Origin of the sequence: Flavobacterium hibisci (genome assembly GCF_020026925.1) — a bacterium.
GTDB classification, from domain to species: Bacteria; Bacteroidota; Bacteroidia; order Flavobacteriales; family Flavobacteriaceae; genus Flavobacterium; species Flavobacterium hibisci.
In genome coordinates, this window is the sequence record NZ_JAIQDW010000004.1 from 115,344 (window position 1) to 230,686 (window position 115,343).

Consider the following 115,343-nt stretch of genomic DNA (forward strand, 5'->3'; position numbering starts at 1 on the left):
TTTTTTGGCTAAAGGTTCTGATTATGTTTTAAATACCACTGTTGACATGGAAGCGTGTCCTATCAATCTGGCTCCTACAAACAGTACAACAGCACAGCTTGTAATGGGCGATGCCCTTGCTGTCTGCCTGATGGAAATGCGTGACTTTAAACCAGAAGATTTTGCTGTTTATCATCCAGGCGGGGCTTTAGGTAAAAAATTATTACTTCGTGTAAAAGACATGATCGAACATTCATTAAAACCTACAGTTTCCCCTGAAACATCCGTTAAAAAAGTAATTTTTGAAATTTCTGAAAAAAGACTGGGTGTAACAGCAGTAGTTGAAAATGAAAAAATAGTTGGAATCATTACTGATGGGGATATTCGAAGGATGCTGAATGACCGCGACAGTATTGCCGATTTAACCGCAAAAGATATCATGAGCAAAAATCCAAAATTAGTTTCATCTGAAACCATGGCAGTCGATGCACTAAATATTTTAGAAGATTTCTCTATAACCCAGCTCATTGTTGCTGATAATGGAGAATACAAAGGAGTTTTACATTTACATGACATTTTAAAAGAAGGAATTATATAATGGCAAAGAAAAACCTTGGCGAAATGTCATTTTTAGACCATCTCGAAGAATTAAGATGGCTTTTAGTCCGAAGTACAATTGCTATTCTTGTAATGGCTTTTGTTACGTATTTTTTTAGTGATTATTTATTTGATGAAATAATCCTGGGACCAACAAGACCTACCTTTTTTACTTATGTATGGTTTTGCGATTTATCACACCAATTAGGGTTCGCAGACAGCATTTGTATTACTGAACTGAATTTTATTATTCAAAACACTGAAATGGAAGGACAGGTCAATATTTTTGTATGGATGTGTATTTTGGTAGGCTTCATTTTAGGTTTTCCTTACATTTTATGGGAGCTTTGGAAATTTATCAGTCCCGCTTTATATGAGAAAGAAAGAAAAAATGCTAAAGTATTTATTTTCACTTCTTCTCTCCTGTTTTTCTTAGGAGTAATTTTTGGATATTTTATTGTGATTCCGATGTCCGTGAATTTCGTTGCCACTTTCTCAGTGAGTGATGTAGTAAAAAATCAATTTACTCTTGATTCTTATATGGGAATGGTAAAAACAAGTGTCCTGGCGGGTGGTTTGTTTTTTGAGCTGCCTATTATCATTTATTTCTTAACAAAATTAGGCTTAGTAACTCCGGTTTTTTTAAGAAAATATTGGAAATACGCCGTAGTTCTAATCCTGGTTATAGCAGCAATTGTAACACCTCCAGATGTGGTAAGCCAGACAATTGTAGCAATACCAATGTTGATTATCTATGAAGTGAGCATCCTAATTTCAAAGATTGTTTATAAAAATAAAGAGAAAGAAAATGTCTGATATTATACAAGAGTTTAATGACTATCGTTCTAAAATGAACGAAAAGTTACTTGCTGACAATAACAAGATTGTAAAACGAATTTTTAACCTTGACACTAATGCTTATGCACCAGGCGCTCTGGATGTAAAAACAAAAGAACTTTTGGGCTTAGTAGCTTCAGCAGTTTTACGCTGTGATGATTGTGTAAAATATCATTTAGAAACCAGCCATAAAGAAGGTGTTACGAAAGAAGAAATGATGGAAGCAATGGGAATCGCGACTTTGGTTGGGGGAACAATTGTAATTCCGCATTTAAGAAGAGCTTACGAATTCTGGGAAGCACTTGAAGAAGCTGGAAAGTAATTAGAAAATGTGTCAATTCGTCAATTAGATAATTCTACATGTTGTGTTAATTGATTTAATTGATTAATTTATTTTACTTTATTTTGCCCAGTCGAGATACAATTATCTCATTATCTAATTGCCATATTATCTAATTGAAAAAAAAATGAAGCTTAGAGCCGATAATTTAATCAAAACTTATAAAGGTCGCAGTGTTGTAAAAGGAATTTCTGTTGAAGTAAACCAAGGAGAAATCGTTGGGCTTTTGGGACCAAATGGTGCCGGAAAAACAACTTCTTTTTACATGATTGTAGGATTGGTAAAACCAAATCAGGGAAATATTTACCTGGATGATTTGAATATTACTGACTATCCGATGTACAAACGTGCACAGCAAGGAATTGGCTATCTGGCGCAAGAAGCATCTGTTTTTAGAAAATTAAGTATTGAAGACAACATATTGAGTGTTTTACAATTAACAAAACTTTCAAAAGAAGCTCAGATTGCCAAGATGGAAAGTTTAATTGAAGAATTCAGTTTAGAACATATTCGCACTAACCGTGGCGATTTACTTTCCGGAGGAGAGCGTCGTCGTACCGAAATTGCACGTGCATTGGCTACAGATCCGAAATTTATTTTATTAGATGAACCTTTTGCGGGTGTTGACCCGGTTGCTGTAGAAGACATTCAGCGAATTGTAGCACAGTTAAAAAACAAAAATATCGGAATTCTGATTACAGATCATAACGTTCAGGAAACTTTGGCAATTACTGACAAAACGTACTTAATGTTTGAAGGAGGAATCCTGAAAGCCGGAATTCCCGAAGAATTAGTTGAAGACGAAATGGTACGCCGTGTTTATCTTGGACAGAATTTTGAATTACGGAAGAAGAAACTGGAGTTTTAAAAAAGTGAAAAGTAAAATGTTAGAAGTAAAACAAACAGACATTTCACTTCTCACAATTTATTTACATTTTACAAAAAGAAAAAACTAATCAACTGTAATAAACTGCAATTGCTGTAAATCTCCGTTATAAATATTTATATCTACAGTACGATCAATACCCGGTACGCTCGCTTTTTCTGTGAACTGCCAAAACAGCCAGTCGTCTTCAATTTTTTCTCTGTAAAAATTATAATTGGCAATCCAAAACAGATATTCGCCAAATTCATCTTTCAAAAAATCTGAATAGTATCGTTCTCCTGTATAAATTATGGGACGAACTTTATAATGATTTTCTACTTTTAAAAGCCAGCGCTTCAATCCTTTTTTCAAACTATCCAAAGATTGGCTCTTCGGTAGTTTTTCGATATCCAGAACCGGAGGCAAATCTCCTTTTTCCAGCTTTACTGTTTCAATAAAAAGATTGGCCTGTTCAATAGAATTTTCATTTGGCCTGTAATAATGATAAGCCCCTCTGATCATTTTATTCTTTTTGGCTCCAATCCAATTTCGTTTAAACTGAAAATCTTTTCTGTCTTTACCAACAGTTGCCCTTATAAAAACAAAATCAAGCGGATACTTTTGTTCTAAGGTATCAACATACGACCAGCTTATTTTGCCCTGATATTCCGATACATCCAAACCAATTGATTTACCTTCATGTTTTGCCAGAACCTGAAAATTGCGAATATCTGATAAACGCTTATCTTCAATCTCTTTTTCAGACATTTTATTGCTTTTAAAACCTAAATAATAGGCTAGTCCTCTTCGATAATGATAGATTACTGCAACAAAAAGTATTGCGAAAACCGAAAAAGAAATAAAACGTAATATCTTGCTAAAGAAGGATCTGCCGGTTTTTCTGGAAGCCGTTTTACGATAAGTGGTTTTTCTGGCCATTCGAATAAACTACTTTTTCAAAAATTTATTATTTATTACAGACAACAATACATAAAAAATAATAATCACAGGAATTGCAACGAATTGAAGCAACAGAAGCAAAAGGATAGAAATTGCTAAAAAAACAATCTGAAGCATATTATCTTTGAAAGTAAACTTTTTAATCTTTAAAGCAAATAGTGGGATTTCAGCATTCAAAATATAAGCACTATACAGCACAATAGTCCCCAAAACCCAATGATTCGTTAAGATTTCGAATAACATGAATGAATCTGAATATTCAATTACTAAAGGGAGACTCAAAATAAAAAGTGCATTTGCAGGTGTTGGCAAACCAATAAATGAATCCGTCTGACGCGTGTCTATATTAAAATTAGCCAGTCGGTAGCACGATCCCAAGGTTACAATAAATCCTAAAAAAGGAATAAAAACAGAAGCGATTACATCATTAGGATTAGCGCTTTTCACAAACAAACTGTACATAACATATCCCGGCACTACTCCGCTTGTTACCATATCTGCCAATGAGTCCAGCTGTAACCCAAGCGGACTTGAAACTTTAAACAACCTTGCAAAAAAACCATCAAAAAAATCAAAAAAGATCCCCAAACAAACCATATAAAAAGCCATTTCATAATTTTGTTTAGAAACAAAAACTATTGCAGTACAACCACAGAAAAGGTTAATGAGAGTAATTAAATTAGGAATATGCTTTTTAATATTCATCTTTTATATTTTTGAAGATTTAAAAAGCAAATTTAGCATAATAAGTCATTCTTATATGCGTTTTTAATACAGTTTTTTCTTCAGGCACCCGACTTTTATATTATTTATCGAAAGGAAGAAATAAGCTCAGCAAAAAATTATATTTTTGGTAAAAATTTAAACAAGCTCAGGTTTGAAAAAATAAATGCCTTGAAAAAAATCTTAGTATTTTTATTATTTTGGAATTGCACATCACATTATGCACAGACGGTTCGAAAATATTCGAATGAGTTTATGAATATTGGTGTTGATGCTGCTGCCCTGGCAATGTCAAGTGCTGTTGTTGCTTCGACTAATGATGTCAATTCTGTCTATTGGAATCCGGCGGGACTTACGCATCTTGAAGACCATCAGATTTCATTAATGCACGCCAGTTATTTTGCCAATATCGCACAATACGATTATATCGGATATGCAAACCCTATTGATGAGAGAAGCGCCTGGGGAATATCAATGATTCGCTTTGGAGTAGATGACATTATGGACACTACGCAATTAATCGACAATCAGGGAAATATTGATTACAACCGCATAAGTTTATTCTCTACCGCTGATTATGGCTTCACATTTTCATATGCCAGAAAATTACCCCTTGAAGGATTTCAATATGGTGTAAATGCTAAAATAATCAGACGTGTTATTGGAAAATTTGCTAATTCCTGGGGATTTGGATTTGATTTTGGTCTTCAGTTTGAAAGAAACGACTGGAAATTCGGATTGATGTTGCGGGATATAACGACCACTTATAATGTTTGGAATATTGACGAAGAAGAATACAACAAAATCTCAAATGCTATTCCGGGTGAAAATCAGGAACTGCCGGAAAGCACTGAAATTACATTACCGAAAGCACAATTGGGAGTTTCAAAAAAGTTTGAATTTCATAATGATACAAGTCTTTTGGTTGCCACAAATTTAAATATGCGTTTTGAACAAACCAACGATATTATTTCATCAAATATTGTAAGTATTGACCCCGCAGTTGGATTTGAATTTGGTTACACAGAACTTGTTTTTTTAAGAGCAGGGGCAGGAAATTTTCAAAATGTAATCCAATTAGATAATTCAGAGAAATTAAATTTTCAGCCTAATATTGGTCTTGGTTTTAAGTATAAAGGAATTCAGGTTGATTATGCACTGACCGATTTAGGAAATCAAAGTACTGCTTTATATTCTAATATTTTTTCACTTAAAGTAGATTTAGGGATCTTTAGATAAGATTTATTATTAAAAAAATCCAGCCATGAGAGGTTTTACGTTTCAAAAAATAATGTTGTTAATACTGATGTTCAATTTTAGTTTTGGACAAAGTTTACCCCTATCACAAAAAGCACATGTAAGTGTATTAACTTGTGGTCTTGGCAACGAATCGTATTCTTTTTTCGGGCATACTGCTATACGCGTTGCTGATCCTGCAAATAATATTGATGTTGTATATAATTATGGTGCTTTCGATTTCAGGACTCCTAATTTTGTTGCTAAATTTGCAAAAGGTGATTTACAATATTTTGTAATTGCACATTCTTTCGCCGATTTTATAAATGAATATAATTACGAAAAAAGAAGTATTTATGAACAAGAACTGCTTATTCCACAAGACGCAAAACAAAAACTTTTTGATAATTTAAACACTACCCTGCTTTCGGAAGATCGTTATTATACTTATAAATTTATTGATAAAAACTGCACCTCTATGGTAGTAGATATCATTAATAAAACATTAAATAAAGAGGTAATTACCAAAAAAGGAGATACTGAAAAAACGTATAGAAGCATATTGTTCCCTTACTTTGATGGTCATTTTTACGAGAAACTAGGAACGAGCATCATTTTTGGAACTAAAGTAGATCAGTTAGGCACTAAAATTTTCCTCCCTTTTGAATTAAAAAACAGTTTAGAAAAAACAACTTTTCAAAACCATGCTTTTGTGAGTAGAAGCAAAACACTCTTGAGTTTTAAAAAAGAAACACCAGTTTCATTGTGGAATAACATTTACAGTTATATTATGATTCTTGGTTTTATTATCCTAATAAATAAAAGATTTATTGACAAAATCTATTTGTTTATTCTATCACTAATGGGGATTTTTTTTGTTTCGATGGGGTTTTATTCTTTCCACCATGAATTGGCAATGAACTATAATGTCCTTTTATTTAGTCCGTTATTATTGCTGCTGATAGCTTTTTCAGCGATTAACAACAAAAGATGGACTTATAAATTTGCTGTATTTCAGTTGGTATTATTACTTATTTATGCACTTTTTATAATTAACAAAGCGCATTTTTTGATTGTTTTACCAATAATAATTACAACTGGAGTTGTTTTGGTAAGAGTAGCGATTAGAAATAAAAAAAGAATACCAATAATAATCTAAGTTTATTGTCCTCTGTAAAATAAAACTGTTGTTATTGTTTTAAAAGTAATACTCAAATCCAGAAAGACACTTCGATGTTTAATATAATATAAATCATATTGTAGTTTAATGAGGCTTTCTTCTATGGACTCCCCGTATGAGTAATTTACTTGTGCCCAGCCAGTAAGTCCGGGTTTAATTACGTGACGGGTTTCATAAAATGGCATTATTTCAGCAATTTCCTTAACAAAAAATGGCCTTTCAGGTCTTGGCCCAATAATAGCCATATCGCCTTTTAAAACATTTATAAATTGCGGAAATTCATCAATTCTTGTTTTACGCATAAATTTACCGAATGGCGTAATTCTTTTATCGTTTGATTTTGCAAAAACGGCTCCATCGCTTTCCGAATTTTCAACCATTGTCCTGAACTTATAAATTTTGAATACTCTTCCGTTTTTACCTACACGTTCTTGTGTATAAAACAAAGAGCCTTTATTCCAAAAGATATTTGCGATAAAAATCAATGGGATAAAAAAAGCGCAAAAGAATAAGCCCGTTAATGAAAAAACAAATTCAATAAAACTTACTAATAATAAGTAAAGCTTATTATTATTGCTACGGCTAAAGGGGAAAAAACGATAAAAATCCCTGGCAATATACTGAACCGGAATACGTTGTGTTTTGCTTTCATAAACCTGCGTGTATTCTCTAATAATATTTCCTGATTCCAATAACTGAAGCAAATATTGATACAGATCCGCTGTGATACCTTCCGTTTTTTGTGAAGCTATAATAATTTCTGAGATATTATTTTGATTAACAAAAGTCAATAAATCGTCCTTTTTAATTTCTTTTATATAGTTTAATGAGAAATCCTGATCAGCTAAAATATCTGAATTTACAAAACCAATAATTTTATAATGCGGATCTACGTTTTCTAATCCTAAAACGAGTTCATCAACCTGATGTTTATTACAAACTAAAATTACGTTTTGTGAAAAGCGGTGAGTCGCTAAAAAGAAAACATAAAAAAAGCGCCAAAGCAATAAAGCCACTAGGATCGTAAAATAAAAAATCAGAATTACCAAACGCTGTTTTGGAAGTTCAGGCGACAAAACAGGTGTAAACAAATATACTAAAGTAGCTGTTGTTACAGTTAAGATAACACCTCTGAGAATCTGAAACTGGTTACTGGCTATTTGAAGATTATAGATCTCAAAGATTGCTCCAAAAATACTCAGATAAAGAATAAATAATATTGGTCTTTGATAATTTGAATCATCCAAATTGAAATATGGATAATAAAAAAGCTTATCCATTAAATACATTGCAAGTAAAACAAAAGCAATATCAAAAACCCTAAGAAGTATCTTTCTTTCTGAGATTTCAAAATGCATTCTTTTGTTCTTTTGCATATTCATTTGATTTACAAGCTTCTTAATTTGAGGCAAATGTATAATAAAAAATAAAATTTAATCGCCTGAATTTTCTGCTTTTTCAGGAATTTTAACCTGAACTAAAAGAAGTGACAACGCATAAACAAATGCTGGGGCTGCAAGCCGCATAGCCGCATGATTAATCGTCAGAAGCCAGAATGCCAAAAAAGGCAACGCTAGTATATTTTGACGGTTATTTAAAAATAAAATCAAAGGAGTAAAAAATAAAATTAATAAACCAAGCAAACCAAGTGAACCATGTTCTGCCAGCATTCTCGTAATTTCATTATGTGATGCTGCAACAATTCCGGTTTCTTTTGCCCTAATTTCTTTGTTTCTTCCGACTCCTACTCCTAAAAAAGGATTTTCCAAAAACATTTTCAGTTCAGATTCCATAAGCGTTTCCCTCCCGCTTAATTGACTTTTTTTCTTTCTTCCCAAAGCATCCTCATTTGCGTATCGTTTATTAATCAAACCACTTGTTTGCAATGAACTATACCCCCAGACACCAATTCCGGCTAAAAATGAAAATATAATTATTATTCCTATTTTGGGTTTTATATTTGAATTAGCCTTAAAAAACAATACTATTACAAGCAAAAAAATCATTACAACTGCCGTTATTATTCCTCCTCTGGAGAAAGTAACAATTCCACGAAAAGCAAAAACTAAAACAAAGCTGGCATTTATTATTTGCAGTAATTTACTTTTGGAATTTAAGAGTAGTTGCACAAAAAAAACAAAAATACCAAAACCCAAAATCGTAGAAACCTGATTGGGTCCAAATCCCCCCGAAGTTTCAAAATTAGATTGCGTTCCTGTAACTACATCCTTAATACTTGGAGTATATAAAAATAAGTAAATTACTACAGATATGAGAGGCAGACAAAATGCTGTAATTACCCCCTTTAAGCGATCAAATGTTATTTCCCGCTTGTAACAATAGATTGCAGAAATCCCTAAGCAAACCGGACCTGATATGTTAAAAGCGATAGCTTTTCTGATATTAGTTTCAAAACTAAGCGAAATAAATGACAAAATAATGGACGGTATTAATAACATCAGAAAGAACCAATATAACAGGCTATTTTTTGAAAATCCGGAATAAATCATTCCTAAAAACATATAGATTATGATAGTATATTTACCAAATTCATTAAAAATCCCTCCCCCTGTCATTCTCAAAAGCACCTCTATACTTACCACATATGCCGACATGACCAGTGCTTCATTATTTCGGTTTTTATTTAGTGAAATATAATAAAATCCAAATACAAACAGTAATACAGTTAATGCTGTTGAAATGATAGGTAAAACGTATAATAATATGCCTATAAGGGCATGAATTAGCAATAAATAAACATAAGACAGATCTTCTTTTTTCATTTCAACTGGCCTTCAGCCATTTTAAATATTTTTTCAATATATTTTTTGCAGTATAATCAGCCTGAATGACATCATAAAGCCTATTTCCAAAATCAATTCTCAAAATCTCACTTAAAATCAATTCTTCTAAAGATTGATAAAATAAATCCGGTTTATTTGAATCAATTATAAATCCATTGTTTCCATGCTGAACAATCATTGGAACTTCTCCTACCCGAGTTACAACAACAGCTTTCTTATATAATCCATATTCTAGAAGCGCAACCGGAAGACCTTCAGATTTTGAAGTCAAAACAGCAATATCAGCTTGTGCTAAAATTGCCGGGACGTCTTGTCTGGAGCCATATATAAAAACAGTATTTCCCAGATTAAAATCAGAGATTTTTTTCTTTATTTCTTTCGAATATTCATCTTCAAAATCTTTACCTACTAAATGGAATGTCCAGTCCGGATAAAAGTCGCGGACTTTTTTTGCCACTTCTAATAATAAGAAATGATCCTTATCCTCTCTAAGGTTTGCCAGAGATACAATCCGTTTTCCCTGAATTCCTTTCAAAATAGTATTATCAGAAAAATGATTTGTAGTTAAAGGAAAATTCGGTAAATAAATAACATTCTTAGCACGTATTTTTTCTTCAGCCCAGCTTTTTAGTTTTTGATTTACCGTTATAATTCCATCAAAAAAAGGAATAATCAATCTTAGAACAAATAAAGGTCTTTTATATAAAAATTCACTGCTGCCATAATGATCATGCCAAATTATTTTGACGGATGGGTGAATTATTTTCAATAGAAAAGTTAAAAAAAAAGAGGTGCTGTGTCCTTGAATATGGGAAACTTTGTTTTTTAAAACAAATGATTTTAGACGGAAAATAGCTTTAAAATCAAGTTTCTTTTTTTTCTCCAAAAACAAATAAGACACATTTGGATTAATTTCCTCCTTTAGAAAACCCTCTTTGCGGGTCGAAACTAATCCTGAAAACTGAATTTCATCTGCTAAAACGTTTGCATAATTTACAGCCATACGCTCAGCCCCACCAGGTTCAAGCGAATCTATGATTTGAATGATTCTCATTTCACTATAAGTTTTTTAATCTCGTCTTCGAAAATCTCAAGGGTAAATTGCTGTGACCATTGGCTTGCCAGCTTACTTTTAATTATAAAATCGTATTCATTATTAATAATATTTTCAATTTTTGCTACATCTTTGTTAAGTTCCATTTCAAGCAAAAGTCCTCTATTTTCATTATCTAACATAAAAGGAACACAAGAAATTTTTGTAGAAATTGGAACACAACCCCAAAACATCCCTTCAGCGATAGCTTTTGGCCAACCTTCACTCTTTGAAGGCAAAATAACAAAATGACTGTTTTGATACCCCATCTTTACAGTCTCCTGATTTTTATTTCCATGCAATACAATAATTTTTTCTAATCCATTAGATGTAATATAATCTTCTACTATTTTTCGTTCTGTTCCCTCTCCATACAACTCCAAAATCACATTATGTCCGTTTCTAAATAATACCTCAACTAATTGTATTGCATACAAAGGATTTTTACCAGAAGACAATGTTCCCACAAAAACAAAATGTATTTTTTCTTTTAAATTCAATGCCTTAATTGGCAATTTTTCCTGCTCTGAATAGGTAGCCGTAAAAAATGGTTTTATATTCCTTGTGCTTCTGTTCCATTCGCCATAAACCAAAACCTGCATATTTCGAGTTAAAAATGTATTATTTAATATCCATTTTTGCAGGCGATAACTCCAGGGCTGTTTTGATTTTGGATCCCAATTACCTGCATATTTGGCAGTTTTTAGTTTAGTCGGAAATAAAATCTGAACAAAACAACCTAATAAACCAATATTACCCGGGCAGCGTAAATGTATATGATCACTTTCTTTCATTGCTTTGAAAATTTGCCAGCCTATTTTCGGTATTTTTAATATTGCATTGCAAATGGATTTAAAGCCCAGTAAATCAATATTTTCAATCTTCAAAAACTTAATGCTTTTATGATTGTAAGCACTATCAATTTCTGTATTACTCACCTGAATAAAAGGTGCGACAATAATTAATTCATCAATATACTTTGACCAGACATTCATCTCGCGGACATAGGGAGCATAACCAAAATATTGGCCCTCTTTTTCTGTATGATTGACATGGGTAATAATTGTAAATTTCATTAGTTTTTAACTAATTTTTTTTTTGAGGATCAAAAAAATTCCAATTGATATATCATTTTGACGCTAAACTATATTCTGAATTAATTTAATTCAATTTGGGTTTATTAAAAAGCAAACTCCACCATCCAGCCATTCTTCCCAATGCTTCTGTAAAAGCTGCTTTTCTATCACTGCCTTTAATGCTATTAGTAAATCTGATCAACATCAGCAAGATAATTATGGAGTGCCATTTATAACTATCCATAAATGTCGGATTTGGATTCTTTACCCGCCAAACATACCATCCATTCCTAACTACCATTTTCCCATACTTAAAATGATTAGGGCGTCCGGAAGGATTGTGAAAATGTCTTAACTGCACATTTGAATTGATCACATTTTTGCCGAATTGCAAGGCTCTAATACTAAAATCAGCATCCTCATACAAGCCATAACCTTCAAAATAAGATGAAAACTGAATTTGATCCACTACATTCTTTCTAAAAGCCATTGACATTCCAATTAACAAATCTACTTCATGGATTTTGTTATTTAAAGGAAAGCCGCAAGTACGTCCATGTGAATAATTTGGCATTTTACCTGGTCCCAAATTAGATTGCAGTCCTAAATAATTGCGCACCACATTCCGTTGTCCTTCTTTATAAACAAACCCATCAAAAAAATAATACTTTTTTGGATTATACTTTTTGCCTTGCTCTATTGGTTTCCAATTGTTTTCATTGATGGCCACTCCACCCACGCCGGATATATTTGAGTCCGATTTAAATGTTTTTATTAATTCTTCAAAATAACCTGGTTCCAAAACGGTATCATCATCTAAGAAACAAACTATTTCTATATTATCAGCCACCCTTTCAATGCCATAATTTCTTTGTTTGGTTAAGCCTCTGTGTTCCGGAGGAACAGCAAAATAGTGTAAGTTTCTAAACTGATTTTCTCTTAGCATTAATTCTGTTTTACTATCTGATGATCCATCAATAATTAAAACTTCATCCGGATATATGCTCTGTTTTTCAACCGACTTCAATAAAGAAAGTAATGGCTGCGAACGCATATAGGTACAAATGATTAAAGAAAATTTCATTCCTGATTTCTTAATTGATTCGCCCAAAATATACTTCTATCCCATTGCTGTTGTAATTTATAAAAATACCTAATTGGATTTTTTATTGACTGTCTTTTATAAAACTTTAAAAACAAAATAGTTTTATAACCAAAAATTTGCTTTTCATTTAAATGTAATATTTTATACAACATAACTGTTGGTGAAGGTTTAGGCTGAATTAAATCAGTTTGCCATGCCAAAATCAGTTTGGTTCTAAATCCTCCAACTGGCGCTTTTAAATGAATGATTTCCGGATCTGGCAAATATAAAATATCATTACCTAAATTCCTTAATTGCATTCCAAAATCAGAATCTTCTCCAAAGCCAAATTCAAATCTTTCATCATATTTTGTGCTTTTTAGAAGTTGTCTTTTCACAATACTGCATCCAGACCCAAATGCTCCCCATTGCATTTGCATTTGATGTTTTTTATCAAAATGATATTCTTCATCATAACAGGCCAAATTTATGGCATTGATTCCAAATTCTTTAATTTTCGAAAATACATTCTTCAAAAAATCTTTATCTATTCTTATGTCATCATCAGCCATAAAAACCCATTCACTTTTTACTTCAGCCAAAGCTAAGTTTCTTGCGTTGCATGCGCCGGCCTGATGTGTAAAAATATGCGTTATTTCAAAATTCCAGGTTTCATTTTTAATATAATCCAGTTCTGAAACACTATCCGGATTAGGATTTTGCTCAACAATGATTATATTCGGAGGTAGATGGGTTTGCATTGACAAATCTTTCAAAACATCATATAAATACTTCTTTCTTCCAATAGTAGGAATAATAACATCAATAGTTCCTAACTCCACTACTTTTTTTGTAGATTCAACTTTAATATCATTTAATAAGCCGGCTTGCAATTTTCTTCTGGAATAAAAGAGTGAAAAAACAAAAGGTAAAAAGAGAATTTTTCTTTCGTAAAGAAACAGATTAAATAATAATAAAAATGACCAACGCATTTTATAATGCTGTTTTACAAATCGAAATAGAATAAAATTACTATTTTTTTGAATTTTGATATCATTTGAAACTTCATCTAATAATTTTGGCTCTGAATAACACAAAAGACCTTTTGGCATTGCCAGTTTTGCCAAAGAGTGTAGAAAATAATCAAAATTATTAAAATTGCTGAAATTGATTTTTAAAGCTAATAAAGCGGATGCATGAATACCCCCGGCACAACTACTCATTTGCCATGTAGGATATGTAACATTTTTATTGATATTTATAAAAACAGATTCTTCTACATAACCAATTCTATCTGATAAAAATGAATTTTTAAATGGATTGTAAGAAGCCACTATCCTTTTATGATGAAAAATTTTCTCAAATTCAGAAATATTCAAATTATATTTAAAATCTATATGACACCATATCATCAATTCATCAGGATAAGATACCGCTATTTCAAAAAGTGATTTGGAAATATTTTTTTGAACAAAATAAATTTGAACACCATTTCGTTCAACACTTATTACTTCCGAATCATAGTGATAAATAATAATCATATTGATTTTTGATTTTGACTAATAATTTTCTGATAAAACTTAATATTGTCTTTCACTAATCGTTCAATGTTAAACTTATTTTCAGCACTTTTCCGGGCATTTTCGCCTATTTTAGCAGCAAGAACATCATCCTCAAGCAATTTAACTATATTTTTAGCATACAACAAATGATTTTCAGGATTCATTAAATAACCGTCTTGCCCATTAACAATAAGTTCCTGAGACCACCCAAAATCACTATTAACAACTGCTTTTTTCATTGCCATAGCTTCTATCGTAACCATTCCTAAAGTTTCAGCATAAGTTGGGAAAACACAAACATTTGCCCTCCTAATATATTTATCAACCTCTTCATATGGTATTTTACCTAAATATTCGACTTCTTTTAAATCATCTTCAATAAATTGATCCTGCATCAATTGCCATGTAGATTTAGACCCTGTTTTAATATCAAACGAATCGCTTCCAATTAAAACCAATTTGGCATTTGGAAAGTGTTTTCTAACATTATTAAAAATCTTTGGAAGTTCAAAAACACCTTTTTTTCTAATTAAAGTACCGATGTATAAAATCATTCCTTTTTCGAAAGTATTTGGAGAATGATTTATAAATTTTTTCAAATCTAATCCGTTATGAATAGTTATAATTTCTTTTCTTTTTATTTTAAAAAGTCTTTTAGAAATTTGTCCTGCAAAGGCAGTTGGCGCTATATATGCTTTTGCACTATTAACAGCTAATTTTTCAAATAAAAAGTTTTTACATTTTTGTTTCCTGTTTTCTAAATGACAAAAATAGCTATCACTCCCGTGAAACCGAATTACTAAAGGAATTTTGAAATTCATAAAAGCTGTAATTCCTGTCCAGTCCGGAGCTTCTAATATTGAAATATTTTCTTTTTTAATAACCGAATTACAATAATTTTGAATGTATTTTCGATGAAATAACCAACCAAAAAAGATATATTTTTGACTTTTTATTAAATGAATCTTAATTCCGTTTTCGACAATAATGTCCTGTGATTTTTGTCCATAAACAAATACTGAAACCTTTATACCTTCTTTAACTAAAGCCATTCCAAGATTCTTTATACTTGTACCAATCCCAGCAGCATTTATAACTTTAGAATTTGGAAACTCTGGGGTCAGAAAAGCCACATGCATCATTTTAAAAAAAATCTTTTAGAATTCTTGCGGTAAATAACCTAGCGCCAGCATCATTCATATGCCCGCAGGAAGAAAAATATTTATTCTCCACTACTACATTTTCATAGTTATGAATTTCTGGATAAGCTTTTTTTACTTTATCGAAGTAATTCATTCCTACAACATTTTCACACATTGGAGTCATAACTGCTATAAAATTTATATTGTTTGCTTTACAAATGCTTTTGATTTCTTCATAGTATTTATTTCGTTTCAAGGGGTTAAGTGCAACAATATTATTTTTCATATTGGCGTTTTTGTGCTTTTCTAACGGGTAATATCCTAAATTATCTAAAGCATTTGTTTTTTCAGCACTCACAATTTTATATGCCTCACGAAATCCTATTTTTGAATCAAATTTTATGTATCTGTAAAATGGAACATAATATAATTCATTAAAATTTTCCTGAGTTTGAAAATGTTCTTTTACAACTTCAGAATTATGAATGTAAGGCAAAAATTTAGCTGCGACCCCTTCTGACAAATGGTCGTTTGAAAGATTTAAATCAGCTTCCAGAATTACATTCTTAATTTTGTATTTTCTTTCAATCATTAGTTTTAGCAGTAATGACGCTTCAAACAAATGTCCTCCGCTCATTCCATAATTAAAGGTTTTCAATCCTTTATCTTCAAACATTTTTGAAACAAAATGATTATTAGCACGGGATGAACCTAAAATTATGACATCATATTCTTGAGGTTTTGAATTAAAAACGGTTTCAATTTTTCCTCTTTTTTTAGATTGCAAAAAAATGGAAGTATATAATCCGTCTAAAGCTGTAGCAATTAGTAAAACCAGAATAAGGATTTTGGCTATGTAAACTAGAAAATTCTTCATTAAAACTGAAAATATATAAACTCTTTATAATCTGAAAAAGTTCCGAAAGCTATTATCGCAAATATTGCTAAAGCAGCTTTTAGCAAACTTCTTTTTCCTGAAATCGGCTCTGTTTTATTACGATTATTCCATTCTACCAAAACAAATAATCCAATCATTAGAAGCAATTCATAATTATAACGCTCATTGTCTAAATACTGGAAACTGAAATCACCGTTTAAAAGTATGCGTTTCAAATACAAAACAGCATCTGTTATCGTCTTTGCCCTAAAGAACACCCAGGCGACACAAGTAATCAAAAAGGTAGAAAAAATACTTAATACTGTTTTTACAGAATCAAAATCCCACTTTAATTCTATTGGTCCCATATTGTCTCTGTTGCTGTTTGACAAAAGCAAAGGCAAAAAATAAACTGCATTTATAAAGCCCCACACGATGTATGTCCAATTGGCTCCATGCCAAAACCCACTTACAACAAAAATGATAAAAGTATTTCTGATTTTCATCCATAAGCCGCCTTTGCTTCCTCCCAGCGGGATATACAAATAATCACGAAACCAGGATGAAAGTGAAATGTGCCAGCGACGCCAAAATTCTGCTATATCTCTTGAAAAATAGGGATAATTGAAGTTTCGTAACAAATCTAAACCAAACAATTTTGAAGTTCCTAAAGCTATATCTGAATATCCTGAAAAATCGCCATAAATCTGAAATGCGAAATATAACGCCCCTAAAATAAGGGAGAAAGAATTCATTGAAGGATAATGATCAAAAATTGCATTGGCATAAGTAGCACAAGTATCAGCAATGACTACTTTTTTTACAAGTCCCCAAATGATTTGGCAAATTCCTTCTTTTGCTTTTTCAAAGTCAAACTCTCGTTTTATTTTCACCTGAGGCAGCAAATGCGTAGCCCTTTCGATTGGGCCGGCTACAAGAAGCGGAAAGTAGCTTACAAAGAGTGAATAGTCTACAAAATTATATTCGGCTTTAATTCGCTTATAATAGATATCAATTACATAAGACAGTCCATGAAAAGTGTAAAATGAAATACCGACAGGAAGAATCACATTTAGCAAAAATGGGCTTACTTTAAATCCAAAAGAAGTGAACATTTCCGCAAAAGAAGATGCGAAGAAATTATAGTATTTAAAAACTCCTAAAAAACCTAAGTTTACTGAAATACTAAGCCAAAACCAAAACTTCCTCCCTTTTTCGGAATTACTTTTTTCGATTTGAATTCCGGTAAAATAATCCAGAAATGTAGAGAAAACTAATAAAAACAAGAATCTCCAGTCCCAGCAGGAATAGAAATAGTAACTGGTAATAATTAATAAGGCATTTTGCGTATTTTTATTTTTATTAAAAACAAACCAATACAGGAAAAAAACGATTGGTAAAAAAATAGCGAATGCTATGGAATTAAAAAACATAAATTAATTTATATAAAATCCAAAAATATTAAAATCTTTGGTTTAAAATAGCTTCGATATTTTCCCAAATTCTAATAGAAGCATCTTCCGGCGGATCCTGATTAATTATTTTAAACCAGTTTTGGGCATTGTTAACAATCTCATTTTTTTGTTCTAAACTAAGTTTAATTTTATCTGCTATTTCACCTTTAGAATTTAGCCAAATCACAGCTTTTTTATCAGTCATAGAACGAAAATGAATATAATTATAAATTTTAGAAACCGACCATTTTTTGTCTATCTTATTTGGCACATCATAATTAATGAATGCACATGGCTTTTTGAAACATGCATAATCAAAAACCATTGATGAACCCAGATTAATAACCATTTCTGTATGACGTATTGTATTAACCTGAAGTAAATTATCTGCCCGTGTTGGCAAAATAGTATTCCATCCTTCACCTATCTTTTGCCATAAAGGGGCTATTGGAGTAATAATATCTTTATTTTTTTCCAAAATAAAATCATATCGGTCAGAGAAATCTACCGGACATCTTCTGAAAATAATTCCTAGTGAATTTCCCTGAGAATTTAATTCACGGACGGCTTTGGCAACATCACTCAAATACTGTGGGTCATCTGGACAGGTTGTAACATCATCACCTGAATAACAAATGTATCTTTTATCTAAATCAAGTTGATGCTCTTTAAAAAATTCTTCTTTGGAGATCAATTTGAGTTTATCAAAATGAAATTCAAATTGAGGTGTCCCAGTAATAAAAACCTGACTTTCTTTGATATAAGAATAATATTGGAGTAATTCTTTTTTCATATGCCCACTCCAGACAAAATAAAAATCCGTTTCGACTACCATTGTTGCTTTTGGTACGTTATCCCATGAAAAAATAAATGTTGCTGTAGGAATCCCTAACTTTTTTGCTGCCAATAAAGGAGCAATTGCCAAAACAGGACGTTGATTGGTACAGAAAACAAAATCTGGTTTTTCTTTTTGAAGTATTTCAATACAAGTATTGTAATATGGAGTACTGCTTTCTAAACTTTTAATTTTTTTTCGAATTTTTTTCAGACCTTTGGAAGAAGAATGAGTAGTAATTAAAAAATTAGTTACCAGGTTTTTAAGGGCTGGCTTTATTTTTTTATATGTAAAAGGAAATCTATATGTATCATAAACAGTATCTTTTTGAGCTTTAATACTCAAATTAAGTTCGATGTGTTTACGAGCGTTTTTGTAACTATCGGTTAATGGATTTGATTTCGCACCATGAATTTTAATTTCATCAAAATTTAATGAAGTTAAATCAAATGGGGTATTATTCCAATATCTAATGTCAAAATTATTCTCTAATCCAATTTTATAAAAATTTGAAAAAGCAAAATTTCGTAATCCTATTCCATCTGGCAATAAAATAAAAATCTTTTTGTTTGGCATTAATTGTCTCTAAATTGTTTTTGTTGATTGAGCTGCCAAATATCCGATTTTTGTAGAGATTTAAGAAATAATGCCGCACTATTTCCTTGTCCAAAATCATTATTGGAGTTTAGTATTTTATGCTGGTCTATTAAAGATAATGCTTCATTTATACTTTTCTCAGAGTAATCAACATTGATAATATCCGCATGAACAGATCTATTTTGCTGGCGAGTCCCGATATTAATAATGGGAATACCATAATAAGGGGCTTCACGAATGCCTGCGCTGCTGTTCCCTATAATAAACTGACTATTTTTTAATAATGTTAAAAAATATTCAAATCGAATTGATGGAAAAATTCTGAACCTCACATTATAGTTTAACTTTTCGTAGGCATCAAGAAGGAACTGACTTCCTAAATCATTGTTTGGAAAAACAACTACATAATTATGGTTATCATTCAATAAACAATCAACAAATGTTTTCGCATATTGCTGCATCGATAGGTATTCAGTAGTTACAGGATGAAACATTACAATCGCAAATTCCTTGAATGGAATTTCATAATATTCTTTTACGACATTCAATTCCGGTAATTGCTCGGAAAACATGATATCAATATCCGGAGATCCAATGGTAAATATAGATTCTTCTAATTCTCCCATTTGAATCAGCCTTTTTTCAGCTTCTTTATTTGATACAAAATGTATGTGGCTTAATTTACTTACACTATGTCGAATTAACTCATCAACTGTTCCTGAAATTTCGCCCCCCTCTATATGTGCTACCAAGATATTATTTAATGACCCAACAATTGCACCAGCAAGTGTTTCCACACGATCACCATGAACCACAATCATATCAGGATTTATATTTTTGCAATAACTTGATAAACCTTCAATAGTTTTAGCAAGTGTTAAATCCATCGTAGTTTCGTGCGTATGATTCTCGAATGTGAATACATTTTTAAAATTACAGCGTTCTATTTCTATAAGGGTATAGCCATAAATTTTCTGTAGATGCATACCTGTTACAAAAACAAAGACTTCAAATTCATTTTCTGCTTCCAGGATTTGAATCAATGATTTTATTTTTCCAAAATCTGCACGGGTTCCAGTTAGAAAAAGGATTTTTTTCATTCCTTTATAAGTTATATTTCCTTTTAAATTTTGCAATATTCTTTTCTATCATTACGCTAATCGGATAATTATCAAAATATTCATTCCCTCCTTTAAAGTGAACTATATCATTTTGTGCTGCTGAATTATCTTTTTTTTGTAATTCGAGTGCTTTTATTTTATCTGATAAAAATGGAAATAACTGATATTTATTTAGTATTAGCTCTCTTGCTTCTGTAATAGCATGCAAATTTTCTTCCCATTTATTGGACATTATTATCTCCTTTAAAAACAAATCTATATGTTTATCTGCTGGATCAATTTGAATAAAAGATTTTTTTGGAAAAAATTCTTCTACTTTATTACACCCAAAATACAAAGGCATTGTATAACTTAAAAAACAATCTGCAATTTTTTCTGTCCAATAATAATCATTTTGAAAATTTTCATAAGCAATTGCATATTTAACCTTGCTTAAAACCTCCCATTTATCATCTATTGGATTTATTCCTCTACCGTAAAGGTTCACAAATGGAAGATTTTTCATGTTTTCCAAAAAATCCATTCTTTTGTTATGTCCTTTTGAGGATCTTTGATTACTTGTAATCCAAACTATATTATCCTCTTTTATTAAATCTTCTGGCTTTAACTCTTTTAAAAAATCAAAACTTTTATTAACATGCCAGGGTAATGCCCCGTGCGATAAGATATTATTTTTTTTTATATCGAATTGATTAATTATCAGTTTTACATTTTTATTTGCATATTGTCTGTATTTAGAAACCTCATTAGGTGGTTCCAAACAGATATGTATAATATTATCCCTATTGACTTTAATAGAAAAATCTTTCCTTGGATAATCTAAAATAACCAGATAATCGCACTCATAAATAGCATCTTCTGTAAAAAGTAAACTGCCCCATTTCATAGAATTATCAGGTGTTTGTCTTTTTAAATCAGGATAATTGAAGTAACGTTCAATTTTTATTATCATTTACCGTCATTATTTAAATAACTTAATCAAAATCAGAAAAATCTAATTGTTCATCATTATCAATATCCCTAACAGCTTTTTTTCCAATCAAATCATTAAAATGTTCCGCCAGGATTTTACCTGTTCCCGGTCGTTTTACCCAAATATTTTCTTTTGATAATTTTTCGCCTTTTTTAATTGGTTTTATAGCACATACAGTTGCAAATGCAAAATCAATTGTAACTTGTTCTTCTAGCGCTGGTTTTTTAGTTCCGCCACGCATCAAAGCTATTTCTGAACTTGAAACAATTAATTCCTGACAGGCTTTTTCATCCATACTACATATAATGTCAGGACCTGTTCGCTGCATATGATCTGTAAAATGTCTTTCTAATATGCTTGCGCCTAGCGCTACCGCTCCCAAACAGGCATTATTATTTAAAGTGTGATCAGATAAGCCAAATACTTTATTTGGAAAAGCCTCATGCATCTCTATCATGGCACCAAAACGGACCAAATGAATAGGTGTTGGATATAAGTTTGTTGTATGCAATAAAGCAACAGGAATATTATGTTCATCAAAAATAGCAACTGCTTTCTGAATACTTTCAATTGTATTCATTCCTGTGCTCAGAATAACAGGCTTCCCAAAAGAAGCAATATGTTCTAACAATGGATAATTATTGCATTCCCCAGAGCCAATTTTATAAGCAGGTATATCAAAGTTTTTCAAACGGTCTGCAGCAGCACGCGAAAATGGCGTAGAAATAAAAATCATTCCTTTGCTTTCTACATAATTTTTTAGTTCTAATTCATCTGCTTCGTTTAGTGAACATCGTTCCATGATTTCATATATAGAAACATCAGCATTACCAGGAATCACTTTTTTTGCAGCTCCGCTCATTTCATCCTCGACAATATGAGTCTGATGTTTGACAACTTCAACTCCGGCTTTATGGGCTGCATCTACCATTTCTTTGGCTACTAGTAAAGAACCTTCATGATTAATTCCTATTTCGGCTATAACCAAAGGTGGATAATCCTGACCTATTTTTCTTCCTGCAATTTCTATATATGGATTCATAAAATATATGTTATGAGTTTTTTGATAAAAGATATTCAGCATACTCAAAATCTTCCTGGGTATCGATATCTACATTGGCAAAAATATGATTTACTTCGAATGGAAAGGCATTTTCTGAAATAATAATATTATCTAAAATCAGCTTTGCTTTTGTAATATAAAGTAATCCGTTTTCAAAAAACAGAGGTTCCAAGTCCTGGCTTCTCTGTCCAATTGTATAATTAAAAGGAACAAACTTATTACCTGATAATTTACCAAATTTCTGATGATTTCTTGAAATACTAAAAAGACTTTCATAATTCTCTTTTTCATAAATATCAAAAGCCTCTTTTAGTAAACTTTTTGGCCGTAACGGACTTGTAGGCTGTAAAAGAACAACATTTTCTATATTCGCATCAATCTGCTCCAATACATTTTTAAGAGCAGAAACTGTTGGCTCCAAATCTCCTGATAAAGATCGCGGCCTGTCAATTACTTTAGCTCCAAACTCTAGTGCAATTTGCTTTATTTCTAAATCATCTGTTGAGACGTAAATTTCATCAATAATATCAGTATTCTGCTGAGCAAATAAAATACTATGAGCAATTAATGGAATTCCGCCTAATAATTTTACATTTTTTTTGGGTAATCTTTTTGAACCACCCCGGGCTGGAATCATAGCAATAGTTTTCATCTAAAAATCGATTTTGCTTGTTTGCAATTCATCTTCAGGTTTCCAATATAATTTTGCGTCAGCCAATTCCTGATACAGTTTGTATTCTGCATTTGTTAATCGATTTGCATTTTTAGCAATTTTGGGAAAAGCCAATAATAAATCTTTCATAGCCAATAAAATGGATTGTAATGCAGCCCAATCTCCTTTGAAAACTTTTAATTTTAATTGTATCCAGACAGAGGATGCCATAGTTCTTGGAATAAGGTTAAGAGGCAAAAATAAAAAATACAAATACCATCCGGCTCGTAGAGAATTTCTTAATCTAAGACTATAGTCTGAAGCATTTCTCCTGTCTTTTAAGCTTACCCTGTGATGGACTAAAACATCTGGCAGATAATGTATTTCACATTTTTTTTTTAACAATTGATAGGACGCAAAATTCTCTTCACCATAAAAAACAAACCATTCTGGATAATTTGGTATTTCACGCCATACCGAGATTCTCCATACATGTCCACAACCAACAAAACTTTTCATCCTGCCACGCAAATCATTTGAAAATATATTTTCAGGAATTTCTTTTGACCAAAATACTCTAAATCCGAGTACTCCAGCCTTAGGGTTTTGAAGAAAGTAATCAGATATAAGTTCTAATGGTTCATCTGTAATAAAATGAGCATCATCATCTAATGATATTGCAAATTCAGCATTTGTTTCATTTAACATTTTGTTTCGGCAATACAAATATCCCTTTGAAACTTTGTTGGAATGCAAAATAATTTCAGGATAATTATGTGCTATATAATTTGTAGTCCCATCATTGGAACCGTCATCAAAAACTACACATTCAACATCATCCCTATGGATTAAATGATTGATTTTCTTAAGCGTAAATATCAAATCGTCTAAACGGTTTTTGGTCGATATTAAAATTGAAAATTTTTTAACCATATTTTCGATTATTAATATTTTGCAATCATGGTATCAGGTAATTTTTTCCATTTCAGAAAAAATTTTACAGTGAATTTTACTGAGATAAACTTAACAAAAAGCCGATTTTTTATAAAATAGGCAATACTGTTTATTTGTTTTCTTTTCGTAAAGTTATATGAAACAATACTATTTTCCTTTTTATGGTTTCTCTCATTATACATCCAGTCTTCCAATGTATTTCCCATGTGATAAGCGTAGTTATCATAAGTGTTTAATCTCCAGTAATCTTTTTGTAATGGCAGCCTATCCAGATATCCTACACTATCCCCCCCCATTTTATAGCCTATATAAGTAGTAATATTTTCAAAAACATCTTTTTTATAAGTCGCTACAAAATGTCCTGATCCTATTAAAACATTTAATTCTTCATTAATTTTCAACCCCAGATTATATTCCAGATAATCCTGATTGTAATTTCTATCCCATCCAATACTATCATAAAAACGAATCAAAGCTTCTTTGTTTTTAACTGGCAAGAATTGAAGTTTTGAGGTAAACAATGTATCAAACAACACGTTTCCGCAATTGCTCTCATAAGTTTTAAATTGGGGAACAATGCCAACTACACCGGCTTTAGGTACTTCTCTGAACACTTTTACAGTTTCTAATTGCCAATTAGGGAGAAAAAAAACATCTGAATCTGAAATAGTAACCAGTTGTATGTTATTGCCTGCTAAACCCTTAAGAATAGCATTTAATTTCCCAATATTTTCAGTATGAATGAGTTCTTGAATTTTATTTTCTTTAAAAAGTAAATCCAGATAATCTGAAACAACCTTATCACTTCCATTATTGACAATAGTAATAAAAGTTTTTTTGTGAACCGTGTTAAAAAGAGATTCTAAACATAATTTCAAAATAGCAAAACTATCCTTGAAATAACCGCTATGAGAAGGTATGTATACCGGTATAATAACCTGATGCAAAAAAACAGATTCATCCTGGATTTTGTTTTTATTGGGATTATAACCTATTCTCATTTTAAAATTCGTTTATAAATATTAATAACTTTTATTCTATTTTGGTTATAATCTAACCTATTTTTTGCTAAAATATTATTTTCCAATGCAGCACTCTATATCAAATAAGCATTTTGAAATTGTTTTCAAAATCAAATTTTGCATATTAGATATAGATTCTGGAGCTTATATCAAAAAACCATCTTTACCATCACAAATTATCTCTCCGATTACTCCTCTGGATTAAACTGTATAGGAAAAACACCCATCACAATGGCAACGATAAGTATTTTCATATAATTTTATTTCTAAAATTATATGAGTTGATTAAAGTTACTACCCATACTCATCGTATTTGAGATTTTATATCCTTTAATTAAGTTTAATAAATAATTTATCTTAAAAGAATTGAAAAAAATCTTGATCCCTTCAATGATTCCCAAGTACAATTGTTGTTTCACCACTGTTTTAGGGAAATGCTTTCTGTAAAAATAAAAATGTAATTTTTGTTTCTCTAAGGCTACATTCAATAACTCTGCCTTATCTCTTTGTCCCCCTGATGGAGCATTTAAATGCTCAACCAAAATTCGGGGTTCAAAATAAATATTAGCTCCAGCTTGTAATAAGCGCATTCCGTAATCCCAATCATCACCCCAAATAGTAAAATGTTCGTCAAAAAAAAATCCTGCTTCTTTAAATACTTTTCTTTTAACAACATTTAGACCAGAACACACTTGTAAACGAAACCTTCCTTTTGAAAAATTACGAGGTTTAGCTATAGTGTCAATCATAGAACCATATTTAAATTCTTTATCTTCCATACCTTCAAATCGAATCCCAGGAATCAACACATCAATAACATTTGGTTGCAAAACGGCTACAATTTGCTCAAATGCCTCACTTGGAATACGTAAATCATCATCCAAAAAAAATAGCCACTCTTCATCCTTATAAAAATTTAAAGCTTTATTTCTTGAATCATTTACAGATTTTTCTCTCTTATTTTTTACAAAATTGAAATTATAATTCAAGGGCAGTTTATTAAGATCTGGTTCTATATCAATAAGACTTTGATCAACAATTATAACCTGTGAAATGTATTTCTCAAAAGCATTTAAGTCTAATAACAAATCAGATAAATACCCTATTCTGTCTCTGGTCGGAATTACCAAAAAAAAGTTTTTCATTTAATTTTATTATTTATCTCTGACTCTTTATTGTAATGTACGTTTTAATTAAATTAAAATCAAAGCTCATTAAGATGGTTGTTAAAATATAAAGTAACAATCTCATTTTAACAGCAAAAGGGAATGTTTTATAAAAATCGACATTACGTCTGATAATTTTTTTTCTATAAATGTACCATTCGTTAGTAGTAAACATCAATTTCTTTTGTTTTAGATTAATTAGAGTAAGCCTTTCTGCAACTATTCTACTTTTATATTTATTAAAATCATGTTTATTTCTAATCCCTGAATTTAATGTTCTGAAAAAATAGAGAGGATCATTACAAACTGCAATTTTAGGACTCTCGATTAATAGTCTGTTAAAAAATTCCCATTCTTGTCTCACTGTAAGTTTTTCATTAAAAAGTGGTTTATTTTTCAATAAAAAATCTTTTTTAAACAAGGGACCATTAGTGACAAATGAAATTTTTCCTAATATATGATTGAGTAGTACGTTCCCTTCTAAATGTAGTGGCCACGGTATTGCTTCTATCATTGGCAAACTCTCAAATATAGCCCCTTTGCAAACTACAAAATCATATTCATTTTTTAATATCAAGTTCACTTTACGCTCAATTTTATCTGGAAACATTATATCATCACTATCAAACCAATTTATAAATTCTCCCCTGCTTAATTCAAATCCATAGTTTCGGGCTGCATTACCACCAGGAAGTTTGTCAATAGGTCTGTTATGAATTTGAAATCTGGAATCTTTTTTTATATAATTATTGACAATTTCAAAAGTATTATCTGTACTTCCGTCATCGACAATAATGCACTCCCAATTTTGATAGGTTTGCGCTACTATTGAATCAAGTGTTTCCTCAATTAAATTTGCACGATTGTAAATTGGGATTATAATAGATATTAATGGATTCATTTAATATTTAAAAAAGAGGGTTGCATTTTACAGGATTCTTCTCTATTTTTTATAATTTGTTTCTTATTTAAATGATTCAACATTTTAATTCTTTTAAAAAACTGTATAATTTCTTTTTTTTTAAATAAAACAAGTGACTTACATAAAGAAGCATAACATTTTTTATATTCTTTTCCAAAAAAAAATTGATTTATCGGATTAGACATATTCAAAATAACACTTCGGCTGTAAACTATTTTGTCATCTGTAAAATAGCGATTTTCAGAAGTTGTTTCTCTATCATGATAAATTATAGAATTAGGACAAACACCAATTTTAAAGCCATGGAATTTAATCCTTTGCACATAATTATCATCTTCTCCATAATGAAAAAAAGAAGGATTAAATCCTCCTACAATTTCTAGACATTCCCGCGAAATTAACCATGCTGCAGCATTAATAAAATTAACGGGATATATTTTTTTCTTAATTATATTTAAAAAAATATCTGAATATAAATTGTAGCACCTTTCCGGATTTATATATTTGGAAAATTTATAATCTAACGCATTACCATTCCCATTCAGATGCATTGGACTTACAATACCAAATTGGGGTTCCTTCTGATGTGCTATCATAAGATCTGTAATTGTATCAGGTTGTATCCAGGCATCCTGATTAAGCAAGAAAACATAATCTGCCCCATCAGAAAAAGCCTTTGCTATACCAATATTATTACCCCTACCAAATCCCAGATTTTCATTTGATTCTATAAGTGTTACTTCTGGAAACTTATTTTTAATTATTAGAGGTGAACCATCTGTTGACTTATTATCAATTATAATTGTCTCCAAAAAAATAGTACTTTGCATAATGCTATTCAAACATTTCTCCAACCACTTTTTGGGATTATAAGTAACAATGACAACTACGATTTTCATTTCTTTTTTAATTTTGAACCAAATAAAACCATCAATTTTCGAGTTATTTTTGAAATAAACGAGAATTTATATTTCAATCTTGACTGATGCTCATTGTTTAATAATTTAAAATATTCTTTATATAAAATTTTATCATAGATATTATAATCATCAATATTCTGTTTGCGATTCACATTTGTAGCCTGATTCTCATGAATTCTAAATTTCACCAATGGCAAATCAATTATGATAATTGTATTTTCTTTTAAAATTCTATACCAAAATTCGTAATCCAAAATTTGCTTCAAATCAGTCCTAAAGTACCCAATTTTATTTACAATATCTTTTTTAAACATTACCACACTAGGCTCCCCAATTTTATTTAGTGGAGATTTACTAAAATGATCACTCTTAAATAAAAGATTATCTAATACTAAAACATTATTATTTTTTTGACTTATTCCAACTTGTAGATTTTTATATTTTTTTATCCAATTACTAGTATACTCTCCTACAGCATTTTGTTCGATAATAAAAGATCTTTTACTTGCAAGCAAACCAATGTGAGGGTTTTCTTTATAAACAAAAATCATTTTTTCAATACAATCGGATTCCATAACATCATCCTGAAATAGAAATTTAATAAATTCCCCATTTGCTTTTTTTATACAATTATTCCAATTTGCTCCAATGCCCTTTGGCTTATGGTGATAGATATAAAAAGGAAAATTACTTAACACTTTAAATCTATTAACAATATCCAAAGTTTTATCAATTGATCCATCATCACTAATAATTATCTCTACATTTGTATACGTTTGGACTTGAATGCTCTCTAAAGTTTCTTTCAGATATTTTTCACCATTGTATGTCGGAACACATATAGAAACTAATGGTAGATTACTCATTTTTTTATAACTCTTTTAATTAAAAAAAAAGGATATATTAAAAAATTACCTATTCTATATGAAAAAGTTTTTTTGATATTCGTAATCATACTAGATTTTATATGGTCATTGATTTTTTTAGATATTTCAATTCCATCAAAAATAGAAGGTCCTACCTTTTCTATTTGAATGGAAGAAGCAATTAAAATATTATATACAGGCTCAATTGTTAACTTTTTTAAATCGAAATTATCTCCTCTATAAATCACTGTTTTCTCAAAATCATCAACGTGATTAATATATGAATTTAAATTATAAGCTACCTGATAATAAAAATCAGTATTTAAAAAAAATCGCTTAGATAGACTTTTAAACTCTTCAAAATATAATTCTCTTATGTGAAATGGGTTGACTTGACCTGTTAAATCAGAATAATATTTTTTATCCGGAGAAGACATAATTAAAACACCATCAGGCTTTAAAATCCTTTTGATTTCAGCAAACATTTCATCATGCTTATCATGATGCTCGATTGTTTCAAAACTAACTACAACATCAATACTTTTAGACTCGACCGGAATTTCATCGGCACTTCCTACAATATAATTAAGGTTATCTTTTACATACTTGCTTTGAGCATTTTTAATTGTATTTTGGTCAATGTCAACACCTGTAACAGATAGCGCACTCTTTGATAGCATATAAGAGCCATAACCTTCACCTGAAGCTATATCTAAAACTATTTTATCTTTAATAAAATCAACTGCTAGAGCATATCGATGAAGATGTTCCACAGTTACATTTGAAAAATTATAAAACTCTAATCTTTCGCCTGTTTTTTTTTCTATTTTACCCATTGTAAATTTGGTCTTATTAATCCTGGAAAATGACCAGAGTAATCTCCTCTGGCTGTTTTATCACCAACTTCATCTATAATATTAAACCCCAAAATATCATTTTCATGAAATTCTACGTGAAATGGTCCATAGCGCATAATAGCAAAACTACAACTGTACCCACCTTCCGCTAATAAATTTCTCGGAATTATTATTCTCTTTTTGTGGATGCCTAGTTTCGGTGCTTCTTTCAATGTAGATGAGAATTTATCATGAGAGCTTAAAATATGTATGTTGTGTGAATTAAATAAATTAAATCCGTGTGTAAATAATTCATTTTCTATTAAAATTTCATATGTGAATTCAATTTGTATTTCATCTGATATAGAATGATTATAAACAACTTCACCTTTTTCATTTAAAACTTTAGCCTCCAATAATTGTAAAAAATCTGTTTTAGGTGCTAAATTTTTATTCCATTTTTTTGAAGCATTTTTAACTGAGTCATTAAAATATACATCAATAGCCTCATCTATACTTCCCTGACAAACAATTCTCCCATTCTCCATCACAATTCCTCTTGTACATAAACTCTTCACAGCTGCCATATTATGACTCACAAACAAAACCGTTCTCCCTTCACCTTTCGAAATGTGCTGCATCTTACCAATGGCTTTCTTTTGAAACTCTGCATCTCCTACGGCCAAAACTTCATCAATAACCAAAATTTCAGGTTCCAAAAAAGCAGCTACGGCAAATGCCAATCGAACAGTCATTCCGCTACTGTATCTTTTTACCGGGGTATCAATATAACGTTCGCATCCTGAAAATTCTATAATTTCATCTAATTTTGAAGCAATTTCCTTTTTAGTCATTCCCAGAATTGCTCCATTTAAAAAAATATTTTCACGTCCGGTCATCTCTCCGTTGAATCCTGTACCGACTTCTAAAAGCGAAGCAATTCTGCCACGTGATTTAATGCTTCCGGTAGTCGGCGCGGTTACTTTCGATAGAATTTTTAAAAGTGTTGATTTGCCGGCTCCGTTCTTGCCAATAATTCCAAGTACTTCTCCACGTTGAACCTCAAAATTGATATCCTGCAATGCCCAAACATAATCTGATGTCCCTTTTGTAGATCGGTCATTGGTGTCACCTATCTTTAAATACGGATTTTCTTTGCCCCGTATCTGATGCCACCAACGATTCAGGTCATGGCTTAATGTTCCCGTGCCAACTTGTCCTAAACGATATTGCTTAGAAATATTTTCGGCTTTTAAAATTACATCTTTCAATTTTAGAATTGGATTTTAAGGTAATAGGTATTTAGAATATTTTGGAATTGATTTTTAATAATATTTTATACGGTATCTATAAAACTTTTTTCAGTTCTATTAAAAATCAAAAGGCCAATAAAAAATAATGCTGTCGTAACTAAAAAAGTATAGAATAATCCTAATATTGAAATTTGTCCCGTACTTAAAAGCATATAGCGTGAAGTTTCGATAATATATGCCAATGGATTATACTCTACTAGCCAGCCAAACTTAGGCAATTTGTCTTTTATCAATGCCATTGGATACACTACCGCCGACAAATACATCAATAATGATATTCCAAAAGTAATTAAATGACTAAAATCACGATATTTAGTAACCATAGATGAGATTAACATTCCTAATCCTAATCCTAAAATACCCATTACTGCAATTAGAATTGGAAAAAATAAAACAGAAGTATTCAGTTTTAAATTATATCCCTGAAAGTAATAAAAAATATAAAATAATATAAAAATTAAAAACTGAATTCCGAATTTAACTAAATTAGAAATTACAATTGAAAGAGGCGTAATGATTCTAGGAAAATAGACTTTCCCAAAAATGCTTGCATTGGTTTTAAATGTATCTGATGTACCTGTAAGACACGCAGTAAAATAATTCCAGACTGTAATTCCTGCCAAATTAAATAAAAATGGATGTATTGTACCTGTGTTAATTCCTGCTACATTATTAAAAATTATGGTAAATGTCACAGATGTAAATAATGGCTGTATCAAATACCAAAGTGGCCCTAACACAGTTTGTTTATAAACTGTAATAACATCTCGTTTTACAAACAAAAATAACAAATCGCGATATTGCCAAATTTCTTTAAAATTTAAAGAAAAAAAGTTGTTTTTTGGTGTTATTTCGAACAACCAGTCTTTATTATCTGTAGTATCCATTTTATAATTAACAGGATTTTTTACCTATTCAAAAAGATTTAAAAAAAGCAAAAGGTGCTTTTCTTAAACACCTTTCTATATTATGATTTAAAACATTTATTTACTTATCAAGAACTTCAAAAGTAGAATTCATGCTTTTAAATTCAGGAACAATTTTTTTCATTTTACTTACTATTTCTTCATTACTATAAAAATTTGCAATTGCAATGAGTTCTTCAATTTCACAATGCAAAGTTTCATATTCATCTTGTATTTCCTGGGCTATCATAATTTTATTGTGATAAGTAGGCAAAGTTTTAGAAGTATCATTTAACAATTCTTCATATAATTTTTCACCTGGTCTAAGACCAACAATTTTTATTTTTATCTCTTTGTCAGGAATAAAACCGGCTAACTTAATCATTTTTTTAGCTAAGTCAATAATCCTTACCGGTTTTCCCATATCAAATATATAAATTTCTCCACCATTTCCCATTGCTCCTGCCTCCAAAACTAGCTGACAAGCTTCAGGAATAGTCATAAAATAACGAATAATATCCTGATGAGTAATTGTTACCGGACCTCCTGCCGCAATTTGTTTAGTAAATAACGGAACTACTGAGCCATTAGAGCCTAAAACATTCCCAAAACGGGTAGTAATAAATTTAGTTTTACACTCTGGCTGTTCTTTTTGATTTTTTAAAAATAACGACTGAACATATTTTTCTGCAATGCGTTTACTGGCTCCCATTACATTGCTAGGATTTACAGCTTTATCTGTAGAAACCATTACAAATTTCTTTACATTGTACTTACAAGATAAATCTGCTAAGTTTTTAGTTCCTTTGACATTTGTAAGTATTGCTTGTGAAGGGTTTTCTTCCATTAAAGGAACATGCTTATAAGCAGCGGCATGAAAAACAACCTGTGGCCTAAAATCAGTAAAGACTTTTTCTAAAGCCTTTTTACTTTTAACATCTGCAATAACAGCTCTTATTTTAGTTTGAGAGTCTAACGCAAGGGTTTCTAAACATAAATTATGCAAAGGAGTCTCTGCGTGGTCTAAAATCACTATCGTTTTAGGGTTAAAACCTAAAACCTGTCTTACAATTTCACTGCCAATAGAACCTGCTGCACCTGTAATGAGTATGACTTTATCTTTTAATTGTTTAGATATTGATTTACTGTCTAATACAATTGGTTTCCTTTCTAATAGATCTTCAATCTGAATATTCTTAACTTTTTGAGAAATTTCTTTTTGATTTTCCCAATCAGAAATTAATGGCACTGTGTATACTCTGTAGTTGAATTCTAAACATTGGTCAACAATAATCAACTGTTCATCTTTAGACAAACTTTTGTCTGCAATAATAACAGCTTCAGCAGCTACGGAACGCATCAAAGCAGGTAATTTTTTCTTTTGAATTAATATAGGTAAATCTAACATTCTTTTAGATGCATTCTGGCTGTTTTTATCTACAAAACCAACTATCTTAAATCTTGAAGGAGTTTCAAATTTTAATGCATTTGCTACAGAAATTGCGTTAGCATCTGTTCCATAAATAACTGTCCTAATTAATTTTGAATCAGTTTTTTCAGAAAAATAAATTTCAAAAGTTTGTTTTACAACTACTCTGTATAAAAATAACCCACAAAAGGACAGTACTAAGTTTATAAAAAGTGCTGTATTTAAAAATGCCTTGTGTCCAGAATATAATTCAAAAACTAAATTAAAAATCAAAAAGAAAATCAAAACTGACATTTGAGAAAACAACAGCTTTATTGCATCTATATATGAAGAGTGCCTAATAATTCCGGAATATGTTCTAAATAGCCAGAAAAAAAATATATTAACAATAATAAGACTTGATACGAAATAAAAACCATATGAAGTTACTATATAACCTATCGCTGTGCCTTCAAACAGCATATAAGTAAATGTAAATGAAAACAAAAGAACCATTATATCAATGGCAACAATAATCCATCTTGGCAAATAACTAAGATTATTAATGTTTGCTTTAATATTTCTTGGAGAAAATTTATTGTACAAAAAAGCTGCTATTTTAGTTAATGGGTTTGTATCCAAGCTAGTTATCTTTAGTATTGAAAAATTACACTTACAAAAATACTAATTAATGGTTTTAAAAAAATCTTCTTTTAAAATTAAAATGGGTTTCCTTTTTTTTTCTGTCTTAAAAATTCCATTAGATAAGAACCATATCCTGATTTAATCAATGGTAAAGCAAGTTTTTCTAGTTCCCTATCTGAGATAAACCCTTGTCGCCACGCAATTTCTTCAATGCAGCCTACTTTTAATCCTTGTCTTTCCTCTAAAACCTGAACAAATTGTCCAGCCTGCATTAAACTATTAAACGTCCCTGTATCAAGCCAGGCTGTCCCTCTGCTTAAAATACCAACCTTTAGCAATCCTCTTTCTAAATATGCTTTGTTTACATCGGTAATTTCATATTCACCTCTGGCACTTGGCTGAATGCTTTTCGCAATTTCTACAACTGAATTATCATAAAAATACAATCCCGGAACTGCGTAACTTGATTTTGGGTTTTCCGGCTTTTCTTCAATGGAAATAGCTTGCAGGTTTTCATCAAATTCTACTACTCCATACCTTTCGGGATCAGAAACATGATATGCAAAAACAACACCTCCGTTCGGCTTTGTATTTGATTTCAAAAGTTCCTGCATATTAGACCCAAAAAAAATGTTATCGCCCAATATTAAAGCTACATCATCAGTACCTATAAATTCTTCACCGATTACAAAAGCTTGGGCCAAACCATTTGGAACAGCCTGTTCTTCATAACTGAATTTACATCCCAAGTTAGAACCGTCTCCTAACAGTTTTTTAAAATTAGGTAAATCGTGAGGTGTAGAAATAATCAATATTTCATTTATCCCGGACATCATTAGTGTTGATAATGGATAATAAATCATTGGTTTATCATACACTGGCATCATTTGCTTGCTCATAGCTAGTGTTAATGGATGTAAACGGGTGCCGGAACCTCCGGCTAATATAATTCCTTTCATAATATTTTATATTTTGAATGCAAATACTATTTACATTTATTCACTTATCTTTTTTTAGAGTTACGAAGTAATTGCATACATTTTCTTAAGCTCTCTTTATACTCTGGTACTACTACTTCAAAAGTAGTTTTTATTTTAGATTTATCTAGCAAAGAAAACATAGGTCGCTTGGCTGGAGTTGGATAGTTAGAAGAGGCTATTCCGATAATTTCACATTCAAAACCCCCAATTTCTTGTATAGCTAAAGCAAATTCATACCAACTTATTTCTCCCTCATTGGAAAAATTATAAATACCAGCTACCCAATTGGGGTAACTAATAATCGTCATAATAGCTTGAGCTAAATCAGCGGCATAGGTGGGACTACCTATTTGATCGTTTACGATATTGAGACTCTTTTTTTCTTGCATTAATCGAGACATTGTTTTCACAAAATTATTTCCAAAACTGGAATAGACCCAAGAAGTTCGAATAATAATTGCGGCTGGATTTTGTTCCAAACATGCTTTTTCACCTGCCAATTTTGTAACGCCATAAATATTTATAGGATTTGTTGCAGCGGTTTCTGTTAAAGCAATTGACGAATTTCCATCAAAAACGTAATCTGTTGAAATGTGAATAAGTTTACAGTTATTTTGAGAACTCCATTTTGCCATAATGGCAACCGACTGATGATTTAGTACATCCGACAATTCAGTCTCAGATTCTGCTTTATCAACTGCCGTATGTGCCGCACAATTGATAATAATTTGCGGATTGATCATAGCAATGTTAGATTCTAAATTTTCCAAATCACACAAATCGAGCTCTTGCCAATCGGTAAAAACCCATTCAAATTGAGAATAGACAGAAGACAACAAATTCAATTCTGAGCCTAATTGACCTTTGGCTCCTGTTATCAATATTTTTTTCATAAGTTGATTTATATTATTTTTTATAGAATATGGAATAGCAGATTCCCATTGTTCTTTACTCCCAAATCCTAATTATGCCCATTTCTAATATTAAAATTCCCAGTCTATATCTTTGAAATGTGGTAAAATCAAATCTTTTTCGGATATAATAATTTCATTGGCTTCGAGCTGCCAATCAATATTTAAAGTAGGATCGTCAAAATGAATACCTCTTTCGCTATTTTTATCATACAGTTGATCTACTTTATACATTACAGAAGCTGTTTCACTTAACACCGAAAAACCATGCGCAAATCCGTGAGGTATCATCAATTGTTTTTTATTTTCTGCACTCAACAATACACTTACATGTTGGCCATACGTAGGAGATTTTTTGCGCAAATCTACTGCGACATCCAAAATCTCACCTTCTAAAACCCGTACTAATTTAGCTTGAGCAAAAGGATTAATCTGTAAATGCAACCCACGAATTACCCCTCTTTTAGAAAAAGATTGATTATCTTGTATAAATTGATACTTTATCTCTTCTTTATTGAATTTTGCTTGATTATATGCCTCAAAAAAATAACCGCGTTCATCTTCAAAAATCGTAGGATGAATAATTAGTAAATCTTTTATTTTTGTGGTTTCTGTTTTCATAAAATTATTTAAAAACGGGAATAATCCCTATTATATTACATTCAAAAATTACCTAATAAAAAAATTGAATCCTTTTTAATTATTAAAAATCATCATAAACAACTCGTTACGATGAGAATTAAACATCGCATAAACAAAAATAGGAAAAAGCAAAACTGTGGATAAATTTAGCATTCGCAAGTTTTTGGCTTTGAAAAACTCCTTTAGAGGATACAGCATCATAGCAAATATAAAATAAGGAGAAAAACGAAAAGCTACGACTGGATTTATAAAATACGTTACTGCATAAAGAAGGAAAGTAGTAACTAAAATAGGATGCAGGATTTTTCTTTTATAAAAAAAATAAAATAAAATATATAAAAGAACAATGAATACAAAAAATAATTTGTGCATAATTCCAATGGTGACTATTCCAGCTGAATATATATTAATTTTAGATATAATAGTTTGAAACTCTTCAAATGCAGACAAAAAAGGAATCAATATAAAGACAAACAAAAAAAGCAATAAAGGAAGAATTATAAGAATTCTAAAATAATACCTATAATTATGAATAAAAGTAATCAAGAGTAGTGAAGAGCTTATATGCAACAATGGAGTAATTAAAACCAAATTAAATTTTTTGTTCCTAAAAGTATAATAAAAGTATAATGCAAATAAGATATAGACTGGACCATTCCTTAACACAACGTATGTGATAACAAAGTAATAAAAAACAAATATTATCATTTTTTTGTATAATTCAATGTCTTTTCTTAGTAATAACCAAACAAAAAACAAGGTTGAAATAGTAAAATTAAACCAATACATAGATATAAAAACAGTCTCTTTGATAGGTGTAAAAAGCTTAAAAAAAGAATAAACACTATAGAGATAAGGTTCATTTATGAAAAATGATAAAAGACTGGTAGGTTTATGAAAAATTTGAAAATTATAATAAAGATAATAATCATTATTGTAATCCGCTTTTAACAGGATTCTTAAAAAAATAGAGGAAATGACAAAACATGCAATAGAAATTCTTTTTCTTGTTAAATTCTCACTATCAAAACAGCCTAAATAAAAGGATAAAAACACACACAATACAATAAATAACAATAGGATCATCTAATACAAATAAGAATTAAAACTAAAGTTACATGAACTAAAATACGACTTGTAGTCAATATACGTATTTCTTTATGTCCTCCTCCATCATCAATTGCGCCCATAATTCCTGGATCTATAAATAAAATTAATAGCATAGATCCGAACATATTAATTACCTGGGTAAAAGAACTAAGCATCAAAGCCTTTTGAGGAAAAGAAAAACTTACATAATATAAAAAAGTAATGCTTATAGAAAATAAGAAACCTGCAATATAATTAGTTCCAAATAAAAGCCAATTATTGGACAAATATTTAATTTGAAAGGAGGGTGTGTTTTTTATTTCTTCTAATTGGAAAGGTTTTGATTTTCCAAAAAAACGATTTAAAATTGTAATCACCTTTTTAGAAAAAAGCGAAGTGAATTTATAGGAATATAACGGCAGCAAGAACACTATTACCAAAAAATGAGCCAATATCGTGATAAGCCATACTTCATTTTTATCTTTTATAGATTCGGTCACATAGGCCATAATGGGTATAAATATCAAAATAAAACCTCTAGAGGAATATTGAAATATATTTATTAATGACAAAAGATATCGAATATTCTTACTATCCTGTATGTAATATTTAAAATGATAAACAGAAACATCAATAAATATTGAAAAAGCATACGCTATAGCAGCTAGTGCAAACATAATTTCAAGTTTAAAATTCACATACAACGTATCTTTTCATATTCCATTTTATTAAAAGTTAGCCATTAAGGTTTAAAATTGATTTACTAAAAAAATTAAAAGATCACTCATACTAAATACTAACGTTATTTATATTCAAAAAACCGTTCTAAAACTTTTTTAATCCTTTCTCTTTCTATTGTACTAAGATTAGATCCCGAAGGCAGACATAAACCGTTTGCAAATAAATTTTCTGCGACTTTCCCACCATAATAAGAGCAATCTGCAAAAATAGGCTGCAAATGCATCGGTTTCCAAAGCGGACGGCTTTCAATATTTGCTAGTTCAAACGCAAGCCTTAATTGCTCACTCGTTTTACCGTTTGTTTTATCAGGATCAATAGTAATTGCAGAAAGCCAATGATTAGAAAAATAATCCTCACTTGGTTCCTTCAAAATATGGACGCCATCTATATTTTGAAAGAAAATACTATAGAAAAAGTGCATTTCTCTTCTCAATTTTATGTGTTTATCTAGGACTTCCATTTGCCCACGACCTATGCCCGCACAAACATTGCTCATTCTATAATTATAACCAACTTCACTATGCTGATAGTGAGGTGCATTATCACGAGCTTGGGTTGAAAGAAAAACAGCTTTATCTTTTATTTCTTTATTTTTAGTAACTATAGCACCTCCTCCCGAAGTGGTAATAATTTTATTTCCATTAAAAGAAAGGATTGCAATATCTCCAAAAGTACCGCATTTTTGTTTTTTATAGTGGCTTCCTAACGCTTCAGCGCTGTCTTCTAAAACTGGAATTTCATATTTTGTAGCAACTGCATTAATCGCTTCTGCATTGTAAGGCATCCCATAGAGGTGGACTGCAATAATAGCTTTGGGTTTTTTACCTTTAGCAACTCTATCAATGATAGCTTGTTCTAGTGATTCTGAGCACATATTCCATGTTTCAGTTTCGCTATCTACAAAAACAGGAGTGGCCCCTAGATACATAATTGGATTTGCAGAAGCCGAAAAAGTCATACTTTGACAAATTACCTCATCTCCTGCTTTTACGTCTAATAAAATTAGACCTAAATGAATTGCTGCTGTTCCTGAGCTTAAGACCCCCACATAAGAATTCTTGCCTAAATAATTTTCTAAATCCGCTTCCAATCCATTTACATTAGGGCCTAAAGGCGCTATCCAATTGGTATCAAAAGCTTCGTTAACAAATTTTTGTTCGTTTCCTCCCATATGAGGTGAAGAAAGCCAAATTTTAGAATTATTCAATTTATTAAAATATTTTTTTGGCAGGATTTCCAAAGTACGTCCCAACCTGTTTTATTGATTTTATTACAACAGAACCCGCTCCAATTCTTGTATTATCTGGAACCTTAACACCTGGTAATATAACTGCATTAGAGCCTATGAACACATTATTTCCAATAATAGCTCCTCCTCCAATATCAACATTTGCCATAATACTGGTAAAATCACCAATAACTACATCATGCCCAATTTGAGATCCATTATTAATAAAAACCAAATCACCAATAGATGTATCGCATGAAACAATTGAATACGGATGCATCACCAAGCCTTTTCCATAAGTAGTTCTTTCGCCAATGTAGCAAGATTCATGAATGAAATTAGAAATATGCACAGAAAAATCTAATGCGTTTTTTAAAAATCTTTTTTTAGTTTCTACATTAGAAATCGCAAAAATTACAGATTGATTTTTCTTAATGAAATTTATATCAACTTTACCTAAAATTTTTAAATCTGTAGTAAAACTATCTAATGCATTCAAATTATCATCTAAAAAACCTATAATTTTAGTATCTAAATCTTTTTTTGAAGTATTATGCCAGCTCACAATTTCTCTTGCAAGTCCGCCAGCACCGATAATAATAATTTCTGAATTATTGAATTGAATATCCTCCATCTATTTTAATATTTTGCCCAGTAATCCATTTACTATTATCCGAAAGCAAAAAAGAAATTATTGGTACAACATCTTCAACATCACCAATTCCTAAGGGATGCATTTGCTTAATTCTTTCGATGTTACTCTCTTCAATTTGCGAAAATAATTTTTGTGTCATTGGCGTATTTACGACTCCTGGCGAAACTGCATTTACTCTAAATTTTCTTTTTGCTAATTCTAGTGCTGATGATTTTACCACTCCGAGAACAGCAGATTTTGTAGCACAATAACCTATTTTTCCTGGTTGCCCCAATTCTCCCATTACTGATGAAATGAAAACTATACTTGCGCCGTCATTAGAATATTTCTTTTTAGAGAAGGAACGTAGTAATTCAATACCAGAAAAAACATTGATATTGAATATTTTACTAACACTTTCAGGATTATACATTGTTAACGGAAGTGTTTCTTCCATACCAGCACAATGAACAAATCCATCAAATTTATTTGCAGCAAGTGATTCTTCAAATATTTTTGGATAAGATGCAAATTCAGTTAAATCTAATGATACAAATTTTAAAGCACTTTCAAACTGATTTTGTAAACCTGTAATTTTGCTTTCATCTCTTCCAACAGCAATTACATTACAATTATTATTTAATAAAAATTCACAAAGCGCCAAACCTATTCCAGAAGTCGCACCTGTTATTAGTATTTTTTTTTCTTTTATCATTATAAAAATTCTTTATATTTTTTCTGAAAATAAAGTACTCTTTCTTCTTCTTGGCTTAATTCGCCATCATATGATGAGAATTTTACACCTTTTTGAACCTGTTGACAAATAGCTTTGTCTTCGTCAAAAACTTTTCTATTGAAATCAACTAAACTGTCTTCGTACATTTTTTCAACTGGACTTACTTTTCCTGACTCTTCTTTTTTAGTAATAAATACATAGCTTTTAAATAAAGTTGTATTCTCATCTATCGGGATAATATGTGATAAATTAAATGATATTCCATAAGTAGAAGAAATTAAAATATTAGGAAACAAAATTAAATGTTTATAACCTTTTATTTTATAGTCTCTTACTTGAAATGGCCGATGTACTTTTTCTTGTTTTCCTTCATTTTCTTGTAGTAAAACATCAGCATCCCAACGAGAATGATTTTCAGAAAAAGTAAATTCTAAACCTTTGGCACCTAATTTCTGAAAAGTTTCAGAATGGATCAAAGCAACATGATAACTTTCTAAAGTATTTTCAACTACAATTTTCCAATTTGAAGTAATTTCAATTTCATTTAAATCAACTAATTTTCCAAAATTTTTAGACATTTTTTCAACATCTGAATAAAAATTTCCTAAATAATCTTGCAACGAAATTTCATCTGAATTTATTTTCAAAAAAACTAAAGTCCCACAAATTTCAACTGAAAATTCTTCTAATTTAAGGCATTCTAACTCCTCTTTTGTAAAACTAAAAAATGGTTTTTTAGGAATTCCGAATGGAATACCTTTATCATTATAAGCCCAGCCGTGATAAGGACACATTAACGGACGATTGCCTTTTTCTACAGTTTGAATCAAGGAGTGTCTGTGCGAACAAACGTTTTTGAAAGCTCTAATTATTCCTTTAAGATTTTGAACCACAACCGGAGTTCCAGAAATATTAGAAACTACAAAATCATTAACTTCAGAAAAGTCAGAAGTAAACCCTACAAAGTTCCAAATTTGAGAAAAAAGATCTACTTTTTCTTTTTCGAAAACGTCCTTTTCAAAATATTCGTTTGGTTTTATTAAAGCTTTCATCAACTATTATATTTCTGTTATATTAAAAATATGAGCTTTAGACACATCAATTATGCAATTACCCCAATTTAACCCTGAACCATATCCACTCATTAGAATTTTTTTAGACTTTTTCAATTCTTCTTCTTTAGAACAAATTAAAAGTGGAATTGAAACACCACTTGTATTTCCAAAATCTTGAATATTTATAAGCATCTTTTCGGAAGAAATTTGCAACTGGGAAGCGATTTGCTTAATTATAAATTGATTGGATTGGTGCAATAAAAAGTAATCTATTGAGTCTTTAGACGTACTTGCTCTTTGAAATAAATTCTCTATACTTCCTGAAATTTCTCTTAATGTAAAATCAAAAACTTTAGGACCATCCATAGATAGATTTAATTTTGATTTTTGATTACCTTTTTCATCAGTTACCACATCAAAACTTTCTTTAGTGATCCCATTACGGTAACCACCATCTGGAATTTGAATTGCCGTGGCATTTAATCCGTCAGAAAAAAAATTAAAAAAAGATTTCATATTCTCATCATCTGAATTTTGAATTAATATAGCAGAAGCACCATCTCCAAAAAGCATCGACGTACTCCTATCATTATTTGATAAAATTTTTGATAAGGTTTCTGCAACAATAAAAAGCACTTTACCATTTTTTATTGTTTTTGCCAAAGCAAAAGCTGTGCTTAAGCCTTGAATAAATCCTGCACAACCTGCATTAATGTCCAAACACAATATTTCTTTTTTTAGGCCTAATCTAGATTGAAGAATATTTGACGTAAAAGGTATCTTAAAATCAGAGGTTTGGCTCAAGAAAATCAAACAATCAATTTCTTCTTTTTGAAGAGCATATTGGCTAAATAAATCTAATGCAGCAACATAACCAAGATCAGATGCTGTGACATTTTCATCTGCCCAGCGTCTTTCTACAATTCCTACTGTTTTTTCAAAAATTCTTAATTCCTTTGCTGATAATAACTCTCCAAAAGTATCATTTGAAATTTTTCTTTTAGGGACACAAGCTGAAATTGCCTTTATTTCTACTCCACTAAACTCTTGAAACATATTAATTAAATTTATCCAACCCAATTCTTTCTATTAAAGAGTCAATGGTTGTAATTTCTTTTAAATCATCTGCGTTTAAAGTAATGTTAAATTCATTAGAGATATAACCAATCAATACCATTGCAGTCATAGAATCCCACTCATCTAAATCTTTAAGATTTGTAGTGTTTTCTAATGTAGTTTCGATCTCTAATTCTTCTGCTAATCCTAAAATGAATTCATTTTTATTCATAATTCTATGTTTTATAATTTATTTTTAATTTTTATCAATCCTCCTGACCAAGAAAGGCCGACACCGAATCCAACAATAGCAATTGTTGTTTCTTTTTCTATAGATTGACTGTACTTCTTTAAAGCAATTGGAATGGTACATGAAACTGTGTTCCCTCCATCTTCTAAATCAATGAAAAAATTCTCAGTTACAATTTTTAATCTTTTGCGAATAAAATTAAGCATAAAAGCATTTGCTTGATGAAAAACAAATTGATTTATATTTTCTGTTTTTACATTGTTTTTTTCTAAAATTTCCTTTGTAAAATTAGGAATCACTTCACTTGTAAAGTTAAATACCTCAGGTCCGTTCATGTACAAATGATTATCTGTATAGGTATTGTCTGTCCCGTAGACAATTTCAGGTGATTGTGGATCAAATTGAAATCGAGAAGCACCGTTTTTCACAATAAGTTTGTCATATCCTGAACCATCAGTCCCAAAAAGGAATTCACCTAAACCCTCAATTTCATCAAAAGAGAGTAAAGTAGCCGTTGCAGCATCACCGAAAATAGCTCTATTGGATTTGTCTTTCGGATGAAGGTATTTAGAATAAGTTTCTGCCGTTACTAATAACACGTTTTTAACTTGTCCAGAAGTAATTAATCCTTTTGCTAAACTAACTCCATAAGTAAAACCTGAACACCCTAAATTAAAATCTAATGCGCCTATATTTTTTTTTAACCCTAACTTATTTTGCAAGACACAAGCTGTTGTGGGTAAAAAATATTCTGGGCTTTGCGTACAATATAGAACATAATCTATTTCTTGACGATCTTGAGATTCAAAAAGTTTTTCACAAACTTGAACAGCCAAATCAAGAGCAGTCTCTTTTTCGCCTACCCAATATCGATTCTTAATTCCCACCTTCACTTCAAATTTGGAAAAATCGTAATTATGAAATTCTCTAACCAAGTCTTCGTTAGTAACTTTGTTTTTTGGATAAACATATTCTATTGCTTTTATAATAGCTCCCATATTAATTTCCTTTAAATGCTTCTGTTGTTACTTGACCTTGCATATTAATACCTTCTCTGAAAAACACTTTTTTTACTGTTAAAAAAAATATTTTTAAATCTAACATTAAACTAGTATTATCAACATACCAAACATCATATTCAAATTTCTTTTCCCAAGAAATTGCATTACGCCCATTAACTTGTGCCCAACCTGTAATACCTGGTTTTACTTCATGCCTTCTTTTCTGAAAATCAGAATATAACTTGAGGTATTGAGGAAGCAATGGTCTGGGACCTATCAGACTCATATCTCCTTTAATGACATTCAATAATTGTGGAATTTCATCCAAAGATGTTTTACGAACAAAAGAGCCAACAGCCGTTAATCTTTCGCTATCTGAAAGTAAATTTCCGCCTGCATCTTTTTTATCATTCATTGTTTTGAATTTAATAATTTTAAAGATTTCTCCATTCTTACCAGGACGTAACTGAAAGAAAAAAGGTTTTCCTTGATTGGCAAAAAACAAACTAATAGTCACTATTATTAATATTGGACTTAATAATAGTAATCCAAATAAAGAACTAACAAAATCAATCATTCTTTTAATAAAGCTATTATACATATCTATTTTTTAATTCTTATCGGAAGTAAACTAATAATAAAAAACTGAAAAAATTTTTTAGAACTACGAATTAATTGAAAATTGTATCTTACTAAAACATACAACCTTGAAAAATAATTTTTTGAATATAAACGATATATTTTATTTTCAATAGATTCAGGTGCTGTATGATGACTAAACCGTTTTATCTGTTTAAAATACCAACCCATTTTTATTAATTTTAATCTTTCTCTAATTGCAAATAAAGTATTTGCATTTAATTGCCCGTGAACATTATTATCATGTATTCTATATAAAACGTAAGCGTTTGAGTCAATTGAAACTTTATAATGATTTATTCTAGCAAAAAAATAAACAAACCAATCATGAGAGAAAAATTGCCAGGAAGAGTAATCAAATTCATTTAGTGCTTTTTTTAAACCTATGCAAAAAGAACTTGTGAACACATAAGTACATCCTGCGCTCCCTCCTTCAAATAAAAAATCATATTTTTTTTGAGGAAACGATTTATTTATGATTAATTCCTTGTTTGAATTTTGATCCCAAAGAATTAAATTTGAACAATACAAACTTGATTTTTCCTTTATTAAGAGTTCTGAAGCTGCATTTAATTTATTTGGAAACCATATGTCATCTTGATCTGAAAAAGCTACAAAATCATAAGTTAATATTTCTTCTTCACTAATATTTTTGATAGCATTCAAAAAATTATTTGCCGCACTACCGGAACTAATATGATTATTTACTATTTCAACTTGATTATCATTTTTAAAGACTTTCAAAGATTCTAGCGTATTATCATTACTTAAATCATCAAATACTTTTACGCTAACGCTTATTTTCTCTTGAGAAAGTATTGAATCTATTTGATCCTTTATATATTTTTCTCCATTATACGATGCAAGTATAACAAGTATATTATTCATTACAATTAATTATATTTAATTTTAATATATCTTCTTAAAAGTTTTTCTATCATGTTGATTCTAAATTTCACTTTTGATATAAAATTAAACTTCTTTTCATAAGTTACGTTATTATTATGTCTTCTGTAAGAATGTAATTTTTGATCAATAAAATAAATTTCATCGAACAAAACACAACAAAGCCCAATCCACCAATCGTGCATAGCAATATTTCTAGGGAAAGGTAGTATTTTTTTTTTTAGTTCCCCCCTAAAAGCCATCGTACAACCTATGAAATTATTCCTAATTAAATTTTGAATTAACTTACTTTTAAAACCATTTTTATAAAAAATTTTATCTTGTAAGATTCCATTTTTATTTATAATATTTAAATCACTAACTAGTAAAGAGGCCTTAGGATTTTCATTAAATATTTTTAAATACATACTTACTTTAGCTGGATGCCATACATCATCTTGATCTGACAAAAAAATATAATTTCCTTTTGCAATCGATATTAAAAATTCAAAATTTCTTGTTGGATTTTTAAAAGAGTTATGATGAATTGCTATTCTATTATCTTTGTATTGCCCTATAATTTCAATTGTATTATCTTGTGAACCATCATCTGATACGATAACTTCGTCTTCATTACTTATTTGACAAAGTATTGAATCGATTTGCTCTTTTATATATTTTTCTCCATTATAGGTAGCAACGCAAACTGAAATCATAATCGTATTAATTATTTTGTAATTCTATAAATTTAGAAAAAACCACAATAGTTATTAGTAAAAAACTTAATCCCATTGGATTGTTAATGTAAGGATTGGTTAAGGATTGAAAATAAACAAAAAAAACACTTAAAATAAATGGAAGTGCTAATTTTTTAAATTCTTTATTTTTAATATTAATGTAAAGCACAAAAACATAAAACAATAGGCCAATCCAAAATAATATACCAATCAACCCTTGCTTATGAAATATTTCAAGAAAAGAATTCTCCATATGTATTGGTCGATCAGGAACACCGTTTCCAAAACCATGCCCGATTAAAAAACTAATGGGATTTATTTCATCCAAAACCTGTTCAACCTGAACATATCTAGTTTTATCTGAATCTGATCTATCGCCGACTGTTTGAAGATAAAATTCAGAAATCAGTGTAGATATTATTACTAACAAAACTCCTGATATTATTTTAATTATTTTTTTTTTATTTATAAAGAAAATATAAAAATAAGTAATTAAAAAAGTAAACAATATAAAACCACGTGTCAATGTAAGCATAACACATACAAATAAAATTATAAGAACTAATAGTTTACACTTATATTCAGACGTTAAAAAAAAGAAAAAGCCAATACACAGATACAAAAATCCTTTGTAAAAAAATAAAAAATCACCTCTAAATAATATTTCTCCTATTTCAGTTTGTTTATCATAAAATGACAGGAAATCAATAAAACCAAAATACAATAATGCAATGAAACCAATATATGATAATGCTAAAAAAATTGATCCAATTTTAATTAAATTACTAACTAAAACAATATCTTTTACGTCTTTTATCATTATAGAAAAAAATAAAATCATAAAAAAAAAAGATATTGGTTTGATATCTTCGAAAATATTTGATATTGAAGCATTATTTAATAGTCCTACAACCAAGCTCATCAAAGTTAATACAGAAAAAAAAATTGTTACTATTACTGTACTTCTTAATATTTTATTCCGAAACTGATACAAGAACACAGAAACTACCATAATAAGCAAAAACAACATCATCCTAACAGTTAAAAAACCAACTTCTAAGAATCTGCCACCTCCACCAATTATTATTTCAAAAAAACTTAAAATAAAAATAATTTTAAGAAATGTAAATTTTCTGTCTTCTATATCTTTCACTTAAATTATTTTAAACTTTAATTATAACCCATGATTCAGATTAAAGACAGTTTTAAGGGTCATAAAAAAATATTGTTTGTTTTTAAATCTCATTTGCTTTAAAGCCCTTGTAATTAGTCGCAAAATAAAAATAACATAAGCAAAAATCCCATCTTGTTTTACAAATAATTTCTCAGCAATTAACATTTTATAATATCTTGTAACTGAGACCTCATTTTCATAATCTCCAGCAACTGATAAATTTTGATAAATTTGACAATTTAAAACCAATACATTTTTATTTGATTTATAAATTTCTCTAAAATACCAATGATCTAACATATCCAAAGCGAATGATTTGTTAAAGCCTCCTATTTTTTTTACAAAACCAATATCAAGTATGGTTCCTGAATTTATTCCTGTCAAAGCATCGTATGCTAATCCAGAATCAATTTTTATCGGCTTACATAAGCCTCCCAAATACATTTTAGCAGGCGAAATTATTTTATTTTCTAAGGAAAGAACTTTAGGGATAATTGCAACGGTATCAATATGTAATTTTGAAAAATTAATAGTTGAAATTTCTGAAACAAATTCTCTTGTGAAAATAGTATCTTGATCTAATAACAAAATCCAATTTTTATTAATTTTAATAGCTTCTTCAATTGCTAAATTGTATGCGGTGCTAAGACCGGGATTCGAGCCATCATGGAAATATTTTACTCTGAACTTTTTATAATCAAAATATTCTGCATCATATTGTCTGTCTGGACTATTATCAAAAACAAAGATATTAATTGAAAAATTCAAAAATTCACTTAGAGTATTTAAAGTCTCCGAAGTTGATAAACTTTTTTTATAGAGCACAATAACCACAAAAAAATCATTAAACACCATTGAATTTCTTCTAAATATATTTAAAAACGTAATTATTTTGCATATCTCAAATATTTTTCTAAAAAAACATAAAACTTCCTATAAAGACTATTTTTGTTTTTTAAATAAATAAAATTTTCAAAAATTTCATTTATATCATTAGATAACTGTGAATTATAAATACTATAAAACGATTCTGCTTGAGAAATGTTATTGGATAAATACTCTCTTTTACTATCAAAAAAAACATTCGAAAAAAGCTTTAATCTCTGACTAAAACTTATTTTAGATTTCAATGTCACACTAGTTTGATGGATTCTGTACTTTATAAGTTTTTCATAAATGATTTTAAAATTGCCCTTACTGTAAGCTATTAAAGCAATCCAATGATCATGCATCATGATTTTATCAACAGGCATTTTCAAAATTTCTTCCTTCATATTCCTATTTATCATAATCGAACAACCTGTAACTATATTACCAATTAACAATTGTTTTAAATTAAATTTTCTTGGATTATATCCTTGAACATCCCAAAATGAAGGTTCCATTTCATTTCCAAAAACATCAATCATTTTTAAATCACTAAAAACCATACAAGGCTTATTGACAACATTAATAATGAGGAGTTCCTCGTAACATCTTTGTAATTTATTTAGTTCCCAAATATCATCTTGATCACATAGTGATATGAAATCATAATGGCATTTTAAAATGGCATTTTTAAATGTTTGTATTGGACCACAATTAGTATCATTTACATAAAGATAAATATTTGTATGTTTTTTTTGAAACTCATGAATAATCTGAATTGTATTGTCTGTAGAACAATCATCAACCATAATAATTTCGCGAGGAACAATAGTTTGATTTAAGATTGAATTTAATTGTTCTTCTAAAAACTTAGAACCGTTATAAGTAGCAATAGCAACTGAAATATCAAAATTCATAATTTACATAAAAAAAAGATTAAAGATTATGAGATGTTTTGAAGCCTATTTTTTACTTCTTCAATTATTTCCATAAGAGTTACTTCTTTAAATAAATACAAAGAAATTAAAAAACCTAAAAGTCCAACAGTACTTGAAATCATCAAATTAAGTAACGAACTAAAATCAAATAAACTCACAAAATATATTAGAATTGCCATTATAGTACTTGAAATAAAAAACCAAAACAAACTTTTATTTAATAATTTCAATTGAACTAATTCTTTGCGATACAAAAAAACAATAATTACAACTCCTAAAAATTCAGATGACACTGCAACAATAGCAGCACCAATATGACTAAATTTTGGAATTAAATACAAGTTAAAAAGTACACTAAAAATTGCACTAAAAATCACAGCAATTGTATATATTTTTTCCTTTCCTTGAGGGTAAAGAACTAAATAACCTAAAAAATATGCAATACTTACAATAATAATGATTGGTGAAAGTATTTGCATTGTCAATACAGAAGACAAAAACTCTTTACCGCCCATCACCAATGTAAAATCTTTTGCTAACATTAAAAACAATACAGCAAAAGGAAAAGAAATTATTAGAAAATAATTAAGTACTTTCTTAAGGTAACAATAATACTGATCTACATCATTATGAGCTAAAAAGGATAATCTAGGCAGTAAAACTACTCCTAAAGTGGTTATAGGAACCAAAAGAAATCTAATTAATTTATTTGCCATTGAATAGTATCCTACTGATTCACTACCTTTAAGCATTCCTAACATTAGATTGTCAAGTTGAACATATATGCTAATTGAAATACTAGCTATAAAAATTGTAAAAAGGGGCTGGAAATGTTGTTTGAAATTTAAGTCATAGATATTAATACCTTTAAATTGAATATGTTTCCTTAGATTTATTAAATTAAATAAGTTCCCTCCAACCGTAGATAAGACCATAATAACACCATAATAAAGATAATCATTCTTTGATGTAACAAATATAAATAATAGAATAAAAGCTATAATTCGAACAGCAAAATACCTAACAGTAATATACTTCTGGTCTTCTATACCTTGATAAAACCATTCAACACCCAAATTGGTAAAAAAAATCATTGAACTCATAATGATAATTAGAGTTTTTAATGACTGTAAAGACGAAATTTGGAGTACAAAAAATAAAATCACATAAGAAATAACAGTTGTAATTAATAAAATAATCACCAACTCTATTACTAATTTTGATCTAGCTTTTAGATCATTCCTCTTATTTGCGGTTTCTCTTATACCATACATCGGAATACCCAACCCAGAAAACAAAACAAAATAAGTAATTATCGAATTTACATATTCAACTTTACCTAAGCCATCAACACCAATTGTTCTATTTACATAAGGCATCGTAAAAAAGCCTATAAGTATCCCTAAAGAAACTCTCGAAACATTCAAAAAATAATTAAACTTAACACTTCTTTGCTGCTCCATTACTTAAATAACACAAAAAAACTAAACAAACCTATTGAATATTTTCTTGCAAGTAAAAAATATAACACTGAAAAAAGAAAATAGTAACCCTCCAGATATAATTCCTTTCACCTTTCCAAATCGCTCTTTCTCCAAAGGCAAAATTGGTCTGTCAATAATCTGAATCAATGGTGTTTCTTTTCGCAATGTAACTTTTGCCAATTCTGTTTGTTTGACGAGTTCAGTCAATATAGCCGTATTAGCTTGAACATCAACCTGTCTTCTGGCAGAAGGTGCACGACGAACATTGAGTGCCGGATTTAAATTAAACGTATTATCATTGGCAACTGCAACTCCTGTGATTGCACTATTCAATTCATTTCGAATAGAGTCTGTCTGACGTTGTAAAATCAACATATTCATTCTAGCTTTTTTACTTTTAGTTTCCACATAAAATTCTCCAACCTGTTTGGCTAAAGATTCACAGAAATATTTTGCAAAAAACTCATTTTCAGAAGAAACATCAATACTAATTATCGAATTTTTTTTATCTTTTTGAGCAACAGTTAAACCTCCTTTTGACAAGTTTTCAAAAATTTTACCTAAAATACTATCCTTAACACGCGTATACAATTGTCTGTTAGGGTTTGGCAGGAACTCTAATTTTGCAAATTTTGGATCATTACTCCATTTTTTTCGCCATCCATTATTTTCAATATACATTTCAGCTAACGAAATAGTTTTGCCATTCACTGTAACAGGAGAAAGCAATGTTTTTTCAACCATTATACGCGACTTAAATAATTCAGTGAGATTAGATCCTGTAAAAATACTTCCCCCATTACCTCCTAAATCAATACCAAATGAACTGGCTAATCCAAGTGCTCCACTTAATCCTCCTCCCCCTTTTTCATCTTCTACTGCAAAAGATAATGTTGCTGTATAAATTGGTTTTTTAATGATTGAATATGTTAATCCCAGAGCCGAACCTATTATTCCAGCAATTAATATAATTTTCCATTGTGCCAATAAATAATCCCACCATTCTTTACCTTTTAGAATTAATTCCTTCAACGTAATTTCATCACTCTTTACAGGTAAATTATTTTCCATATAAAATTTTACTTAAATGCTGTTACAATTAATAAGGCTAAACTAGTTAATACACTACCGATACTTACCCATTCTCCAGTACTCATTTTCTTTGTTTCTGGTTTTTCAGGAACCACAATTTGAGAATCAGGTGTAACCTTAGGATAAGATCTAAAAAACAAAAAGGAGCCTGTCACTGCAGCTTTCCCATTAGGATAAATAATATAAGCTTTTTTCTTCCAGCCTTTATTATCGACACCCCCAACTGCATTTATATAATATCTAAACCCTTTGCCATTTCGATAAGGGATTTCGGAATTAAGTAAAACGCTTCCCGTAACTTTAACGCCTTCATTCAATATCGAAATTTCTATTTCATCATCTGGAAATAAAGTCACATTAGAATAGTGATCTTTATCTTTCATAATTTTTTTCCAATCTACAGGAATGGTAACATATTTTAACTCCTCTTTTAATTTTTTTGCAAGATCTTCCTTTAAGGTATCATTTTTAGTCAGGTTCAGATCAACTCTTTCTATTTGATCAATTTGTTCTTGTTTAATAGGTCTTTTAATTTTCATCCCTTCTAAATTAGCAACAGAAGTTAGCCCACCAGCGCGCATCACTATATTGTAAACAGATTCTTTTTTGTTTGCTAATACGTATTTACCCGGATAAGAAACTGCTCCACTAATTGTTACCATTTGTGGTTTTTCATAAACTGCCATTCTTCGAATATTAATAACATCAAAAGGTTTTAATACAAAGTTTTTAACCTGTTCATTATTATCCGCAGTAATTTCTAATTCTACCAATTCTATGCGTTTTGGATTAGCATCGTCAATTTCGTCAGATTTAATCATTCTGGCTATTTCTACTCTTTTTGAAGCAGAACCTGTTAGGCCTCCAACCTGATCTACTAAACCATTTAATGTCAAATTATCATAAAATGGATACTCGCCTGGATTTTTAACTTCGCCATCAATGGTAACTTTATATTCTTCTCTAAAGTCTAAAATGGAGTATACAGTTACTTCGTCTTCTCTTTTTAATTCGATATTAGCATTTAGATCACCGGCTAAAGCATTTTCTAAATTTACATTTACTATTTCAGTTGTTAAATCCGATTTTAAACGAATAATTCTAGCCCTTTTAGTATATGCATCTTCTTTAAGCCCTTCTGCCCTAGCTATTAGATCAGAAATTCTCATTCCTGCATTATACGAATAATAATCCGGTCTAAAGACGGCTCCTTCTATTTTTATACGATTTTCGAACCTGTTTAGAATTTTAGTAATTCTGAATACGTCTCCTGATTTCGGTATGTATCTAGAAAATTCGCTTTGATTAATATCATGAACCTTAAATTCTTTTCCTGTTTTTTGCAAAACATTTACTGAGGCTGTGTAGGCATACTCATTGAAACCGGAAGTAAAACTCAATAAATCAGTAAATGTTTCTCCCTTTTTCATTTCGAATATACCTGGACGTTTAACTTCGCCTTCAACTACAACTCTTAGGCTATATGCAGGAATTCTTATTACATCATTATCTTTCAGACTTACATTATCTGATTGATCTCCTTTGACTAAAAACTTATAGATATCAATGTTTTTATAAACCTTATTATTTCGGATCAATTCGATATTTCTATAACTTCCATTTTTACCTGGACCACCAGCTAAATGCAATGCATTATAAACAGAAGCGAGAGAGGAAATAGAGTAATTACCAGGTTGCTTACCTCCAACGATGGTCACTTTAATAGTTCTTATATCACTTAAACTGACACTTACCTGCGATTGTCCGGATCGAACCGTACTATAAACCCTTGCAATTGCAGCTTTTATTTTTTGTGAGGCGGCTTCAATTGACATTCCTGTTACTGCAATTTGTCCAACATTCTGAATTGAAATTTTACCTTCAAAATTTACTGGTACAGTATCATCAAATTGCTGAACACCATAAACACTTACTTCCAATTTATCACCCGGCCCCAGAACATAATTGACTGGTGTTGCCATTTTTAAATCTGGCTCGAAATTTAAAGTCGGATTATCAAATAGTTCTGATCCGAAAATCAAAGCATTTAATGAATCTTTGATTTTTTCGTTTTTGATTTTTTCCTGATTTCTTCCAAACTCCGAATTTTTATCCTGATCCTTTAATTTATCATTATTTTTTATGTCCTTGCTATTTTTATCCTTATCTCCAGAGTTTTTTTTCTCATATGCTGTAATTCGAGTTCTTAACTTATCAAATTCAGTCTGACTCATCCCTTTTGACAAAGCCATAGGTTCTACCTCATTAATCGTAGCATTATTAGCCTTTAATTGAGAAATTACCTTAGCTATTTCGTCATCAGACAAATAATCTACTCTCACTGTGCTTAAATCTTTCGACTTCATTATATCCTGAGCATTTGAATTACAAGACAATAGTAAGACAAAAAACAGGGCAAGAACGTATGTTAGGTTTTTCATATTTAAATAATAATTAAACTTAAGTATTGTTTAAAAATTCTATTTTGTTTGTGAATATTGTTTTTTATAATACTCTTTATAGGAACCAGAAGTCACATTTTTTAACCATTCTTCGTTATCCAAATACCAATTAATAGTTCTTTCCAAACCTTCTTCGAAAGTCACAGAGGGTTTCCATCCAAGTTCTTTATTAATTTTAGAGGCATCAATTGCATAACGGAGATCATGACCCGGCCTATCTTTTACATAAGTAATCAACCCTTCAGATTTACCTTTTTCCCGTCCTAATTTTTCATCCATAATCTGGCATAATAATTTAACCAAATCAATGTTTTTCCACTCATTAAAACCTCCAATATTGTAAGTTTCGTGATTTTTTCCTTCATGAAAAACCAAGTCAATTGCTATGGCGTGATCTTCAACAAAGAGCCAGTCACGAGTATAATTTCCATCTCCATAAACGGGCAATGGTTTATTATGAATAATATTATTGATAAAAAGCGGAATTAGTTTTTCAGGGAAATGATAGGATCCGTAGTTGTTTGAGCAATTTGTTAATACATATGGTAATCCATAAGTTTCCCCATAAGCTCTTACAAAATGATCTGAACTTGCTTTTGATGCTGAATATGGAGAATTAGGATCATACGCAGTAGTTTCTGTAAAAAGCCCTTCATTCCCTAGAGAACCATAAACTTCATCTGTACTGATATGATAAAATCTCTTCCCATCAAAATTATCTTTCCATTGCTTTTTAGCAGCGTTAAGCAGATTCATTGTGCCGATAACATTTGTCTTCACAAATGCCAATGGGTCTTCGATTGATCTGTCAACATGAGATTCTGCCGCTAAGTGAAGTACGCCTTCAAAATTATGAATTGAAAAAAGTTCATTAATAAAAACTTCATCAACAATATCTCCTTTTATAAAATTATAATTAGGTTTGTTTTCTATATCTTTAATGTTTTCCAGATTCCCAGCATAAGTTAAAGCATCTAAATTGTAAATTTGATATTCTGGATATTTATTTACAAAACGTCTGACCACGTGTGAACCAATAAAACCAGCACCGCCCGTTATAAGAATTTTTTTCATTTTAATTTAATTTAATAATTCTGAATTTTGTTTTTCTAACTCGCTGTATATATCCTTTACATCCTGAGAATTTTCCTTTTGCAAAATTAAATTAGCCGTTTCTGTATAAACAAAAATCGTATTCTTTAATCCCAGAAAAGTTGTATGTTTTTCGCATCCAATAACCATATTACCATCTTTGTCAACTGGATGTCCTTTAGAAACCAGATAATCATAAACTGATTCGAAAGAACCTAAATCAGACCAGGAGAATGAGGCAGGAACCACTTTAATTCTTTTACTACGTTCCATAACAGCATAATCTATACTAATGGATGGAATTTCTAAAGATGATTCTAAGTCTAAAAATCCTTTTTTGTTTGACTCCCACACAATTTTCGATTTTTCATAAACTTCAGGCTGAAACTGTTTTAATTCATTCAGAAGTACACTTGCTTTAAAACAGAACATTCCGCTATTCCATAAAAAATTACCTTTTGCAATAAAATCTTTAGCAGTTGTTTCATTTGGTTTCTCTCTAAATGAAATCACCTTATCATCTTTTGATTCTATATAACCATAACCTGTTTCTGGCTTAGTTGGAATAATTCCAAAAGTCACAATAAAACCTTCCTTAGCTTTTAAAATTGCCTGATCTATAGCATTATTATAATCTTCCATTTTATCAATAATATGATCCGACGGAGTGACTATTAATATATCATCTGGATTCGAAGCAAAAGCTGCAAATGCAATTGCTGCAGCCGTATTTCTGGGAGTAGCTTCAACGATATTGATGTATGAAGTATTAGATTTCTCCATTACTTTACCGCTCAAATGATGATTATCAGCATTCCCAACTACCATTACCTTATTTGCTAAATAACTATTTCGTTCAACAGTCATTTCAAATAAAGATTTTCCTTCAAATATTTCCAAATATTGTTTAGGCTGGCTTTTACGGGAAAGCGGCCATAATCTGCTACCTACACCTCCGGTTAGAATAACATGTGTAATTAAATTGTTTTCGTCCATATTTTATCTAAATAAAAAAAGAGTTAAAAACTATAATCTATTATCTGCTATAGTTCCTAAAACTCCTTTTACATCATATATTAAACTATTTGATTTTTGAATCTCCAGAAAATTTATCTTTAAAAATTCTGAATGTGCAACTCCTAAAACTATAGCATCAAATTTGTCTTTTGGCAAAACACTGGTAGTCTTTAGTCCGTATTCTTTTTCAACCTCTTCAGCATTTGCTAAGGGATCATATATTGTAACGGAAATCCCATATTCTTTTAATGCTTTTATAACGTCAACAATTTTAGTATTTCGAACATCTGGGCAATTCTCTTTAAAAGTAATTCCTAACATCAAAAGCTCCGCATGATTTACTGAAATGCCTTTTTTAATCATTAATTTTACTACCTGAGATGCTATGTATTCGCCCATACTGTCATTTAAACGGCGTCCTGCTAAAATTATTTCAGGATGATATCCAAATTCTTGTGCACGCTGAGCTAAATAATAAGGGTCAACACCTATGCAATGCCCCCCAACTAAACCGGGTTTAAAAGGAAGAAAATTCCACTTAGTTGCTGCAGCTGCTAATACCTCTTGTGTGTCAATATTCATTAGATTAAATATTTTGGCAAGTTCATTAACAAAGGCAATATTAATATCTCGTTGAGAATTTTCAATAACTTTAGCTGCTTCTGCCACTTTAATTGTTGGAGCAAGGTAAGTTCCTGCCGTAATAACCGATTTATAAAGTCTATCGACTTTCAAGCCTGTTTCAGATGTAGATCCTGATGTGATTTTCAGAATTTTCTCTACGGTATGTTCTTTATCCCCTGGATTAATTCTTTCAGGAGAATATCCAGCAAAAAAATCTACATTAAATTTTAACCTGGATATTTTTTCCAAAACCGGCACACATTGCTCCTCTGTTACGCCAGGGTAAACAGTAGATTCATAAATTACTATATCTCCAGCTTTTAATACCTTGCCTACTGCCTCACTCGCTTTATACAATGGAGTTAAATCTGGGCGATTATTTTTATCAACTGGTGTTGGAACTGTTATTATAAAATAGTTACAATCAACAATATTAGCTATATCTGAAGTACAATATAGTCCTTTTTCATCATTTGGCTTGCTAATCAATACACTTTGCAAAACAGCATCTTCAACTTCTAATGTTGTGTCGACACCTTGCTTTAAACTTACAATTCTTGATTGATTAATATCAAAGCCAATTACTGGATATTGAGTAGCAAATAAACGAGCCAAAGGCAAACCTACATAACCTAATCCAATAACGGCTATTTTCACGTTATTATTCATATTTTTCCTTGATTTCGTTTATCACATTGCACAGCTTCGCAATTCAAAGTCACATTGTGACATGAATATGGAGAATTCAAATTTCAGCAAATATAGTACAATAAGTCAATTTTATCAACCCTCAAAAAATCTTATAGTCAAGCTAATAACAAAATAAATGCTAAAAGTCTATTAGCCAACAAATAAAAAAAAATCTTACGAAAAAAAAAGTAAAAAAACACTAAATTTAGTGGTCTTTTACTTTTAAAATTTTTTTGTTTTTATAAATAAGAAAATCTGTCAACAAATATGAATTTCTAAATTCGATAAATCTTTATGTATATTTAATTTTTAAAATACATCCTAAAGATTCCAGTACAACAATACAATGGGTATTTGTAACCTCTTGAACAATTGCATTTTGACTACTAAAAACACCTGTTTCTAATTTTACTTTATCTCCCTTTTTGTAAGGCACTAGAGAAACATTAGAAATATTATTATTTGAAAGGCTTTGCTTAATAGTTAGAATTTCTTCATTTCGAACGATCGCAGGTTTGCCCAACCAAAATAAATAACGAACAACTCCTGCTACCTGAAAAACAGAATTTCTATCTAAATCTGATAATTTGACGAAAACATATGAATTAAAAAGAGGAACCTCAATTTTTTTTTTTCTGTCTGACCATTGTTTTATTTGAGTAAACAATGGACAATAGCATTCAATACCTATTTCATTTAATTTTTCAGCTACTTTTTTCTCCCATTTAGGTTTCGTATAAACAACATACCAATTCATATTTTTAAGAGCCTATTGCATTGTAAACAAACCCTATTGACTTTAATTCTTTTGCATTTAAAATATTTCTTCCGTCAAAAATAAAAGCTGGTTTTTTCATCGAATCATATATTTTTTGCCAATCATATTTAGTAAACTCATCCCATTCAGTAAGAATTGCAATTGCATGTGCTTCCTTGCACGCTTCATAAGGATCTTCAAATGTTAGAATAGCATCTGCATTTTCTGAAGATTTCCTCGTATCTAAATAATCTAAATCAGCTAAAATTTTATTTTTTGGCACCTTTGGATCATAAACTGAGATTTTAGCCTGTTCATTAATCAAATCATCGGCAACATATATTGCAGCAGATTCACGAGTGTCATTTGTATCTTTTTTAAATGCCCAACCTAAAAAAGTTATCTTTTTATCCGCTACAGTGTTGTATAAAGTCTGAACAATTTTATTTGAAAATCTTCTTTTTTGATAATCATTCATAATAATTACCTGCTCCCAGTAATCCGCAACTTCGTTTAATCCATAAGATTTTGCGATATAAACCAAATTCAGAATGTCTTTTTGAAAACAAGAACCTCCAAATCCTACTGAAGCCTTTAAAAATTTAGCACCAATACGACTATCCATACCAATAGCACGAGCCACTTCATTTACATCTGCACCTGTCTTTTCACAAACTTCAGACATTGCATTGATTGATGAAATACGCTGAGCTAAAAAAGCATTTGCTGTAAGTTTAGACAATTCAGATGACCATACATTAGTTGTTAAAATTTTATCCCGGCTTACCCAATTAGCATAAACATCAACTAAAGCATTAATAGCAACATCTCCCTCTGGAGTTGAATCCCCTCCTATTAAAATTCTATCCGGACTTAACAAATCAGTAACAGCAGTACCTTCTGCTAAAAATTCCGGATTAGAAAGAATCTGAAATTGCACACCATTTCCAGTATTGTCCAAAATACTTTTTATGGCCTCAGCAGTACGAACAGGCAAAGTTGATTTTTCTACTACTATTTTATTATTTTTAGAAACTCTGGCTATTTGTCTTGCACATAATTCTATATATTTCAGATCAGCGGCCATTCCTTTACCTTTTCCATAAGTTTTGGTTGGCGTATTCACTGATATAAAAACAACCTCTGCTTCATCTATAGCCTTATCTACATCGGTAGAGAAGAAGAGATTTCTACCTCTCGCTTCAGCTACAACTTCAGAAAGACCCGGTTCATAAATTGGAATATTATCAGTATTTGGATCATTCCAGTCCTTGATCCTTTGTTCATTCAAATCTACTACAGTTACTTTAATATGTGGACATTTTTGTGCAATTACTGCCATAGTTGGACCCCCTACATAACCTGCTCCGATGCAACAAATTTTTGTTATTTTCATATCTTTTTATATTATTAAACGTCTTATTTTAAATTATTCCAATACCAACTAACTGCTTCTTTTAATCCCTCTTCAAGTGAATATTCAGGATTATATCCTAAAATCATTTTTGCTTTTTCTATACTTGCTAGCGAATGTGGAATATCTCCAACTCGGTTTTCACCATAAATAATTGGTACATCTGCTATTTTTGAATCAAATTCTCCTAAATATTTTTTCAAGTATCCAACTAAATCGTTCAAGGTATTTCTTTCTCCAAATGCTGTATTATAAACAGTATTAATTGCTTTAGTATTGTTAGACGAAATTGCCAAATCATTCATCTGAATTACATTATCAATATAAGTAAAATCTCTTGAATAATTCCCATCACCATTAATTACAGGACTTTCATAATTCATTAATTGCATTACAAATTTAGGAATCACTGCTGCGTACGCACCTTTTGGATCTTGTCTTCTTCCAAAAACATTAAAATAACGCAAACCAATTGTTTCTAACCCGTATGTTTTACTAAAAATTTCAGCATATAGTTCATTTACATATTTAGTGATTGCATAAGGAGACAATGGCTTCCCGATTACATCTTCTACTTTAGGCATTTCTTCAGAATCTCCATAAGTAGAGGAACTTGCTGCATAGACAAATCGTTTTACTTTAGCATCACGTGCAGCAACCAAAATATTCAGAAAACCCGAAACATTTACTTCATTAGTAGTAATTGGATCGTTTATGGACCTTGGTACAGAACCCAATGCTGCCTGATGCAATACATAATCTACTCCCTGAACTGCTAAATTACAATCAGACATATTTCTTATATCGCCTTCAATTAACTTAAAATTCGGATTTGTCATAAAATCATTTAGATTATGACGATGCCCTGTTGAAAAGTTATCTAAGCAGATTACATTTTGTCCTAAATTTAAAAAATGTTCACATAAGTTAGAACCAATAAAACCAGCTCCCCCCGTTATTAAAATAGTTTTTTGAATGTCTTCCATCTATTTTAAATTATTATTTTTTGAATATTTTAAAAATATTTTTAAGAAAACTTACTTTCTTTTCCTCCTCATGATATCCATTTGAATATGTCCCGTAACTACCATAGTATCCATAACCGTATGCCGATCCATATTTAGCTTTATTTTCAAAACCATTCAAAACAATACTAATATTACTTAATTCACCTCTTTTAACTCGGTTATTTAATAATGTGATCATTTCTTTTTTCGAATAATTTTGTCTAACAACATACAGTGTAACATCACTATACTGCATCAATTCTAATGCATCAGAAACAAGTCCAACAGGAGGCGTATCAAGTATTATGTAATCATATGTTTTTTTAAGTTCATCGATTAATTCGCGCATTACTTCACTAATAATTAACTCTGAAGGATTAGGAGGAATTGGTCCTGAAAGAATAACATCAAGATATGGAATCTGAGTTTTATTTACTATTTCATTGAGCGTTTTTTGCTTTATCAAATAATTCACAACCCCATATTGATTTACCAAATTGAATTCGTCTGCCAATCTGGGCTTTCTTAAATCCATTCCTATAATCACTGTTTTTTTCTCACTAAGTGCAAAAACAGTTGCAATATTAATTGAGCAGAATGTCTTTCCTTCCCCACTGATTGATGAAGTAAGCATTAATGTTTTTGCTCCGTCTAATTGCCTTTTTTTATACATAAACTGCAGAGACGAACGAATGCCTCTAAAAGCTTCTGATAATGCTGATTTAGGTTTCTGAAAAACTGCTAAACTGGTATTTTCTTTATTGATACCAACAACTCCAATTAATGGAATATGTGTTTGAGTACTAATATCATCGGTATTTTGAATTGTATTATTAATAAAAAAAAGCAAAAAAACAATAATTAAAGGTATAAGGATACCTAAAAATAAAGCTAACACGTAATTCACAGAAGTTTTGGGACCAATCAAACCTCCACCAATATCTTTTGCACTATCTATAAAATGTATATCAGATAAATTAGATGCTTTTACAATCTCTGCTTCATTTCTTTTTTGGAGAAAAGTAGCGTAAATATTATCACTTAAATCATATTTTCTTTTGATTTTCAATAATTCTTGTTGTTCTTCCGGGAGTTTTTTAATAGTACTCTCCGCTTCGCTAATTTTATTATTGACCAACGATAAATCATATTGTAATGATGACTTTGCTGTTGCTATGTTTTCAAGTAAAACATTTTTCACGGCAATCATTTGATTATCGAAATCTTTAAAAATTTTATCACTCTTTACAGCATAAGACATTTCAGACCTCTGTGCAGACAATGCAATAAGTTTCGAAACGTTTGTAACAATATTAGGATCTTCAATTCCTGCAACAGAAGGTGCAGGCAATTTTGAATAATCATTACTGTTTTTCAAATATGCTTTTAAAGAATTGTAGTAGGCAATTTTACGGGTTACTGCATCTCTTTCAACATCAAAATTAAGAATCTTCTCTGAAACCTTTTCTCCTCCTTCTTCTATCTCATATATATTTTTATCTTTTCTGAAAGATTTAAGCTCATTTCCAGTTTCTTTTAATTGAGACTCCATGGCAACGAGAGTGCTATCAATAAAACTTATGGTATTTGTAGCAAATAGATTCTTGCTATCTAACTGATTTTTTATCAGCATTTTAACAGTCGAATTTAAATACTCCACCATTCTTGCTTTATTTGTTCCCTGTAACGATAGCGTCAAAATTGAACCAGCCTTTTCATCTGCTTCAACACCGATTCCTCTATAGTTTGAAACTGTAGCGTCAAAATTATTAAACTTTATAAAATATTCTTTTCCTGTATAAAAACCAGGATTATCATTGATTTCCAGTTTCCAGTTTAAAAATGGCAACACAACCTTTTCTCCAACTTTATATTTTTTAATAAATTCAATAGGCTGAACAGTAGTATTGCTGTAACTGTTATCAGCATACGTAAATAATGAAACCGAATTATTCTCAAACGGAATTCTGATTTGATATTCATTTGGACTTAAAAATTTGATGCTAATTAAGGTTCCGGCTAACTGTGGTTTTGTTTTATCAATATTAACATAAAAAGGAACAGAACCATATACATCAACCATGTTATAATCCCCTTTTTGAAGATAATCTATATAATACTGCAGTTTATCTACTACCAATTCGTTGTGCGATCTTGATTGTAGAATAGTAGAAATACCGCTTACCTGATCTGAAATACCTCCCCAGTTAAAAACCAAACTTGTATTGGAAGTAAAAAAAGGATTACTTTCTTCTTTAATCGAAATTAAAGTTTTCATGCTGTAAATCTTTTCTTTTCGAATATTAACCTGATACGCTATGGTAAACGCAATAATTAAGCTTACTAAAAACAATTTCCAATAGCCAAAAATTTTGAGGAGAAAGCCTTTAAAATCGAAACCTGTATGATTTTCAAAAATGGAAAAATCTTTTATATCTAACATCTTTTGAGTCCCGTTTAATTTTTGATAATCAAATATACCGTTGTTGCCAATGACAATAAAGTTATTATAGTACCTATTGACTGAATACCGGTTTGTCCTGTTCCCCAAGTTTTTTGCCTTAATGGCTTTACATAAACATAATCATTAGGCTGCAAATAATAATAAGGGGATTTCATCACATTTGCATCTGTCAGATCAATATCATTCATCTGTACACCTGTAGGCGTCTGTCGTATAATAGTAACAGCTTTTCTATTACCAACAGTAGTAATATCACCAGCATTTGCAATGGCTTCCATAATATTTACATTATCTTTAAATATTATTTTAGTTCCTGTGCTCCCTACTTCGCCGTTTATAGTATATCTGAAACCTGATAATTTTACAGTAACAAATATATTTGCTTCTGCTTTGAAATATTCCTCAAGCAGTTTTTTTTCAATTTTGATGCGTACTTCTTCAAGCGTATATCCAATTACGTTTATTTCTCCTAAAATCGGCATTCTTATATTACCATGATCATCAACTGTAAAACCGTTAAAATATAATTGTGACTCGGATTTACCTCCGCTACTATTTTCATTTTCAGAAGCTTTAAAAATAGCAACTAATTTAGGATCAATTGCTTTAATATCCACATTTAAAACATCGTTGACCTGTAATCTGTACGGCTTTGATTCAACTGCAGAAACTGTATTCTCATTTCCGGCATTCCCTTTATCCTGCAAATACACTAAATCTTTTATAGGAATACATGATGTAAAAAACGAACTAATTAATAATAAATAAAAACAGTTTTTTGTCATTTTTAAAATTTTATAAGCAAATATAACTATTCCTGTAGTCTTCAGGAAATCTTACTTAATTTGTATTTATTTAATTGTTTTTAAATGTTTTTTCGAAAGGTATCCGTTGTAAAATACTTCTCCCAAGTGTGACTTCATCCGCATATTCTAATTCATCTCCTACTGAAATCCCCCTTGCTATTGTAGAAATTATAATATCAGAATCAGCGATTTGTTTATAGATATAAAAATTTGTGGTATCTCCTTCCATCGTTGAACTTAACGCAAAAATAATTTCGACAACTTTACCCAATTTTACCTTTTCAACAAGGGTTGTTATATTTAACTGGCTTGGTCCAACTCCTTCAATTGGAGAAATCTTACCTCCTAAAACATGATAAATCCCTTTATATTGCCCTGTATTTTCAATAGCCATTACATCCCTTATATCTTCAACAACGCAAATAGTCTGATGATTTCTTGCTGAATTGGCACAAATTTCACAAACTTTTGTATCCGAAATATTATGACAATTTTCGCAAAATTTAATATCCTCACGCATATTTAATAGTGCCTGAGACAAAAAAGCTGTCTGCTCTTTTGGCTGTTTTAATAGATGAAGTACCAAACGCAAGGCCGTACGCTTACCTATTCCTGGTAACTGTGACATTTCGCTGACTGCTTTTTCTATTAATTTTGATGAAAATTCCATGAAAACAAAGGTAATGCTTTAAACGATTAAGTGTTTTTTAAAACTTTAATACTCGTAAAAGCCAAAAGTTGTGGTTGACAATATTTCTAGCCCTGATGGAAACGGCATCCTTTTGTGCCGGGGTTCGGCGCAAAAGATATAGTGTACAGCAGGAAACCGCTTCTAAAAAAACTAATATTGATTTGTTGCTAATAATACTAATGTACAGGCAACTTCGACTTTGATATTGTTAAGCTCAAGTAACTGGTATAACTCAGGATTTTCAGTACCAGGATTAAAAATTACACGTTTAGGCTGTGCCTCCACAATATAATTATAGTAATCACGCTGACGAACCGGATTTAAATACAAAGTGACTGTATCTATATTTGTAACAGGAATGGCTTTCGTATGGATCTTTACTCCCGCAACTTCTCCGGCATTTTGACCTATTGCCAAAACAGTATGTCCTTTTTGAGTAAGCATATTTATTGCTCTAAAAGCATAACGTTCCGGTTTTGTTGTAGCACCGAGAACCAAAGTTTTTTTATTTTTCATTATTTCTGAATATAGTACAAAAGTAATCAAAAAGGCCGAATTTCACGCTTGTTATTCATTTAGAGACGCAAAGAAGAATAAAACAATATCCTAACATCATTTTAGAGTAAAATCTTAAAATTTAATTACTTTTACTCTCCCAACTAAACACATTATGGATTTATTCATTTATTTATTCGCTGCCCTTTTCTCTGTTTTAAATCCAATTGGTACTGTGCCTATCTTTGTAGGGCTTACTCATGATGATACCGACAGTGAACGATCCAGAATTTCGTTATGGACCGCTATTAATGTTTTCATCATTTTAATTGTATCATTCTTTATTGGACAATATGTACTGACTTTTTTCGGAATCAGTATTGACGCCCTTCGTATTGCCGGCGGGCTAGTGATTTTAAATTCAGGATTTTCATTATTATCCGGAAAAATCAGCAAGAAAAGAGGGATTAATAAAAAGATTGAAAACGACGCTCAAAAGAGAAATGATATTGCGTTGACTCCATTAGCAATTCCGATGTTGGCAGGACCAGGATCTATTTCGTTGTTAATTGCTTTTTATCAGGAACACCACGAAATCGATGAAATAATTATTTCAAGTTTAGCAATTTTGGCAATTTCAATTGCAATTTTTATTATCCTGAAGAGTGCTCACTATTTGGCGCGTATTTTAGGAGCTTCAGGTATTGTTGCTATTTCCAGAATAATTGGTTTTATTGTAATTGCTATAGGAATTCAATACATCGTTAGTTCTATAATTAATATCATAAAAGGAAATCTCATGTAGATGTTCATGATACATCTAAATAAAAAATTCCAAATCCCCTACTTTATGACAAGCTTGGAATTTGGAATTTCTTTATTGAAAAGTTAAAATTAACTTCTTGGCAAAAAAACTTCAGCCATCATACACCTTGCACTACCTCCTCCACAAGCTTCAATAGTATCTAAACCTGAACTTAAAATTTCGGCATGACTTTGTAATTGTGCAATTTGTTTTTCCGACAGACTCTGGTATGCAGATGTACTCATAACGATATATTTTTTGTCATTCGTTCCTCGTACTTCCAGCATATTACCGGCAAAGTTATTCACTTGCGCTTCGGTAATCAAAATGATGTCTTTTTTATCAGCCTTTAAATTCTCCAAAACCATTTTGCGCTCTTTTTTGTCGTCAATACTATCAGCACAAATCACTGCAAAAGTTTCACCTATGCACATCATTACATTTGTATGATAGATAAGTTTTCGTTCTCCGTTTACTGTTTGAAAAGCTTCAAAAATCACCGGGGCATAATCGAAATCTTCACAGAATTCAATAAACAATTCTTCATCTGCACGTGGTGATAAGGCACAATATGCTTTTCCATTAGCTCTGTCCAATATTAAACTTCCAGTTCCTTCCAGAAAAATACCATCTTCTTCAGCAGATGTGTAGTCCATGATATCTGTAATCTCGAAACCTTTTTCTTCTAAAACGTCCAAAATATCTTCCCGGCGTTCCTGACGACGATTTTCAGCAAACATAGGATACAGTGCTACTTCTCCATTTTCATGAAAAGAAACCCAATTGTTTGGAAAGATACTATCAGGTGTATCTGTCTCTAATGTATCTTCGATAACAGTCACATCTACGCCTACAGATCTGAGCTTTTCAACAAAAGCATCGAACTCCTGTTGTGCTTTTGCATTTACTGTACTTGGCAGAAGTCCGTCTAATACTTTTTGATAATAATTATTTACAGCCGTTTGCTCATTCATTCTGAAAGCAACAGGCCGAATCATTACGATTGCATTTGTCGTTTGTTTCATATTTTATTTGTTTCAAGTCTCGAGTTTCAGGCTTCACGTTAAAAACTTGAAACCTGAAACATGAAACAATTTCTTTAATCTCTAATTAATGGTAAAGTTGAACATCTCAACAATCCTTCCTGCTTTGCTATTTCAGCATACGGAATTTCTTCTACAGTAAAACCTTTTGCACGAAGCCAATTGTTTAATCTGGTAAAATTTTTCTCAGAAACCACAACATCTTTATCAATCGAAAATACATTTGAAAACATGTTATACATTTCTTCTCTTTCGATATGAAATAAGTTTTCTTTACCAAAAAGCTTTACCAAATACATATAGTCAGCTTCTTCACGAAAACCTCTCCTATAAATTATCCCTTTATCTTTTCCAACAGGCTGAAAACAACAGTCTAAGTGTAAAGCATTATCCCGGGCTTCAATTTTAGATTTCACCAAATCGAATTCTTTCACAATTTTGTTTGGAAATAATTGTTTGATAAAATTAACGCCTTGCATATTAGTCCTGGCGGTTATATAATCTTTATAATCACTTCCTTTATAAGTGCCTATAAAGATATAATCATTCCAAAGCATGACATCGCCTCCTTCTATATGAACATCTTCTGGCGGACGTACCACTTTTAACGGATTAATCTGGTCAATTACATACTGAATTGCGTCAAGTTCACGCTCTCTATCAGGCAAAATATTTGATTTAATAAAGATATCATCAATTACAAAACCTATATCGCGGGCAAAAATTTGATTATAACTCTCAATAATTTGCGGACGATAAACTTTTACTCCATATTTTTGAAAAACGGCATTAAAAGCCTCCATTTCAACAACCATATCCTTTTCTAGAGGATAAGTACCTGCTTTAATATGTTCCAATGATTTGGGATCATAAACTTCCTCGACTGAAGGAGTTGGTCCATTATGAACGGCAGAACCCAAAACCACAGCACGCAATCTTGAAGTTTCGTTCTTAATATTTAATTGCAACATAATTATTATATTTTGTTGCAAATATAAAAAAAGCTCCACAGTTAAGTGAAGCTTTCAATATGATTATTTATTAGATTTAAATTCTCTCAATGGATGACCTGTATAAATTTGTCTTGGTCTTCCAATTGGCTCTTTGTTTTCACGCATCTCTTTCCATTGCGCTATCCATCCTGGTAACCTTCCAATTGCAAACATAACTGTAAACATATCAGTTGGAATCCCTAATGCCCTGTAAATAATTCCAGAGTAGAAATCAACATTTGGATATAAATTTCTTGATTTGAAGTATTCATCTTCAAGAGCAGCTGTTCCTAATTTTCTTGCAATATCTAAAATAGGATCTTCAACACCTAAAGTTTCTAAAACTTCTTTAGCCGCTTTTTTGATGATTTTAGCTCTTGGATCGAAATTTTTGTAAACCCTGTGCCCAAATCCCATTAAACGGAATGGATCGTTTTTATCTTTTGCTTTCGCCAAAAACTTATCTGTATCACCACCGTCTTTATTAATATCTTCCAACATTTCAAGAACTGCCTGATTCGCACCTCCGTGAAGAGGACCCCAAAGAGCAGAAACTCCTGCAGAAACTGAAGCGAATAATCCTGCATGCGAAGAACCAACCATTCTTACTGTTGAAGTTGAGCAGTTTTGCTCATGATCTGCATGAAGGATAAATAATTTATCTAAAGCATTAACAATTACCGGATTTGCTTCATAAGGACCTGTAGGCAATTTAAACATTAATTGCATAAAACTTTCTACATATCCTTTTGTATTGTCGTAGTAATTTAATGGATACCCCATTGATTTTCTATAAGTCCAAGTAGCAATTACAAGAAATTTAGCCATAGTTTTACAAATAGCTTCATACATTTCTTTTTCATTATCAACATTAACAGCTTTAGGATTGAATGCTGTTAGCGCGCTCGTTAATGCAGATAAAACTCCCATTGGGTGAGCTGTTTTTGGAAAACCATCAATGATGTTTTTCATTTCTTCGTTCACCAAAGAATGTTTTTTAATGTCATTTTCGAATTGCTCTAATTCTTTAGCTGTTGGCAGCTCTCCGAAAATCAAAAGATAAGAAACCTCTAAGAAGCTTGCTTTTTCAGCAAGATCTTCGATTGAATATCCTCTGTAACGTAAAATTCCTAATTCTCCATCCAGAAAAGTAATTTCACTTTTGCATGAACCAGAATTTTTATAACCAGGATCAATAGTAATAATACCAGTTAAATCACGTAATTTGTTAATATCGATAGCGGATTCATTTTCGCTTCCTGTTATTACCGGAAGTTCAATTTTCTTACCATCTACTTCTAATGTAGCTATTTTTGACATAATATATCGGAAATAATTCTTTTAAATAATAATTTATCAAATCTAAGGAATTTAAGACTAATTAAAAAAGGAATAATGCTATGAATTTGTTAAAACCCCAAAAAAAAACCATTCGTTTTCACGAATGGTTTAATTCTACAATATAAGTCTTACAATTATTTGATCTTAAAAGCATTTAACCCAGGAAAATAAGCGGTACTTCCTAATTCCTCTTCAATTCTTAATAACTGATTGTATTTTGCCATACGATCTGAACGAGAAGCAGAACCAGTTTTAATTTGACCACAGTTTAAAGCTACAGCTAAATCTGCAATAGTATTATCTTCAGTTTCTCCTGAACGGTGTGACATTACTGAAGTATAACCAGCATTTTTTGCCATGTTTACAGCAGCAATAGTTTCAGTTAAAGTACCAATTTGGTTAACTTTTACCAAGATTGAGTTAGCAATTCCCTTTTGAATTCCAGTAGATAAACGCTCAACATTCGTAACAAATAAATCATCACCAACTAATTGTACTTTATCTCCGATTTTCTCCGTTAAAGCTTTCCATCCATCCCAGTCATCTTCGTACATACCGTCTTCAATAGAAATGATTGGATATTTAGCCGCAAGCTCAGCTAAATATTCAGCCTGCTCTTCAGAAGTTCTGATTTTTCCAGTTTCTCCTTCAAATTTAGTGTAATCGTATTTTCCGTTTACATAAAACTCAGAAGCAGCACAGTCAAGAGCAATCATAATTTCGTCACCGAAAGAATATCCTGCTTTCTCAACAGCTAATTTAATAGTATCTAAAGCATCTTCTGTACCACCAGCTAAGTTTGGAGCAAAACCTCCTTCATCACCAACAGCTGTACTTAAACCTCTATCGTGTAAAACTTTTTTCAAGCTGTGGAAGATTTCAGTTCCCATTTGCATAGCATGTGTAAAAGAAGTTGCTTTTACAGGAAAAATCATAAATTCTTGAAATGCAATAGGCGCATCAGAGTGAGAACCACCGTTGATGATATTCATCATCGGAACTGGCAATGTGTTAGCAGAAACACCACCAACATATCTGTATAATGGCAATCCAAGTTCGTTAGCAGCAGCTTTTGCAGCAGCCAAAGAAACTCCTAAAATTGCATTAGCTCCTAATTTAGATTTGTTTGGAGTTCCATCCAAATCAATCATTAATTGGTCAATTGTGTTTTGTTCAAAAACAGAAGTCCCAACTAATTCTTCAGCAATAACAGTATTTACATTATTCACTGCATTCAAAACACCTTTTCCTAGGTAAGCTTTACCTCCATCACGTAATTCAACAGCTTCGTGCTCTCCGGTTGATGCTCCAGATGGAACAGCCGCTCTACCTAAAACTCCATTTTCAGTTACTACATCAACTTCAATAGTAGGATTACCTCTAGAATCAAGAATTTGTCTTGCGTGAACTTTAATTATAATACTCATTATTTTTGTTTTTTATTAATAAATTATATTTTTTTTTCGAAAGTATAAAAATATTCAATACTAAAAACTCATTTTAGTCATTAAACACCTTTATTTATTAACTACATCGTTTTAGGCTTTGCTAGTTTTTATATTCTCCACAAATTGATCAAACAAATAAGAAGAATCATGTGGTCCAGGACTTGCTTCGGGATGGTATTGTACTGAAAAACAATTCTTATTTTTCATTCTCATTCCAGCTACAGTATCATCATTTAAATGTATGTGAGTCAGTTCCAATTCTGGATGACCTTCTAGAGCTTCTCTCTTTACAGCAAAACCATGATTTTGAGAAGTAATCTCACCTTTACCTGTAAGAAGGTTTTTAACTGGATGATTAATTCCTCTGTGTCCTCCAAACATTTTGTACGTTTTAACACCATTTGCAAGAGCAATTACCTGATGGCCCAAACAAATCCCAAACAAAGGTTTATCATCAGCAATAATTTTCTTAGCAACTTCAATCGCTCCAAAAAGAGGGTCCGGATCTCCAGGACCATTTGACAAGAAGTAACCGTCAGGATTAAATGCTGTCAAATCTTCATAAGTTGAATCGTATGGAAAAACTTTGATATAACAATCTCTCTTAGCAAGATTTCTTAATATGTTCTTTTTTATACCCAAGTCTAATGCTGAAATTTTATATGTAGCATTTTCATCACCAATAAAGTACGGTTCTTTAGTTGACACTTTAGAAGCCAGCTCCAAACCTTCCATATCAGGAACATTAGCTAATTCCTTCTTTAACTCTTCAATAGAAGTTCCATCTGTACAAATAACTGCATTCATAGCACCATTGTCACGAATGTAACTCACCAGAGCACGAGTATCAACATCAGAAATACAAATCAGGTTTTGTTTTGTAAAATAATCCTCCAGGCTTCCTGAAGCACCTGTTCTGGAATAGTTAAAACTAAAGTTTTTACAAACTAATCCTGCTATTTTAACGCTTTCAGATTCAACTTCTAAATCATTTACACCGTAATTACCGATATGCGGATTAGTAGTCACCATGATTTGCCCAAAATATGAAGGATCTGTAAAAATCTCCTGATATCCTGTCATTCCAGTATTAAAACAAACTTCACCAAAAGTTTTACCGCTAATACCGATAGATTTACCATGAAAAATAGTTCCGTCACTTAGTAATAAAATGGCGCTTTGTCGAGTTGTGTATTTCATTGTTTAATTTCTATTGTTATAATCTTATACTGAATTTAAAAACTCAGTGTAATTAGATATTTTGCAAATTTACTTTTTTAAAAGACCGCTGACAAGATTTTTTAAAAATTTCATTCATAAAAATAAAACCCAGTCATTTAAAAAAGTTAAATTTTGTTCTTAAAAAAAATCAAAAAAAAAGGATAAACTAAAAATTAGCTTATCCTTGATTTCTATAGAATCATTATTTTCATAATTATTCAGAAGCTTCAGTAGTCGTTTCTGATTCAGCAGTTGGAGCTTCCGGAGTTACCTCTTCAGCTTTTTTAGCTTTACCACCACGACGGCTTTTTGCTTTTTTAACTTCTTTTTTACCACCGTTGTAAAGTTCATTGAAATCTACAAGTTCGATCATCGCCATATCAGCGTTATCTCCTAAACGATTTCCAACTTTAATGATACGAGTGTATCCACCTGGACGGTCACCAACTTTAGCAGCCACATCTCTGAACAAGTCAGTTACAGCATATTTACTACGTAGGTAAGCAAAAACAATACGACGGTTGTGAGTCGTATCTTCTTTTGATTTTGTGATTAAAGGCTCAACGAATTGTTTAAGCGCTTTAGCTTTTGCAACAGTAGTGTTAATACGTTTGTGCTCGATAAGAGAACAAGCCATATTAGCCAACATGGCTTTTCTATGTCCAGTCTGTCTGCTTAAGTGATTGAATTTTTTTCCGTGTCTCATGACGTGTTTTTTTTATCTTCATCTTGCTACAATCCACTATGGAGAGCAAAATATGAAGTAAATTATTCTTTATCTAATTTGTATTTAGCTAAGTCCATTCCGAAAGTTAAATTTTTAACTGCAACAAGTTCGTCAAGCTCAGTTAAAGATTTTTTACCAAAATTACGGAATTTCATTAGGTCATTTTTATTGAACGATACTAAATCACCAAGTGTATCAACTTCAGCCGCCTTCAAGCAATTTAATGCTCTCACAGATAAATCCATATCAACAAGCTTAGTTTTAAGCAATTGTCTCATATGCAATGACTCTTCATCATACGATTCTGTTTGTGCAATTTCGTCAGCCTCAAGTGTAATTCTTTCATCTGAAAACAACATAAAATGGTGAATTAAAACTTTAGCAGCTTCAGTAAGAGCATCTTTTGGATTGATAGATCCATCAGTTTTGATTTCAAAAACTAATTTTTCGTAATCTGTTTTTTGCTCTACACGGAAATTTTCGATTGCATATTTTACATTTTTTACCGGAGTAAAAATAGAATCTGTAAAAATTGTTCCAATTGCAGCATTCTGTTTTTTGTTCTCTTCAGCAGGAACGTATCCTCTACCTTTTTCGATTGTTAAATCGAAGTTCAATTTGATTTTAGAATCTAAATTACAGATAACAAGGTCTGGGTTCAGAACTTGGAAACCTGAGATAAATTTCTGAAAATCACCTGCTGTCAATTGGTCTTTACCAGAAACAGAAATAGTAACTGATTCATTATCGATATCTTCAATCTGACGTTTGAAACGTACTTGCTTAAGATTAAGGATAATTTCTGTAACGTCCTCAACAACACCTGAAATAGTAGAAAACTCATGATCTACACCTTCGATACGAACAGATGTAATTGCATAACCTTCTAACGCTGAAAGCAAAACTCTTCTAAGTGCATTACCAACTGTCAATCCATAACCAGGCTCTAAAGGTCTAAATTCGAATTTACCTTCAAAATCGGTTGAATCGATCATGATAACTTTATCGGGCTTTTGAAAATTAAATATTGCCATAAATTTCGACTAAGTCAATTATTATTTGTTGTACAACTCTACGATTAATTGTTCTTTAATGTTTTCTGGAATTTGAAGTCTCGCAGGTACAGAAACGAAAGTCCCCTCTTTAAGTTCGTTGTTCCAGGTAATCCATTCATAAACATGACTTGAATTTGATAAAGAACGTTCGATAGCTTCTAACGATTTAGATTTTTCACGAACTGCAACTTTATCACCAGGCTTAAGGTGGTAAGAAGGAATATTTACAACTTCACCATTAACAGTAATGTGTCTGTGAGAAACTAATTGTCTTGCTCCTCTACGAGATGGAGCAATACCCATTCTAAAAACAACATTATCTAATCTTGCTTCACACAATTGTAAAAGAACTTCACCAGTAACACCTTTAGTAGCTGATGCTTTTTTAAATAAACCTCTGAATTGTTTTTCTAAAATTCCATAAGAATATTTAGCTTTTTGCTTTTCCATCAACTGAACAGCGTACTCAGATTTTTTACCTCTTTTTTTAGCCATCCCGTGTTGTCCGGGTGGATAGTTTCTTTTTTCGAAAGATTTATCATCTCCGAAGATTGCCTCGCCAAATTTACGAGCAATTCTAGTTTTAGGACCAGTATATCTTGCCATTTCTAAAAATTAATTTAAGGTAGAGATTATGAATTCAGGTCGTATCCTTCGATAATCGTTATTCTACCTTGTTATACTTAAATAATATTATTAAACTCTACGTCTTTTTGGAGGACGACATCCGTTGTGAGGCATTGGAGTAACATCGATAATCTCAGTAACTTCAATTCCACCGTTATGAATAGAACGAATAGCAGACTCACGTCCGTTTCCTGGTCCTTTTACATAAACCTTAACTTTTTTCAGTCCAGCCTCTAGAGCTACTTTACTACAATCTTCCGCTGCCATTTGAGCTGCATACGGAGTATTCTTTTTAGAACCTCTGAAACCCATTTTACCAGCTGAAGACCAAGAAATAACTTCGCCTTTCTTGTTTGTCAAAGAAATAATAATATTGTTGAAAGTGGCAGAAATATGAGCCTCACCCGTTGATTCAACGATAACTTTACGTTTTTTTGCAGTTGCTTTAGCCATATTTACTTATTATTTAGTTGCTTTTTTCTTGTTAGCAACAGTTTTTCTTTTACCTTTTCTTGTTCTAGAGTTATTTTTAGTTCTTTGTCCTCTTAATGGAAGACCAGATCTGTGACGGATACCTCTATAACAACCAATATCCATTAAACGTTTGATGTTTAAAGAAACTTCAGAACGCAATTCTCCTTCAATCTTGTAAAACGAAACTGCATCACGAATTGCTCCGATCTCGTCGTCATTCCAATCTTGAACTTTTTTATCCTGGCTAACCTGAGCTTTTTCTAAAATCTCAATAGCTCTACTTTTTCCTAATCCGAAAATATAGGTAAGTGCAATAACACCTCTTTTGTTTTTTGGGATATCTACCCCTGCTATTCTTGCCATAATTATCCTTGTCTTTGTTTAAATCTAGGATTCTTTTTGTTTATTACGTACAGTCTCCCTTTTCTACGCACGATAATGCACTCGGCACTTCTCTTTTTTACTGATGCTCTAACTTTCATAGTAATTATCCTTTAATATCGATAAGTAATTCTTGCTTTTGACAAATCATAAGGACTCATTTCCAGTTTCACTTTATCACCAGGTAATAATTTGATGTAATGCATACGCATTTTACCAGAAATATGAGCAATTACAATATGTCCATTTTCTAACTCTACACGGAACATCGCATTTGATAATGCTTCAATGATTGATCCGTCTTGTTCTATTGCTGATTGTTTTGCCATAAATATATTAAGCTACTGCTTTTCTATTTTTACCAGTCTTCATTAAACCATCATAATGCTTGTTTAACAAGTATGAATTGATTTGCTGAATAGTATCTATTGCAACACCAACCATAATTATTAAAGAGGTACCTCCAAAAAACATTGCCCAAGATTGTTGTACATCCATAACACTTACAACAATAGCCGGGAACACAGCAATTAGAGCCAGAAATAAAGATCCTGGGAAAGTTATTAAAGACATCACTTTATCAAGAAAGTCTGAAGTTTCAGCACCTGGTCTTACACCCGGAATAAAACCACCACTTCTTTTTAAATCATCGGCCATTTTGTTAGTAGGTACTGTGATTGCAGTATAGAAGAATGTGAATACAATAATTAAAGTTGCAAAAACAAAATTATACCAAAACCCAAACATATTACTAAATGTTCCAACAATAGATTGTGATGTATCTGATTTTGACAATCCGGCTACAGCAGCAGGAATAAACATAATTGCCTGAGCAAAAATGATTGGCATAACCCCAGAAGCATTAAGTTTAAGCGGAATCCATTGCCTGTTACCACCAGCCAAGTCCTGCTCATAATCCCCAGTTGTTGTACGACGAGCATATTGAACCGGAATTCTACGTACTGCCATCGTTAATAACACACAAGAAATGATAACCAACAACCAAACTATAATTTCAATAACTAACAACATTGGACCTCCATTGTTGTTAGTAACTCTGGTTGTAAATTCTTGTATAAAAGCTTGCGGTAAACGAGCTAAGATACCAACCATAATCAATAATGAAATTCCATTTCCAATCCCTTTATCTGTAATTTTTTCCCCAAGCCACATAGCAAAAATAGTACCTGTAACCAAGATAATAACAGAAGAAAACAAAAACTCAGGTGAGTTAAACCCTAACAAAAATGCATTGCCAGGCAGTGTTCTGTATAAATTATAGATATAAGTCGGACCTTGAACCAAAGTAATAGCAATAGTTAACCAACGGGTAATTTGATTAATCTTTTTTCTACCGCTTTCCCCATCATTTTGAAGTTTTTGCAAATATGGAATCGCAATTCCCATTAACTGAACAACAATAGAAGCAGAAATGTAAGGCATAATCCCTAAAGCAAAAACTGAAGCTTTAGAGAAAGCACCTCCGGTGAACATGTCTAAGATAGATCCTAAACCATTTTTAGTTTGTCCCGCTAAACCAGTTAGTTGAGTTGCATCAATTCCCGGAAGCGTAACATGTGCTCCAAAACGATATACCAAAAGCAATCCTAATGTAATTAAGATTCTGTTTTTAAGTTCTTCGATTTTCCAAACATTACTTATTGATTCAATAAATTTCTTCATACAATAGAAAAATTATATTGTTACAGCCTCTCCACCAGCAGCTTCGATAGCAGCTTTTGCAGTAGCAGTAAATTTGTGAGCAGTTACTTTTAATTTTGCTTTCAATTCTCCTCTACCTAAAATCTTAACGATTTCGTTTTTGGTAGCCAAACGGTTTGCAACAAAGTCTGTCATAGAAACAGAATCCGTAATCACACCATTATCTACTAACAATTGAAGTGTATCTAAATTAACACCTTCGTATTCTTTACGATTGATGTTTGTGAAACCAAACTTAGGCACACGTCTTTGAAGTGGCATTTGCCCTCCTTCAAAACCAATCTTTTTAGAATAACCAGAACGAGATTTTGCTCCTTTGTGACCTCTTGCTGCAGTGCCACCTTTACCAGAACCCTCTCCTCTACCTAATCTTTTATTTTGATTGTGTGTTGACCCTTCAGCTGGTTGTAAGTTACTTAAATTCATAACAGTATTTGTTATTTAGCTTCTTCAACAGAAACTAAGTGTTTAACTTTGTTTATCATCCCAAGGATAGCAGGATTTGAATCATGCTCTACAACTTGTCCCATTTTACGTAGACCCAAAGATTCCAAACCTCTCTTTTGAGAAAGAGGACAGTTGATTTTGCTTCTTACTTGTTTTACTAATAATTTAGCCATAATTTCCTTGAATTAACCTTTAAAAACTTTTTCTAAAGAAACACCTCTCTGTCTTGCAACAGTATGAGCACTTCTCATTTGCAATAAAGCATCAAAAGTTGCTTTAACTACGTTATGTGGGTTTGATGATCCCTGAGATTTAGATAATACATCGTGAATACCTACTGATTCAAGAACCGAACGAACAGCTCCACCAGCAATAACTCCTGTACCATGAGAAGCAGGAATTAAAAACACACGTGCACCACCAAATTTTCCTTTTTGTTCGTGAGGAACAGATTGACCATTTAAAGGAATTTTCACTAAATTTTTCTTAGCATCTTCTACTGCTTTCGCAATTGCCTCAGAAACATCTTTAGATTTTCCTAATCCATGACCAACTACTCCGTTTTCATCACCTACAACTACAATAGCAGAAAAACCGAAAGCTCTACCTCCTTTTGTAACCTTAGTAACACGATTAACACTAACTAGACGATCTTTAAGTTCAAGACCACTAGGTTTTACCAATTCTACATTTTTGTATTTAGACATAATATATTAGAATTTAAGTCCAGCGGCTCTTGCGCCTTCTGCTAATGATTTAATACGACCGTGATATAAATAACCACCTCTGTCAAAAGTGATGGTATCAATGCCGGCTTTTAACGCTTTTTCAGCAACTAGTTTTCCAACTGCAGCCGCTACTTCAACGTTAGTACCTTTTCCTATTTCTTTTTCTCTTGAAGATGCAGCTAATAAAGTAACTCCATTTACATCATCAATAAGTTGAGCGTAAATTTCCTTATTACTTCTAAATACAGATAATCTAGGATTAGTAGCTGTACCACTAATCGATTTTCTAATTCTGAATCTAATTCTCTGTCTTCTATCAGATTTTGTTAATGACATAATCTTATTTTTTAAGCTGATTTACCTGCTTTTCTTCTTAATACTTCACCCACAAATTTAACACCTTTTCCTTTGTATGGTTCAGGCTTACGGAAACCTCTGATTTTCGCAGCAACCTGTCCTAAAAGTTGTTTATCAAATGATGTTAATTTTACGATAGGGTTTTTTCCTTTTTCAGATATTGTTTCTACAACTACTTCAGGAGCAACTTCCAAAACAATATTGTGAGAATATCCAAGAGCTAAATCTAACTTTTGACCTTGATTTGAAGCTCTGTAACCAACTCCAACTAATTCAAGTTCTTTTGTAAAACCTTCAGATACTCCAACAATCATGTTACTGATTAATGATCTGTACAATCCGTGTTTTGCTCTTTGGTCTTTATGATCAGACGATCTTTCAACTAATGCTTGATCGCCTTCAACTGTTACAGTTACGTCCGAAAACTCCTGAGTCAGTTGACCTTTCTTTCCTTTTACTGTAATAATACCGTCTTTAACTTCTACAGTTACGCCAGCAGGGATTACAATTGGGCTTTTACCTATTCTTGACATCTTATTTAGTCTTTAAAATTAGTATACGTAACAAATTACTTCACCACCTACATTTAATTGTTTCGCTTGTTTTCCAGTCATAAGACCTTTTGAAGTTGAAACAATTGCAATTCCTAATCCGTTAAGGATTCTTGGTAATTTGGCAGCACCTGCGTATTTACGTAAACCAGGTTTACTAATTCTTTGGATATCTTTAATTACAGGCTCTTTAGTATCCTTATCATACTTCAAAGCAATTTTGATTGAACCCTGAACAGAGTTGTCTTCAAATTTGTAACTTAAGATATAACCTTGATCAAATAAGATCTTAGTTATTTCTTTTTTTAGATTAGAAGCCGGAATTTCAACAACTTTGTGGTTTGCAGCCACAGCGTTACGAACTCTAGTCAAATAATCTGCAATAGGATCTGTATACATATGTATTTGATTGCGATTATGGTTTTCGGGAGACACCCGTCTCCCGAACCTTTAATCAATTAAAATTATTTTTTGGTTTGCAAAAGTAATAACTTATTGCGAGATTACCAAGACGCTTTTTTAACTCCAGGAATTAATCCATTATTAGCCATCTCACGGAAAGTTACACGAGAAATACCAAATTGACGAATATAACCTCTTGGTCTACCTGTTAATTTACAACGATTGTGCAAACGAACTGGTGAAGCATTTTTAGGTAATTTTTGTAAAGCTTCAAAATCTCCAGCTTCTTTCAAAGCTTTTCTTTTCTCAGCGTACTTAGCTACCGTTTTCTCTCTTTTCACCTCACGGGCTTTCATTGATTCTTTAGCCATGTCTTAATTCTTTTTAAAAGGTAAACCTAATTCAGCCAATAATGACTTTGCTTCTTTGTCAGTTTTTGCAGTAGTAACAAAAGTGATATCCATTCCTGAAATTTTGTTTACTTTATCAATATCAATTTCAGGGAAAATGATTTGCTCTAAAACTCCAAGATTGTAATTACCTCTTCCGTCGAAACCAGTAGCTTTAATACCACTAAAATCTCTAACACGTGGTAAAGCAGAAGTAACAAGTCTGTCTAAAAACTCATACATTCTTTCTCCACGCAAAGTAACTTTTGCTCCAATAGGCATCCCTTTTCTCAATTTGAATGACGCAACGTCTTTCTTTGAAATTGTAGATACTGCTTTTTGTCCAGTGATCTTTGTTAACTCATCAACTGCATAGTCAATAAGTTTTTTATCAGATACAGCTGCACCAACTCCACGGCTCAAAACGATTTTTTCAAGTTTAGGAACTTGCATTACGTTTGTATATCCGAACTCTTCTTTAAGAGCAGAGATTACCCTACTCTTATATTCTTCTTTTAGTCTAGGTGTATATGCCATTACTATAGTACTTGATTAGATTTTTTTGAAAATCTTACTTTCTTATCTCCTTCTACTCTAATACCTACTCTAGTTGTTTCCTTAGTTTTAGGATCAATTAGAGAAATGTTAGAAATTTGAATAGAAGCTTCTTTCTTAACGATACCACCTTGAGGGTTTTTAGCACTTGGTTTTGTATGTTTTGAAACCATGTTTACACCTTCAACTATCGCTTTATTTTTCTCACGGTAAACACGTAAAACTTTACCTTCAGCACCTTTATGGTCTCCAGCAATAACTCTTACGATATCTCCTGATTTAATTTTTAGCTTTATCATCTTAAAACGAATTAAAGCACTTCTGGTGCTAATGATACAATTTTCATGAATTGTTTTTCACGAAGTTCTCTTGCTACCGGACCAAAAACACGAGTTCCTCTCATTTCCCCTGCAGCGTTCAAAAGAACACATGCATTATCATCGAAACGGATATAAGAACCATCAGCTCTTCTCACTTCTTTTTTGGTACGTACAACAACTGCAGTTGAAACAGCTCCTTTTTTAACGTTACCGTTAGGAGTTGCATCTTTAATAGATACTACAATCTTGTCACCAACAGAGGCATACCTTCTTTTGGTACCTCCTAAAACACGGATAGTTAAAACTTCTTTTGCTCCCGTGTTATCTGCTACTTTTAGTCTTGATTCCTGTTGTACCATAATTATTTAGCTCTTTCTAAGATTTCAACTAATCTCCAACATTTTGTTTTACTTAAAGGACGCGTTTCGCTAATTCTTACAGTATCTCCAATGTTACAGTCGTTTGTTTCGTCGTGTGCAACATATTTCTTAGTTTTCAACACGAACTTACCGTATAACGGGTGTTTTACTTTTCTTACTTCAGCAATAACAATAGACTTGTCCATTTTATTTGAAGTAACAACACCTATTCTTTCTTTTCTTAAATTTCTTTTTTCTTCCATCTTTCAGCAGAATACAATTATTGTAACTCTCTTTTAGTTAACTCAGTAGCTAATCTAGCAACCGTTCTTCTTACACTTCTGATTTGAAGTGGGTTTGCAATTGGAGAAATAGCGTGAGCCATTTTTAGGTCAGCATATACTTTCTTAGTTTGACTAAGCTTTTCTTGCAACTCCGCTGCAGAAAGATCTTTTATTTCTGATTGTTTCATAATAAATATAAATTATGCTTCGAAATCTCTAGCAACGACGAATTTAGTTTTTACTGGAAGTTTCTGAGCTGCAAGACGTAAAGCCTCTTTTGCAACTGATAATGGAACTCCTCCAACTTCAAACATAATTCTTCCTGGTTTAACAACAGCAGCCCAATACTCAACTGCTCCTTTACCTTTACCCATACGTACTTCAAGAGGCTTCTTAGTGATAGGTTTGTCTGGGAAAATTTTAATCCATAATTGTCCTTCTCTCTTCATATAACGAGTTGCAGCAATACGCGCAGCTTCTATTTGACGAGAAGTTAAGAACATTCCATCTTCATGTACAGATTTAATACCAAACATTCCATTAGAAAGTTCATGCCCTCTTTGAGAGTTACCTTTCATCTTACCTTTTTGTACCTTACGGTATTTTGTTCTTTTAGGCTGTAACATTTTTCTTTAGTTTAAAAATTTACTTTCTTTTACGAGCATCTGGTTTACCACCTTTATTAAAGGGTTTTCTGTCTCCTCTTGGAGAATCACCACCTTTACCACCACCAGTTCCAGATTGTTTTTTATCCATTCCTGCAAGTGGAGAAAGATCTCTCTTTCCATAAACTTCACCTTTCATGATCCACACTTTGATACCCATTCTACCATAAGTAGTGTGAGCTTCAGCCAAAGCATAATCAATATCAGCTCTGAAAGTTGATAGAGGAATTCTACCTTCTTTGAAACCTTCTGAACGCGCCATCTCAGCACCATTCAAACGACCAGAAATCAAAACTTTGATACCTTCAGCGTTCATACGCATAGAAGCAGCAATAGCCATTTTGATTGCACGTCTGTAAGAAATACGGCTTTCGATTTGACGAGCGATGCTTGTCGCCACAAGATAAGCATCTAACTCAGGTCTTTTAATTTCAAAGATGTTAATTTGAACCTCTTTATCAGTAACTTTCTTAAGTTCCTCTTTTAACTTGTCTACCTCTTGCCCACCTTTTCCGATAATGATACCAGGTCTGGCAGTAGTGATAGTAACGGTTACAAGCTTTAAAGTTCTCTCGATGATTACTTTAGATACACTAGCTTTTGATAAACGAGCATGGATATACTTTCTGATTTTGTGATCTTCGGCAAGTTTATCACCGTAATCATTTCCACCATACCAGTTTGAGTCCCATCCTCTGATGATACCAAGTCTATTTCCAATTGGATTTGTCTTTTGTCCCATGCTGCTTAAGAATTGCTTTGTGTGTTATTGATAGCTCCAAGCACGATTGTTACGTGGTTAGAACGTTTTCTTATTCTGTGTGCACGACCTTGCGGAGCTGGACGAAGTCTTTTCAACATCATTCCACCATCTACTCTGATCTCTTTAACAAATAATCCAGCTTCTTCTAAATTACCTTCACTATTTTTTTGCTCCCAGTTGTTGATTGCAGATAATAATAGTTTTTCTAATTTTCTTGAAGCTTCTTTAGAACTGAATCTTAAAATGTTAAGTGCTCTTTCTACCTTCTGACCTCTTACCAAGTCCGCTACTAAGCGCATTTTTCTAGGTGAAGTAGGGCAGTTATTCAATTTTGCGAAAGCAATAGACTTATTAGCCTCTTTTCTCGCATCTGCTGTTTCTCTTTTACGAACTCCCATTGCTTCTTATTTTTTACCTTTATTTTTTGCTCCAGCATGACCTCTAAAAGATCTAGTTGGTGAAAACTCTCCTAATTTGTGACCTACCATGTTTTCTGTTACGTAAACTGGTACAAATTGACGACCGTTATGAACTGCAATAGTTTGTCCAACGAAATCCGGAGTAATCATAGAAGCCCTAGACCAAGTCTTAACTACACTATTTTTACCACTTTCTACGTTTTCCTGAACTTTTTTGTCTAATTTATAATGAACGAAAGGTCCTTTTTTTAATGAACGTGCCATATCTTATTATTTCTTTCTACGTTCTACGATATACTTGTTACTCGGGTTTTTCTTAGAACGAGTTCTGTAACCTTTAGCTGGCAATCCGTTTCTTGAACGTGGATGCCCTCCAGATGAACGTCCTTCACCACCTCCCATAGGGTGATCAACAGGGTTCATTGCTACTGGTCTAGTTCTAGGTCTTCTTCCTAACCATCTTGTTCTACCTGCTTTTCCAGACACAACTAATTGATGATCAGAATTAGAAACAGCTCCAATTGTAGCCGAACAAGTTAACAAGATTAATCTTGTCTCTCCAGATGGCATTTTAATTGTTGCGTATTTCCCGTCTCTTGCCATTAACTGAGCAAAAGTTCCAGCTGAACGAGCAATAACAGCTCCTTGTCCAGGACGTAACTCAATACAAGATATAACAGTTCCAAGAGGAATTCTGCTTAAAGGTAATGTATTACCAATCTCTGGCTGAGATTCTGGACCAGAAACTAATTTCTGACCAACTTTCAATCCATTCTGAGCGATAATATAAGTTTTCTCTCCATCAGCATAAGCTAATAAAGCGATAAATGCAGTACGATTTGGATCGTATTCGATTGATTTCACAGTAGCCGGAATTCCGTCTTTAGTTCTCTTGAAATCAATAATACGATATCTCTGCTTGTGACCACCACCCGTATAACGCATGGTCATCTTTCCTTGACTATTTCTACCTCCAGAGTTTTTTATCGGCGCTATCAAAGAGCGTTCCGGCTTATCAGTTGTAATGGCGTCATAACCATTCACAACTCTAAATCGCTGACCTGGGGTAATAGGTTTTAATTTTCTTACTGACATTTTTCTATCTTAGATATTGTTGTAAAAATCAATTGTTTCTCCTTCTTGTACTTGAACAATCGCTTTTTTAATTGCATTTGTCTTTCCACTGATTAAACCACTTTTAGTGTATTTAGTAGATCTGTCCGGTCTCACATTCATTGTGTTAACCGAAACAATAGTTACACCATAAGCAGCTTCAACAGCTTTCTTAATTTGCACTTTATTTGCTTTCTTGTCAACAACGAATCCGAAGCGGTTTAGAACTTCACTTTCTTTGGTTACTTTTTCCGTTACTATAGGTCTGATAATGATGCTCATATTCCTATTATTTACTTAAATTTTCTTCAATTAACTCTAAAGAACCTTCCAAAAGCACTAAATTATTAGCGTTTAATATTGCGTAAGTGCTTAATTCCGAGCTAGTTACGACGTTTGAAGCCTTCAAATTACGTGACGACAAATATACATTTTTATTTGACTCACCCAATACAAATAGAGATTTTTTATTTTCTAACCCTAAAGCTTTCAAAACGTTAATGAAATTTTTAGTGTTTGGTACATCAAAATTAAAGTCTTCAAGAACAATAACATTTGACTCTTTTGCTTTGATTGAGAAAGCAGATTTTCTTGCCAATCTTTTCAATCCTTTATTCAATTTAAATGAATAACTTCTTGGTCTTGGCCCAAAAACTGTTCCCCCACCTTTAAACAAAGGATTCTTAACACTTCCTGCACGAGCAGTACCTGTTCCCTTTTGTTTTTTAATCTTACGCGTACTACCAGTTACTTCAGCTCTTTCTTTAGCTTTATGAGTACCTTGTCTTTGATTAGCAAGATATTGCTTAACATCAAGATATACTGCGTGATTGTTTGGTTCAATTGCGAATACTGAATCAGAAAGTTGAACTTTTCTTCCAGTATCTTTTCCGTTGAAATCTAATACTTTTACTTCCATTACTTCTGAATGATTACGTAAGAGTTTTTGTGCCCAGGAATACATCCTTTAACAACAAGCAGGTTCTTTTCAGCAACTACTTTTAAAACTCTAAGGTTTTGTACTTTTACATTATCTCCACCCATTCTTCCAGCCATACGCATTCCTTTGAATACTCTAGATGGATAAGAAGAAGCTCCTACAGAACCTGGCGCTCTTAAACGGTTGTGCTGACCATGAGTAGCCTGTCCAACACCACCAAAACCGTGACGTTTAACAACACCCTGGAAACCTTTACCTTTAGACACACCTTGCACGTCTACAAATTCTCCTTCTTCAAAAATAGAAACATCAATAAGATCCCCTAATTTTTGTTCAGTTGCAAAATCCTGGAATTCAACGACTTTTTTCTTAGCAACAGTTCCAGCTTTTTTAAAGTGCCCTAAAGCAGCTTTAGTAGAATGTTTCTCGTTTTTGTCATCGAAACCAAGTTGCAACGCTTCATACCCGTCAACACCTTTGGTTCTGACTTGGGTAACAACACACGGCCCAGCCTCGATTACTGTACAAGGAATGTTTTTCCCGTTTTCATCGAAAATACTAGTCATGCCGATTTTTTTACCAATTAACCCAGACATAAATATTAATTATTAATTACTAAAATTCCCTTCAATTTGAAAATAACAGAAATTTCCAAACAGGGAGTGCAAAAGTAGATATTAAAATTGAATATACCAAACAGTTATAGAAATTAAATCGCTCATAATCAAAATCCAAGCTCAAAACTAAGCTCAAAAACCCACTTATACATTCTAAATCTTAAATCATTTTTTCCACACCACAAGCAACTAACGCACAACAATTAATTAACAAAATAGCAACAAAAAATATCCGCAGCACTTTAAAACAAAGGGAGTTAAAGAAATTTGCAGGAAAAAATATTTAAACAAATCAGTCAAAATCAAATAAAGAATCATTAAATAAAAAACAAAAAAAGCGAGTCATTTCTGACTCGCTTTTCATATAAAAAAATATAAAAAAATTATACTTTTATCTCTACTTCAACACCACTTGGCAATTCAAGTTTCATTAAAGCATCAATAGTTTTAGATGAAGATGAATAAATATCAATCAATCTCTTGTATGACATTACTTCAAATTGCTCTCTCGCTTTTTTGTTAACGTGCGGAGAACGCAATACAGTGAAAAGTTTTTTGTGAGTTGGCAACGGAATTGGACCTGTTACAACTGCTCCAGTAGTTTTTACTGTTTTTACGATCTTTTCAGCAGATTTATCTACCAACATGTGATCGTAAGATTTTAGTTTTATTCTGATTTTTTGACTCATTTTCTTAAAATTAAGCGTTACCTTTTGCTTTTTTGATTACCTCTTCTGAAATATTAGAAGGTGTTTCTGCATAGTGAGAAAACTCCATTGTTGAAGTTGCTCTACCAGAAGATAATGTTCTTAATGTAGTTACATAACCAAACATTTCTGATAAAGGCACATCTGCTTTGATAGTTTTAGCACCATTTCTATCACCCATGTCATTAACCTGACCTCTACGACGGTTCAAGTCACCTACGATATCACCCATGTTTTCTTCAGGAGTAATAACTTCGATTTTCATGATTGGCTCAAGAATAACAGCTCCAGCAGCACGTCCTGATTCTTTATAACCCATTCTAGCAGCTAATTCAAAAGAAAGAGCATCAGAATCCACAGGATGGAAAGATCCGTCTAACAAAGTTACTTTTAAACTATCAACAGCATATCCAGCTAACGGACCTGTTTTCATAGCCTCACGGAAACCTTTTTCAACAGCAGGGATATATTCTTTAGGAACGTTACCACCTTTTACCTCATTAACAAACTGCAATCCAACAGGAACTTTACCATCAACTTCATCTGCAGGCTCGATTCTAAATACGATATCACCGAATTTACCACGACCTCCAGATTGTTTTTTGTAAGTTTCTCTATGTTGAGCAGATTTAGTAAACGCCTCTTTGTATTCTACTTGTGGCTCACCTTGATTAACCTCTACTTTAAACTCACGTTTCATACGATCAACTAAGATATCTAAGTGAAGCTCACCCATACCCGAAATAATAGTCTGACCTGAAGCCTCATCTGTTCTAACTGTAAATGTTGGATCCTCTTCAGCCAATTTAGCCAAAGCCATACCCATTTTATCAACGTCAGCTTTAGTTTTAGGTTCAATTGCAATACCAATTACCGGCTCTGGGAATTTCATAGACTCCAAGATAATTGGATTCTTTTCATCACACAAAGTATCTCCAGTTTTAATATCTTTAAATCCTACAGCAGCTCCAATATCTCCAGCCTCAATAAATTCGATTGGATTTTGTTTGTTAGCGTGCATTTGGTAGATACGAGAAATTCTCTCTTTGTTACCAGAACGAGTATTTAAAACATAAGAACCAGCATCTAAACGTCCAGAGTAAGCACGGAAGAAAGCTAAACGACCTACGAATGGATCAGTAGCAATTTTAAATGCCAAAGCAGCAAACGGCTCTTTTACATCTGGGCGACGTAAAATTTTAGTTTGATCTTCTTCTAATAATTCAGCATCATCAGGATGAATACCTTCAATACCTTCTTTATCCAATGGAGATGGCAAATACTTACAAACAGCATCCAACATAAATTGAACTCCTTTGTTTTTGAAAGAAGAACCAGCAAGCATTGGAATGATTGCCATATCAATAGTTGCAGCTCTCAACGCATTGTTGATTTCTTCCTCAGTAATAGAGTTTTCATCTTCCATATATTTATCTAAAAGATTCTCATCATAAGTAGCAATCTCTTCGATAAGGATAGAACGGTAGTGCTTAACATCATCAACCATATCAGCTGGGATATCAACGACATCAAAAGTAGCTCCTTGTGTCTCATCATGCCATACAATAGCTTGATTTTTCACTAAGTCAACAATACCTTTAAAATCCGCTTCATCACCAATAGGCAAAGTAATTGCAACCGCATTCGATTTCAACATATCTTTAACCTGTCCGCATACAGCTAAAAAATTAGCTCCTTGACGGTCCATTTTATTTACGAATCCCATACGAGGAACCCTATATTGATCTGCAAGTCTCCAGTTAGTTTCTGATTGAGGCTCAACACCATCAACAGCACTAAACAAGAAAACCAAGCCATCAAGTACACGTAAAGAACGATTTACCTCTACAGTAAAGTCAACGTGTCCAGGAGTATCAATAATATTAAAGTGGTAAGGCAATGATTCTGGAAGAACTTTCCCTTGCTCTGTTGGAAAATTCCAAGTACAAGTTGTTGCAGCAGAAGTAATTGTAATACCTCTTTCTTGCTCTTGTGCCATCCAGTCCATTGTTGCAGCACCATCGTGTACCTCACCAATTTTGTGTGACTTTCCAGTATAAAAAAGAATACGCTCAGTTGTAGTTGTTTTACCAGCATCAATGTGAGCAGCGATCCCGATATTTCTTGTATATTTTAAATCTCTAGCCATTTCTTACGAATTAAAATCTAAAGTGAGAGAATGCTTTGTTAGCTTCTGCCATTTTGTGAGTATCCATTCTTTTCTTAACCGCAGCACCTTCTTCTTTAGCCGCAGCTAAACATTCTGACGCTAAACGTTGTGCCATAGATTTTTCATTTCTTCTTCTTGAATAAAGTATTAACCACTTCATTGCCATAGAAATTTTTCTATCTGGACGAATCTGCATTGGAATTTGAAATGTAGCTCCACCAACTCTACGGCTACGTACTTCTACGTGAGGCATAACGTTTGTTAAAGCATCTTTCCAGATTTCTAATGAAGTCTTCTCATCATTTTGCTTTTTAGTTTCAATGATATCAATAGCATCATAAAATACTTTAAAAGCTGTAGATTTCTTACCATCCCACATTAAGTTGTTCACAAAACGTGTTACTAATTGGTCGTTAAACCTTGGATCCGGTAAAAGTGGTCTTTTCTTTGCCGCTCTTTTTCTCATGTCTTTTTCTTAAAAGTTTTTAAATTACTTTTTTGCTTCTTTTGGGCGTTTAGCACCGTACTTAGATCTTCTTTGCGTTCTTCCTGCAACACCTGATGTATCAAGCGCTCCACGAACGATGTGATATCTAACACCTGGTAAATCTTTTACCCTTCCACCTCGCACTAATACTATCGAGTGCTCTTGTAGATTATGTCCTTCTCCAGGGATGTAAGCATTCACCTCATTACCATTTGTCAAACGTACACGCGCAACTTTACGCATTGCAGAGTTTGGTTTTTTTGGTGTAGTAGTGTAAACACGCGTACAAACCCCTCTTCTTTGAGGACAAGAATCTAAAGCAACCGATTTACTCTTCTTAGTGATCTGAGTTCTTCCTGTTCTTACTAATTGTTGAATTGTTGGCATAATTAATACTAAAAATTAATATGATATTAAATTCCCGCTTTTTACGGGGTTGCAAATGTATAAAATAAATTCCACTATACAAACGTTAAATCATTAATTTTCAATAACATTATTTAATCTTATGTTTTTCAAAACAATCTATAGATATTTGCAAACCTTAAACTAATGAACTAATTGCTTTTGAAACAGTTATTCCAAATATTTCTTTTTTGCTTTATAAGCTTTTCCAATTATGCACAAAATTTCAGCTTAAAAATCAAAGGCACAAATGATACAGAAAATGCTATTATAGACTCCTTGAACTACATCAAAACACACCCAAATGTAAAATTCGCTACCAATGAAGCTATTATTGTTGTAGAAAAACTTACTAAAAAAGGTTATTTAGACATAAAAACACTTGAAAACACCAAAATAAACGACTCCATTTACACCTATAAATTGTCGCTTGGAAAGAAAACAAAATACACGTATATATATATAGGTATAAAAAATTCATTTTTCAATCCTTCAGAAACAAAAAATGACACAGTAATAATTCCTTACGAAGAGACCGAAAATTATATAAATCAAAAAATTATTGAAGCAGAAAAACAAGGATTTCCTTTAAGCAAGATAAAATTAGGAAACATCCGAAGAAAGAATTCAATAATTTATGCCGACTTAAATTTTAATTTGGAAAAAAAACGCAATGTAAATTCCATTATTACAAATTACATAAATAACAATCGAAAGGATTTTTTCCCAAAAGGACATCTCAAGCAACTTAACAAAAAATACATCAACAAAACTTTTAATCAAAATACCATCAAAGAACTTTATAACGATATAAATAATTTTGGCTTTATAGAACAACCAAAATATCCCGAAATATTATTCACAAAAGATTCAACCAAAGTTTACATTTATCTTGAAAAAAGAAAAGCAAACACATTTGATGGCTATATTGGATTTTCAAATGATGAAAACAAAAAAACAAACCTAAACGGCTATCTAGATATTACTTTAGAAAACACTCTTCTTGCCGGTGAAAAATTTTCATTATACTGGAAAAGCGATGGAAACCAACAAAAAACAATCAATACAAAATTAGAAATACCATACATTTTCAAATCGCCTCTTGGAATCAAAGCACAGCTAAACATATTTAAACAAGACAGTACTTTCCAAAACACAAAAACAGGAATTGATTTAGGGTATTATATAAATTATAACTCAAAATTTTACATTGGTTACCAATCTACAGAATCCAGCGATATCCAAAACACAAACAACACAATAGTTAGTGATTTCAAAAATTCTTTTACAACTTCAACCTTCGATTACACAAAAACAGATCCTCTTAATAATTTATTATCAAAAAAAGTAAATGTTAACTTAATTTTTGGTTTTGGAAAAAGAAATACAAATAATCAACTTGAAACAGTGGTCACCAGCAGGCAATTTTACACAAATTTAAACTTATCATACAATTTTGAGCTCAATCAAAAGAACTTCATTAACATAAATTCACAAAATTTTTATCTTTCAAGCAAAAACTATCTAGTGAACGAACTCTATCGATTTGGTGGAATAAATTCAGTTAGAGGTTTTTTAGAAAATAGTCTTCAGGCAAATTTATTCTCTTCGATTCTGACAGAATACAGATATGTTGTCTCAAAAAATTTATATGTAAATTCAATTCTTGATTATGCGATATATCAAGACTTAACAAGAAGTGAGGACAAAACCAAAATTGATAAACTAACCGGAATTGGAGTCGGAACATCTATTCAGACAACAAACGGACTACTAAAGATTAACCTTACAAATAACATTTCAAATGATCAAAATTTAAAATTATATAACACTATCATAAACATATGTTATAATGTTAAATTTTGATATTTACCGAAAAAACATTTTTATTTATTAGGATAGTTAACAAATTATTAAGAGTTTTGCGATACTAATTCAAAATATTTAAAAATGAAACTAAAGTTCAATGGATTTTTAGTGCTTTTATTGGCACTAGTTGCGCAAATCACATTTGCACAAGAAAGAGCTGTTTCTGGGACAGTTTCTGACAATGCAGGAATGCCTCTGCCAGGCGTTAGTGTATTAGTTAAAGGAACAAAAGCAGGAACACAAACAGACTTTGATGGAAAATTCTCTATTAAAGCATCACCAAGCCAGATTCTGGTTTTTAGCTACATCGGAATGAAAACTCAGGAAGTAGCAGCAAGTTCAACATCAATTAATGTTAAATTAAAAGATGATTCAGTAGAGCTAGAAGGAGTTGTTGTCACTGCACTTGGAATCAAAAAAGAAGAGAAAAAACTTGGTTACGCTGTATCGAAAGTGACTTCTGACGAAATTACAAAATCTGGAGAACAAAACGTTCTTCAGGCATTAGCTGGAAAAGCTGCTGGTGTTCAAATTATAGGATCAGGTGGAACCCCAGGTGCTTCTAGTAAAATTATTATTAGAGGGGCTAATACAATTACCGGTACTACAGATCCTTTAATTGTTGTAGACGGTATCCCTATAGATAATACTACAACCCAAACTACAGCTGGAGACAATCCTTTTAATGCAAATTTATCCGGTATCAACAACTCCAATAGAGCCTTAGATATCAACCCAAATGATGTAGAAAGTGTTACTATCCTTAAAGGACCAGCTGCCGCTGCGCTTTACGGAGCTAGGGCCGGGAATGGTGTTATTATTTACACAACAAAGAAAGGAAAAGCCGGCAGAGGATTAGGAATTGATTTCAATACCTCATTAGCAATTGACAGAGTGAGTCAGCTTCCAGCAAGGCAAAATAAATATATACAAGGCACTGTACCAACTATAACTGCTCCAGACCCAAATACTCCACAAAGCTGGGGTCCTACTGCTGCATCATTAGGCCTACCTACTTACGATAATGTAGGTAATTTTTTTCAGGACGGCATAACATTTACAAATAATATTTCTTTCTATGGAGGAGATAACAAAGCGACTTTTAGAGCATCATATGGAAATGTAACACAAACAGGTATGATTCCTGAAACAGGTCTTAAAAGAAACACTATCAGACTTGCAGGAGACTTGAAATTAAGTGAAAACTGGAAAGCCGGAGCAAGTATGCAATACACTCATACTACTAACACATTAGCACAAAATGGTAGTAATACCTCTGGTGTTATGTTGAGTTTGATGCGCTCTCCAATAAATTATGATTTAAGAAATTATAAGGATGATTTTGGCAATAACACTAATTACTTTGCAGCATACGACAACCCTTATTTTACAGTAAACGAAAACCCTGCAACAAGTGATGTTAACCGTGTATTAGGAAACATTTTCTTAACTTATAATCATGCTGATTGGTTATCTTTAACTGCCAAAGCTGGTATTGATACTTATTCTGATGCCCGTAAACAAATTTATGCAATCTCGTCAAATGGAGATAGTTTAGGCGGAATTGGTGAAGTTGCTTTCAACAGCCTTACAAACAAAGACTATTATGGAGATTTAATTGCATCTGGTTTGATACCATTAAAATCAGACTGGTTAAAAATTAATTATACTGCAGGTCTTAACTTACGTTCTACACAATACTTAGACGTTTTCTCAAGAGGTAAAGGATTATCTGTAAGATATGTTTATAATTTAGCTAATGCAACTGAATTATACGCTTCTAATTACGAGGAAAATTCTATTTCAAGAGCTTTATTTGCCCAAGTAGATTTTGATATTAAGGATCAAATTTTTATAACGGGTACTGTAAGAAAAGAATGGTCATCCACATATGGAGATAATATAAAAAGCGCCATATTTCCTTCAGGAACTGCTGCATGGATTCTTTCAAACACTTTTGACTGGGCTAACTATGTAAAAGTAAGCTATGGTTACGGAGAAGTAGGTATTGCTCCAGCACCTTATCGCACAAAAAGTTATTATGGACAACCAAGTCTTACAGATGGTTTTACTGATGGATTAAGTTTTCCTTATGACGGAGTTAACGGTATGGCATTAGCAGGACGTTTAGGAAATCCAGACTTAAAACCAGAAAGAGTATTAGGTCATGATTTAGGCTTAAGTACAAAATTTTTCGATAATCGTTTAGCTGTAGATTTAAATCTTTATTACAAAACATCAAAAGATTTATTAATTGATGTACCGTTAGCACAATCTTCAGGTTATTCTTCACAATATAGAAACGCTGCAGAATTAGTTAACAAAGGTATTGAACTTGAAATCGGCTATGATATTTTCGAAAAAAGCAAACCATTTCAGTGGAATATCAACTTAAACTGGGCTAAAAATGAAAACGAAGTTACAGACATCTCTGGTGGTTTAAGTGAAATTTCTGTAGAATCTGCTTTCTCTTCAATTGGATATTATGCTGTTGCCGGACAGCCTTTAGGTAGTTTTTATGGCACAAGATGGTTACGTGATGCGAATGGTCAAATTATTGTTGGTACAAATGGTTTAGCTAAATTAGATCCGGAAACTGGAAATTTAGGAAATTCAGCACCAAACTGGACAGGTGGTATTAGAAACACATTCACATACAAACGAGTTAGCTTATCAGCCTTATTAGATATCAGACATGGTGGCGTTGTTTACAATGGTACAGGAGCAAGATTAAACACAATTGGTGTTTCAGAAGGTTCTGCTGATAGAGAACGAACATACATCATCCCTGGTGTTAAAGAAGACGGAACTGCAAATGATATTGAAATATCTGCTAAAAGTTATTTTCAAAACTTCAAAGGAGATAGTAGTTTAGCTGCTGCTGAAGAAGCAACAACAGACGTTAATTGGGTTAGATTACGTGACGTAAGCCTTACTTATGATTTCAATGTAAAACAATTTCCATTTTTAAGTTCTGCACAATTATCAATCACGGGAAGAAACTTATGGCTAGACACCAACTACAAAGGAGTAGATCCTGAAACAAGTTTGACAGGAGCTGGTTCACGTATTAATGGTTTAGATTATTTCAATAATCCAGGAAGTAAATCTTTCATAATGGGTCTACGTGCAAGCTTCTAATTTAAATATAATAAAAATGAAAAAATATATAAAAAATATAATTCTTGCAGCGTTTAGCATTAGTATGCTAACTGGTTGCCAGACTGAGTTAGATGATTTCAACAATAATCCTAACGATCCTGACACAAGTAACCCTTCGTTGCTAGTAGCTGCAATGGAACTTAGCACATTTCAAACCCACACTAGTGGAGTAATGAGAAATGCAGGTATCTTCACACAACATCTACAAGGAACTAACATTGGACAATTAGGAGCTGTAAGTTTTTACGTAGTTACTGAAGGTGATGTAAACAATGAATGGAATACTATTTATCAAACCACTTTGATGAATGGACATATTTTAAATCGAGATTTCGCTGCTGATTTCCCATATTATAATGGAATAGGTCAAATATTAAGTGCAATAAACTTAGGCTATGTAACTGATATGTGGGGAGATGTTCCCTATGATGAGGCTTTTTTAGCTGCAGAAGGAAACAAAACACCCAAATACAATACACAACAGGAAATCTATCAAAGAATTCAAACCCTTTTAGATAAAGCTATTATAAATTTATCTCAGCCTAAAGCAAGCAATGAAGAATTACCCACTACAGATGATTTAATTTTTGGAGGTAATACTGCAAAATGGATTAAAGTTGCATATGTCTTAAAAGCAAGATATGCTTTAAGGTTAACTGCAGTTGATGCCAATGCTGCACAAAAAGCATTAGACTTCGTGACACAATCAGGCATGACACCTTCAGATGATGCAAATACCAAATTCATTGATGGTGCTAATTCATTTAACCAATGGTACGCCTATAATGTCCAACGTAGAAATTACATGAAAATGGGTAAATACTTTGTAGATTATTTAGTAACAAATAATGACCCGAGATTACCTTTCATGGTTGAAGAGAAATCTGGTGTCTATTCAGGAAATGCTCCTGAAAATGATAATACTACAACAACTTCTTATATTGGAGGTTACTTTGATCCAGGCAAGCCAATTACACAAAAAGGTTTTGCTAATCCTGATTGGCAAATTGGTATCGTGACTTATGCGGAAGCAAAATTTATTGAAGCTGAGGCGAAAGCCAGATTAGGTCAACCTGGTGTACAAACTGCACTGCAAGAAGCTGTAACTGCTTCTGTAACTAAAATTACTGGAGTTGCTCCTTCATCTGCATTCTTAGCAAATGCTACTGCTACATTTGATATTGCTAATATTATACAACAAAAATATATTGCTCTTTTCTTAACAATGGAGCCTTATAATGATTACAGAAGAACAGGTTTCCCTGCTTTGGTTCCAAACCAAGATTCTGACACAAAAACTATCCCTGTAAGATTACCAACTCCTTCAGATGAAAGACAGTACAACCCTAATGCAACTGTAGTAAGTAATGTAACTACTAAAGTTTGGTGGGACGCTAACTAATATATTATTTACAAAAAATAAGCAAAACCACTCTGTTCATTCAGAGTGGTTTTTTTTTATATAAAACATTATCCTTACATTTGCGCCATGGAAAAAGAACATCAAATATTTGGAATCAGAGCCATTATAGAAGCTATTCAGGCAGGAAAAGAAGTGGACAAAGTATTCATCCAAAAAGAAATTTCGGGTGAATTAATGAAGGACCTGATGAAGGTAATGAAACGCGCCAACATTAATTTTTCATATGTTCCTGTTGAAAAACTAAATCGCTTAACACCAAATAATCACCAGGGAGCTGTTGCTACCATATCCCCTATTGGATTTATAGAATTGGAGCATCTTGTTGAATCGACAATTGAATCCGGTTCAAAACCTTTGTTTTTAATATTAGATCAGATTTCTGATGCAAGAAATTTTGGTGCCATCATAAGAACAGCTGAGTGTACTGGTGTAAATGGAATTATAGTTCAAAAAGCTGGTTCAGCTCCTGTTAACGGGGATACAGTAAAAACTTCAGCCGGAGCTGTTTTTAATGTTCCTATCTGTAAGGTTGAACATATCAAAGACGCTATTTTTTATCTTCAGGGATCAGGAATTAAAACGGTTGCTGCCACTGAAAAAACAGATCATAATATTTATGATTTAGAACTGAATGAACCAGTTGCTATTATCATGGGATCTGAAGACAGGGGAATTAATCCTTCTGTTCTTAAAATTGTGGATGAAAAAGCAAAACTTCCAATGTTCGGCACCATTGGATCACTAAATGTTTCTGTTGCTTGTGGAGCTTTTTTATACGAAGCTGTTCGCCAAAGAAGCTAAAACTACAGTTCTCTACAATAAAACTTGAAAACACTTCCATTTGAAGTGTTTTTTTGTGCGAAACTATTTAGTAATTTGTTTTATCTTCTGATTTCGTTATGATGTAATTTACTGAAACATCAGAATTGAAATAAGTAGAAATAATTTCAGGTTCTTCGTCAGCTATCTCTATATTGACAAAATTACCGTTTTCATCAAAGTGTTTCATAAATGGATCCTGATCAGGATCAAAATCAGGCCTTTGCCAATCATAGACAATTGGTTTTGCATATTCAGGAGTTTTATAGAATAATGTCATAGCAAATCCTGTTATAAAACCTGCCAAATGACCTTCCCAGGAAATATTCTGATCTACATCGGGAAAAACATACCAAATCATCCCGCCATAAAGTAAAATCACAGCAAATGACAATGCTACTAAACGATAATATCTAGTCTGGATGCCTTTAAAGAATATAAAGCTTACCAGAACATAAATCAATCCACTAGCCCCAATGTGATAGTTTTCACGGCCGATAAACCACGTAATTAAACCCGAAAATAAAATTCCATAACCAATAACCCCTAAAGATTGCTTCGGGTAAAAAAACTGTAAGGCCGGCAATAATACGATAAGCGGAATAGAGTTATTATAAAGATGATTTAAATTTTCGTGGATAAACGGACTAAATAGAATGCCCTGTAAGCCGTAAAAATCACGGGGATAAATTCCGTTTTGGTAAAAGTCAAAATCAAACCGGATCTGTACCCAATAGATAATCCAAAGTAAAATAACAAAAAATACCGGAAGCCCAATAACAGCGGTAGAAAATTTAAAGTGGTTATCGTTCATGTTTTTATTGAGTTTAATAAATGACTATCAAAAAACTATCCAATTGCAATTTCCTGATAATTTGTCAGCAAAACTGAAATATCTGATCTGCAATTCATAGCCCTGATGGGAGCGGCATCCTTTTTTGGCTTTTTCTGCCAAAAAAGATATAGTGGACAGCAGGAATTAGCTCCTAAAAAATCAGAATTAAAATTGAAAACTCGTAATTTTACAAAATGGAAGCACCTTTAGCAGAACGCATTCGGCCACAGAAATTAGAAGACTACATCAGTCAAAGTCATTTGGTTGGGCCAAACGGATCTTTAACACAACAAATTTCGAAAGGAATTATTCCGTCATTAATCTTCTGGGGACCGCCAGGAACAGGAAAGACCACACTGGCTCAAATTATTGCGCAAGAATCCAAGCGCCCTTTTTATATACTAAGCGCAATTAATTCTGGCGTTAAAGACATTCGCGATGTAATTGAAAAAGCAAAACAAAGCGGTGGCTTATTCACAGCTAAAAATCCGATTTTGTTTATTGATGAGATTCATCGATTTAGCAAATCACAACAAGATTCCCTTTTGGCTGCTGTTGAAAAAGGATGGATTACGCTTATTGGTGCCACTACAGAAAACCCAAGTTTTGAGGTTATTCCCGCATTATTATCACGCTGTCAGGTTTATATTTTAAATGCTTTTACAAAAACTGACCTGGAAGCCTTGTTGCATCGTGCCATGAAAACGGATGCGGAATTGGTTACCAAAAATATTGTTTTAAAAGAAACCGAAGCACTGCTAAGATTATCTGGCGGAGATGGCCGAAAACTATTAAACATTTTTGAGTTGGTTGTTAATGCTTCTGCCAGCGATGAAATCATTATTACAAACGACAGGGTTTTCGAACTTGTGCAGCAGAATACGGTTTTGTATGACAAGACGGGAGAACAACACTATGACATTGTTTCTGCCTTTATAAAATCAATAAGAGGAAGCGATCCTAATGGCGCTGTATATTGGCTTGCCAGGATGATCGAAGGCGGCGAAGATGTGAAGTTTATTGCGCGAAGAATGCTGATTTTATCCAGTGAAGACATTGGAAATGCTAATCCAACAGCTTTTATAATGGCAAACAATACTTTTCAGGCTGTTTCTACTATTGGTTATCCTGAAAGCCGGATTATATTAAGCCAATGTGCCATTTATCTTGCTACATCGCCAAAAAGCAATGCTTCTTATATGGCTATCGGAAATGCCCAGCAATTAGTCAAACAAACAGGTGATCTGCCTGTTCCGATTCATTTACGCAATGCGCCGACAAAATTAATGAAAGAATTGGGCTATGGCGAAGATTACAAATATTCGCATGACTATGCAAATAACTTTGCCGAGCAGGAATTTTTGCCTGATGCTATAAAAGAAACGGTTCTTTACAACCCCGGGAGCAATTCAAGAGAGAACAGCAACCGCGAATTTTTAAAGAACCGCTGGAAAGATAAATATGGTTATTAAACCAATTTGTATTTTAGAATTTAACTGAAACTTTTTCAGAAATCAATTTGTCATTTTGATAATATTCAAAAAACCATTGATTGTCTTTTGCATTCAAGCTCCCCTGAATACCCTCTTTTATGGCTATAAAAGAATCAGGCCGGGAGGTTTTAAGCAGTTTCATAACCACTTTTGGCGTTTTATCGATCAACTGAAACCCGTTTTCTGTTGGCTGTGCATAAAGTAAATTGGGATCTGAAACATCTGCAACAGGAGCAGAAACTGAAGCTGCAGCTACAACAGGAGCAGCAGTAACTGCTGCTGTTGATGCAACACCAGAAGCTGTTATTGCGGTTTTGCCACTGTATTTATAATGCAGACCATATATAGACAGGAAAGCCATATCAAGGGATTCTCTATATGCTGCCTCATATTCTTTCTCTTTGCTTCTTCCTGTTTCAGATGTATAAACTACTTTTCCATAGCAGTCTTTAAACTCTACAAAAAGTTTTGTTACCAGGAAAGCATTATCTCTTTTTACATCTGCGTATAAAAGATCACATCTATTGAGTAATTCCGCCGGGAGCTGATCATTCTCATAAAAAGCCTGAAATCCTGCTTTTATTAAATTTGCCTTTGTCATAGTTGATAATCGATAAGGATTAATTCCTTTGGCAAAATCAAAATTTATTGGCACAATTACAGCTTTATAATCATTAATTGACTGTGAAAAACCAATGAATGAAGTGAATAGAATAAATACTAAAAATTTAATTTTCATAATTATAAATATTTTTTGAGTTCTAATAAATTATTTATTTGTTTTATATTTTCAGGAGCGGCCACCTTTTTATCATTAAAAAAAATAGCATCCAGACCGGCATTCAAAGCACCATTAACATCAGCATCAAGGCAATCACCGATCATAATACAATTTTCTTTTGAAGCCTTTGCCAGATTCACAGCATAATCAAAGATAATACTATTTGGCTTTTTTACACCAGCCAGGTCTGAATTTGTAATTGTATTGAAATAGCCTGAAATAGCAGCATTATTAATTTTTTTATCCTGAACTCCGGCAAAACCATTCGTTATAATGTGCAGCTTATACTTTGGTTTCAGATATTCCAAAATTTCAATTGCTCCCTCAAAAAGATGATTGTTATCTGTTAAAAACTCAATATAATCATTTGCAATCTGATTGATATCCTCATCAGAAATAATAAAATCCAAAGCATCAAACGAGTGCTTCAATCTGTTATAACGCAATTCCTGATGTGTAATTTTGTCGTTCTGATATAATTTCCAGCAAGCCTGATTCACAGGAATATACTTTTGAATGAAATCCCGGCAATTGATTTCAGGAAATTTACTCTCAAAAATTCGATTAAAAGCTAACTCCGAATTTCTGTCAAAGTCCCAAAGTGTGTGGTCTAAATCAAAAAAGACATCGGTAATATTTTTACTCATACTCATAAAATTCCTTCATCTGCAAAACTATAATATTTTGTTTCAGTTATAATAAGATGATCCAAAACTTTAACATCTAAGCTATCTCCAGCTTGCTTTATTTTTTTAGTGATTTGCTTATCAGCATCACTCGGAACTAAGCCTCCAGAAGGATGATTATGGCATAAAATCAAGCCTGTCGCTCCGTTTTCCAGAGCCACCTTAAAGACTAAACGTACGTCTACAATGGTTCCTGAAATACCACCTTTGCTCAATTGTGACTTCAAAATCACCTTATTGGAATTATTCAGAAAAAGCACCCAAAATTCTTCGTGTGGAAGTTCACCAATAATAGGCTGCATGATTTCAAAAACAATTTTACTGGAAGTAATTTTTGTTAATTCTACAGTATCCTCCGCTCTTCGACGTCTGCCCAATTCCAGAGCTGCAATAATTGCAATAGCCTTGGCCTCACCTATTCCTTTAAAATTGGTCAGTTGCCCCAAAGACATTTTTCCTAAAGAATTCAAAGTATCTACACTAGCTAAAATTCTTTTACTCAAATCAACTGCCGACTCGTTTCGGCTTCCTGAACCAATTAAAATTGCAATCAATTCGGCATCACTCAAAGCATTTTTGCCTTTTAGCATTAATTTTTCGCGTGGGCGGTCATCTTCTGACCAGTTTGTAATGGGGAAATGTACTGATTCCATTGGCGTATATTAAATTATTGTTTTTTTACTGGCGTATATCTCATAATAGTGCCTTAATATTTATCTTCAATTGCTGTCTCTATTCTAAATGATAAAATTCAAGCTATTCCGTAAAAGATTAAGGCTATTTTTCAATTGCTTCTCTTCAACCTATTTTTATGTTGTTGACAAATAAATTTGTTAAAAATAAGAAAAATCATTCACTAAAAAGTCATAGCTCTTTAATAATCATTAATTTTAAATAAAAAATGAAATCTTCTTATGTAACTTTAACCGTCTTATTATTTTTTTCATGCGTTCAAAAAGAAAATGCCACAATAACATTTTCTACTATTTCAGAGAGGCGTAGTAATAGCCTTGAAGAAAAATTGTCAGAAGCGGCAATTTCTATAATTGATCCATCTGTCAAATATGATCCTGCCTATTTTGCTATAAAATATCCAAACGGAGATATTCCTGAAGACAAAGGAGTCTGCACGGATGTAGTAATCAGAGCATATCGCAAACTAGGAATAGATTTGCAAAAAGAAGTTCATGAAGAAATGTCTGAGAATTTTTCTGAATATCCAAACTTAAAAAAATGGGGAATGACAAAACCCGACACTAATATCGACCACAGGAGAGTTCCTAACCTTGAAGTTTTCTTTGAAAGAAAAGGAACAAAATTACCTGTTTCAGAAAATGGAAAAGATTATAAAACAGGGGAAATTGTGACTTGGATGATAAATAATAAACTCCCACATATCGGAATTGTTACCCATAAAAAGTCAGATGATGGTAAACGCAATCTAATTGTTCATAATGTTGGCGGAGGTCAGGTTTTGGAAGATTGTTTGTTTGCGTATAAAATTGTGGGACACTTTAAATACCAAGGGGTGAATTAGAGAATTAGAAAATTTGCCAATTAGATAATTTTAGGATGATGACTAAAAAAAGAATTGTCACACTATCTAATTATCATTCTGTCAAAAAAAGTGCCAACTGCAAACAATTGGCACATTATCAAATTTTCTAATTAACAAATTAATCTACTCAATCAAAGTCTTAACCTCATCAAAATTTAAACCTCCATAATTTCCTGAGCTCATTAATAACAAGGCTGAATTATCCAGATTTAAGCTGAACAAATATTCTTTGAATTCTGTTGGATTAGTATAAATAATCAAATCTTTTCTATTGAAAGAACTGGCGATTTGTTCATAAGTAACTTCTTCGAGTTGTTTAATTTTTACGGCATCGGGTGAATAAAACACAACTGCAACATCTGCATATTCTAAAGCCCCTTCATATTCTTTCAAAAATTCAGCATTTAAGCTGCTGTAGGTATGCAATTCTAAACAAGCCACTAAAGTTCGGTTTGGGTATTGCTCTTTTACGGCTTTTGTGGTTGCCGCTACTTTACTTGGTGAATGCGCAAAATCTTTGTAAGCGACTTTTCCTTTCCCTTCTGCAATTTTTTCCAATCGTTTTGAGGCTCCTTTAAAACTTGCAATTGCCTCGTAGAAATCAGCCTCATCAACTCCCATGTTCTGGCAAATCCATTTTGCTCCGGCTAAATTATTCAGGTTGTGTGCTCCAAAAACTTCGATTGGCATATCGCCTTCCGGAGTTTCTAAAAGTGTCACGCCATCATTTACTGTATAATTTGGCGTGTGGTAAGGTAATTTTCGAATTGGATTTGTGGCTGCTTCAGAAACGCGTTTTACTTCAGGATCATTTTCGTTGTATACCAAAATCCCACCGTTTGTAATTTTAGCAATGAAAATTTCAAATTGTTCAACGTAGTTTTCATACGTTGGAAAAACATTGATATGATCCCAGGCAATTCCGGAAATCAAGGCAATATTTGGCTGGTACAAATGAAACTTAGGACGACGGTCAATTGGTGAAGACAAATACTCATCTCCTTCTAAAACCATAAAATCATTTTCTTCCGTAAGATGCACCATGGTATCAAAACCTTCTAATTGTGCTCCAACCATGTAATCAACCGCAATATTGTGGTAATGCATCACATGTAAAATCATCGAAGTAATGGTTGTTTTTCCATGGGAACCACCAATTACAACACGGGTTTTATTTTTTGACTGTTCGTATAAAAATTCCGGGTACGAATAAATTTTTAATCCTAATTCCTGAGCTTTCAATAACTCTGGATTATCTGCTTTTGCATGCATTCCTAAAATTACTGCTTCAATGTCTGACGTTATTTTTTCAGGAAACCAGCCCATTTCTGCAGGAAGAATTCCTTTTTTTTCCAATCTTGATTTTGAAGGTTCAAAAATAGCATCGTCGCTTCCTGTAACCTGATAACCTTTGTTATGTAATGCTAACGCTAAATTGTGCATGGCGCTTCCGCCTATGGCGATGAAATGTGTTTTCATTTTTTAAATCCAATTTTTAAGTTACAAATTCCAGATGTTATTGGAATTTAGTATTTGATATTTGATTATTTTGAGTCAAATTTTCGTTTTAATTCCTGTGCTTTTTTAGGCTCTTTTAATTTGTTCAAATATAAATTATATAATTTTTGAAATGTAACTTTTGATTTACCAATTTCATTCGCTTTTATATAATTTTTTTCTGCCGAATCATATCTTTTGAAATACTCATCGATTCTTCCTTTAGACAAATGACCATCAACAGGTGATAATTTTGCCAGTTCATTAGAATATTTCAACGCTTTCGATTCGCTCCCTCCCAATATTCCGGGTAATTGCAAATACAATTCGATTAACGCCCAGCGTGCAGGCAGATGTTTTGGATTTAAATCGATAGCTTTTTCAAATGAAGACTTCATGTCATCCACCATTCCGAATGCCTTAATTTTATTCACTTCTAATGCGCGCATTCCCAAACATCCTCCGTATTTGTAATAGTAGTCGGCTTCGTTAGGTTTCAATTGCTTTAGCTTTTTATAATATGAAGCTGTTTTTTCCCATTTTTTTTCTTCTGCAGAGATGTCGGCCAAACGTTCCAGAGTCTTAATATCACTGGGATAATGTTTTAGATTTTCTTCAAAAACAGCCTCGGCTTCTTTATATTTTTTGGCATGAAATAACTTCTCGCCTTTTTCAAAATTGGATTGTGACCATAAAAGAAATGGTGTCAAAACGAAGAAAAATATTAGCTGTCTCATTTATCAAAAATAACGAAATATAAAATGCCTTATTTGCTTTTAGATATAAATTAGTAATTTGTACGAAAATTTCCAAACAAGTATCCAACCTTTTTCAATAAAAAGCACTCTATAAATAAAAAACCAATTTATGAAAAATATCTTATTTGTATTCTTATTGATTTCTACAGTCGTTTTTGGGCAGCAAAATGATAAAAAATGGGCAAAAGCAATATCATTAGAAAACGAGGGTAAAATCAAATCTGCAAATGAAGTTGTTGCGAAAATCTACAAAAAATCAGTTGCAAGAAAAGATGAAGCACAAATGATAAAATGTTTTTTTTATCAATCAAAATATTTGCAGGTTGTTGATGAAAATGCAAAAAGTAAAATTATAACCAATTTAAAAACAGATATTAATCGTGTTTCAATTCCTTCAAAAGCAATTTTGAATCTGATTTATGCAAAATATTTAAAAGATCATTTTAACGATTATGAAGCGTATGTAGAAGTTGATAGTGCCGCAGCAGTTGTCGATAGTGCCGTATCGCTAATCGATATAGCTGCTGCAACAATCGATACGGCTTCTGTAACAGGAATGAAAAATACTGAAATTGATTCGGTAGAAGTTCCACAATCCGATTATGTCCCTCAAGAAATCACATCAGAAGATGATGTCGTTTCTGCTTTTAATAAAACATTAGAAAATGAAGCTGTTTTAAAAGCCACACCTCTAACAAAATACAAAGCTATTCTCGATTACTCTGATTTAGAAAAATTTAAAGAAGAAAACTTATGGAGCTTTTTATTAAAAGAAAACATCTCGTTTTTTACAGAAAAAATTCGAAGTTGGGAGATTCGAAACAGTGATTTCTTAGTTTACAAGGAGCAGCTTTTAGGAAATTCGAGTACTTTTTTAAGTCTAAATCTTGATTTTATAAAAGAGTCAAATGTTAAAAGAGTTTTGGAACTCTATCAGAAAATAGAATCAGATAATTCATCATTAAAAAACCAATTCGAACGTGCGAAATTTTGCGAGCAATATTTATTAAAATCAAATGAGAATTTTAGTGCTTATTTGGATAAAATTGCAAAAGAAACTCAGGATAAAAATCTTATTCAGAGTATAAAATTAGAGCAAGCACAAATTCTTCTAGAAGAGGCTTCAAAAGAATTACATCCAAACAACAACAATAAAGCTTTAGAAGTATTAGATGAAGTTATTAAAATTGATGAGAGCTCAAACAATGCAAAACTTGCCATTTCTAAGAAATATGATGTTTTATCTAAATCTTTAACGATTCAATTTCAAAAAAACAGTTACGAAAATGAAAACACCAGAGCTTTCATTCATTATAAAGACATCAAAAATTTTAAAATCACTTTTTATAAAATTGATCTTTTACAAGTTCGTGCATTTAGCAAAGTGTATGGAATTAAGCAAGATTCGCTAGTTAAATCAATTGTACAAAAAAACAATTTAATCAAGACAGAAAACTACAACTTGATTGATAAAGAAAATCATTTTACCTACTCAACAGAAATTTTATTACCCAAATTACCGATAGGAAACTATTTGGCTTACTTTAAAAGCAATTCAGATCCAAAAGAAAAAAAAGCATTTGGTTCTGGAATTCTAACAATTTCGAATATTTCAGTTCTTGCTTCCAAAAAAGACAAAATCGAAAACTATCAGGCATTGGATCGAAAAACGGGAAAACCGCTAAAAGATGTTAGGGTAGAATACGAAAAAAAAAGTATAAAAACAGATCAAAATGGAATTGCAGCATTTCAAACAGAAACCAGTGAATACGATTATAACTATAGCCAAAAATTTATTAAACTTATACAAGACGACGATAGTATTTTAGTCAACAAAAGCTATCTTCCATATGCAGAGAATTACAAATTATCTAACAATGAAAAACCGAAAGGAAAAATTGAATTTTATCTGGATCGTGCTATCTACAGACCTGGTCAAACTGTTTTTTACAAAGGAATTGCTTTCCAGAAAAAAAACAATAAGACAAGCGTAACTCCGAATTTATCATATAAAATTGTCGTAAGAGATCAAAACAATCAGTCTGTAAAAGAATTTAACGCAAAAACCAATGAATATGGTTCATTTTCCGGTGAGTTTATACTCCCAAAAACAGTACTAACCGGCAGTTATACTATTAACGCACAAAAACCGGACGATTCACCAGAAACCGATCTGGCTTATTGGAATCAAACCTCCATAAATTACTCCGACGCCAATTTAAATTTTCTTGTTGAAGAATATAAACGCCCAAAATTTGAAGTAACTTTTGATGCTAAAAAGGAAAGCTACCAACTTAATCAGTCTGCTAAAATAAAAGGTAATGCAAAAGCTTTTGCAGGAAGTACCATCTCTGATGCAACCGTAAAATACACTGTAACCCGATATACTACTTATTTTAGAAATTACTACGGACACGAGGAAAACGAAATTCTAGCAGTTGGAGAAACAAAAACGGATAATTCAGGAAACTTTGTGGTCGATTTTAACGCTGTTCCATCAAAAAAACATTCTAAAGAAAATTTACCTATTTTTAATTATGAAATTTCAGCAACTGTTACCGATATAAACGGAGAAACGCATTCTGCAGTAACAAATGTAAAAGTGGGTTATCACGATTTGATTTTGAATACCCAAATACTGCCTTTCATTCAAACTAAAAATAAAAATGAAATTGCGTTATCCAGCACGAATTTAAATGGCGAATTTTTACCTGTTAAAGGTGAAGTGAAATTGTATTTTTTAAGTCCGCTTTCTAATAAATTCAAGCAAAGAAAATTCCAAAAACCAGAAATTGAAACAATCTCGGCGGAAGATTTCGAAAGATTATTTCCGTATGAAATTTCAGAAAATGACACAAGCAAAAATGCTTCAGAAATACTATTGTTCTCAAAAAATATAGATACCCAAAAAGACAAAAAACTACTATTGGATTTTATCTCCAATTATAAATCCGGTAATTATAAAATTGTATTTTCGGCTAAAGATAGTTTTGGCAATCCAATTGAAAGCACATCAAATTTTAAACTTAAGCAAAGCAAAGACAAGTATTATCCAAGTAAATTAATAAATGCCGAACAGCTTAACAGCGATCCTAAAAAAGATGGTTTTGTTTTGGTGAAAATAACATCGATTATTCCGGAACTATATATTTTAGCGAATGCTAACTATCAGAATAAAAACTATTTTGAAGATATTATACATTTGCAAAATCATGAAGCGACAATTAAAATTCCACTGAAAAATGAATTTGAAAAACAAATTGCTATAAGTTTTCAATGTGTTTTTGAAAATGAGACGTTTACTGATTACGTTGAAGTTGCCTTAAAAAGTGAAGAACGAAAATTAGAATGGACTGTTGAGAGTTTTAGAAATAAAATACAACCCGGAACAAACGAAAACTGGTCGTTTAAACTGAAAAGCTTTAATACTAAAAATGAAGCTGAAGTTTTGGCTTCGATGTATGACAGTTCTTTAGATCAGTTCACTGTAAGAAATTGGAATCCTTTAAAATTAGAAGATTATTTTTATAATGGTACGAATTTTAAAACGGAATTAGGTTTTGATACTAGTTATGCTTCCTTAGAAAATCTTAACGAAAGATTTCCACAATTGAATTTCAAAAATGAAGAAACTAGATTAAAATGGTTTGGTTTTAATTTTTACAATAGTAGATACGGTGATTATGGCATTACTATTACAGAGCTAAAAGACAAAAAAATTGGAAGCGAAACTATAAAAGGAGATCCGGACGCGGTTTTAACAGTTGATGAAGTTGTAGGTATTGGAGCAACAGCCGTTGTTGTTCAAGAAGACAATCAGGTTTACAGCACAGCTGCAGTGAAATTAGATGAAGTACGCTTTGTTAAACCTGTTGTTGCAAGCGCACAAGAAGTAACTGAAGATCCTACAGGTTATTTTAAAACAAATAAAGTGAAATTTTATCCAGGTAAAAAGATCATTAGCGGTTTAAGCAATATGGTCATCAATAAGTCAACTTTGTATGTAATTGATGGCAAAATCTCTTCAGAAGAAAATTTCAATGAAATAAATCCGGAAAATATTTTGGATATTGATTTTTTGACTTCAGATAAAGCAATTGCACTCTACGGACATAAAGGCGCAAACGGGGTTATTATCATTACAACCAAAAAAGCATTAGAAGAATTAACTCAGGTAAAAGCCAGAAAAAACCTGTCCGAAACAGCATTCTTCCTTCCCAATTTAAAAACAGATTCTAAAGGAAAAGTGAGTTTCAATTTTACTTCTCCGGAAGCCCTGACTGCCTGGAAACTTCGTTTGATGGCGCACAATAAAGATGCTGTTTCAGGTTATTTGGAAAAAAGTGTTGTGACTCAAAAAGAGCTGATGGTTTTACCTAATTTCCCACGTTTCTTTAGGGAAAAAGATACGATTGTGATCAGTGCAAAAATTTCGAATATTACTGCTGAAGCCAAAACCGGAATCTCCCTTTTACAATTCTTTGACGCCACTACCATGCAGCCTATTGATGCCAAAATGCTGAATGCTGACAATGTAAAAAACTTTACAATTCCTCCCTACGGAAACACAACTGTAAACTGGAAAATTAAAATTCCGGAAGGATTGCAAGGAGTTCAATATAAAATTTTGGCAAAATCAGGTAATTTCTCTGATGGGGAAGAAAACATACTTCCGGTTTTAACCAACAATATGCTGGTTACAGAAAGTATTCCGGTTTGGGTTAGCGAAAATTCTACCAAAGAATATACGTTTGAGAATTTAAAGAACAATTCTTCGACAACTTTAAGAAACCATCAGTTTACTTTAGAATATACCTCAAATCTAACATGGATTGCCATTCAGTCATTACCTTATTTAATGGAATATGAGCACGAATGTGCCGAACAGACTTTTGCCCGTTTTTATGCCAACGCTTTGGCTTCTGAAATCATTTCAAGTAATCCTAAAATCGCAACTGTTTTTGAAGACTGGAGAAAAAACGGCAAACTGAATTCAAAATTAGAAGAAAACGAAGAACTAAAATCATTAATTCTTGCTGAAACTCCTTGGCTAAATGATGCTCAAAGTGAAGATGAAAAGAAAAAAAATCTCGCTCTTTTATTTGATTTGGAAAAAATGAAAACTTCGCAGGAAGCCACTTTTCAAAAATTAAAACAAAAACAAAAAGCTTCAGGAGGATTTTCATGGTTTGACGGAAGTGACGAAAACGAATATATTACCAGACATATTTTAGCTGGATTGGGGCACTCAAGCAAACTCAGTAAATCTGGTGATATTGAAGATAAAATTGATGAAATTGCAGAAACTGGTATTCCATTTCTAGACAATAAATTTTTAGACTATCATAAATCCAGAACCAAAAATTTAAAAACAGCAGACAAATTAATCTGGATCAATCCGTATTCTGATTTGCATTATTTATACACCAGAAGTTTTTATTTGGAAAACTATCCCTTATCTGATACTTTGAAAAAAGAAACTAAATTATATCTCGAAACGGCCAAAAAAGATTGGCTGAATTATTCACTTTACGAAAAAGGATTGGCTGCAATAACTTTAAATCGTTTTGGAGAAAAAGAAAGTGCTAAAAAAATTATAGAAAGCCTTAAAGAAACTTCATCCAATAACGAAGATTGGGGAATGTACTGGATTGCAAATAAATCGGGGTGGTATTGGTACCAAGCGCCAATAGAGATTCAGGCTTTATTAATCGAGGCTTTCGCCGAAGTGACGAATGACACGAAATCTGTGGATGCAATGAAAGTCTGGCTATTAAAAAACAAACAAACCAAAAACTGGCCAACGACAAAATCAACTACCGAAGCCATTTATGCTTTATTGATGCAGGGAACCGACTGGCTTTCTGTAAAAGACAATACTGTTATTAAAATCGGGGATGAAAAAATTGTAACCAAAAAATTAGCTGAAAACGAAAAAGAAGCTGCAACCGGCTACATCAAAATGAACTGGAAAGCGGAAGAAGTGAAAAAAGAAATGGCTTCTATAAAAATTGAAAACAAATCTAAAGTTCCGGGTTTTGGCGGGGTTTACTGGCAGTATTTCGAAGATTTGGATAAAATCAAAACCAATTCGGGAGCTGTTTTATCAGTTGCAAAAGAATTATATCTTAAAAAGAGTACTTTAAAAGGAAACGAATTAGAAAAAATAACGTCTGAAAATCCATTAAAATCCGGAGATTTGGTAACGGTAAGATTGATTATTTCGGCTAAAGAAAATACTGAATATGTACATTTAAAAGACATGAGAGCTTCCTGTTTTGAACCTGTAAATGTGCTTTCAGAATATAAATATAAAGATGGTCTGGGCTATTATATGAGTACAAAAGATGCTGCAACTCATTTCTTTTTTGATCAAATAAATAAAGGAACTTATGTGATAGAATACGACATTCGTGTGAATAACAGTGGGGAATTCTCAAACGGGATTACCACTATCGAAAGTATGTATGCCCCGGAATTTAAGAGTCATACAAAAGGGATTCGGGTAAAGGTTAATTAATAAGACTTAGTGAACCCTTAAATTAAAATCTAAAATTAGCTAAATTTGTATTAAATATAATTATTATGGTAACAGATATTAATCAATTAGATTTTAACAAAACGTATTCTTATGCCGATTATCTTACCTGGAGATTTCAGGAAAGAATTGAAATCTTTAAAGGAAAAATTTCAAAAATGAGTCCTGCTCCAAGTACTTCTCATCAAAAAATAGCGGGAAATCTGCATGGAATTTTATGGAATAGTTTTAAAAATCGTCCTTGTAATTTATTTAATGCTCCATTTGATGTTCGACTATTAGATAAAAAAAAATCAACAAATGATAATGAAATTTTTACTGTAGTTCAACCTGATATATGTGTAATTTGTGATGAAAATAAATTAGACAAAAGAGGTGCATTTGGTGCCCCGGATTTAGTAATAGAAATACTCTCACCGGGTAACTCAAAGAAGGAACTAAAATATAAATTTGATTTGTATGAAGAAGCAGGAGTTTTAGAATACTGGATTGTAAATCCCGAAGACAAAACTTTTTTAATTTATGTTCTTAGAGATAATGAATTTATCGGCTTACATCCATTAATTGAAGAAGATAAAATAAAAAGTCCGTTATTTCCTCAATTAGACTTTATACTTGAAGAGGTATTTGCTTAAAATAAAAAACCCGACAGATATTTGAAATCTGTCGGGTTTAATTTTTATAACTAAATTAAGATTATTTTGCAATCGTCAATTCGTCGATAATATTTTTAGCACCTGCGTATTTGTCGATAATCCAAAGTACATAACGAATATCAACGTTGATTGTTCTTTGTAATTTAGAGTCAAAAATAACGTCACCAGCCATTGCTTCGATGTTACCATCAAAAGCAATTCCGATTAACTCTCCTTTTCCGTTAAGAACCGGAGAACCAGAGTTCCCTCCTGTAATGTCGTTATCCGTTAAGAAGTTTACCGGCATATATCCAGCTTTATCAGCATATTGACCGTAATCTTTTGCTTTGTTTAATTCTAATAAACGAGCCGGCAAATCAAATTCCTGATCTCCTGCTTTATACTTTTTCACCATACTTTCCATGGTTGTATAGTTGTTGATTTTAGCATCGTTTCTAGGATCAGCTGGCAAAGCACGAACTTTTCCGTAAGTCAGTCTTAAAGTAGAGTTTGCATCCGGATATTTTACCGTATTCAATTTTGATTCTCTTAAACCTTCTACCAATAAACGATAAGCAGTTGCAAAACCATCATCCGCTTTTGCCTGATCATCTGATTTAGTACGGTATTTTGTCAGCAAATCAGTAGAGATTATATATAATGGATCTATTGGAAGTGCAGCCGGTTTTGGGCTTGCTAAATATTCTAAAACTTTTTCTTTAGATGCAAAAAAACTAGTTTCAGTTGCTTTTGCTATGTCAGCAGTAAAATCACCATTGTTAGCCGCTTTCATTTTAGCAATTTGTGATGCTAATCCATATTCGGCCGCTTTTGAAGCGTATAAATTTAACTGTGCAGTCAAAACATCTTTTTCTAGCGGAGCATAAAATTCGCCATAAATATCCTCAACCATTGCATTGATTTTAGGCAGCATTTCTGCTTTTTTAGCGTCATTTTCTTTAGAGTACGCAATCAATGCATTTCCTAGATTTGCAGGTGCTGTAGCAAGAGCTGAAGTACGTAAAAGCTGTATCAAATAATTATCGTGAGTCGCTTTTAAATTGGTTTCTCTATAATAATCATTGATTGTCGGAATTACATTTTCGTATTTTTCTTTATTAGCAGGCTTACTCGCCCAGTCGTAGAATTTATCTTCCTGTGCTGTCTTTACATCTACCGTTCCTGCTTTTGTTAAGGCATCTATCATTCCCTGACGGTTTTTCCAGTAGTTGGCTGTCGAAGCATATTTTGAAGCATACTGTAAACGAACAGTGGCATCTTTATCCATATACTTTTTCATTACATCCATTCCGGTTTTAGCACCTTCAACCCACGCAGGATAAGCATATTTTATGTTTTGTTCGATTCCTCCGGCTGGCATCCAGCGGTTTGTTCTCCCCGGATACCCTAAAATCATAGCGAAATCATTTTCTTTTACCCCTTTAATGCTTACAGGCAGATAATGTTTTGGCTGCAAAGGAACATTATCTTTAGAATATTCTGCAGGATTTCCGTCTTTGTCAGCATATACTCTGAACATAGAGAAATCACCTGTTTGACGAGGCCATTCCCAGTTGTCTGTATCGCCACCAAATTTACCCACGCTTTCAGGAGGCGTACCTACTAAACGAACATCTTTATAATCCTGATAAACGAAATAGTAATATTCATTTCCCTGGAAGAAAGGACGAACAGAAACCGTATATTTTCCGCCTTCGTTATTTTCTTTTTCGATCAAAGCGATTTCCTGCTGGATGATTTTGTTTCTTTCTGTTTCTGTCATAGTAGCATTTACTTTTGACAAAATTCTTTTAGAAACATCATCCATACGCACGAAGAAACGAACGTACAACGATTTTGGTTTCATCTCAGCACTTTTTTCTTTTGCCCAGAAACCATCTTTAAGATAATTTTGTTCAGCAGTTGAAAGTTCGGCAATGGCATCGTAACCGCAGTGGTGATTGGTCAATACCAAACCATTTTTAGAAACGATTTCAGCAGTACAACCTCCGTTAAACTGCACAATGGCATCTTTTAAACTGTGATGGTTAATGCTGTAGATTTCTTCAGCAGTTAGCTGCAGACCCATTTTCTGCATGTCTCTATGGTTCAATCTTTCGATGAACATTAAGAACCACATACCTTCGTCGGCTCTTACAGGAAATGCCATAAGGCACATCGTTAAAAATAAGACTATTCTTTTCATCATAATATTTGAATTAGTCTTGCGAAGATAATTCATTTCACAATCATAACACTCTATTTACATTGAAAATGAAATTTAGCAATCCTATTTTATTGTTATTTTGCGAATTTTACATTCTTAAAAACAAAAAAGGTGTCCTGAAACCAGGACACCTTTGTAATCAATCTAATATTTTTTTTACTCGTTAAGCATCTTCCAAAGTTTGTCTTTCAAATCTGTAAGACCTTGCTGGGCAACAGAAGAAATAAACATATACGGAACATCTTTAAACGAAACGTCTAACTCTGCTTTCAATTCTGCTTTAAGCTCATCATCCAGCATATCGCATTTTGAGATTACCAAAAGGCGTTCTTTATCCAGCATTTCAGGATTGTATTTCGTTAATTCATTTACCAGAATATCATATTCTGCTTTGATATCCGGTGTATCAACCGGAACTAAAAACAGCAAAGTTGAATTACGCTCAATATGACGCAGAAAATAATGCCCAAGACCTTTTCCTTCTGCAGCTCCTTCAATAATTCCGGGAATATCAGCGATTACAAAAGACTGAAAGTCTCTATACGCTACAATTCCTAAATTTGGTTTTAAAGTCGTAAATGGATAATCTGCAATTTTTGGTTTTGCTGAAGTTAATACCGATAATAAAGTAGATTTTCCAGCATTAGGAAAACCAACTAAACCAACATCTGCCAAAACTTTAAGTTCCAGAATTACATCCATTTCTACACCCAACAATCCAGGCTGTGCATAACGTGGCGTCTGGTTGGTAGAACTTCTAAAATGCCAGTTTCCTAAACCGCCTTTCCCTCCTTTTGCCAGAATTCTTTTTTCTCCGTCTTCTGTAATTTCAAAAAGTGTTTCACCAGTTTCTTTATCTTTTACAACAGTTCCAAGCGGCACT

Annotated in this window: 116 protein-coding genes (2 of these 116 cut by a window edge); 15 read left to right on the forward strand and 101 right to left on the reverse strand. The window is 32.0% G+C overall.

Translation table 11 applies throughout. The annotated features are described in order from the left end of the window. The 4 genes from K8B81_RS06070 to lptB all read left to right on the forward strand — a co-directional run. Positions 1-577 carry the 3' portion of a KpsF/GutQ family sugar-phosphate isomerase gene (locus K8B81_RS06070; protein ID WP_223679977.1) on the forward strand. Its footprint begins 389 nt before the window's first position, so only the last 577 of its 966 coding nucleotides appear in the window; the start codon falls outside the window, past its left edge; it ends in the stop codon at positions 575-577. Then, on the forward strand, positions 577-1,392 hold the full coding sequence (gene tatC, locus K8B81_RS06075) for a twin-arginine translocase subunit TatC (RefSeq protein ID WP_223679979.1): 816 nt from the start codon (positions 577-579) through the stop codon (positions 1,390-1,392). Before K8B81_RS06070 ends, tatC begins: the two co-directional genes overlap by 1 nt. Next, the gene (locus tag K8B81_RS06080; RefSeq protein WP_223679981.1) at positions 1,385-1,735 is read left to right on the forward strand and encodes a carboxymuconolactone decarboxylase family protein; all 351 of its coding nucleotides are present in this window, start codon (positions 1,385-1,387) and stop codon (positions 1,733-1,735) included. The genes tatC and K8B81_RS06080 overlap by 8 nt, the downstream gene beginning before the upstream one ends. A gap of 145 nt (positions 1,736-1,880) precedes the next feature. Further along, positions 1,881-2,621, forward strand: coding sequence for an LPS export ABC transporter ATP-binding protein (gene lptB / locus K8B81_RS06085; RefSeq protein ID WP_031455966.1), 741 nt, complete (start codon positions 1,881-1,883; stop codon positions 2,619-2,621). An 84-nt stretch (positions 2,622-2,705) separates the two neighbouring features. On the opposite strand, the gene K8B81_RS06090 is transcribed toward lptB, so the two are convergent. Together K8B81_RS06090 and K8B81_RS06095 are read right to left on the reverse strand one after the other, a co-directional pair. Then, a complete protein-coding gene (locus tag K8B81_RS06090) occupies positions 2,706-3,557 on the reverse strand; it encodes a glycoside hydrolase family 25 protein (protein ID WP_223679983.1) in 852 nt (283 codons plus the stop codon). Between the two features lie 9 nt (positions 3,558-3,566). Then, a complete protein-coding gene (locus K8B81_RS06095) occupies positions 3,567-4,283 on the reverse strand; it encodes a CDP-alcohol phosphatidyltransferase family protein (protein WP_223679985.1) in 717 nt (238 codons plus the stop codon). Positions 4,284-4,472: 189 nt separating this feature from the next. Between K8B81_RS06095 and K8B81_RS06100 the strand changes: the two genes are divergently transcribed. Beyond that, on the forward strand, positions 4,473-5,540 hold the full coding sequence (locus tag K8B81_RS06100) for a putative type IX sorting system protein PorV2 (RefSeq protein WP_449536198.1): 1,068 nt from the start codon (positions 4,473-4,475) through the stop codon (positions 5,538-5,540). Between the two features lie 25 nt (positions 5,541-5,565). Continuing rightward, positions 5,566-6,696, forward strand: a complete 1,131-nt coding sequence (locus K8B81_RS06105) for an Lnb N-terminal periplasmic domain-containing protein (protein ID WP_223679987.1) — start codon at positions 5,566-5,568, stop codon at positions 6,694-6,696. A gap of 2 nt (positions 6,697-6,698) precedes the next feature. Here the strand turns inward: K8B81_RS06105 and K8B81_RS06110 are convergent, their stop codons facing one another. From K8B81_RS06110 to K8B81_RS06375, 54 genes are all read right to left on the reverse strand, one after another. Then, positions 6,699-8,093, reverse strand: a complete 1,395-nt coding sequence (locus K8B81_RS06110; RefSeq protein ID WP_223679989.1) for a sugar transferase — start codon at positions 8,091-8,093, stop codon at positions 6,699-6,701. Positions 8,094-8,150: 57 nt separating this feature from the next. After that, positions 8,151-9,500, reverse strand: coding sequence for an O-antigen ligase family protein (locus tag K8B81_RS06115; protein WP_223679991.1), 1,350 nt, complete (start codon positions 9,498-9,500; stop codon positions 8,151-8,153). Between the two features lies 1 nt (position 9,501). Next, a complete protein-coding gene (locus K8B81_RS06120; protein WP_223679993.1) occupies positions 9,502-10,575 on the reverse strand; it encodes a glycosyltransferase in 1,074 nt (357 codons plus the stop codon). Then, positions 10,572-11,690: a glycosyltransferase gene (locus K8B81_RS06125; RefSeq protein WP_223679995.1), complete on the reverse strand. Its 1,119-nt coding sequence runs from the start codon at positions 11,688-11,690 to the stop codon at positions 10,572-10,574. Before K8B81_RS06125 ends, K8B81_RS06120 begins: the two co-directional genes overlap by 4 nt. 85 nt (positions 11,691-11,775) lie before the next feature. Further along, positions 11,776-12,774 (reverse strand): glycosyltransferase family 2 protein, encoded by a 999-nt coding sequence (locus K8B81_RS06130; RefSeq protein ID WP_223679997.1) that lies wholly within the window; start codon positions 12,772-12,774, stop codon positions 11,776-11,778. Next, positions 12,771-14,315, reverse strand: coding sequence for a glycosyltransferase family 2 protein (locus tag K8B81_RS06135; protein ID WP_223679999.1), 1,545 nt, complete (start codon positions 14,313-14,315; stop codon positions 12,771-12,773). The genes K8B81_RS06130 and K8B81_RS06135 overlap by 4 nt, the downstream gene beginning before the upstream one ends. After that, positions 14,312-15,475 (reverse strand): glycosyltransferase family 4 protein, encoded by a 1,164-nt coding sequence (locus K8B81_RS06140; protein ID WP_223680276.1) that lies wholly within the window; start codon positions 15,473-15,475, stop codon positions 14,312-14,314. The genes K8B81_RS06135 and K8B81_RS06140 overlap by 4 nt, the downstream gene beginning before the upstream one ends. A 4-nt stretch (positions 15,476-15,479) precedes the next feature. Beyond that, positions 15,480-16,355 carry a hypothetical protein gene (locus tag K8B81_RS06145; protein ID WP_223680001.1) on the reverse strand — a complete coding sequence of 292 codons (876 nt, stop codon included), beginning with the start codon at positions 16,353-16,355 and terminating at the stop codon, positions 15,480-15,482. Then, complete coding sequence (locus K8B81_RS06150) at positions 16,355-17,788, reverse strand: MBOAT family O-acyltransferase (protein WP_223680003.1); 1,434 nt, start codon at positions 17,786-17,788, stop codon at positions 16,355-16,357. Before K8B81_RS06150 ends, K8B81_RS06145 begins: the two co-directional genes overlap by 1 nt. Before the next feature lie 28 nt (positions 17,789-17,816). Further along, positions 17,817-19,220, reverse strand: coding sequence for a glycosyltransferase family 28 protein (locus K8B81_RS06155; RefSeq protein WP_223680005.1), 1,404 nt, complete (start codon positions 19,218-19,220; stop codon positions 17,817-17,819). Continuing rightward, on the reverse strand, positions 19,220-20,341 hold the full coding sequence (gene neuC, locus K8B81_RS06160; protein WP_223680007.1) for a UDP-N-acetylglucosamine 2-epimerase: 1,122 nt from the start codon (positions 20,339-20,341) through the stop codon (positions 19,220-19,222). The genes K8B81_RS06155 and neuC overlap by 1 nt, the downstream gene beginning before the upstream one ends. A 4-nt stretch (positions 20,342-20,345) precedes the next feature. Beyond that, a complete protein-coding gene (locus tag K8B81_RS06165) occupies positions 20,346-21,314 on the reverse strand; it encodes a glycosyltransferase family 10 domain-containing protein (protein WP_223680009.1) in 969 nt (322 codons plus the stop codon). 22 nt (positions 21,315-21,336) lie between these two features. After that, positions 21,337-22,377, reverse strand: a complete 1,041-nt coding sequence (gene neuB / locus K8B81_RS06170) for an N-acetylneuraminate synthase (protein ID WP_223680011.1) — start codon at positions 22,375-22,377, stop codon at positions 21,337-21,339. Between the two features lie 10 nt (positions 22,378-22,387). Beyond that, entirely contained in the window at positions 22,388-23,050 is a 663-nt protein-coding gene (locus K8B81_RS06175; RefSeq protein WP_223680013.1) for an acylneuraminate cytidylyltransferase family protein, read from the reverse strand. Then, complete coding sequence (locus K8B81_RS06180) at positions 23,051-23,983, reverse strand: glycosyltransferase family 2 protein (RefSeq protein ID WP_223680015.1); 933 nt, start codon at positions 23,981-23,983, stop codon at positions 23,051-23,053. Positions 23,984-23,994: 11 nt separating this feature from the next. Continuing rightward, positions 23,995-25,005 (reverse strand): glycosyltransferase family A protein, encoded by a 1,011-nt coding sequence (locus tag K8B81_RS06185; protein ID WP_223680017.1) that lies wholly within the window; start codon positions 25,003-25,005, stop codon positions 23,995-23,997. A gap of 293 nt (positions 25,006-25,298) precedes the next feature. Continuing rightward, positions 25,299-26,171: a glycosyltransferase family 2 protein gene (locus K8B81_RS06190; protein ID WP_223680019.1), complete on the reverse strand. Its 873-nt coding sequence runs from the start codon at positions 26,169-26,171 to the stop codon at positions 25,299-25,301. A 13-nt stretch (positions 26,172-26,184) separates the two neighbouring features. Continuing rightward, positions 26,185-27,093, reverse strand: coding sequence for a glycosyltransferase family 2 protein (locus K8B81_RS06195; protein WP_223680021.1), 909 nt, complete (start codon positions 27,091-27,093; stop codon positions 26,185-26,187). After that, complete coding sequence (locus tag K8B81_RS06200) at positions 27,090-28,013, reverse strand: glycosyltransferase family 2 protein (protein WP_223680023.1); 924 nt, start codon at positions 28,011-28,013, stop codon at positions 27,090-27,092. The genes K8B81_RS06195 and K8B81_RS06200 overlap by 4 nt, the downstream gene beginning before the upstream one ends. Further along, entirely contained in the window at positions 28,010-28,900 is an 891-nt protein-coding gene (locus K8B81_RS06205; protein WP_223680025.1) for a glycosyltransferase family 2 protein, read from the reverse strand. The genes K8B81_RS06200 and K8B81_RS06205 overlap by 4 nt, the downstream gene beginning before the upstream one ends. Next, a complete protein-coding gene (locus tag K8B81_RS06210) occupies positions 28,897-29,736 on the reverse strand; it encodes a class I SAM-dependent methyltransferase (RefSeq protein WP_223680027.1) in 840 nt (279 codons plus the stop codon). The genes K8B81_RS06205 and K8B81_RS06210 overlap by 4 nt, the downstream gene beginning before the upstream one ends. Then, complete coding sequence (locus K8B81_RS06215; RefSeq protein ID WP_223680029.1) at positions 29,724-31,007, reverse strand: ABC transporter ATP-binding protein; 1,284 nt, start codon at positions 31,005-31,007, stop codon at positions 29,724-29,726. The genes K8B81_RS06210 and K8B81_RS06215 overlap by 13 nt, the downstream gene beginning before the upstream one ends. Positions 31,008-31,072: 65 nt before the next feature. Further along, a complete protein-coding gene (locus K8B81_RS06220) occupies positions 31,073-31,936 on the reverse strand; it encodes an ABC transporter permease (RefSeq protein WP_223680031.1) in 864 nt (287 codons plus the stop codon). A gap of 100 nt (positions 31,937-32,036) precedes the next feature. After that, positions 32,037-33,968, reverse strand: coding sequence for a polysaccharide biosynthesis protein (locus K8B81_RS06225; protein ID WP_394370716.1), 1,932 nt, complete (start codon positions 33,966-33,968; stop codon positions 32,037-32,039). Positions 33,969-34,081: 113 nt separating this feature from the next. Next, a complete protein-coding gene (gene rfbA / locus K8B81_RS06230; RefSeq protein ID WP_223680035.1) occupies positions 34,082-34,966 on the reverse strand; it encodes a glucose-1-phosphate thymidylyltransferase RfbA in 885 nt (294 codons plus the stop codon). A gap of 44 nt (positions 34,967-35,010) precedes the next feature. After that, positions 35,011-35,880 (reverse strand): dTDP-4-dehydrorhamnose reductase, encoded by an 870-nt coding sequence (rfbD, locus tag K8B81_RS06235; protein ID WP_223680037.1) that lies wholly within the window; start codon positions 35,878-35,880, stop codon positions 35,011-35,013. Positions 35,881-35,970: 90 nt separating this feature from the next. Beyond that, positions 35,971-36,519 carry a dTDP-4-dehydrorhamnose 3,5-epimerase gene (gene rfbC / locus K8B81_RS06240; protein ID WP_223680039.1) on the reverse strand — a complete coding sequence of 183 codons (549 nt, stop codon included), beginning with the start codon at positions 36,517-36,519 and terminating at the stop codon, positions 35,971-35,973. Between the two features lie 1,103 nt (positions 36,520-37,622). Beyond that, positions 37,623-38,306 carry an alkanesulfonate monooxygenase gene (locus tag K8B81_RS06245; protein ID WP_223680041.1) on the reverse strand — a complete coding sequence of 228 codons (684 nt, stop codon included), beginning with the start codon at positions 38,304-38,306 and terminating at the stop codon, positions 37,623-37,625. Positions 38,307-38,431: 125 nt separating this feature from the next. After that, positions 38,432-39,577: a DegT/DnrJ/EryC1/StrS family aminotransferase gene (locus tag K8B81_RS06250; protein WP_317196949.1), complete on the reverse strand. Its 1,146-nt coding sequence runs from the start codon at positions 39,575-39,577 to the stop codon at positions 38,432-38,434. A gap of 4 nt (positions 39,578-39,581) precedes the next feature. Continuing rightward, positions 39,582-40,232, reverse strand: coding sequence for an acetyltransferase (locus K8B81_RS06255; protein ID WP_223680043.1), 651 nt, complete (start codon positions 40,230-40,232; stop codon positions 39,582-39,584). Beyond that, positions 40,210-40,947, reverse strand: coding sequence for an SDR family NAD(P)-dependent oxidoreductase (locus tag K8B81_RS06260; RefSeq protein ID WP_223680045.1), 738 nt, complete (start codon positions 40,945-40,947; stop codon positions 40,210-40,212). The genes K8B81_RS06255 and K8B81_RS06260 overlap by 23 nt, the downstream gene beginning before the upstream one ends. Then, a complete protein-coding gene (locus K8B81_RS06265) occupies positions 40,947-42,020 on the reverse strand; it encodes an aromatic ring-hydroxylating oxygenase subunit alpha (RefSeq protein WP_223680047.1) in 1,074 nt (357 codons plus the stop codon). The genes K8B81_RS06260 and K8B81_RS06265 overlap by 1 nt, the downstream gene beginning before the upstream one ends. A gap of 6 nt (positions 42,021-42,026) precedes the next feature. Continuing rightward, on the reverse strand, positions 42,027-43,079 hold the full coding sequence (locus tag K8B81_RS06270) for a ketoacyl-ACP synthase III (protein ID WP_223680049.1): 1,053 nt from the start codon (positions 43,077-43,079) through the stop codon (positions 42,027-42,029). Position 43,080: 1 nt separating this feature from the next. Continuing rightward, positions 43,081-43,311, reverse strand: coding sequence for an acyl carrier protein (locus K8B81_RS06275; RefSeq protein ID WP_223680051.1), 231 nt, complete (start codon positions 43,309-43,311; stop codon positions 43,081-43,083). Positions 43,312-43,322: 11 nt separating this feature from the next. Further along, positions 43,323-44,327 (reverse strand): ketoacyl-ACP synthase III, encoded by a 1,005-nt coding sequence (locus tag K8B81_RS06280; RefSeq protein WP_223680053.1) that lies wholly within the window; start codon positions 44,325-44,327, stop codon positions 43,323-43,325. Between the two features lies 1 nt (position 44,328). After that, the gene (locus K8B81_RS06285) at positions 44,329-44,931 is read right to left on the reverse strand and encodes a sugar transferase (RefSeq protein ID WP_223680055.1); all 603 of its coding nucleotides are present in this window, start codon (positions 44,929-44,931) and stop codon (positions 44,329-44,331) included. A 2-nt stretch (positions 44,932-44,933) separates the two neighbouring features. Then, entirely contained in the window at positions 44,934-45,857 is a 924-nt protein-coding gene (locus tag K8B81_RS06290) for a glycosyltransferase (protein WP_223680057.1), read from the reverse strand. A gap of 5 nt (positions 45,858-45,862) precedes the next feature. Then, on the reverse strand, positions 45,863-46,570 hold the full coding sequence (locus tag K8B81_RS06295) for a glycosyltransferase family 2 protein (RefSeq protein ID WP_223680059.1): 708 nt from the start codon (positions 46,568-46,570) through the stop codon (positions 45,863-45,865). A 7-nt stretch (positions 46,571-46,577) separates the two neighbouring features. Beyond that, a complete protein-coding gene (locus K8B81_RS06300; protein WP_223680061.1) occupies positions 46,578-47,744 on the reverse strand; it encodes an O-antigen polymerase in 1,167 nt (388 codons plus the stop codon). Between the two features lie 21 nt (positions 47,745-47,765). After that, complete coding sequence (locus tag K8B81_RS06305) at positions 47,766-48,620, reverse strand: glycosyltransferase (RefSeq protein WP_223680063.1); 855 nt, start codon at positions 48,618-48,620, stop codon at positions 47,766-47,768. Between the two features lie 32 nt (positions 48,621-48,652). Further along, the gene (locus K8B81_RS06310; RefSeq protein ID WP_223680065.1) at positions 48,653-49,549 is read right to left on the reverse strand and encodes a glycosyltransferase family 2 protein; all 897 of its coding nucleotides are present in this window, start codon (positions 49,547-49,549) and stop codon (positions 48,653-48,655) included. Positions 49,550-49,575: 26 nt separating this feature from the next. After that, positions 49,576-51,033 (reverse strand): flippase, encoded by a 1,458-nt coding sequence (locus K8B81_RS06315; protein ID WP_223680067.1) that lies wholly within the window; start codon positions 51,031-51,033, stop codon positions 49,576-49,578. 21 nt (positions 51,034-51,054) lie between these two features. Then, positions 51,055-52,125, reverse strand: coding sequence for a Wzz/FepE/Etk N-terminal domain-containing protein (locus K8B81_RS06320; RefSeq protein WP_223680069.1), 1,071 nt, complete (start codon positions 52,123-52,125; stop codon positions 51,055-51,057). A gap of 8 nt (positions 52,126-52,133) precedes the next feature. Beyond that, on the reverse strand, positions 52,134-54,587 hold the full coding sequence (locus tag K8B81_RS06325) for an SLBB domain-containing protein (protein ID WP_223680071.1): 2,454 nt from the start codon (positions 54,585-54,587) through the stop codon (positions 52,134-52,136). A gap of 39 nt (positions 54,588-54,626) precedes the next feature. Next, positions 54,627-55,682 carry a dTDP-glucose 4,6-dehydratase gene (rfbB, locus tag K8B81_RS06330; protein WP_223680073.1) on the reverse strand — a complete coding sequence of 352 codons (1,056 nt, stop codon included), beginning with the start codon at positions 55,680-55,682 and terminating at the stop codon, positions 54,627-54,629. Positions 55,683-55,688: 6 nt separating this feature from the next. Continuing rightward, the gene (locus K8B81_RS06335; RefSeq protein WP_223680075.1) at positions 55,689-56,696 is read right to left on the reverse strand and encodes a mannose-1-phosphate guanylyltransferase; all 1,008 of its coding nucleotides are present in this window, start codon (positions 56,694-56,696) and stop codon (positions 55,689-55,691) included. A 30-nt stretch (positions 56,697-56,726) separates the two neighbouring features. Next, on the reverse strand, positions 56,727-58,010 hold the full coding sequence (locus K8B81_RS06340) for a nucleotide sugar dehydrogenase (protein WP_223680078.1): 1,284 nt from the start codon (positions 58,008-58,010) through the stop codon (positions 56,727-56,729). Between the two features lie 313 nt (positions 58,011-58,323). Further along, complete coding sequence (locus tag K8B81_RS06345) at positions 58,324-58,788, reverse strand: UpxY family transcription antiterminator (protein ID WP_025572083.1); 465 nt, start codon at positions 58,786-58,788, stop codon at positions 58,324-58,326. A gap of 4 nt (positions 58,789-58,792) precedes the next feature. After that, on the reverse strand, positions 58,793-60,184 hold the full coding sequence (locus tag K8B81_RS06350; protein ID WP_223680081.1) for a UDP-glucose 6-dehydrogenase: 1,392 nt from the start codon (positions 60,182-60,184) through the stop codon (positions 58,793-58,795). Between the two features lie 23 nt (positions 60,185-60,207). Next, positions 60,208-61,188: an SDR family oxidoreductase gene (locus tag K8B81_RS06355; protein WP_223680083.1), complete on the reverse strand. Its 981-nt coding sequence runs from the start codon at positions 61,186-61,188 to the stop codon at positions 60,208-60,210. A gap of 13 nt (positions 61,189-61,201) precedes the next feature. Continuing rightward, positions 61,202-63,652, reverse strand: coding sequence for an exopolysaccharide transport family protein (locus K8B81_RS06360; protein ID WP_223680085.1), 2,451 nt, complete (start codon positions 63,650-63,652; stop codon positions 61,202-61,204). Between the two features lie 14 nt (positions 63,653-63,666). Next, entirely contained in the window at positions 63,667-64,458 is a 792-nt protein-coding gene (locus K8B81_RS06365; protein ID WP_223680087.1) for a polysaccharide biosynthesis/export family protein, read from the reverse strand. Between the two features lie 70 nt (positions 64,459-64,528). After that, entirely contained in the window at positions 64,529-65,149 is a 621-nt protein-coding gene (recR, locus tag K8B81_RS06370) for a recombination mediator RecR (RefSeq protein ID WP_223680089.1), read from the reverse strand. A 171-nt stretch (positions 65,150-65,320) separates the two neighbouring features. Further along, entirely contained in the window at positions 65,321-65,686 is a 366-nt protein-coding gene (locus K8B81_RS06375; RefSeq protein ID WP_223680091.1) for a CoA-binding protein, read from the reverse strand. Positions 65,687-65,840: 154 nt separating this feature from the next. On the opposite strand from K8B81_RS06375, the gene K8B81_RS06380 reads away from it, so the two are divergent. Next, positions 65,841-66,470, forward strand: coding sequence for a MarC family NAAT transporter (locus K8B81_RS06380; protein ID WP_223680092.1), 630 nt, complete (start codon positions 65,841-65,843; stop codon positions 66,468-66,470). Positions 66,471-66,559: 89 nt separating this feature from the next. On the opposite strand, the gene ctlX is transcribed toward K8B81_RS06380, so the two are convergent. From ctlX to rpsL, 37 genes are all read right to left on the reverse strand, one after another. Next, complete coding sequence (gene ctlX, locus K8B81_RS06385; protein WP_223680094.1) at positions 66,560-67,495, reverse strand: citrulline utilization hydrolase CtlX; 936 nt, start codon at positions 67,493-67,495, stop codon at positions 66,560-66,562. A 74-nt stretch (positions 67,496-67,569) separates the two neighbouring features. After that, positions 67,570-68,484 (reverse strand): dimethylarginine dimethylaminohydrolase family protein, encoded by a 915-nt coding sequence (locus K8B81_RS06390; RefSeq protein WP_223680096.1) that lies wholly within the window; start codon positions 68,482-68,484, stop codon positions 67,570-67,572. A 63-nt stretch (positions 68,485-68,547) separates the two neighbouring features. After that, positions 68,548-69,825 carry a citrate synthase gene (locus K8B81_RS06395; RefSeq protein WP_223680098.1) on the reverse strand — a complete coding sequence of 426 codons (1,278 nt, stop codon included), beginning with the start codon at positions 69,823-69,825 and terminating at the stop codon, positions 68,548-68,550. A gap of 155 nt (positions 69,826-69,980) precedes the next feature. Continuing rightward, a complete protein-coding gene (gene eno / locus K8B81_RS06400) occupies positions 69,981-71,273 on the reverse strand; it encodes a phosphopyruvate hydratase (RefSeq protein WP_223680100.1) in 1,293 nt (430 codons plus the stop codon). 111 nt (positions 71,274-71,384) lie between these two features. After that, positions 71,385-72,494, reverse strand: coding sequence for a glutamine-hydrolyzing carbamoyl-phosphate synthase small subunit (gene carA, locus K8B81_RS06405; protein WP_223680102.1), 1,110 nt, complete (start codon positions 72,492-72,494; stop codon positions 71,385-71,387). 235 nt (positions 72,495-72,729) lie between these two features. Further along, entirely contained in the window at positions 72,730-73,221 is a 492-nt protein-coding gene (gene rplQ, locus K8B81_RS06410; RefSeq protein ID WP_223680104.1) for a 50S ribosomal protein L17, read from the reverse strand. A 62-nt stretch (positions 73,222-73,283) separates the two neighbouring features. Further along, positions 73,284-74,276 (reverse strand): DNA-directed RNA polymerase subunit alpha, encoded by a 993-nt coding sequence (locus K8B81_RS06415; protein WP_008464329.1) that lies wholly within the window; start codon positions 74,274-74,276, stop codon positions 73,284-73,286. Positions 74,277-74,297: 21 nt separating this feature from the next. After that, positions 74,298-74,903, reverse strand: a complete 606-nt coding sequence (rpsD, locus tag K8B81_RS06420) for a 30S ribosomal protein S4 (RefSeq protein WP_110305597.1) — start codon at positions 74,901-74,903, stop codon at positions 74,298-74,300. Positions 74,904-74,993: 90 nt separating this feature from the next. Then, positions 74,994-75,377: a 30S ribosomal protein S11 gene (gene rpsK / locus K8B81_RS06425; protein WP_007803677.1), complete on the reverse strand. Its 384-nt coding sequence runs from the start codon at positions 75,375-75,377 to the stop codon at positions 74,994-74,996. A 9-nt stretch (positions 75,378-75,386) separates the two neighbouring features. Next, on the reverse strand, positions 75,387-75,761 hold the full coding sequence (gene rpsM, locus K8B81_RS06430; protein ID WP_012022478.1) for a 30S ribosomal protein S13: 375 nt from the start codon (positions 75,759-75,761) through the stop codon (positions 75,387-75,389). Between the two features lie 2 nt (positions 75,762-75,763). Next, positions 75,764-75,880 carry a type B 50S ribosomal protein L36 gene (ykgO, locus tag K8B81_RS06435; RefSeq protein WP_002987490.1) on the reverse strand — a complete coding sequence of 39 codons (117 nt, stop codon included), beginning with the start codon at positions 75,878-75,880 and terminating at the stop codon, positions 75,764-75,766. Positions 75,881-75,892: 12 nt separating this feature from the next. Next, a complete protein-coding gene (gene infA, locus K8B81_RS06440; protein WP_007136545.1) occupies positions 75,893-76,108 on the reverse strand; it encodes a translation initiation factor IF-1 in 216 nt (71 codons plus the stop codon). Positions 76,109-76,115: 7 nt separating this feature from the next. Next, complete coding sequence (secY, locus tag K8B81_RS06445; protein ID WP_223680106.1) at positions 76,116-77,462, reverse strand: preprotein translocase subunit SecY; 1,347 nt, start codon at positions 77,460-77,462, stop codon at positions 76,116-76,118. Between the two features lie 12 nt (positions 77,463-77,474). Beyond that, positions 77,475-77,927 carry a 50S ribosomal protein L15 gene (gene rplO, locus K8B81_RS06450; RefSeq protein WP_026982954.1) on the reverse strand — a complete coding sequence of 151 codons (453 nt, stop codon included), beginning with the start codon at positions 77,925-77,927 and terminating at the stop codon, positions 77,475-77,477. A gap of 11 nt (positions 77,928-77,938) precedes the next feature. Beyond that, positions 77,939-78,121: a 50S ribosomal protein L30 gene (gene rpmD / locus K8B81_RS06455; RefSeq protein WP_223680108.1), complete on the reverse strand. Its 183-nt coding sequence runs from the start codon at positions 78,119-78,121 to the stop codon at positions 77,939-77,941. Between the two features lie 12 nt (positions 78,122-78,133). Further along, positions 78,134-78,658 (reverse strand): 30S ribosomal protein S5, encoded by a 525-nt coding sequence (gene rpsE / locus K8B81_RS06460; protein ID WP_157486071.1) that lies wholly within the window; start codon positions 78,656-78,658, stop codon positions 78,134-78,136. Positions 78,659-78,661: 3 nt separating this feature from the next. Further along, a complete protein-coding gene (gene rplR / locus K8B81_RS06465) occupies positions 78,662-79,012 on the reverse strand; it encodes a 50S ribosomal protein L18 (protein ID WP_072960630.1) in 351 nt (116 codons plus the stop codon). A gap of 11 nt (positions 79,013-79,023) precedes the next feature. Continuing rightward, positions 79,024-79,566, reverse strand: coding sequence for a 50S ribosomal protein L6 (gene rplF, locus K8B81_RS06470; RefSeq protein WP_031456036.1), 543 nt, complete (start codon positions 79,564-79,566; stop codon positions 79,024-79,026). 18 nt (positions 79,567-79,584) lie between these two features. Beyond that, complete coding sequence (gene rpsH / locus K8B81_RS06475) at positions 79,585-79,983, reverse strand: 30S ribosomal protein S8 (protein ID WP_017495014.1); 399 nt, start codon at positions 79,981-79,983, stop codon at positions 79,585-79,587. 104 nt (positions 79,984-80,087) lie between these two features. Further along, complete coding sequence (rpsN, locus tag K8B81_RS06480; protein WP_223680110.1) at positions 80,088-80,357, reverse strand: 30S ribosomal protein S14; 270 nt, start codon at positions 80,355-80,357, stop codon at positions 80,088-80,090. Between the two features lie 3 nt (positions 80,358-80,360). Further along, entirely contained in the window at positions 80,361-80,912 is a 552-nt protein-coding gene (gene rplE / locus K8B81_RS06485; protein WP_007803652.1) for a 50S ribosomal protein L5, read from the reverse strand. Positions 80,913-80,914: 2 nt separating this feature from the next. Beyond that, positions 80,915-81,229, reverse strand: a complete 315-nt coding sequence (gene rplX, locus K8B81_RS06490) for a 50S ribosomal protein L24 (RefSeq protein WP_007803650.1) — start codon at positions 81,227-81,229, stop codon at positions 80,915-80,917. 11 nt (positions 81,230-81,240) lie between these two features. Next, positions 81,241-81,609: a 50S ribosomal protein L14 gene (rplN, locus tag K8B81_RS06495; RefSeq protein WP_007803649.1), complete on the reverse strand. Its 369-nt coding sequence runs from the start codon at positions 81,607-81,609 to the stop codon at positions 81,241-81,243. A 2-nt stretch (positions 81,610-81,611) separates the two neighbouring features. Continuing rightward, the gene (rpsQ, locus tag K8B81_RS06500; RefSeq protein WP_007803646.1) at positions 81,612-81,872 is read right to left on the reverse strand and encodes a 30S ribosomal protein S17; all 261 of its coding nucleotides are present in this window, start codon (positions 81,870-81,872) and stop codon (positions 81,612-81,614) included. A 17-nt stretch (positions 81,873-81,889) separates the two neighbouring features. After that, positions 81,890-82,081: a 50S ribosomal protein L29 gene (gene rpmC, locus K8B81_RS06505; RefSeq protein ID WP_008464297.1), complete on the reverse strand. Its 192-nt coding sequence runs from the start codon at positions 82,079-82,081 to the stop codon at positions 81,890-81,892. A 12-nt stretch (positions 82,082-82,093) separates the two neighbouring features. After that, positions 82,094-82,519 carry a 50S ribosomal protein L16 gene (gene rplP / locus K8B81_RS06510; protein ID WP_017495016.1) on the reverse strand — a complete coding sequence of 142 codons (426 nt, stop codon included), beginning with the start codon at positions 82,517-82,519 and terminating at the stop codon, positions 82,094-82,096. Between the two features lie 19 nt (positions 82,520-82,538). After that, positions 82,539-83,300, reverse strand: coding sequence for a 30S ribosomal protein S3 (gene rpsC, locus K8B81_RS06515; RefSeq protein WP_007803635.1), 762 nt, complete (start codon positions 83,298-83,300; stop codon positions 82,539-82,541). 5 nt (positions 83,301-83,305) lie between these two features. After that, positions 83,306-83,719, reverse strand: a complete 414-nt coding sequence (rplV, locus tag K8B81_RS06520) for a 50S ribosomal protein L22 (protein ID WP_007803631.1) — start codon at positions 83,717-83,719, stop codon at positions 83,306-83,308. 6 nt (positions 83,720-83,725) lie between these two features. Then, entirely contained in the window at positions 83,726-84,004 is a 279-nt protein-coding gene (gene rpsS / locus K8B81_RS06525) for a 30S ribosomal protein S19 (protein ID WP_012022488.1), read from the reverse strand. 6 nt (positions 84,005-84,010) lie between these two features. Further along, on the reverse strand, positions 84,011-84,835 hold the full coding sequence (gene rplB / locus K8B81_RS06530; RefSeq protein ID WP_008464287.1) for a 50S ribosomal protein L2: 825 nt from the start codon (positions 84,833-84,835) through the stop codon (positions 84,011-84,013). Positions 84,836-84,844: 9 nt separating this feature from the next. After that, positions 84,845-85,135, reverse strand: coding sequence for a 50S ribosomal protein L23 (gene rplW / locus K8B81_RS06535; RefSeq protein ID WP_012022489.1), 291 nt, complete (start codon positions 85,133-85,135; stop codon positions 84,845-84,847). A 7-nt stretch (positions 85,136-85,142) separates the two neighbouring features. Next, a complete protein-coding gene (gene rplD, locus K8B81_RS06540; protein WP_163393987.1) occupies positions 85,143-85,772 on the reverse strand; it encodes a 50S ribosomal protein L4 in 630 nt (209 codons plus the stop codon). Then, entirely contained in the window at positions 85,772-86,389 is a 618-nt protein-coding gene (rplC, locus tag K8B81_RS06545) for a 50S ribosomal protein L3 (protein WP_057124294.1), read from the reverse strand. The genes rplD and rplC overlap by 1 nt, the downstream gene beginning before the upstream one ends. Before the next feature lie 404 nt (positions 86,390-86,793). Continuing rightward, entirely contained in the window at positions 86,794-87,099 is a 306-nt protein-coding gene (gene rpsJ / locus K8B81_RS06550; RefSeq protein ID WP_007803605.1) for a 30S ribosomal protein S10, read from the reverse strand. A gap of 10 nt (positions 87,100-87,109) precedes the next feature. Continuing rightward, a complete protein-coding gene (gene fusA / locus K8B81_RS06555) occupies positions 87,110-89,266 on the reverse strand; it encodes an elongation factor G (protein ID WP_223680112.1) in 2,157 nt (718 codons plus the stop codon). Between the two features lie 10 nt (positions 89,267-89,276). After that, the gene (gene rpsG / locus K8B81_RS06560) at positions 89,277-89,753 is read right to left on the reverse strand and encodes a 30S ribosomal protein S7 (RefSeq protein WP_026727879.1); all 477 of its coding nucleotides are present in this window, start codon (positions 89,751-89,753) and stop codon (positions 89,277-89,279) included. A gap of 24 nt (positions 89,754-89,777) precedes the next feature. Further along, the gene (gene rpsL / locus K8B81_RS06565; RefSeq protein WP_007136570.1) at positions 89,778-90,161 is read right to left on the reverse strand and encodes a 30S ribosomal protein S12; all 384 of its coding nucleotides are present in this window, start codon (positions 90,159-90,161) and stop codon (positions 89,778-89,780) included. 180 nt (positions 90,162-90,341) lie between these two features. On the opposite strand from rpsL, the gene K8B81_RS06570 reads away from it, so the two are divergent. The 4 genes from K8B81_RS06570 to rlmB all read left to right on the forward strand — a co-directional run bounded on the left by K8B81_RS06570 (position 90,342) and on the right by rlmB (position 97,434). Beyond that, positions 90,342-92,045 (forward strand): BamA/TamA family outer membrane protein, encoded by a 1,704-nt coding sequence (locus tag K8B81_RS06570; protein ID WP_223680114.1) that lies wholly within the window; start codon positions 90,342-90,344, stop codon positions 92,043-92,045. A gap of 84 nt (positions 92,046-92,129) precedes the next feature. Further along, positions 92,130-95,189 carry a SusC/RagA family TonB-linked outer membrane protein gene (locus tag K8B81_RS06575; RefSeq protein ID WP_223680116.1) on the forward strand — a complete coding sequence of 1,020 codons (3,060 nt, stop codon included), beginning with the start codon at positions 92,130-92,132 and terminating at the stop codon, positions 95,187-95,189. A gap of 16 nt (positions 95,190-95,205) precedes the next feature. Further along, the gene (locus K8B81_RS06580; RefSeq protein ID WP_223680118.1) at positions 95,206-96,612 is read left to right on the forward strand and encodes a SusD/RagB family nutrient-binding outer membrane lipoprotein; all 1,407 of its coding nucleotides are present in this window, start codon (positions 95,206-95,208) and stop codon (positions 96,610-96,612) included. A gap of 87 nt (positions 96,613-96,699) precedes the next feature. Then, the gene (gene rlmB / locus K8B81_RS06585; RefSeq protein ID WP_223680120.1) at positions 96,700-97,434 is read left to right on the forward strand and encodes a 23S rRNA (guanosine(2251)-2'-O)-methyltransferase RlmB; all 735 of its coding nucleotides are present in this window, start codon (positions 96,700-96,702) and stop codon (positions 97,432-97,434) included. A 67-nt stretch (positions 97,435-97,501) separates the two neighbouring features. Here the strand turns inward: rlmB and K8B81_RS06590 are convergent, their stop codons facing one another. Continuing rightward, positions 97,502-98,266, reverse strand: a complete 765-nt coding sequence (locus K8B81_RS06590; protein WP_223680122.1) for a rhomboid family intramembrane serine protease — start codon at positions 98,264-98,266, stop codon at positions 97,502-97,504. A 215-nt stretch (positions 98,267-98,481) separates the two neighbouring features. Between K8B81_RS06590 and K8B81_RS06595 the strand changes: the two genes are divergently transcribed. Continuing rightward, complete coding sequence (locus K8B81_RS06595; protein WP_223680125.1) at positions 98,482-99,759, forward strand: replication-associated recombination protein A; 1,278 nt, start codon at positions 98,482-98,484, stop codon at positions 99,757-99,759. A 13-nt stretch (positions 99,760-99,772) separates the two neighbouring features. Here K8B81_RS06595 and K8B81_RS06600 read toward each other — a convergent pair whose 3' ends face one another. Genes K8B81_RS06600 through radC form a run of 3 tightly spaced genes read right to left on the reverse strand, consistent with a single transcriptional unit; the run spans position 99,773 to position 101,900 of the window. Further along, positions 99,773-100,519 carry a hypothetical protein gene (locus K8B81_RS06600; RefSeq protein ID WP_223680127.1) on the reverse strand — a complete coding sequence of 249 codons (747 nt, stop codon included), beginning with the start codon at positions 100,517-100,519 and terminating at the stop codon, positions 99,773-99,775. Positions 100,520-100,521: 2 nt separating this feature from the next. Then, complete coding sequence (locus tag K8B81_RS06605; protein ID WP_223680129.1) at positions 100,522-101,208, reverse strand: YjjG family noncanonical pyrimidine nucleotidase; 687 nt, start codon at positions 101,206-101,208, stop codon at positions 100,522-100,524. A gap of 2 nt (positions 101,209-101,210) precedes the next feature. Further along, positions 101,211-101,900 carry a RadC family protein gene (radC, locus tag K8B81_RS06610; RefSeq protein WP_223680131.1) on the reverse strand — a complete coding sequence of 230 codons (690 nt, stop codon included), beginning with the start codon at positions 101,898-101,900 and terminating at the stop codon, positions 101,211-101,213. Positions 101,901-102,148: 248 nt separating this feature from the next. On the opposite strand from radC, the gene K8B81_RS06615 reads away from it, so the two are divergent. Continuing rightward, positions 102,149-102,784, forward strand: coding sequence for a DUF1287 domain-containing protein (locus K8B81_RS06615; protein ID WP_223680133.1), 636 nt, complete (start codon positions 102,149-102,151; stop codon positions 102,782-102,784). 144 nt (positions 102,785-102,928) lie between these two features. Here the strand turns inward: K8B81_RS06615 and K8B81_RS06620 are convergent, their stop codons facing one another. Continuing rightward, entirely contained in the window at positions 102,929-104,284 is a 1,356-nt protein-coding gene (locus tag K8B81_RS06620) for a UDP-N-acetylmuramate--L-alanine ligase (protein WP_223680135.1), read from the reverse strand. Positions 104,285-104,349: 65 nt separating this feature from the next. Next, positions 104,350-105,039, reverse strand: coding sequence for a tetratricopeptide repeat protein (locus K8B81_RS06625; protein ID WP_223680137.1), 690 nt, complete (start codon positions 105,037-105,039; stop codon positions 104,350-104,352). Positions 105,040-105,169: 130 nt separating this feature from the next. On the opposite strand from K8B81_RS06625, the gene K8B81_RS06630 reads away from it, so the two are divergent. Both K8B81_RS06630 and K8B81_RS06635 read left to right on the forward strand, forming a co-directional pair. Continuing rightward, positions 105,170-111,580: an alpha-2-macroglobulin family protein gene (locus K8B81_RS06630; protein WP_223680139.1), complete on the forward strand. Its 6,411-nt coding sequence runs from the start codon at positions 105,170-105,172 to the stop codon at positions 111,578-111,580. Positions 111,581-111,642: 62 nt separating this feature from the next. Next, positions 111,643-112,233 (forward strand): Uma2 family endonuclease, encoded by a 591-nt coding sequence (locus K8B81_RS06635; RefSeq protein ID WP_223680280.1) that lies wholly within the window; start codon positions 111,643-111,645, stop codon positions 112,231-112,233. 61 nt (positions 112,234-112,294) lie between these two features. On the opposite strand, the gene K8B81_RS06640 is transcribed toward K8B81_RS06635, so the two are convergent. Then, the gene (locus tag K8B81_RS06640) at positions 112,295-114,439 is read right to left on the reverse strand and encodes a S46 family peptidase (RefSeq protein WP_223680282.1); all 2,145 of its coding nucleotides are present in this window, start codon (positions 114,437-114,439) and stop codon (positions 112,295-112,297) included. A 177-nt stretch (positions 114,440-114,616) separates the two neighbouring features. Beyond that, positions 114,617-115,343, reverse strand: the 3' portion of a protein-coding gene (obgE, locus tag K8B81_RS06645) for a GTPase ObgE (protein WP_223680141.1). It continues 275 nt past the right edge of the window; 727 of the gene's 1,002 nt are visible here — the last part of the coding sequence; its start codon lies off the right edge, out of view; its stop codon occupies positions 114,617-114,619.

Bases quoted from the DNA above. Each gene is read 5' to 3' on its own strand.
- rplP (WP_017495016.1), bottom strand. From the start codon at position 82,519: ATGTTACAGCCTAAAAGAACAAAATACCGTAAGGTACAAAAAGGTAAG.
- K8B81_RS06130 (WP_223679997.1), bottom strand. From the start codon at position 12,774: ATGAAATTTTCTTTAATCATTTGTACCTATATGCGTTCGCAGCCATTA.
- neuB (WP_223680011.1), bottom strand. From the start codon at position 22,377: ATGAATCCATATATAGAAATTGCAGGAAGAAAAATAGGTCAGGATTAT.
- K8B81_RS06175 (WP_223680013.1), bottom strand. From the start codon at position 23,050: ATGAAAACTATTGCTATGATTCCAGCCCGGGGTGGTTCAAAAAGATTA.
- K8B81_RS06135 (WP_223679999.1), bottom strand. From the start codon at position 14,315: ATGATTATTATTTATCACTATGATTCGGAAGTAATAAGTGTTGAACGA.
- K8B81_RS06375 (WP_223680091.1), bottom strand. From the start codon at position 65,686: ATGAAAAATAAAAAAACTTTGGTTCTCGGTGCTACAACAAAACCGGAA.
- K8B81_RS06195 (WP_223680021.1), bottom strand. From the start codon at position 27,093: ATGAATCCATTAATATCTATTATAATCCCAATTTACAATCGTGCAAAT.
- K8B81_RS06310 (WP_223680065.1), bottom strand. From the start codon at position 49,549: ATGAATTTTGATATTTCAGTTGCTATTGCTACTTATAACGGTTCTAAG.
- K8B81_RS06155 (WP_223680005.1), bottom strand. From the start codon at position 19,220: ATGCCAAACAAAAAGATTTTTATTTTATTGCCAGATGGAATAGGATTA.
- K8B81_RS06320 (WP_223680069.1), bottom strand. From the start codon at position 52,125: ATGGAAAATAATTTACCTGTAAAGAGTGATGAAATTACGTTGAAGGAA.
- recR (WP_223680089.1), bottom strand. From the start codon at position 65,149: ATGGAATTTTCATCAAAATTAATAGAAAAAGCAGTCAGCGAAATGTCA.
- K8B81_RS06080 (WP_223679981.1), top strand. From the start codon at position 1,385: ATGTCTGATATTATACAAGAGTTTAATGACTATCGTTCTAAAATGAAC.
- K8B81_RS06360 (WP_223680085.1), bottom strand. From the start codon at position 63,652: ATGTTAGATATAAAAGATTTTTCCATTTTTGAAAATCATACAGGTTTC.
- rfbD (WP_223680037.1), bottom strand. From the start codon at position 35,880: ATGAAAAAAATATTGATAACAGGAGCCAAAGGTCAATTAGGCTCAGAA.
- K8B81_RS06415 (WP_008464329.1), bottom strand. From the start codon at position 74,276: ATGGCAATATTTAATTTTCAAAAGCCCGATAAAGTTATCATGATCGAT.
- K8B81_RS06625 (WP_223680137.1), bottom strand. From the start codon at position 105,039: ATGAGACAGCTAATATTTTTCTTCGTTTTGACACCATTTCTTTTATGG.
- radC (WP_223680131.1), bottom strand. From the start codon at position 101,900: ATGGAATCAGTACATTTCCCCATTACAAACTGGTCAGAAGATGACCGC.
- rpsD (WP_110305597.1), bottom strand. From the start codon at position 74,903: ATGGCAAGATATACTGGTCCTAAAACTAGAATTGCTCGTAAATTTGGC.
- ykgO (WP_002987490.1), bottom strand. From the start codon at position 75,880: ATGAAAGTTAGAGCATCAGTAAAAAAGAGAAGTGCCGAGTGCATTATC.
- secY (WP_223680106.1), bottom strand. From the start codon at position 77,462: ATGAAGAAATTTATTGAATCAATAAGTAATGTTTGGAAAATCGAAGAA.
- rpsC (WP_007803635.1), bottom strand. From the start codon at position 83,300: ATGGGACAAAAGACAAATCCAATTGGAAATAGACTTGGTATCATCAGA.
- rplF (WP_031456036.1), bottom strand. From the start codon at position 79,566: ATGTCAAGAATAGGTAAAAGCCCAATTGTAATCCCTGCTGGCGTAACT.
- K8B81_RS06275 (WP_223680051.1), bottom strand. From the start codon at position 43,311: ATGAATAAAAATGAATTCATTTTAGGATTAGCAGAAGAATTAGAGATC.
- carA (WP_223680102.1), bottom strand. From the start codon at position 72,494: ATGAAATACACAACTCGACAAAGCGCCATTTTATTACTAAGTGACGGA.
- K8B81_RS06340 (WP_223680078.1), bottom strand. From the start codon at position 58,010: ATGAATAATAACGTGAAAATAGCCGTTATTGGATTAGGTTATGTAGGT.
- rplD (WP_163393987.1), bottom strand. From the start codon at position 85,772: ATGGAAGTAAAAGTATTAGATTTCAACGGAAAAGATACTGGAAGAAAA.
- rplC (WP_057124294.1), bottom strand. From the start codon at position 86,389: ATGTCTGGGTTAATTGGTAAAAAAATCGGCATGACTAGTATTTTCGAT.
- K8B81_RS06280 (WP_223680053.1), bottom strand. From the start codon at position 44,327: ATGGGAGCTATTATAAAAGCAATAGAATATGTTTATCCAAAAAACAAA.
- eno (WP_223680100.1), bottom strand. From the start codon at position 71,273: ATGAGTATTATAATTAAAGTTCACGCAAGACAAATTCTTGATTCTAGA.
- K8B81_RS06260 (WP_223680045.1), bottom strand. From the start codon at position 40,947: ATGATAAAAGAAAAAAAAATACTAATAACAGGTGCGACTTCTGGAATA.
- rpsG (WP_026727879.1), bottom strand. From the start codon at position 89,753: ATGAGAAAAAGAGCGGCAAAGAAAAGACCACTTTTACCGGATCCAAGG.
- K8B81_RS06150 (WP_223680003.1), bottom strand. From the start codon at position 17,788: ATGTTTTTTAATTCCATAGCATTCGCTATTTTTTTACCAATCGTTTTT.
- rplO (WP_026982954.1), bottom strand. From the start codon at position 77,927: ATGAATTTAAGTAACTTACAACCAGCTGAAGGGTCAACACACAATCAA.
- K8B81_RS06290 (WP_223680057.1), bottom strand. From the start codon at position 45,857: ATGAATAATATACTTGTTATACTTGCATCGTATAATGGAGAAAAATAT.
- K8B81_RS06605 (WP_223680129.1), bottom strand. From the start codon at position 101,208: ATGAGTAAAAATATTACCGATGTCTTTTTTGATTTAGACCACACACTT.
- ctlX (WP_223680094.1), bottom strand. From the start codon at position 67,495: ATGAAACAAACGACAAATGCAATCGTAATGATTCGGCCTGTTGCTTTC.
- K8B81_RS06180 (WP_223680015.1), bottom strand. From the start codon at position 23,983: ATGGTTAAAAAATTTTCAATTTTAATATCGACCAAAAACCGTTTAGAC.
- rplQ (WP_223680104.1), bottom strand. From the start codon at position 73,221: ATGAGACACGGAAAAAAATTCAATCACTTAAGCAGACAGACTGGACAT.
- tatC (WP_223679979.1), top strand. From the start codon at position 577: ATGGCAAAGAAAAACCTTGGCGAAATGTCATTTTTAGACCATCTCGAA.
- K8B81_RS06315 (WP_223680067.1), bottom strand. From the start codon at position 51,033: ATGGAGCAGCAAAGAAGTGTTAAGTTTAATTATTTTTTGAATGTTTCG.
- K8B81_RS06145 (WP_223680001.1), bottom strand. From the start codon at position 16,355: ATGAAGAATTTTCTAGTTTACATAGCCAAAATCCTTATTCTGGTTTTA.
- K8B81_RS06335 (WP_223680075.1), bottom strand. From the start codon at position 56,696: ATGGACGAAAACAATTTAATTACACATGTTATTCTAACCGGAGGTGTA.
- K8B81_RS06220 (WP_223680031.1), bottom strand. From the start codon at position 31,936: ATGGATACTACAGATAATAAAGACTGGTTGTTCGAAATAACACCAAAA.
- rplB (WP_008464287.1), bottom strand. From the start codon at position 84,835: ATGTCAGTAAGAAAATTAAAACCTATTACCCCAGGTCAGCGATTTAGA.
- rpsQ (WP_007803646.1), bottom strand. From the start codon at position 81,872: ATGGAAGAAAAAAGAAATTTAAGAAAAGAAAGAATAGGTGTTGTTACT.
- K8B81_RS06615 (WP_223680133.1), top strand. From the start codon at position 102,149: ATGAAATCTTCTTATGTAACTTTAACCGTCTTATTATTTTTTTCATGC.
- K8B81_RS06345 (WP_025572083.1), bottom strand. From the start codon at position 58,788: ATGAATTGGTATGTTGTTTATACGAAACCTAAATGGGAGAAAAAAGTA.
- K8B81_RS06630 (WP_223680139.1), top strand. From the start codon at position 105,170: ATGAAAAATATCTTATTTGTATTCTTATTGATTTCTACAGTCGTTTTT.
- K8B81_RS06090 (WP_223679983.1), bottom strand. From the start codon at position 3,557: ATGGCCAGAAAAACCACTTATCGTAAAACGGCTTCCAGAAAAACCGGC.
- K8B81_RS06365 (WP_223680087.1), bottom strand. From the start codon at position 64,458: ATGACAAAAAACTGTTTTTATTTATTATTAATTAGTTCGTTTTTTACA.
- K8B81_RS06205 (WP_223680025.1), bottom strand. From the start codon at position 28,900: ATGAGTAATCTACCATTAGTTTCTATATGTGTTCCGACATACAATGGT.
- K8B81_RS06245 (WP_223680041.1), bottom strand. From the start codon at position 38,306: ATGTTTGCACTAGCTGCTATAGCGTATGCTTTTTCAATATTTATTGAT.
- K8B81_RS06295 (WP_223680059.1), bottom strand. From the start codon at position 46,570: ATGATTTCAGTTTGCGTTGCTACCTATAATGGAGAAAAATATATAAAA.
- rpmD (WP_223680108.1), bottom strand. From the start codon at position 78,121: ATGGCTAAATTATTAGTAAAACAAGTAAGAAGCAAAATCAACTGTCCT.
- K8B81_RS06600 (WP_223680127.1), bottom strand. From the start codon at position 100,519: ATGAAAATTAAATTTTTAGTATTTATTCTATTCACTTCATTCATTGGT.
- K8B81_RS06620 (WP_223680135.1), bottom strand. From the start codon at position 104,284: ATGAAAACACATTTCATCGCCATAGGCGGAAGCGCCATGCACAATTTA.
- K8B81_RS06395 (WP_223680098.1), bottom strand. From the start codon at position 69,825: ATGTCAAAAATAGCTACATTAGAAGTAGATGGTAAGAAAATTGAACTT.
- K8B81_RS06380 (WP_223680092.1), top strand. From the start codon at position 65,841: ATGGATTTATTCATTTATTTATTCGCTGCCCTTTTCTCTGTTTTAAAT.
- K8B81_RS06105 (WP_223679987.1), top strand. From the start codon at position 5,566: ATGAGAGGTTTTACGTTTCAAAAAATAATGTTGTTAATACTGATGTTC.
- K8B81_RS06115 (WP_223679991.1), bottom strand. From the start codon at position 9,500: ATGAAAAAAGAAGATCTGTCTTATGTTTATTTATTGCTAATTCATGCC.
- rpsK (WP_007803677.1), bottom strand. From the start codon at position 75,377: ATGGCTAAAGCAACTGCAAAAAAACGTAAAGTTATCGTTGAATCAACG.
- rfbC (WP_223680039.1), bottom strand. From the start codon at position 36,519: ATGAAAACAGAAACCACAAAAATAAAAGATTTACTAATTATTCATCCT.
- rfbA (WP_223680035.1), bottom strand. From the start codon at position 34,966: ATGAAAGGAATTATATTAGCCGGAGGTTCCGGCACCCGTTTACATCCA.
- rplV (WP_007803631.1), bottom strand. From the start codon at position 83,719: ATGGGAGTTCGTAAAAGAGAAACAGCAGATGCGAGAAAAGAGGCTAAT.
- K8B81_RS06305 (WP_223680063.1), bottom strand. From the start codon at position 48,620: ATGGTGTTTAATGATTTTTTTGTGGTTATTGTGCTCTATAAAAAAAGT.
- K8B81_RS06125 (WP_223679995.1), bottom strand. From the start codon at position 11,690: ATGAAATTTACAATTATTACCCATGTCAATCATACAGAAAAAGAGGGC.
- K8B81_RS06095 (WP_223679985.1), bottom strand. From the start codon at position 4,283: ATGAATATTAAAAAGCATATTCCTAATTTAATTACTCTCATTAACCTT.
- K8B81_RS06640 (WP_223680282.1), bottom strand. From the start codon at position 114,439: ATGAAAAGAATAGTCTTATTTTTAACGATGTGCCTTATGGCATTTCCT.
- K8B81_RS06190 (WP_223680019.1), bottom strand. From the start codon at position 26,171: ATGAAAAACTTTTTTTTGGTAATTCCGACCAGAGACAGAATAGGGTAT.
- K8B81_RS06285 (WP_223680055.1), bottom strand. From the start codon at position 44,931: ATGTATAATAGCTTTATTAAAAGAATGATTGATTTTGTTAGTTCTTTA.
- K8B81_RS06165 (WP_223680009.1), bottom strand. From the start codon at position 21,314: ATGATAATAAAAATTGAACGTTACTTCAATTATCCTGATTTAAAAAGA.
- rplN (WP_007803649.1), bottom strand. From the start codon at position 81,609: ATGGTACAACAGGAATCAAGACTAAAAGTAGCAGATAACACGGGAGCA.
- rlmB (WP_223680120.1), top strand. From the start codon at position 96,700: ATGGAAAAAGAACATCAAATATTTGGAATCAGAGCCATTATAGAAGCT.
- K8B81_RS06255 (WP_223680043.1), bottom strand. From the start codon at position 40,232: ATGGAGGATATTCAATTCAATAATTCAGAAATTATTATTATCGGTGCT.
- K8B81_RS06120 (WP_223679993.1), bottom strand. From the start codon at position 10,575: ATGAGAATCATTCAAATCATAGATTCGCTTGAACCTGGTGGGGCTGAG.
- rplW (WP_012022489.1), bottom strand. From the start codon at position 85,135: ATGAGCATCATTATCAGACCTATAGTAACGGAAAAAGTAACCAAAGAA.
- neuC (WP_223680007.1), bottom strand. From the start codon at position 20,341: ATGAAAAAAATCCTTTTTCTAACTGGAACCCGTGCAGATTTTGGAAAA.
- K8B81_RS06185 (WP_223680017.1), bottom strand. From the start codon at position 25,005: ATGAGAATAGGTTATAATCCCAATAAAAACAAAATCCAGGATGAATCT.
- fusA (WP_223680112.1), bottom strand. From the start codon at position 89,266: ATGGCTAGAGATTTAAAATATACAAGAAATATCGGGATCGCTGCTCAC.
- K8B81_RS06390 (WP_223680096.1), bottom strand. From the start codon at position 68,484: ATGTTGCAATTAAATATTAAGAACGAAACTTCAAGATTGCGTGCTGTG.
- K8B81_RS06350 (WP_223680081.1), bottom strand. From the start codon at position 60,184: ATGAAAATAACAAAAATTTGTTGCATCGGAGCAGGTTATGTAGGGGGT.
- K8B81_RS06210 (WP_223680027.1), bottom strand. From the start codon at position 29,736: ATGGGTAAAATAGAAAAAAAAACAGGCGAAAGATTAGAGTTTTATAAT.
- rfbB (WP_223680073.1), bottom strand. From the start codon at position 55,682: ATGAAAAAAATTCTTATAACGGGCGGTGCTGGTTTTATTGGTTCACAC.
- rpsL (WP_007136570.1), bottom strand. From the start codon at position 90,161: ATGCCAACAATTCAACAATTAGTAAGAACAGGAAGAACTCAGATCACT.
- K8B81_RS06355 (WP_223680083.1), bottom strand. From the start codon at position 61,188: ATGGAAGACATTCAAAAAACTATTTTAATAACGGGGGGAGCTGGTTTT.
- K8B81_RS06325 (WP_223680071.1), bottom strand. From the start codon at position 54,587: ATGAAAAACCTAACATACGTTCTTGCCCTGTTTTTTGTCTTACTATTG.
- K8B81_RS06580 (WP_223680118.1), top strand. From the start codon at position 95,206: ATGAAAAAATATATAAAAAATATAATTCTTGCAGCGTTTAGCATTAGT.
- K8B81_RS06140 (WP_223680276.1), bottom strand. From the start codon at position 15,475: ATGCATGTGGCTTTTCTGACCCCAGAGTTTCCAAATTCTAAAGTTATA.
- lptB (WP_031455966.1), top strand. From the start codon at position 1,881: ATGAAGCTTAGAGCCGATAATTTAATCAAAACTTATAAAGGTCGCAGT.
- rplR (WP_072960630.1), bottom strand. From the start codon at position 79,012: ATGTCATTAACAAAATCTGATAGAAGACAGAGAATTAGATTCAGAATT.
- K8B81_RS06590 (WP_223680122.1), bottom strand. From the start codon at position 98,266: ATGAACGATAACCACTTTAAATTTTCTACCGCTGTTATTGGGCTTCCG.
- K8B81_RS06200 (WP_223680023.1), bottom strand. From the start codon at position 28,013: ATGAAAATCGTAGTTGTCATTGTTACTTATAATCCCAAAAAGTGGTTG.
- rpmC (WP_008464297.1), bottom strand. From the start codon at position 82,081: ATGAAACAATCAGAAATAAAAGATCTTTCTGCAGCGGAGTTGCAAGAA.
- K8B81_RS06110 (WP_223679989.1), bottom strand. From the start codon at position 8,093: ATGCAAAAGAACAAAAGAATGCATTTTGAAATCTCAGAAAGAAAGATA.
- rplX (WP_007803650.1), bottom strand. From the start codon at position 81,229: ATGATAAAGCTAAAAATTAAATCAGGAGATATCGTAAGAGTTATTGCT.
- K8B81_RS06270 (WP_223680049.1), bottom strand. From the start codon at position 43,079: ATGTTTCAAGAGTTTAGTGGAGTAGAAATAAAGGCAATTTCAGCTTGT.
- rpsS (WP_012022488.1), bottom strand. From the start codon at position 84,004: ATGGCACGTTCATTAAAAAAAGGACCTTTCGTTCATTATAAATTAGAC.
- rpsH (WP_017495014.1), bottom strand. From the start codon at position 79,983: ATGTATACAGATCCTATTGCAGATTATTTGACTAGAGTTCGTAACGCT.
- infA (WP_007136545.1), bottom strand. From the start codon at position 76,108: ATGGCAAAACAATCAGCAATAGAACAAGACGGATCAATCATTGAAGCA.
- rpsM (WP_012022478.1), bottom strand. From the start codon at position 75,761: ATGGCAAGAATAGCAGGGGTAGATATCCCAAAAAACAAAAGAGGTGTT.
- K8B81_RS06595 (WP_223680125.1), top strand. From the start codon at position 98,482: ATGGAAGCACCTTTAGCAGAACGCATTCGGCCACAGAAATTAGAAGAC.
- K8B81_RS06265 (WP_223680047.1), bottom strand. From the start codon at position 42,020: ATGAAAGCTTTAATAAAACCAAACGAATATTTTGAAAAGGACGTTTTC.
- rplE (WP_007803652.1), bottom strand. From the start codon at position 80,912: ATGGCATATACACCTAGACTAAAAGAAGAATATAAGAGTAGGGTAATC.
- K8B81_RS06575 (WP_223680116.1), top strand. From the start codon at position 92,130: ATGAAACTAAAGTTCAATGGATTTTTAGTGCTTTTATTGGCACTAGTT.
- rpsJ (WP_007803605.1), bottom strand. From the start codon at position 87,099: ATGAGTCAAAAAATCAGAATAAAACTAAAATCTTACGATCACATGTTG.
- rpsN (WP_223680110.1), bottom strand. From the start codon at position 80,357: ATGGCTAAAGAATCAATGAAAGCCCGTGAGGTGAAAAGAGAGAAAACG.